Source organism: Sphingorhabdus buctiana, from assembly GCF_042680825.1.
Taxonomy (GTDB): Bacteria; Pseudomonadota; Alphaproteobacteria; order Sphingomonadales; family Sphingomonadaceae; genus Sphingorhabdus_B; species Sphingorhabdus_B buctiana.
Map to the genome: position 1 here is coordinate 1 of NZ_JBHUEL010000007.1, position 115,343 is coordinate 115,343.

Consider the following 115,343-nt stretch of genomic DNA (forward strand, 5'->3'; position numbering starts at 1 on the left):
CATCTCTTCGGTCTCCTATTGCGAGCTCTAAACGCTCAGGTGACCGGCGCAAAACCGTTACAAGTCCAGACCAAGCTGCCACATATCGCCGGGCTGAGTGACAACCTGCTCTGCAAGTTCGGGGATTTGATCCTCGGACTGCTCCTCCTCGAGCGACGAGGATGCAGCCCAATCATCCAGCACCTGATCTATCTCGACCGTTTCAAATCCCGTCAGTGAAAGATCGAAATCCAGGTCGATCAGCGATTGCATTTCGAGCGCCAGCACCTCGCTATCCCATCCTGCATTTTGCGCCAGCTTGTTATCTGCAAGGACGTAGGCTCGCCGTTCAGCAGCGTTCAGATGTGACAGTTTGATAGTTGGAACTTCAGCCATGCCCACGAGCTCGGCTGCAGCCACCCTGCCATGGCCAGCGATAATGGTATCGTCGTCTCCAACGAGCACCGGGTTGTTGAACCCGAACTGTTTTATACTCCGCGCGATCTGCTGGATCTGCTTCTTGGAATGGGTCCGCGCATTTCCGGGAAATGCCTTCAGCTCCGAAATCGGACGGTTGGCAATCTTGTGCGCATGATTGCGCATGACGTCTTCTCCTCGACAATTAAGCCCAAGCAACTGCTTTGAACATTAATAGAACAAAGAGATCGTGATTTCAATAATTATACATACAATTCAAATATTTGCTGTCAGCGAAATTTTCGAGGAACGGGAAGTCGAAAGTATTTTGCTACCAGCGAAAACCATTGAACTAATGACTTGAACTTAAACGCTTTCGAAGCATTGGTTATGGTCGTGAAGTTTATTCCCGGGCGGACGCCGTTATTAATTTAGTGCGGTTTACCGCCCGGTTCAAAATCCGCCACAGCTACCGAAGATGGCCGAATGTATTCCGACCGCTCTCGCACAGCAGTCGAATCAATCAATTCGGCAAATTCCCGTATTTTTTCGAAAATTCCCGCTATTTTTCCCGCTAACCGGGAATTTGAACGTGAGACCGGTTCGCTTCGGACTACGCCCCGCACCAGACAGTCCCTGACTGAACCCTCGAAAAGTGAAGCAGCAACTTTTCCAGCCGCTATTTGCCGGTGAAATTCGCCTGACGTTTTTCGAGGAAGCTTGCCATCCCCTCCCTGAAGTCCGCGCTTTGGAAAAGCGGGAGCAGTTGGAGGTAAACATGCTGCACATGGGTGTCGAACGTCTCGTCAAGCCCCATGCGCATCAACCGTTTGGCGCCTTGCACAGCCAAGGGCGCGTTGCTGGCAATCTCCAGCGCCAGTTCACGGGCGCGGGCGCCGACCTGGTCGGCAGGAACGACTTCGTTGACCAGTCTTTCCTTCAGGCAGTCGTCCGCCGATAGCGTGCGTCCGGTAAAGATGATCTCTGCGGCCTTGGCCCAGCCGATCATGCGCGGCAGGAACCATGTTCCCCCGGATTCAGGCAACACCCCGCGTTTCACAAATGCAGCAGCAAGCTTTGCATCGGCTGCCATAACGCGAATGTCGCAACCAAGGGCGAGATCCATCCCATAGCCGGCGGCAGAACCGTTGAGCGCAGCGATGACCGGCTTGTCCAATGCGTGCAGCACCGTTGGCGGTGTATTGCGCAGGTCGATCGTCGCACTGAACGAAGCGGAGGATGACCCGATGCCTTCCCCTTTCTGCGCCGAATTGAGATCAAGCCCTGCACAGAATGCACGCCCCGTACCGGTCAGGACGATAGCGCGGACCTCGCGATCCTCGCCGGCCTTGACCAGCAGGCTGGTCAATTCGTCGAGCATTGGACCTGAAATGGTGTTCATCCGCTCAGGGCGGTTCAAGGTCAGCGTCGCAACGCCTTCCGATACGTCATAGGTGACGTCCTGGCTCATTCATCCTCTCCCGTTTTGCGCAGCGTGGCGTTGGAACCGCGACGATGCAACAGCATTTGTTCGCGGGCCGTGCGAGCATGTCCAGCGGATTCTGACGATCAGGCCGCGATCGGCGTTGCAGCTTTGATCAGGCCAAGCAGTTCAGTTGTGTCCATCGGTTTGCGGATGAACAGCCAGCCGGGCTTGATATCTGAAGGATCGGGGACATATCCGCTCATCAATATCACCGACAGCTGCGGTTGCTGGGCACAGGCGAGACGTGCCAGTTCGGTGCCGCGCTGCCCGGGCATCACGATATCGGTAAGCAGCACGTCATAGCGTTCGCGTTCATTTGCCTGCAACGCGGCTTCACCGGTTTCGCAAGGCGTCACTTCATAGCCTTCCGCCTCGAGCATCTCCATCAATGCCTCAAGCGCATAGGGCTCATCCTCGACCAGCAGGATCCGGATCTTTTCATGGCCCATGCCGGTGTCGAAATTCGCTGCTGACATTTCGGCGCGGGAAACATTCTGCCCGACGGTCGGAAAATACATATAGACCCGCGCGCCCTTGCCGGGTGCGGATTCTAGGCTGGCGTCGCCGCCCATTTCGCGCGCGAATTCGAGCGCCGAGGCAAGCCCGAAACCAGTGCCGTTCGACTTTGTCGAGAACAGCGGTTCAAATGCCCGCGACAATACCGCCTCGGTCATCCCTTTTCCGGTATCGGCGACTTCGACCACCAGATACTCGCGCAAGGGCGTCGATGGATCATTCTTCCCGCCATCAAGGGCCGCTATCCGCCGTTCGGTTGTGATGGTGATTTCGCCGCCATTGGGCATCGCGTCGCGCGAGTTGATCAGCAGGTTGGTCAGGCAGTTCAGCAATCGCACATGGCTGATCACCGACTGGGCTTCGCCGCCGCCCAGATTGACCGTCAGGGTGACATTCGATCCGACAACGGTGCGCAGGAACGCAGTATTGTCTTCGATCAGCTTGTCGATCGCCATCGGCATCAGCGTATCGGTGCGTTGATGCGACAGCTTCATCAGTGAACTGGTAATGCTCGATCCGCGTGCGGCAGTTTCACGGATGATGGAAACAAGCCGCTCCATACGCTCATCATGCCCGATCTCACGCGACAGGCGGTCGCAATTCAGCTTTATGATCGAGAGGAAATTGTTGAAATCGTGCGCCATATAGCCCGCGATGCGGCTGATGCGATCGAGCAATTCGACACTGCGCTGGCGCTCGTAGGCGAGTTCGATCGCGGTATCCTGCGATTCCTCGATCAAGGCGCGCTGCAAGTTGATCAGCATCAGTCCCTGGACGCGCGGATCACCAGGTGGAAACTCGCTGATCTGGAAACGGTTTTCCTTGAATGCCTTTTCGGTCGGCACATGGTGCAACGCCAGGAAATAGCCGCCATCCTGCGGGACGATCGCCCCCGCCAATTTGTAGTTGGTGCATTTGGATGTCAGGTGGACGATCTTGAGCCTGTCGTCATGCGCGTGGAAATAGGCCCAGTCATTCCCTCCGGGCAGGTCGAAATGATGGAATAGTGGTGATCCGACTTCGATGTCTGGAAAATGTTTGCGCAGGGATGAGCTGATGGACGAGAATTTGAGATGCTCGTCCAGAAAAAGATTGGCCGGGAACAGGTGATCGAGCAGCTCTCTATCGATTGTGACGGCCACCGCTCAATCCTTATGGTCGTGCAGGATTTCGAACATCGTTGCCTGGTTCGTTACCCCGATAATGTTCACCGTTCCCTGCCGTTGGAAACGATCCAGCAACCCTTGGAACAGGCCGATTACGAATTTTTCGAGTCCGGCGCGATCCGAGCGATACTCGACTTCCATCCGCCCCGGACTGTTCTTGATCAGCGAGAAGGAAGGAACCTGTGCCTTGGGCATGGCTGTCGCCACGGCGAGGTGCATGCGGTCAAGATTGGCAATGAAGCTGGGAAAGTCCTGCCCGGTAAAGTCCATGAATGAACCAAAGGATCCACGCTCGGCGAATTTGATCCAGTAGCGCCCGAATTCGACGAGACAGTCTTCCATGTCGAGATTGAGACGCGCGGCAGCTTCCGCGATGATTTCGATGGTGAGCGAGTCTTCGTACACCATGCCAGTAACCAGTTCGGTTGGCCCGATACCCAGCTTTCGCTCAGTAGCTTGCCAAGCTTCGCCCCCCAGTTGGTCGATAACCATCTGGCGAACACCTTTATGAATCATGCCATACATGATTCCCTCCCCCCACACACTTTTTCATTTTTGACAGTTATTCGGTAAGTTCAGTTTTTTGGTCCTGCAACAGTTGATTGAGGCGCGTCACCTGCTCCTCGATTCGATCCAGTTTGGCGTTAAGATATTCGGCGTCACCCTCATCCAGTGCCTTGGCAATGCGAACACGTATATTGCCGCAGCTTAGTCTAATGATGTTAAGTGGTTGCATAAGCTGGTGCAGCTTGCTTCCGCCATTTTCCAAATTATCCATGGTTACCCGGTGTCAAAGTCATCCACCGCCATTTGACGGATTGATACAGAATAATATATGTAAACGAATGTAGCAAACGTTCAGACGAGTTACATTCACTATCGCTGCGATTGCCAGGGGGCACTCACAACAGGGGACTTATGCGGGGCAACGACTATACAAATGCCGTGTTGCTGGTGGAAGACGACCTTGCATGTCTCGACGAATGCGGCGAGACGCTGGCTAATCTTGGCTATGAAGTCAAAACGGCGTCCGATGCGCTTGGCGCACTGAAAATCATCGCGGAAGACCCCAGCATCGGCATTGTCCTGACCGATCTCAACATGCCGGGGATGGATGGCCTGACCTTCTTGGAAGAATTGTCACTGCGTTTCATGCCGCAGCGCCCGATTGTGGCGCTGGTGCTGACGGCCGTGCCGACGCTGGAGGCCGCAACGCTTGCGATGCGGTCGCACGCCGTTGACTTCCTGTCAAAGCCGGTTTCGGCTGAAACGCTGGCTGCCGCTTTGCGGCGCGCATCCGCCAATCTGGCGGCGTTGGCGACAAAGTTTCAGATTGTCGAACTGGCCAAGAATCCGGCGAATGATGAAGAAGCAGTCGATGAAGAGCAACCTGCGGTGCCATCATCATCCGAGCTGCAGGCCTTTGTCGGGCGGCTGTTGAAGCACCAGCAGAACCGCGCCAAATTTTTCGATCCGGATGTATTTTCCGGGCCTTCCTGGGATATTCTGCTCGACCTTGCCGAGGCCAATTTTCGCGGAACGCCGGTCGCTGCTTCGAGCGTCTGCGCTTCAACGCAAGTGCCCCTCAGCACTGCATTGCGCCATGTGAACAGCCTGGTTGAGGCGGGCCTTGTCAAGCGTTGGACCGACCCAAGCGACAAGCGGCGCAAGATGCTGGAGCTCGCTCCTGAAGCCAGCGAGCTGATGAAGAAGTATCTCGAAACCAGCTGGAAAATCCACGCCTGCTGATATTTCTGCCATTATTGCAGCCAAAACGAAAATATATGCCGCCGCATCGGTGGCGATAACTATGCCTTGGGCGGCGGTTACTCGCTAATTGGCCCCATCTCGGGGAAAAAATGACAGCACCTCGGGTCGCAACCAAACTTACCGGGTTTGGAAAATTGGAACCAAAAGTCCCGGTTGCTGCCGTCAGGCGGCGCCGGGCTTTTCGTGCCACTCGGGAGAAAAACTTTTGCCTGGAACGTACGATACACATTCAGGTGGAACCGCGCCCGCATCACCATGTTACCAGTATCGCTACGCCCCGTTGAAACTTCATGTAACGGGGTATCCTGCATTCACGGACCTAATCTCTGATTGCAAACAGTCGGTTGGTTCACGCAATCGATTTTCCATAAATTACTGTTGTATGGGGGATGTTACACCTGTAAACACACATATAACTGACGTTACGGCCATTTCTGCAGAGAGAGGGAAAGGGGCACGTTGTCATGGGGGCGAATATTCACGCGCGATTGAATGCGTGTCGTTATGGTCTTGGAACCTGACACGCACATGGACGGGACACTGATCGTGGTCCCTGAGGCAAGCGAACGCAGTTTTGACACCGCGTTGCGCGAGGAAATGGAATATTTGCTCGCAAGCGAGACATTCCGGAAATCGCCAAAGCTGTCCCAACTGCTCGCCTACCTGGTCGGTGCAACGTTGCGCGGCGAAGGCGAGGCGCTGAAAAGTTATACGGTTGCAGTTGAGGGGCTGGGGCGCGATCCTGACTTTGACGCGCAGGCCGATAGCTACCCCCGGGTACAGGTCATGCGCCTGCGAAACTTTCTTGGTTCATTCTATGCCCGCTACGAACCGCGCAATGAAATGTGCATCTACATCCTGCCCGGAAGCTATCGGGTAAGGCTGGCAAAATTTTCCATCGCTTATCCTGATATCGTGGTACGCGACGCGCGGCGCCGGCTGGCACCTTCGTTCCAGAATGCGGATGGCTCAGCCGCTGTCGCCCCGCGTTCAGTGTCACCGACCTATCCTGAGGACAATGTTATTCCTGTTGCGGGGGAGGCTTCAATCGCCGCACCATCAACGTCTGCGGAAACCAGCGGATCAGGGCGCGGCCTTTGGTTGTTGCTCCTTGCCGTCCTTGTGGGCATCGCCGCAACCGCGGTTTTGCTCTATGTAACGATGTGGAAACCGGAACTGGCCGGAAGAGCGCGTGACGAGGCGCCGACCTTGCTGGTTGCCGAGGTTGAAGCCCCCAGCGACTCCCAATCGATCGACCTCGCCATGGAAATCCGGCATGCGATGATCGATGGCTTTTCGAGGTCGTGGGCGTTCAACACGCTAGAAGTTCATGGCGATCACCATGAAGAAGCGGTCATGGGTAGTTATACCGTTTCTGCAGCGCTGAGCCAGAACCGGAATAACAGCCGCACGCTCCAGATTTTGGTCACCGATGAAGCCGAAGAGCTGACTATCTGGTCGCGCAATTTCCCGATCGACGAAACAAAGGACGTGCGCGATCAACTGGCCTTGGCACTTTCGAAAATGGCTGGGCCCTTGGGCGTCATTGGCCGGCGTGAATTTGAAAAGGCCGAAGGTCGCAAGCTCGATGATTATAGCTGCCTGTTAGGAGCCTTCCGCACGCTGTCTGGAAAAACCTTCCCCCAATCCGATGAAGTGCGGCAATGCATCAGCGAGCCGTTGAAGCAACGCCGGCTTGAAGCAGTACGCCTTTCCGTACAGGCCTTGGCGACTATAACCTCGAGCTCCCCGACCGAACGTGGGCAGGCATTGATCAAAGGGGAAAATCTTGCACAGCAGGCCATCGAGACCGATCCTTCGGAAGCAATGGGATATTATGCGATGGCGTTGCTCAAATATGTCCAGCAGCAATGCGAAGTGGGCAACTCTTATGCAGCCCGCACTCTCCAGTTAAATGGTTATGGCCAGGGAATTCTTATGGGTCTGGCCAGCTATATTGAGGACTGCGGCTATACCGATGCAGAGCGCTTTATAGAGAGAGCTTTTGCCACGATGGAGCCTGGCGATAGCACCTTGCGGCTTTCGGTGGTGATTCTTGCCCTACGCCATGATCGCAAGGACATTTTGGTTTCGATCGGCGCGGCGCCAAGCGGAGCGGCTGGAGAAACAGATCCGGCGGTACAGCTAAGTGAAGCGCTGATCGCAGCTTACTTCAACGACATACCTGCCAGTAAACGCCATTGGGCCGCTTATGTTGCGTTGCGCAAAATGCGTGGAGCGACCCCGGATGAGTTGCTGCAAGGCACAATTAATTCGATCAACACTCGGAAACTGGTGATAGAATTGCTGCAGGATCGCGGCGTTATCGCTTGAGCACCGTGAAATGGGCAATTTGCTCACGATACTTTGGTTAATTGCTGTTAACCAATTGCTGCTGATTCCACAAAATATGGGGCGGCATTCCTTAACGCCACAACATCTTGTGATGCGGACTGGTAAAACGGTGTAACACTCCTTTGGCTGGTGTTCATGGCCTAAAACCGACTTATCGAAGCGAGCCGCTTCAAATGGGTGCCGCAACTGGTCCTTGCGTCATGCCATGCGGATAACATCTCGTTTCCACACTCTGCGTCGGCGCGCATGTCTGCCCTGCAGCGCCGACGCAGAGCTTTAACCTTTCCGAATCCAGTTGCAGCCTTTTGGTCGGCGGATCCCATTTTAACTGCGTAACATCGCTTAACGGTATTAACCCGAATCCCTGTGCTCAGTAGCACATATGGGTAGTTGATTATCGGCAGCTACTATATCTAGCTGCAATCGATTGAATGCGGCATGAAACTGGTCGCTCGCTGGAATGTTGCCATTAGATGCTGGAGGAAATGCGATATCCAGTTACCCGACAGTACTGTTCCTGTTGGTTTATCTGCCCGGGGATTGCATTTCCAATCTGCACCAGTCGCCAGACTACTACCCCGGCGGCTGGTGCAGAGTTCGACAACCTTCTTCCGAATGTTTGTCGCAGCACCGGCCTGCAGCACCTTCTGGCAGCCTTGGAGAAAACCGAACAAGGTGCGCAGCGGCCCGCCGTCAAACGGAAGCGAGTGAATAGCCTAATCGCGGAACATGCACCTTGATGGTGCCCAGTGATGCATCTTCGCGTTCGATTGTAAGCGATGTGTGGGTAGAACCCGCCAATATCCCGATAATCGGATCGCGCCCATAATCGGCAGCGGCGACGGCAACTTTCTTGCCGCCCAAGGCGCTGTCCGAGGGCAGGATGCTGGTCGCCGCCGGGGTGCTCGCTTTGGCGACGGTCAGCGCATCGGCGGCGCTGGTTTCCGATCGCTTGCCATGGCCAATCGCCTTCACCCGATCATACCAGGCGTCAAGCTGGGGCAGGTCGTCGAACCGGTCGACCAACCCGGGGCTAAAAGTACGAATGAACCAGAAATTATAATAAGCGGCCGCATCGGCGAGGCCGGGCTTGTCGCCTTCGAGGAAGGGTTGCCCATTGGCGAGTTGCTCGGCCAGCAGAGCGGCCTGCGCCTTGATCTGCGTTATCGTGAAGGGGACGAGCGCTTTCATCGCCTGCACGTTGAACGGCTGTCCGCTCAAAGCCTCCCGGTCCTTGATGAATGCCGGATCGACATTCTCGCCCAGCGTTCCGAATATTGCCATTACCGCCGATTGGAACAGCGTCCGGTCCGCCCACAATTCGGTGACATTCGCCATGCCGCGATTGCCCGTGGGGAAAAGCGAAATTTCGGGGAAGCGACGATCAATCTCGCGAACGATCAACGCGCTGTCGCAGTAAATATCTGCCCCGATCTGCAGTACAGGGATTCGGCGATACCCCCCAGTCAGCGGCGTCAAATCCGGTTTGGGCATGATTACCGGCTGGTCGCAGGCCTGCCATTCCAATCCCTTGATGCCTAGGCACACACGCACCTTCTCCGAAAAGGGGGAGCTGTCATATTGGTGCAGGATGATGCCGGACATGGATGAGCCTATCGCTGTTGAGGACGTAGTTGAGAGGTGAAAGGCTTTGCCGGGTTAGTCAACGTCAGAGGAACATCAGCACAAAGAACAGGGCGCACAGGAAGCTGACGATCGTCGCGCTCAACACCGGCAAGGTTGCCCGCCACCCCATGTCGAGCAACAGGTCCATCCGGCTGCGCATCGCGGTGGCTGTCACCGCCAGCAGGAGCAGGCCCTTCGAGGCTGACAGTGCATAGTCGGCAACCAAGGGCGGCATTTGGACGAGCGAGTTCAAGGCAACGGTTGCAAGGAAGGCGGTGATGAACCAGGGTAGTGCCAGACGCCGCCATTTGGCTTGCCCGGGTTCGGCACCAGCAGAACCGATCGCGAGGGTCACCAGTGCGACAACGGGCGCCAGCAGCGCGACGCGGGCAAGCTTGACGATGGTCGCATAGCTTCCCGCCTCATCGGAATAGGCATAGCCGCCGCCAATCGCTTGCGCGACATCGTGGATCGATGCCCCGATTAGGAAGCCCGCTTGCTGGTCGCTCAATGCGAAATAGCCTGCAAGGATCGGATAAACCGACATGGCCAACGCACTGGCAATCGAAATGCCGACCAGCGTCAAGGCGAACTGCGCCTGCGACAGCCGGTCCTTGCCGATCACGCCATAGAGCGCGAGGGCCGCGCTGGCCCCGCAAATCGCTGTCGCCCCGCCCGCCAGCAGACCGGCATAGCTTGATTGCCCTGCCACTCGAGCCGCAGCGATTCCTGCGAACAGCGTCAGCCCCATGACAATTGCAAGCGCCAGAAAAGGCACAGCCCCCAAGGCCCCGATCTGCATGAAGGTCACTTGCAGGCCGAGGATGACGATGCCCCAGCGCAGGCAAGTGCGCGAAGCAAAGTCGAGGCCTTTGTGGGTGCGTGTGTCACGCGCGATAAAGCTCAGCGATAGGCCGACCAGCAGACCCAGCAGGATGATCGGGAAATGATAATGTTCCGACAGCCATGCCGCCGCTGCGGAGGCGACGCCGCAGATAGCGAGGCCGGGAAAAAGGCTGTCCTTTTCACGCTCTGCATTCGCCTGCGCGTGATGTTCGGCAAGGTGCATCTCGCCGAAAAGATCACCACCATAAGGTATGGCTTCCCAAGCGGGCCGCGCTTTGGGTGACGTATCAAGGTCGATCGAGGAAGGTTCGGTCATCGCGATCCGCAATCAGTGTCGTTTAATCTCGGGCAACAGCAAATGCAGCCAAGCGAGAGCGAGCGGGTAAGACATTGCAGCGAAAATGAACAGCGGCATGAAGCCCAGACCGGCTGTCAAAATGGCCCCTGTAACCGGCTGGATAAGCGCGCCGCCGATATTCCCCATGAAAGCACCAAAGGCGGTCACCCGCCCCACCTTGGTGCGCGGCACGACATCGGTGATCGTCGAGAAGATCGACAGGGAGAAACCTTGATGCCCAGCCATCACCACGCCCATCATGACTGCGACCGGCCAAAAGCTGTTGAGCTGCAATACGAAGGGCAGGGGCGTGACGATCAGTGCAGAGACCAGCATCACTGTTTTGCGCACACGGTTCACGCTCCAACCGCTTTCGAGCAGCCGGGTTGAAATCCAGCCGGCAAACAACGCACCCGCGCCCGAGCCGAGAAAGGCGATTGCCAATGGTACGGCAAGTTCTTGCGTGGAGAGGTTGAAGGTTTTGCGATAGAAATCGGCCAGCCAGAATCCCATCAGCCACCAGGTCGAGTCAGAGATGGCCTTGGCGATCACGATTGCCCAGGTGCGGCGTTCCTTCAGAATTGGTCCATAGGGCGCGCCATCGTCGGAAAAATCGCGCTGCCCGTCTTCTGCGCCATCATCAAAGCTGATGCCGCGGGCGAACCACAGCCACAGCGCGAGCGTCACAAAACCCGCCACCCCGCCAAAAACCAGCGCACCACGCCAGCCCATTTCGGCTGCAAGGATCGGAATGAAAAAGGGCATGCTGATCGTGCCCAGTCCGGCAATCGCCGTCCCCACCCCAAAGGCAAAACTGCGCTTATCAGGCGGGAAAAGCGTAGCGACTGTCTTGATTGTCAGCGGCGTCTGCACCGCTTCGGTCGCGCCGAGCCCGATACGTGCGCCAACCACCTGCCACGCAGCGACCGCCCAGCCATGTGCCATCGCCGCAAGGCTCCATGTCGATACACCCGCGATCATCGAGCGCCAGACCCCAAGCCTGTCGACCAGCCAACCCGTGAACAGGAAGGAGAATGCCGCAGCCATTTGGGTGACAAAGGCGAGGTTGCCGAAATCCTCATCGGTCCAGCCAAAATCGGCGGACATATCAGGTTTTAAAATCGCGATGACGGGCCGGTCCATCGCGTTGAAAATGCCGGCGACGCAAAGCAGTCCGAAAAGCGTCCAGCGCAATTGCGGTGTAATGACTTTCATGCCCACGCCTCCCCGAATGTGCCTGCCTGTTTACAGCTATTTTTCAGGCCTGAAAGCAATATGGGCCGGGAATTGCTGCCCGGCCCATTTGATTGGTTGCGACCCTATCGGCCTCAGTTCGCGCCGAAATTGATGCGCGCAGTTATGCCGAAGTAACGATCCGCTTCGCGCGGAATGATGTAACGGAACGAGCCGCCAGGGCCACCCGATACGATCGATGAGGCAAAGCTCGTGTCGAACAGGTTCTTGACCTGGAAAGCGACCCGCCAGCCATCGTTCGGATCCACCAGTGCGGCGGACAGGTCCACTATGGCATATCCGTCAACAGTCGAACCGCGGCGAACTGCTGCACTCGGCGACAATTCATAGATTTGGTCAGATTGCATCGACAGCTGTCCATTGACTTCGATATTGGCAAATCCGCCGGTTTCGATGTTCCAATCAAAGCCGGTAGCGAACTTCCATTCGGGCGCATTGGCCAGCGGAGTTCCCTTGGGGATCAGCTGCGATGCATCGGCACCCGGGGGCAGCTTGAATTCCTCAACCCGCGCCTTGTTATAAGCAAGACCGGCGTTGACAGAAAAATTGCTCGCAGGATTTGCAACCAGTTCGAGTTCAAAGCCCTGTGTCGAAACGGTTCCGGCGTTGATCAGTCGGGTGGTGCGAACGCCGTTGACGAAGTCCGGGCTGTTTGCCTGATAGTTCTTATACTTGGCGTAATAGGCAGCCAGATTGACGATTAAAGCGCCATCAAGGAAGCTATTCTTCAAGCCCGCTTCGAACGCATTGACGGTTTCAGGTTCGATGACGTTGGTGTGCACCGTCGCCATGTTGTAGAACACATTGTAGGCCGGGCCCTTATAGCCACGTGTGTAGCTCAAATAGGCCATATTGTTGTCTGACAGGTCAACCTGCACTGCGGCCTTGCCCGATACATTGTCGTTCTTGGTATTGGCCGTGAATGGAATCCCGTTTGGCGCGCCAGCCAGGAAACCTGTGCCCGGAGGCGGAACAAGGGCGCCGTTGTTGTAGACGCCTGAGTCAAAGCTGCCGCCAACGCCCGGGCCAGCAAGTGTGGTGCGGCGAATGTGGTAGATGTTGAGCTTGTCCTGCGTCCAGCGCAGTCCGCCGATGAAACGGATGTCGTCGGACAGATTCAATGTCGCTTGCCCGAAAACGGCGAAATTCTTGAACACCGATCCGAAGTCAGCGATGCCGTAAGGCGTTGTAATGGTCGAAACGCCGGGGGCAGTCGAACAAGGCGTCAGGCCCGGTGCTACTGCCGGAAGGGTCGATGCCGAGCAGGTGATTACCGAACGCGCAAAGGTACGATCCGAGTCAGCCTTGGAGTAATAGGCACCAAGCACATATTCGAGGAAATTGCCGGTTGGCGACGCGATGCGCAATTCCTGCGAGAAGGTGTTTGAGGTTTGCGGGCCATCGTCATGCAACTGGTTCAAGCCGACATAAGGCCTGTCGAGCCAGTCGCCATCGCGAATTTCCTGGTTGTCCCAGCCGCGATAGCTGGTGATCGAGGTAAGCACATGCTCCCCGAGCTCGATATCAGCTTGCAACGAGATGCCCCAGCTTTCCTCGTTCGTTGCCGTCACTAGATTCTGTGCGATACGGCGAGTGCGATCGCCGTCGATGCCGGTAGCGGCCAGAGCAGTAGCTGCGGCATTGGTCGGCGTCGTGCCGATGATTTCCGCGCAGCAATCATCCTTGGCCTTGCGCCAATCACCCCGCAACAGCAGCGTTACGGTGTCGCCGAGATCGGCCTCGATTGCGCCACGGAAGCCGTAGTGCTTGTAACCGTTCACCTTGCGATCCAGCGTAATATTCCGGATGTTACCATCATATTCGCTGTAATAACCAGTGAAGCGCGAACGGATGTTTTCGCCTAACGGCAGGTTGATCGTTGCCCGACCGCGATATTCTTCTTTGGTGAAGTATGAGGCTTCGACCGAGCCCTCAAGGGAGTCGGATGGCCGCTTGGTCACGATTGAAACAACGCCTGCCGAGGCGTTCTTGCCAAACAATGTACCCTGCGGACCACGCAGCACTTCAATACGCTCGACATCGGCAAGATCGGTGAAACCTTCGCCGGCGCGGCTCAGTACCACGCCATCGAGAACCGCGGCGACCGAAGGTTCGGCTGCGATCGAGAAGTTGATTGTGCCAACGCCGCGCAGGAAGAGCGCTTGGTTCAAAGTCGTTCCCGATTTGCGGAAGTTAAGACTGGGAACCAGATACTGGGCATTTTCGAGCGTTACTGCGCCGCTGTTCGCGATCGCTTCGCCGCCGATTACCGATACCGCAAGTGGCACATCCTGCAGATTTTCCTCGCGCTTCTGTGCGGTGACGATGATTTCGGCACCGACGCCGCCTTCATCTGCAGCGTCCTGTGCAAATGCAGGGGCTGATGTAGCGATCAGCGCGAGTGCACTTCCTGCCAGCAAATATTTCTTCATGACTAGTCCTCCTACTTCGCCCTGTCCCCGGGCGTTAAAATCCCAATTCACTCATCTCTACGACGCGCTTTTCGCGCGCACTGATTTCGGCGGCGGTCCCGATGGCAACAGCCATCAGTCCGTCCTGCGCTGACACTTCTACTGGGCCTTCGCCGCACACAGCAGCAAAGAATTTCTGGTGCTCATAATAGGTTGAGCCATGATGGCTCCCCGCCTTGAGCACGGTTTCGTCCACAGCGACATGGCTGCGCTCGACAGCCTTGGGCTGGCGGAAACCGACGCGCGGCGAATAGACAAGGCTGCCTTCAGGGATCAGGCAGTCGAGCCGGGCCTTGTCACCCACGGCCGTGATTTCTTCCTGGTTCTCGGCGCCATCAGCAAACATCGAAAGGTCAAGCATGGCGCGCACGCCATTGGCAAAATCGACCGTGGTGTAGCTGTTGTCGATGATATCCGGACGGCGGCCGTCATAGCTTTCATCAAGATGGTTCACATCCATGGCGCCTGAGCAATAGACGCGGACGGCTTCGGATTGGGTAATCAACCGCATCAGATCAAAGAAGTGGCAGCATTTCTCGACCATCGTACCGCCAGTGTTTTCCGAAAAGCGGTTCCAGTCGCCAACCTTGGGCAGGAAGGGGAAGCGATGCTCACGGATCGAAAGCATCTGCAGCTTGCCGGTGCGGCCGTCATGCACCTGGCGGATGAACTCGGCCGCGGGCGGCATGTAGCGATATTCCATCGCCGTCCAGAAAATGCCCGCTGATTGCGCTGCGCGCTCGACTATCCAGCGTGCGTCGTCGATTTTCGTCGCGAGGGGTTTCTCGCACAGGATATGGAGGCCTGCGTCGAAAAGCGGGACCAATACTTCGCGGTGGGTGTAGTTGGGGCTGGCGACGATCACGGCATCGCACAGACCGGATGCCGCTAGTTCTGCGGAGGTGGAAAAAGTCTGCACGCCATCTGCATCCGCCCCCAAGGCGTTTTTGGCCCAGCCAAGTGAGCTTTCGGTAGGATCGGCGAGCGCCGTCACCACCGCGCCGGGCGTGATTGCGAGATTATGGATATGCTCGACCCCCATCATGCCGGAACCGACAAGGCCGTAGCGAACCGTATTCGTCAAATGTCCTCTCCCGTCTGACAACGGTGTCTATGACAGCCTTGTCACAAAATATCTCCGGCTTGGCAAGAGGGCAGATTCGATGCTTGCAGATTTCGGCTCGACTGTTACCCAAATGCCATGCGCGTGACGATCAAAGACGTATCCCGTATCGCCGGGGTTTCGATCAAAACGGTGTCGCGCGTCCTCAACAAAGAGAAATATGTCAGCGACGAAACCCGCCGCAAGGTGGAGGAAGCGGTCGCTGCACTCAACTTCAGCCCCAGCCTCGCAGCGCGCACTTTGGCGGGTTCGCGCTCGTTCCAGATCGCGCTGATCTATGACAATCACAGCCCTTATTACATCCATGCGGTGCAGGAAGGCGTCTGGAATCGGTGCCGTGAAGAAGGTGTCCGGATGCTCGCACAACCAGTCGACGTCGAATCACCGACATTGGCGCAGGAAATCGGTGGCTTGATTGACGAGACCCATGTCGACGGGGTGATCCTGTCTTCGCCAGTTACCGACGCACCTGCTGCGCTCGAGGAACTGGAACGGCGCGGAATTCGCTTCGTCCGCATCTCGCCAGGGACCAATCACGCGCTGACAAGCTCGGTTTTCATGGATGATGTGCAGGCGGCCGACGATATGACGACCCACCTCATCAACCAGGGGCATAGGCGGATCGGCTTTGTTATCGGGCATCCCAACCATATGGCGAGCGACCAGCGCCATTTCGGATATCGCCGCGCGCTTGACCGCGCTGGAATAGCCTATGAACCTGGTTTGGTGCGCCCGGGCACCTTCGATTTCGAAAGCGGAATGGAAGCGGCTGAGGCCCTGTTGAAGCTTTCCGCAAAGCCCAGTGCCATCTTCGCCAGCAATGATGACATGGCGGCCGGCGTGCTGTCTTATGCCCACCGAATTGGCCTTGATGTTCCACACGACCTGTCGGTGGCAGGCTTTGACGATACCCCATTGGCGCAACTGGTGTGGCCGCCGTTGACCACGGTTCGGCAACCGGTGCGCGAGCTCGCTTATGCAGCCACCGACCAACTCTTCTGCCCCGACCCGGCGATCGTCCACCAACGCTTGCAACACGAATTGATGGTGCGCGGGTCGACGGCGCCCCTGCGCAAATCGTAATTTTACCGGCTTGACGATGGGGCGTTTCAAGGTCCAATAAGACACCGTTGTCATATCGGGGAGACAGAGCGTCCATGAGCGCGAATGAGACATTGCCGGTGCCTGCAGCCAAGCGGAAACTGGGCAACAGCGAGATTGAAGTCAGCACCATTGCCTGGGGCATGTGGCGTCTGGCGGAAAATGGCCGTACCGCAGCTGATGCCGCAAAGCTGGTTCACGCCGCGCTCGATGCAGGTATGAATTTCCTCGATACAGCAGATATTTACGGCTTTGACGGGGCTGGCGGCTTTGGTGATGCAGAGGCATTGCTGGGTGAGGTTCTGGCTGCCGAACCCGCCCTGCGGGCACGCATGGTGCTCGCCAGCAAAGGCGGAATCATGCCGCCGCTGCCTTATGACCAGAGCGCTGCCTATCTGGCTTCCGCAATCGATGCTTCGCTGAAGCGGCTGCGGACCGATACGATCGATCTTTACCAGATTCACCGCCCCGATATCCTTGCGCACCCGCAGGAAGTCGCACGCACTTTGGACGATGCGGTCAAGGCGGGAAAAGTTCGAACGCTTGGTGTGTCCAATTTCACCATTCACCAAGTCGCAGCGCTCAACCAGTTTCTGGACAACAAGCTGGTGTCGACGCAGCCCGAAATCAGCCCGCTTCGCATCACCTGTTTCGAAAATGGTGAACTCGACCAGGCAATGATGCTGGGCTTGACGCCGCTCGGCTGGTCACCGCTTGGGGGCGGTCGCCTCGCCAATCCGCAGAGCGAACGCGATAAGGCGGTTGCCGTTGAACTTGATCGGGTTGCAGGCGCGCAAGGCGTGTCGCGCACCGTCGCTGCCTATAGCTGGCTGATGGCGCATCCTGCTGGCATCATCCCGATTGTGGGGTCGCAACAGCCGGGGCGGATCGCCGAGGCTACCGAAGCTTATAAAGTCCGCTGGTCGAGGCAGGATTGGTATGCCGTGCTCGTTGCGGCACGGGGAGAAAGGCTGCCCTGAGGCGCCGGTCGACAAGGAGAGTGATTATGAGCGGCCAACAATGCGAGATCGCCTGGTTTTCGGCACTTTGCGACGATGATTATGAGTTTCTGGGGGTTCCCGATCCCTATCTGCAATCGAGCTGGGAGCATTGCCGCAACATCGTGCTCCGCGCTGAAGAAGGCGGATTTGACAATATTCTGCTACCCTCGGGATACCAGCTCGGCCTTGATACCACTGCCTTTGCAGCAGCGGTTGCCACGCAGGTAAAGCGGATGAAGCTGCTTTGGGCGACGCGCATGGGCGAAGACTGGCCGCCGCAGCTCGCACGCCGCATCGCCACGCTCGACCGCATCCTCGGCCCCAATGCCGAAGGCACGGGCGGACGGCTGAATGTCAACATCATCTCTTCTGACATGCCCGGCGAAAAGATCGAAAGCGGCCCCCGTTATCGCCGCGCGACGGAAATCATGAAGATCGTGCGCACGTTGCTGAACGGAGAGCATCTCGATTTTCAGGGAGAGTTCTACAATCTGCAACTCGATCCCGCGCGCATCACGACACTATCGGGCAAATGCCCCGCTTTCTATTTTGGCGGACTCAGCAATGAAGCACGCGAATGTGCAGCAGAAGGTTGCGATGTCTACCTTATGTGGCCCGATACTATGGACAAGGTGCGTGAAACCATCACCGACATGAAGCAGCGCGCCGCCGCCAAAGGTCGCAGCCTGAAGTTCGGCTATCGCGTCCATGTGATTGTGCGCGAAACCGAGGAAGAGGCGCGCGCCTATGCTGACCGGCTGCTTTCGAAGCTCGATGAAGATGCCGGCAAGGCGATCCGTGAGAAATCGCTCGATGCCAAGAATTACGGGGTGCAGCGCCAACAGGAATTGCGCAGTGCCGCTGGCGGTGACGGTTTTGTGGAAGACAATCTTTGGACAGGGATCGGTCGTGCACGGTCGGGTTGCGGCGCGGCCATTGTCGGCACGCCTGACCAAGTACTGGCGAAATTGCGCGCCTATCAGGCGGAAGGCATTGAGGCGTTCATTCTCTCAGGCTATCCGCACATGCAGGAAGCGGACATGTTCGCGCGTTATGTTTTACCGCATATCGAACATGGCCCGCTCGCGCTCTAGCCCGGGATAGATTGGGACAGCCAATGGAGATGTTTGATGTTGCGGTCATTGGCGGTGGGGTCAATGGTTGCGGCATCGCTCGTGACGCAGCAGGGCGCGGCGCACGCGTTCTCCTTCTCGAGGCCAAGGATCTTGCGAACGGAACGTCTTCGGCTTCGAGCAAGCTGATCCACGGTGGGCTGCGCTATCTGGAGCATTATGAATTTGCGTTGGTGCGCGAATCGCTGACCGAGCGCGAAGTGCTCTGGGCCATAGCCCCGCACATCATCTGGCCGATGCGTTTTGTCTTGCCGCACGTTAAGGGCCTGCGCCCGCGCTGGCTGTTGCGGCTGGGGCTGTTTCTTTACGACCATCTGGGTGCGCGCAAGCGTCTGCCCGCAACCGAAAGCGTCAAGCTTGCCCGGCATCCTGCGGGCGTGCCGCTCAAGCCTGAATTCGTCCATGCTTTCGTCTATTCGGACTGCTGGGTTGATGATGCGCGGCTGGTGGTTTTGAATGCCCGCGATGCAGCGCAAAATGGTGCAGAGGTGCTTACCCGCTGCCCGGTGACGCGTTTGATCCGCGAGGATGATCATTGGCTGATCGAAGCTGGCGGACGTTCATTCCAGTCAAAGGCGATCGTCAATGCGGCGGGGCCTGCGGTGCTGAACGTCATCAGCAAAAGCCCGGACAAGGCCGAATATGCCATGCGGCTGGTCCGCGGATCGCACATCGTGGTGCGAAAGATTTTCGACCATCCTTATCCCTATTTTTTCCAGTTGCCCGATGGCCGCATCTTTTTTGCCATTCCCTATGAGCATGATTTCACCCTGATCGGCACCACTGATGCTGATCATCATGCCGGGCTCGATCGGGTTGAAGCCAGTGCCGAGGAAATCGCCTATCTCTGCGAAGGGGCGAGCCATTTCTTCCGCACGCCGGTGCGGCCGGAAGATGTAGTCTGGGCTTTTGCCGGGGTGCGGCCGCTGGTCGATGACGGCTCTGGCAAGCCCGAAGCTGCCACCCGCGGCTATCGCCTCGACCTGAGCGAAGCTGGCGACGGCGCGCCGATCCTCAATATATTCGGGGGCAAGATCACCACTTACCGGCACCTCGCCGAAGAAGCGGTCGACCTGCTGGCGACGCGGTTGCCTTTTCCGAAGAACCAACGCTGGACGGCGACAAAGACACTACCGGGCGGAAATTTCAAAATCGATGCCATTGCTGCTGAGCAGGAACGGTTTCGTCAGGCCTATCCCTTCCTCGAATCTGACTGGGCAGACCGCCTGTTCAAAAGCTATGGTCTCGATTGTTATGCGATTTTCGGCGATGCCCAATCGCTCGCTGATTGCGGGCAGCATTTTGGCCATGGCCTTACCGAGCGCGAGGTCGATTATCTGGTCCACAACGAATGGGCCCGCACCGCCGAAGACGTTTTGTGGCGACGTGGCAAGCTGGGCCTGCGCATGAATCAACAAGAGCAATTGCAGCTCGAAAACCACTTACGAAAGGTCGTCGCCCCATGAGCCCCAAAATTGTCGCCATTGGCGGAACGATCAACCCCGGTAGTTCGACCGAGATGGCGCTGCGCACGGCGCTCGCTGTTGCCGAGGCAGAAGGTGCCGAGGTGAAGCTGTTCGGCGGCGAATATCTCGCCGCTCTCCCGCATTATCGCAGCTCCGCGCACCGGGCAGAGGATGGTGCCGAGATGGTCGAAGCCGTTCGCGAGGCTGATGGCATCATCATCGCTGCGCCGGGTTACCATGGCACCATATCCGGGCTGGTGAAGAATGCGCTCGATTATCTCGAAGACCTATCCAAGGACGACCGGCCCTATCTGGATGGCCGTGCCGTCGGCCTGATTGCCACCGCCTTTGGCGACCAGGCGAGCATGAGCACGATGCAGACGCTGCGCAGCATCGTTCATGCATTGCGCGGCTGGCCCACGCCGATGGGCGCCACGGTGCGGACCTATCCAGACCTGTTTTCGCCCGATGGTGAGTGCCTCGACGACCGGGTTTCGATGCAGCTTGATATTGTCGGCAAGCAGGTGGTCCAGGGTGCGCGCAGCTTTGCTTCGACTTTGGGAGGCAAGGCATGAGCAGCCTCCAGCCAGCTCTCGAAGCGCTGCGCAAAGGCGAAATCATCGTCATCACTGGCGACCGGTTGCGTCGCGGTGATATCGATTTCGCCATGGCAGCCAAGCATGTCACGCCCGAGGCGATCAATTTCATGGCACGCCACGGCCGCGGACTTATCTGCCTGACATTGACCCCCGCCCGTGCGGTGAAGCTCGGCATCAGCCTGATCAATCCCGGTAGCGAAAGGCAGTCGGGCCGACCCTTTGGCCGTTCGATCGAGGCGCGTGCTGATGTGACGACGGGGATTTCAGCTGCTGATCGCGCGAAGACGATCGAGGTCGCGGTTGCAGAAGGCGCCAATAGCGACGATCTGGTTTCGCCCGGCCATGTATTTCCGCTCATCGCGGTCGAAGGTGGCACGGCGGAACGGCAGGCGGCGACCGAGGCTTCGATCGACCTGTGCCGTCTGGCGGGGTGCGGCGATGCAGCCGTAATCTGTTCGATCATGCGCGACGATGGGGAGATGGCCCGGCTGAATGATATCCGCGAACTGGTCGAACGCTATGATCTCAAAATCGCAGATATCGACGACCTGCTCAAAGAACTGGGTGCAAATATCGAAATGTCCGCCCGCTGATATAGCAGCAGTCGTATTAGCGGTTTTCGCCAGCCCGATTGCTTTCCTTGGCAGCTTCCTTCGCCATTTCGTTGTCCAGCTGTTCGGCCTGCGCTTTCAGCTTTTGTTCGGTTTCGGCATATTGATCGTCGAAATCCCTCTGACATCCTGTCAAAGTGCTTAGCGCCGCCATGGCCAAGAATATGCGCATCAATAATCTTTCCTGTAGCGGACGCCGACATTGGATGTGCCGAATGAACTGATCTGGCTCAACAATGACAGGGCCGGAGTCAAACTGATCTCGATCTGGCTCGCGGTATAGCCGCGGGCGTCGGTGACGATTTCGATATACACCTCGTTGGTGATATACTGGCCAAGTGCAACGGATGCTCCGCGACCAGTGGTTTCATCTGCTTCCAGGATACGCAGCCGGTCAATACCCGCCGCCGATTGCAACACGCCCAGCGGGTTCAATCCACCGCCGCCACCGCGCAGATTATTGAGCGAAGCCGCCAGCTGCACGGCCTGCACTGCGGTCAGTTCGGTTGCAGAATTGCCAAACAATATGCGCGCCAATATCTCGTCTTGCGGCAAAGTCGGTGTAGAGGCGAAGCTGATCTGGGGATTGTTGCCGGTGCCCGAAATGTTCACCCGCACCCTCGTGCCATCGACGGTGCTGCCGGCTGAAACGCGCAGCGACGGATTGGTTGCCGCGCCATTGAAGGCCAGCCGCCCATCCTCGATCTCGAATGATCGTCCGGCAAAATCCAGCGTGCCGCGTACCAGGTTCATCTCTCCAGCTATTCGCGGTGCGTCTGTGGTGCCCGTGACGCGCAAATCGGCGCTCCATTTGGAATCGAGGCCCATGCCGGTGACGTGCAAATCATCATTGGCAATCAGACGGACATCGAGTTTCCAATTGCTTGGCAGCGACTTGATGGGATCGGCATCCCCCGAAACCCGCAGCCTTGATGGCGTCTTGCGGCGAATGCCGGTCAACGTCGTTATCTGGGCCGCGCCTTGTCGAACAATCTTGTACCGCGTTTCGGGCAGCCGCAATGTGCCGCTGATCAAGGCATCGCCATCGGGCGTATTGGTGACGCTGATAGTACCGGTGGCTGCGGCGGCGACGGTATCGCTTCGCGCGATGCGCGCCTGTTTCAAGTCGAGGTTAAGCTGGACTGGAAAGCCTTTTGCGGAGCTCAAATTGACAAAGCCCTGCCCGGTTATCGTGCCTTGCCCTGCGCGTGCGCTCAGTTCGGTAACGTTCAGTTGGTCGTTGGTGAACTGCCCGCGCACCCGCAACAGGGTAAGCCGCGTTCCGTAAATGTCATTTTCGTAAACAAGGTCATTGGCGCGCACCACGCCAGTGAGCTGCGGCTCTTGCGCGCGACCGGCAAAGTCGGCTGCGACGCCGATGTTTCCAGACAGGCTTTGGTCGGGCAGCGCCGCGAGCGAGAATAATGTGTCCGCAGGGCCATTGTACCGGATTCCGCCGCCCAGTGGTGCGGCGAGCAGGCGCGTGACCCAGTCCGCTTCGTCCGCAGGCAAGGGTTTGAGATCGATTTGCACCCGCCCCACGGCAGCGCCGCGGCGGCGGATGACCGCCCGGGCATCACCGCCTTCGGGCAGCAAGCGTGCCACAAGGCTGATCTCGACAGGCTGGGATGCCGCCCCAAGACTGGTCCGTGTGAAGCGTGTGATTTCCAATCGCGCATCGGCCTTTGGAAATGCTGCGAATGAGGGTTGATACCAATCGATGCTGCCGGTTACCCGGCCACCCAGCCCCAGTCCCGGCAGCATCGGATTGACGACCGCGAGGCTCACCTCCTGCAGCCGTGATTGCAGCTCAATACCGTCGCCATAACGCCCCGCCAAGCGCATGGTGCCATTGCCGATATTGATGGTCGCAGGCAGGATCTGGTAATCGCTTCGTCCCGGAATAATCTGCAGCGGCTGGGCAGTCTCAAAATCGATGCTGTTCGCGCGCCCTTTCGCTGCAAGGCGCCACAAGCGGGGTGACAGTTCGGCGTTGGCGGCGATCCGGAAAGGCACCTGACTGCGTCCTTCGGCGACCAATTGGGCAGTGCCGCTGCCCCCTCGATAATTGATCTTGGCGCGCGCCAATGCAAGGCTGGTGGAATCGATCACGGCATTCTCAACCTGCACATCGGCGATGATTTGTGGCTGGTCGTAGAGGGTGATGTCGGCGTCGATTATCCCGCGCCCTATCGCGAGCCTCTGCGTTCCCGACAATTCAGCATTTGCAGCAATTCCGCGTACCTGCGCGCGCTGATACTGCCCTTCGGCGAGCAGCGTGACGGTGCCATCGAATCCCGCGCCAAGACCGGCCAATGTCCCGGCAAAGGGGCCTGCGCGTGTCTGCTGCAACTGCCCTGTCAACGCCACACCGGCGAAATTTCCACGCATCACGTCGATGGTCAGCGGGCCGTTCCCCGAAAGGACATTGAGATCACCGCTGATCGGGCCGTAATCGGTGGTGCCCGTCAGGCTGATTGCATAGCCACGCCTGCTGCGCACGACCAGCGCGACGACATCCGAAAGGCCGACACCAAAACCGGGGCGCGATGCCGTCACCCTTGCAACAGGGCGATCGAATGTTCCGGTCAATGCAACAGCGACAGGCCCGTATCGTTCGGAAAAGCCGCTGCCGTTGAAGACCACACGCCCGCTATCACCGCTATAGGTTCCAGACCCATGGTTGAGTCGGAACTGCGGTGCGATGGCGGTGGCTCTGACGATGCGGAGCACGCCATCGGTGCCATATCGTATCCCGGCATTGACCAGCATCTGCCCGCCGAGGAAGTTTTCAACCCCGGGGCTGAACAACCGGGTCGATCGCGCGCGGATGGTGCCATCAAGGCTGTAACCCGATCCGCGACTTTCAAGATCGACATCGGCATCAATGTTGAACATGCCGACCGATTCAATGCGATAGCCGTTGACGTTGCCATTAATGCCACCGGTATAAATCCCGTTCGCCATGTCACCGACAAGGATTGCAGTGGCCTGTATCCGGTCCGACCGGATTCGAAGATTATCCGAAAGGATGCGCTGGTTGGCATAGGCCAGATCGCCATCCAAACGGACATTGGTCAGCAACCCGCCTGCCGCCGCACTCACCCCCGAAATGCGAAGCGCGCGTGCGCTGACGGGTATCCGCATCCTGTCTGCATCGCCGCGCGCCTCGCCGCTTGCGGTCAGCCCTTCAAGCGCGGTGTCGTCGAACGCCAGCCGCGCGGCTGCAATCTTGTAGGCAATGGTGGGGGTTGCGAAATTGCCGTTGAGCAAAGCCTCTGCGCGCACATCGTTGCCGCTGACATTGCGTGCTAGGGCCGCAGGGCGAAGCAGGCGGATATCGAGCGCGAGGTCGTGATACTCGGCCTCGCCCATATCGATTTCGCCTTCTGCGGTCAGCGTCAAAGCCGACGATGCCAGACTGCCTTTGATCTGAGCGGCGCGCTTCTCGAAAGTGGCAGCAAGATCGATAGCAGCACTTGGCGACAGTGCATTACCGAGCAATCCATCCCCGAGGATGAGCGCAGGTTGCGCATTGCCTTTGGCGGTGAACAGGCCCTCGCGCGCCGCCAGTTTGATATCCGCAAGGTTCTGGTCGCCAACCGTTCCGGTCAACGCGCCATCCCATTTTGTCCAGCTGCCTTTGCCGTTCAACGAAGCCCTTATCGGTGCTTCTAAGCCAGCTAGCCCGGCCACCAAGCCCCCCATAGGCGCATCGAGGTTGAGCGCCATGTCGAAACGATTGTCATCGGGAACGGCATCAAGTTTCAGTACCAGCCGGTCGCCCTTCAGCGACCCGCCGGTGGCGTCGATAACCGCGCGCCTGTCGGCAATGCGCGCCTTGCCCGAGAGACTCGCAACCTGCTCCGTGCCGGTAATCGATTTGGAGAAGACCAGCCGATCGATCGCCAGCCGGTCGATGCGTATATCCAGATCGGGGAGCAGGGGTTCACCCCTGTCCGGCACGTCGCGAAACGCCGGTAGCCGGGCGACGCGCATTTCGCGCGCGGTCAACTGCCTGATATCAACAATGCCCCCGAGATAAGCGAAAGGCCGCCAATCGAGACGCGCCTCGGGCACGGTCGCAAAGTCTCCTTTGGGGTCACGGACGCGGACGTCGCGCAATATGGCATCGCTGTACAACGACCCCTCGATCCGCCCGATGCGCACATTGAGGCCATTTTCAAACTCATAGGCGGCAACCTGCTTCGCGACAAATTTGTGACCCGATTGGGTATCGAGCCAGACATAAAGCCCCGCCAGCAATAACAGCAGCAGGGCAAGCAAGCTGCCAGCCCACAGGCCGATCCGCCGCGCGACCATCAAAACGCCTGCCCCAATGATACGTAAAAGGCGATACGGGATTCGCCCGGGCGCCGGTTGATCGGTGTCGCGACGTCGACCCGCATCGGCCCGAAATTGGTGTAGAACCGCCCGCCAATGCCTGCGCCAAATCGCCAGTCATCAAATTTGGGCAGGCTGCTTTCATAGACCTGCCCGGCATCGACGAAACCGACCACGCCGAAATTTCCGAAACGGTACCGCCCCTCGATCGCAAACTCGTTCAGGCTGCGACCGCCTATCGGATCATTGTTGGGGTCGCGCGGTCCCAGCTGCTGGTAACCAAAGCCGCGTACCGATCCACCGCCGCCGCCATAATAGCGGCGTGAGGGGGGGAGGGAATTGCGCGATGTGCCATTGATAGATCCAATGCGGGCGCGGGCGGCAAGGACAAAGCTTTCATTGAACGCCTTGTAATAGCTGCCGTCGAGTAACGTCCGCACGTAGACCCGCGATCCGTCGCCCAACGAAGTCTCAGGGGATATGCGCAGGTTCAGGCGAAAACCCTTTGTCGGGTTTAAAAGATCGTTAGACGTATCAAAACCGGCTTGCACGGGCAGCGCGCCGACATAGTAAAGCTGCCGATCGCGCAAATTGCGCCCGAAATTATATGATCTTTCGTAAGTTCCCAGCAGTTCAAACCCGAAGCTGTAGGTGAACTTCTTCTGCCAGATCGGGGTTGAGACATAGGACAATATGCCCGCCAGTCGACCTGTCAGCGCGTCGAAGGCATCATAGTCATTTCGCAAAGCCGACAATGTGATCTCGATATTGCGGTCGCGCTTGCCGGCATTCGAGCGCTGGAAGCTGACGCTCGCCGCCTGCTCCTGTGTGCCCAAAACCAGATTGGCTGCCAGCGCACCTTCGGGGGGGAAGAGGTTGCGGTGCGTCCAGCTCCCCTCGGCGCGAAGACCTTGTCCGGTGCTATAGCCGGCACTGGCGGCAATGGTGCGCGGCGGCCCCGCCTCTTGCCGGACAAGGAGGTTCGCATAAGGCGTGCCATCGGCTGCTGTTTCGTTGCTGGCTACCGGCTCGACCGAAACGGTCGACAAAAGGCCGGTTGCGACCAGCGCCGCCTGCAGATCGTCAACCTTGCGCGCGTCATACAGATCGCCGGTTTTAAACCTTCGCAGGACCTCGATATGATTGGCGCTAAAGGCTGTTTTGCCTTCTGTTATTATCGTTCCGAAATAGCTGCGCGGGCCGGTTTCGATCGGCAAGGTGTAATCACCCGTGCCCAATTCGCCGTCGAGCAGGATATCGCGCTGGCCGATCTTGGCAAAAGGATAGCCATTTTCGGGCAGCTTGATCGAAACATTCGCTTCCGCACCGACGATTTCATCGGCGATGATCGGGTCGCCGGTCTTGGGTGCAAAATTGCTTGCGATCAGGTCGACCGGCTCCACAGGAGCGGCCGCGAATGCGATGGTGCCCAGCCGGTATCGTTTGCCGGTGACGACGTTCAGTACAAGAGTGACAGGCTGGGCTTGCTCGCCGGAGCGATCGACAGAAAGGTCCACAGTTGCATCGAAAAAGCCTTCGCCGGAGAGGATATCGAGCAACAACTGGCGGTCTTGGCGTGCCCGCGCCTGAATGCCTGAACGGTTTTCCGCCCGGCCATCGCCATCGTCGAGCGCGGAAAGCTCTGCAAAGCGTTGCCGGATGCGACGGAACAGTTCGGCAAACTCACCATCTCCCGCCAAACCTTCGATACGATAGGCATAGCGCATCGATTGCTGCTCGGCATCGTTGCCTTGGGTAGGCGAGGGCGGTGGTTCGGCGTCGAAAGTTTCAATCGGTGGCATCGGCGCATCGAGCAAAGGATCGGTCGCGGACGGCTCGGCAAGCAGTTCATCGGCCTCAGCGCGGGGCGCCTCGGCCTGCTCCCTCGCATCCTGTGCCTTTTGCCACTCCTCGATGCTTTCCATCGGCGGTGCATCCAATTGGGGCAGCGCCTCTTCGAATGACTTGTCATCGATAATCGGCTGCGCAGCAAAGGCCGCAATGGGCAATTGGGCAATTCCGCACAGCAAGATTGCATTCAACTTGGAACAACGCGCGCCCATGATGGGCTCTATAGCTTGCTTAAAACAAATAGGTTCCCATTTTTTGGGGTGACAGTTTCCGACCAGACGAAAAAACAGTCGTTGGCGGAATGTAAGCGGCAATGTTGGCCCGATGTTGAAGATAAATGGTGCGCCTGGATCACTCGAACATGTGACCCCTTGAACGCGCAACAGCACTTGCGACGGCTTTCAGCATGGCGAGTCTGTAAGACACCAACAACATATTACTTGTCATATTAACGTCAAATAAGAGTAATATAAAAGACATGATAATGCACCATGGCTTTCACTTACGCATTTTTATAATGTAATCTCTGTATTTTAGAAAGAACCAGAAAATAATTTCTTCTCGATCCATTGGTGTAATGATAATGTAACAATCATCGATCTGGAGAGGAGAATCGTGATGAAACATCTCATTCTAAGCGCCGCACTGGTGGCCGCGATGGGTATGTCGTCGGCAACTTATGCGCAATCTCAGAATGCTGAGATTGGTTATGAGCGGGGCTCACTCGGATTTGAGGCGTTGATGGCGAATGACAACCATCGTGCACTCAATCAAATATTGACCGACAAATCCACCGCGCCCAACGATCCCGCGCGCCTGATCAACCTTGGCCGTGCCCATGCGCGCCTCGGAGACAAGGAAAAAGCGCGGCAGGCATTTCTTGCTGCTGCAAACTGCAAGGAGGAATTCGATCTGGTGCTTTCCAACGGCCAGATCATGAACTCGCGCAAGGTTGCAGCGCTTGCTCTGAAATCGCTCGGACAATAATTCATTTGGTGAAGTAAGGCAGTGTTGCGCGGGCCAATGATGGCCTTGTAACGAAACTGCAATAGATTGTTCATCGAACTGTCTTCAACTTCGAACAATAGAGTCACATCGATCATTTATGGGCCTTCACCGAAGACCGGTGGGGGCCCTTTTTGATTTGCGCCCGCATGTCTTAATGCCTGCCATAGGCAAAGTTTATTGCGGAGAATCAGGATGATAGACCCAAAGTTGCGTGGGATTGTTTATGTAACAGCAGCGGCCAGTATGCTGGCTGGTTGCGGCGCTGATGACATTGCTTCGCCGGGTACCGGCGGAAACATCACAATCAACAATCCGGCTCCGCCCCCGCCACCCCCGCCGCCCCCACCGCCGCCTGCCGCTGTGACTCCTGCTGGCGGTTGCCCAACAATCGCTGACCCGCAAGGTTTGACTGACTCGGGAACGATCACTGGCCCGACCGGCACGTATCGCGTTTGTACGCTGCCTGCGCGTATCAATGTCAGTTCGACCTTGCCCAAGGTTGCAGGTCTTCTCTATCGCCTCGGTGGCCGTGTAGACGTTGGTACTGACCAGGGTGCGGCTTCGACGAACAACGTCGTAACGCTTACCATCGAACCGGGCGTGATTGTATTCGGTGGCACCGGCGTTTCGTGGCTCCACGTCAATCGTGGCAACCGTATTAATGCTGTTGGCACGGCTGCGCTTCCGATCATCTTTACCAGCCGGGACAATGTCCTTGGCCTCAACACCGACAATTCAAGCGGTCAATGGGGCGGTGTTGTGCTGTCCGGTCGCGCACCGGTTACCGATTGCGCCGCACCTGCTGCAACGCCGGGCACGGCTGCGTGTGAACGCCAGGTCGAAGGCGCTGTTGATCCGGCTCTTTATGGTGGTGCCAACCCTGCCGACAACAGCGGCCGTATGAGCTTTGTCCAAATCCGCTACTCGGGCTTCGTGCTTTCGGGCAACAGCGAATTGCAAGCTCTCACCACCGGCGGCGTCGGATCGGGTACTACCCTCAACAACATCCAGGTGTTCAACAGCTCGGATGATGGCGCGGAATTCTTCGGCGGCAACGTCAACATGAAGTATTTCATCTCTGTCGGCGCCGAAGACGACAGCATCGACACCGACGTCGGCGTCAAAGCCAACTTCCAGTATGTCATCGCTGTCCAGCGATCGGCTGCCGGTGACTCGATCATTGAAGCAGACTCGGATAATGCCCTTGATGGCAATACGCCGCGTCAGAACACCCGCATCTCGAACTTCACTTTCTTCCAGCGTGCTACGCCGGGCAACCAGGCCTCGATCCTGCTGCGTGGCGGTACCGATTATGCACTGGTGAATGGTGTGGTCTCGGCACCGAACACAACTTGCCTTGCCATCAGCCGCCCGCAAACGGCCTCGCTGACTGCCGATGCGGCGATTGACGAAGTGGGTTCACCCATCTTCCGTTCGGTCGCAATGCAGTGTGGCGCGACCAAATATTCGGGTCGTAACGGCGTGACCGAAGCGCAGGTTCAGGCGATTTTCGGTTCGGGTTCGAACAACAACAATGATGCCTTCACCCCGTCGTTCAGCTCGCTGTTCATCAACGGCGCCGCTGAAACCGCGATTTCGGCCTTCAACCCGACGAGCCTGTCGTCCTTCTTCGACGCAGTGACTTATATCGGTGCCGTACGCGACGCCAATGATACTTGGTACCGCACCTGGACCTGCAACAGCGCCACTGCCGACTTTGGCACGGGCAACACGGGTCTTTGCACCTCGCTTCCGACGTTCTGAAGCAATCAAAGCTGAACGGGGTGAGGTGTGCCACAGGCTGCACCTCACCCCTTTTTCCAATCGGGGATAAGGGAATTGCAATGTTGAAGCCTTTAGGGCGCTTGAGCCTCCTGCTTGTGACATCCGCACTCGTCACACCGTCACTGGCGTTGGCGCAGGCCGTTGAAGAGCCAGCCGAAGCTGGTGTTGCCGAAGAGGGCGCGACGGAGCAACCGGTGGAAGCTGCCACCGATGGTTCGGCAGTCACCGAAGAAGCACCGGATGAAGGTATCGACGTTTCTATCCCCGGCGGGGAAATCGTCGTTCAGGGCCGCAGGTTGCAGAATGTCGAGAAAGCGGCGCCACAAGTTGTCTCGCTGCTTTCCTCTGCAGATATTGCGCGCACGGGCGAAGGCGATATTGCGGGTGCGCTTGGCCGCGTTACGGGTCTTAGCGTTGTCGGCAATGGCTATGTGTATGTTCGCGGCTTGGGCGATCGCTATTCACTCGCGCTGCTCAATGGTTCACCCCTACCCAGCCCCGAGCCGCTCCGCCGCGTTGTCCCGCTCGACCTGTTCCCGACAAGTTTGATCGCCTCGTCGCTGGTCCAAAAGTCTTATTCGGCCAACTTCCCTGGCGAATTTGGTGGCGGTGTGATCAACCTCACAACCAAGGCTATCCCCGAAGAATCGTTCTTCAGCGTTGGGGGCAGCATCAGCGGCAACAGCGAAACCACGAACCAGCTGGGCTATACCCATTATGGCAGTTCGCTTGATTGGACCGGTTTTACCAATGACAATCGCGCTGTTCCGCCAGCCTTGAGCGCCTATTTGAACAGCGGCCTTCGCATCAGTGAAGGTGGCGTCGATACACAGGCAATCGCGTCGGAATTGGTCAACGGTCGTAACGGCGTGATCCAACGTAACAAGCATTTGCCAGCAAACGGATCGTTGAGCCTGTCTGGCGGAACAAGCTTTGAAATTGGCGACGATGCCACGCTCGGCATTCTTGCCTCGGCAGGTTACAGCAACAAATGGCGCACCCGCGACACCATCCAGCAAACCGCCTCGTCGGTCGACCTGTCGCAAAAGGAACTCGATTTCCGCCGCGTTCTCACGGACAACCGCATAGTCGCCAATGCCATGGTCGGCTTTGGCATTGAAGCGGGTGACCAGAAACTGCGCTGGACCAATGTGTTCATACGCGACACCATCAAACAGACCCGCCTTGGTGTGGGCACCCGCCAGACGACATCGCCCATAGCGACCTTGCAGCAGCAGGATACGGGCTGGTTCGAACGCCAGTTGGTAACATCGCAATTCGTCGGAGAATTCCGTTTGGCGGATGAGGTCAAGCTCGACGTGCGCCTCGCATTTGCCAATTCGCAGCGGGAAGCGCCGGGTGAACTCAGCTTTGAATATTTTCGAAGCAATGTCGCGACCGACCCCTATGGCGAGTATTTCATCAATCGCCTCAACAACGGCCAGCAGGGCAGTGCTGAAATCAGCTATTCGGACCTGAACGAGAATCTCTGGTCCGGCGGCCTCGATCTTTCGTACAATGTGACTCCTGATGTTACCGCTACGGTCGGTTATTCCTATACGGATACTGCCCGACGTACGGAAAAGCGGGACTTCCTGTTTACCGCACCGACCACTTTCCCGACGGCCGTGGCCCTGTTCCGCCCGGATTACCTTCTCCAGCCCGATGTGATCAATTTCTACGACATCGGTCTTATCGATACCAATGAAGCCAATCCGATTTTCGATGCCAAGCTGGTGAACAATGCGGCTTACGGCCAAATTCGCGCCTACATTACGCCTGAAATCAATCTGAACATCGGCGTACGTTACGAGGCAGCGAAGCAATCGGTGGAAGCTGTGCCGGTGTTTACGACTCCGACGGCAGTCCTCGCATCGACTTCGTTGAACAACAAATATTGGTTGCCTGCCGCAACCCTGACCTGGGAGCTGGCTGACCAGATGCAATTGCGCATCAGCGGCTCAAAGACCATCGCCCGCCCTCAATTCCGCGAGCTCATTTACCAGACCTTCTTCGATCCGGACAGCAACCGGCAATATCGTGGCAACCCATTGCTGACAGATAGCCAGCTGTACAACGCCGAAGCCCGTTATGAATGGTATTTCGATCGCGACCAGCGGCTTTCGGTCGCAGGCTTTTTCAAGAAGATCGACAAGCCGATCGAAGCATATTCCAGCTTTAACGACAACAGCGTCGTCACCAGTTTCGCAAATGCGCCGCAGGCAAAACTTTATGGTGCCGAACTTGAGGTGCAGAAATATTTCGATCTGTCAGGTCTGTCCGAGTCAGGTTTCTTCTCGACTCGGCGACTTGTGGCTATTGCCAACTACACCTTCTCAAAATCGAAAATCAGCGTGAAGCCGGGTGATCCGGTCGCGGTTTTTGCTGCGTCATCCACCAATGCTTCCGACTTCTTCCGCGATGGTGCGCCGTTGACGGGGCAGTCGGACCATCTGGTCAATCTGCAAATCGGACTAGAAGATACCGACAGCCTTTCGGCACAGACACTGTTGCTGAACTATGCATCGGATCGCGTGACCAGTCGCGGTGCTGCCAACCAGCCCGATATTGTCGAGCGCCCCGGGTTCGAACTTGATTTCGTCGCTCGCCAGGGCATCAAGATCGGTGGCAAGGAATTCGAACTCAAATTCGAAGCGCGTAATTTGACGGGTACAAAATATCGCGAATTTCAGGAAAGCGGACAGAACCGGATTTTCTACAACCTGTACAAGCCTGGTCGTTCATTCAGCTTGGGGATTGACGTAGAGTTCTGATCCTTTTTTGGGATGCGAACGCTGATGTTTCCAAGCGTTCGCATCCAGTGTTCGACTGTCATCAAACTGAAACCTATATGTCATCGAACTGACTTTCGATAAGCGTAACGCCGACTCGAAACAGGGAAATGCGATGTACGGTGAAGTTGCAAAAAGGGTCGTATCGCCGTTTAGTAAAATGGTGCGAGGCGTTTCGTCTGGCGATGTCCTGATCGCTTTGGCCATGGTCTTCGTCGCCGTTCAAGCTGCGCGGCTGACTTGGACGATCCTTACCCCTGTAGCCCCTATAGGCGATTGGAAGCAAACTGCCGTAGACATCGTTCCCGCTTCCGAGCGTCCTGCACTTTTCAGCAGCTTCGATCCCTTTTTCAGATCGCAACAGGCTGCTTCCGGTTCCGAAGTCGTCACGTCGCTTCCGCTTACGCTATTTGGAATTCGCACCAATGAAGCCTCGGGTGGGGGATCGGCGATCATCGCCGGTGCGGATGGCGTCCAGAGCAGTTGGTCAGTCGGTGAAACCATCATGCCGGGAGCCGTTCTGCATTCGGTGGCGTTCGACCATGTCGTGATCAGCAACAATGGCGTGCTGGAAAAGCTGTTCATCGACCAGTCAGTTCCTGCCGAAAATGTAACACCGCAACCAATCGCGCCTGAACCTGCATCGAACGATTCCAGCGCACAGCTCAATGCTCAGACGCTGCAACAATCAGTAAATCTGGCCCCTCGCAATGAAGGCGGAAAAACCACGGGATTGGTGGTGTCTGCCAAGGATGACGGAACCATGATGCGGCTAGCGGGGCTGCAAAAAGGAGACATCATTGTCTCCGTAAATGGCCGTCCCGTCACCGCCGCCGCCGAACTTGCCGCCCAAATTCGCCCGGGCGCGCGCCTGTCACTCGAAATCGAACGCGGCGGACAAAAACTGCCTGTCGCCTTGGTTCTGGAACAATAATGAAAAAGAGCATCCTTACCCTTTCACTCGCTGCCATGCTGGTGGCCACTTCGCTCCAAGCGCAACATGTATTGAACGTGCGCGACGCAGATATCCGCGCATTTGTCCAAGATGCAGCGCGCGTGACCGGGCAGACCTTCATCGTCGACAGCCGTGTCCAGGGAAAAGTGTCTGTTGTCACCGATCGCTCCTTGAGCCGCTCTGAATATTTCGAAGTCTTTCTGTCGACACTGCGTGCCAATGGTTTGGTCGCCATCCCGCTTCGAGGCGGTGGCTATCGCATCCAGCAAGCCGAAGGAGCAGCAACCCAGCCGACACGCGTCGGTTCGAAGACAGCTCTGGGTAGCCAGTTTGTGACCGAAGTTTTCAGGCTAAAATCGATCGACGCTTCGTCAGCGGTCGAAACATTGAGACCGCTTGTAAGCCGCGAGGGCTCGCTCACTGCCAACCGCAATGCGAACAGTTTGGTGGTCGCTGATTATGCTGACAACATACGGCGCATACGTGATCTTGTCGTGCAAATTGACCGCGACAGTGCGGCAACCCAAATCGTCGCACTCGATAATGCTGGCGCGCGTGAAATCGCCAGCGCCTTACAAGGTTTGGCAGGCCAGGGGGTTGCAGGCGAAGGTGCGCGCCCACCGGTAACCGTCGTTCCAATCGATTCAAGCAACGCCATTGCCCTGCGCGGCGATCCGACATCGGTCTCGCGCTTTGCCGCAATGGCAAAAGAACTCGACAAACGCGCAGAATCGGGAGCTGAAATCCGGGTTTACCAGCTCGAATATGCCAATGCAGAAACCTTGCTTCCCACGATCCAGTCGCTGATTGGGGAAGGCACATCGTCGCCCGGGGCCAATCAAGCGGCATCAGCGGTAACACCTCCTGCATCAGCAGCAGCGGGCGCTTCGCCGGCGGCGACATCGGCCGCACCAGTTGCCGTCACCGGGTCTGCGATCGCATTGGGTGGTCGCGGCAAGGTGGTAGTCAGCCGTTATGAAGGCACGAACGCAATCATCATCGCTGCGAGCGCAGATATGCAAAAAATGCTCGGCGAACTTATTCGGCAACTCGACTCGCGTCCGCAGCAAGTTCTGGTTGAGGCTATCGTAGTCGAGATCGGCAATGATGCTGCCAAGCGCCTGGGCGTCCAATTCCTGCTGGGCGGTGAGAATATTCCATTTGCGGCAACCAATTATTCGAACGCGGTACCCAGCATTCTGACTATCGGAGGCGCTATCGCGGCGGAAGAACTCGCCCGAGAAACGACCACGGTAAATGGCAATACGACAACAACAACTCAAAGAAGTCCGCTGGGCGACAGCCTGCAGCAGGCTGCGGCCCAATCGATCCTGAACGCGACAGGCGGCTTTGGTGGCATCGCGCTCGACATAGGCAAGGACGCAATTTTCGGCGCGATTATCAATGCAGTTCAGAACGATACCGAATCCAACATCCTCGCAACGCCGCACATTGTGACGCTCAACAACCAAAAGGCGAAATTCCTCGTCGGACAGGATGTGCCCATCACCACGGGCGAAGCGTTGTCAGATAACTTCGACAATGCGTTCCGAACGGTGCAGCGTAAGGAAGTCGGTATCAAGCTCGAGGTAATGCCTCAGGTTAATCAGCAAGGAGAGGTGAAGCTTTTTGTCCGACAGGAAGTTTCGAGCGTTGCAGGCCCGGTTTCCAACCGTTCGTCGGATTTAATCTTCAACAAACGTGAATTCGAAACCACCCTGACGGTTGGCGACGGCCAGATCCTTGCAATTGGCGGCCTGCTGAATGACGACGAGCGGCGCACTATAGAGAAAATCCCACTGCTTTCCGATATCCCGCTCTTGGGAGAATTGTTTAAATCGAAAAGCCGCACACGTCGTAAGACCAATCTTACCGTGTTCATTCGCCCCACCGTGATCCGCAGCAGGGCAGATGGCGATATTCATACTGCACGCCGTTATGATTATGTGCGCGGCCTGCAGCTTGAACGAAACCCCGACCTTGAACCGTCGATCGACCAGTTGTTTCGTGATTACATGGGTGCGCCCATCCCGGTTGCGCCGACTTTGGCACCAGGTGATACCCTAGTCGGTGCTTCGACCGATCGCTCGCGCCCTGACGATGGCAACATAGAGGTGCTGCCTGAATCCGAGGTCAAGCCATGAGTGGTGAGCGTGCAGATGTCGCAATCGAACCGGCCGCTGATACCGGAAGAATACTTCTCGATTTGCCTTATGCCTTCGCCAAGAACCGGGGCATCGTTCTGCTCCAGCACGAAAGTGGTCGGCTTAAAATAGCGATGCGCAAGGGTGCCGATCCGGCAGATCTGCTCGAGGTTCGGCGCTATCTTGCTCTTCCGTTTGACGTTGAACTTGCAGAGCCCGCTGAATTCGACCGCTTTCTGTCGGACCATTACGCAATCGACGGTTCGGCTGCGACGGTTGCGGGTTCGCTTCAGGCCGGCAATGCTGACGATGACCTATTGGTATCGGGGCTCCCCAGCGCCGATGATTTGCTCGACAGCGCGGATGACGCGCCAGTCATACGGTTGATCAACGGCATTATCACCGAAGCGATCCGACAAGGAGCGTCCGACATTCACATTGAGCCTTATGAAACCGGGCTGGTAGTTCGCATGCGGCAAGATGGGGTGCTTCAGGAACGGCTGCGAATGCCACCCCATGTGGCGCCGGTCGTGGTCAGCCGTATCAAGGTTATGGCGCGCCTCGATATCGCAGAACGGCGCGTGCCGCAGGATGGTCGCATCAGCCTGACATTGGGCGGCAAGCAAGTGGATGTCCGGGTTTCCACGCTTCCAAGCCGTGCTGGCGAACGCGTGGTGCTGCGCATTCTCGACAAGGACAATGCATTCATTTCGCTCGACCTGCTCGGCATGTCGGACAATGCACGTTCAGTCATATCCAGTGCACTTGCAGAACCCAATGGCATCATCCTCGTCACCGGCCCCACGGGATCGGGCAAGACAACGACGCTCTATGCTTGTCTGAAGCAATTGAATGACGGCAAACGCAACATCCTGACGGTGGAAGACCCGGTCGAATATGCGTTTGAAGGCGTCGGCCAAACACAGGTCAATGCAAAGGTCGGGATGACATTCGCTGCCGGTTTGCGCGCGATCCTGCGCCAGGATCCGGATGTGGTGATGGTCGGCGAAATTCGCGACCGCGAAACAGCTGAAATTGCCGTTCAGGCCGCATTGACCGGACATCTCGTGCTGTCCACCGTGCATACCAATGACGCCATTGGCGCAATTACCCGCATGCGCGATTTTAAAATCGAACCTTTTCTGCTGGCATCGACCCTGCGCGCCGTGATCGCGCAGAGGCTTGTGCGCAGGCTATGCCCCGATTGCCGTGAGCCGGTGCAGGCAGAGGCCGGCGCGGCGGCGCTGCTGGGGCTGGATGCCGGAAGCGTGATCCACCGTCCTGTTGGATGCGATAAATGCGGGCACACCGGCTATCAGGGCCGCATAGGCGTTTTCGAAGCGATCAAGATCGACGACACAGTGCGTCGCTATATCGGCAATGGCGGCGATGAAGCGATCATCGCGCGCCATGTTTTTGCGAACAGCCCCAACCTTGCCGCAGCGGCACGGCGGCTTGTACGCGACGGGGAAACAACTGCCGAAGAGGCCGTTCGTATCATGCGTTCAGAGGCACCGACCGATGCCTGATTTTGCATGGCGCGCGATTGACGTTGAGGGCCGAGAAAAGCGCGGACGCATCTCTGCTGCCAACGACCAGATTGTGCATGAGCGTTTGGTTCGGCAGCGTTTGCACGTCGTTGCCATTGAGCCTGCGCCCCCCAAAGCAACGGCTACAGCCAGCCTACCAAAATTCCTCCAGCGCCCTAGCAAGCTTGGTCTGAAGCAATTGACTTTGTTTACCCGGCAGCTCTCATCGCTCGTACAGGTCTCCCCACTGGAAGAGGCATTGCGCACGGCAAGCCTGCAGACCGAATCTTCGGCCACCCGGGCAATCTTGGGCAATGTGCATTCAGGCATCGTAGAGGGACAGCGATTGTCGGAAGCAATGCGTCGCGAAGAGGCGAGCTTCCCGCCCATGTATCGCGCGATGGTATCGGCAGGGGAAAGCTCGGGTGCCTTGCCGGAAATATTGCAGCGGCTGGCAAACCTCCTTGAACGGCGCGCGGCGATCAACAGCAAGCTGCTTTCTGCGCTGGCTTACCCGATCATATTGACCTTGGTAGCGCTGCTCGTCGTGTCAGGGCTGATGATTTCGGTCGTCCCGCGGGTTGTTGAACAGTTTGATGATGTGAACCAGCAATTGCCAGCGATCACCCGCATTGTGATCGGGCTATCGTCCTTCCTTGCAAGCTATTGGTGGGCGATCCTGCTGGCTATTGTACTGGTCTTGGTTGCGGCGACTGCGGCCCTGCGCCGGGAACCGCTTCGCTTGCGTTTCGACACATTCCTGCTCCGCACTCCATTTCTCGGCCGCCTCATTCGCGACCTTAACGCGGCTCGTCTGGCGCGGACGCTGTCGACGATGGTGTCGAGCCGGTTGCCGCTGCTTGATGGTCTGCGATTGACGCGGGATACGGTGGGAAATCGGGCGCTTCGTTTGGCGAATGACCAGATGATCGACCAGGTGCGCAGCGGCGGTAGCCTCTCGGGAGCGATGCGCGCATCGGGCGTGTTTCCACCTTTACTGGTATATCTGACGGCGAGCGGTGAAAGCGCGGGCCAGCTCGAATTGATGCTCGAACGTGCAGCTGATTATCTGGAGCGCGAATTCGACAATTTCACCACAACGGCGCTGTCTCTGCTGGAACCACTGATCATTGTGGTGATGGGCGGCGTTGTCGCTGTCATCATACTTTCCATCCTCCTTCCCATCCTCCAACTGCAAAATCTTGCGGGGCTATGACCATGATTTCACGCAAACTCCTTTGGAACCTGTTCACCGACATGATGTTGCCCGACATGCGCTTTCGCAGTGTTCGTCGGTCAAAATCGCCGCAAAAAGCGAGGGCGAATGGTTTTACGCTGACGGAAATGTTGGTGACGCTATTCATTCTGGGCCTCGTCACCACAATTGTTGTGATCAACGTATTGCCAAATCAGGACAAGGCTATGGTGGCCAAGGCCAAGGCCGACATTGCAACATTGGCGCAAGCCATGGAAAGCTATCGGCTCGATAACATGACCTATCCGTCTGCAGGCGAAGGCTTGCAGGCTTTGGTAACACCACCAGCGGCGGCAGGCGCTTCCGCAAGGCCTGGCTATATCAAAAAGCTTCCAAACGATCCGTGGGGCCGACCCTATCAATTTGCAAATCCCGGTCGCAATGGCACCTTTGATATCTATTCGCTCGGTGCCGATGGCGCACCTGGCGGCGAAAATGAAAATGCCGACATCTATTCCGACTGAACGCGATCGCGCAGCCAACGGCTTTACGCTGGTTGAAATGCTTGTGGTCATCTTCTTGCTTGGGCTCGCATCGGCTGCCGTGGTGTTCATGCTGCCGGGCGGTGACAGTGGAGCGCGCAATGATGCCGAGCGTTTTGCCGCTCGCATTGCAGCTGCCCGCGACGAGGCAGTCATGCAGGCACGCCCGGTCGTCATTTGGACCCGTGCTTCAGGCTATGGCTTTGAACTGCGCCAAGAGGGTCAGTGGCGTGCGCATCCCGATGCCGCATTCAAGGCCCATATTTTCGACAACGGAACCCGGATTGCGGGTGCCGCTCAAAACCGCATCCTGTTCGATGCGACTGGTCTGCCATCTGCACCTGCCGAAATCGAATTGCAGAATGCGGAAGGCCGTAGCCGTGTTGTGGTTAGCGCATCAGGGGAGGTGGCCGTTGCGCGCTAGGCCTGTTCCGAATAATGGCTTCACCTTGATCGAAGTCGTTGTTGCGCTGGCTGTTTTCAGCCTCGCAGCGCTGGCATTGATCAAGCTTTCCGCCTTTTCGCTGCGGACCGGGGGCGATGTGATCGCGCATGAATTGGCGTGGCAGGTGGCACGCAATCGGGCGGTGGAAATATTGTCAGATCCGGCAATGCCCGCGCTTGGCGAAACCAGTGGCAGCGACGAAAACGGGGGACAGCAATTCACTTGGCGCCAAGCTGCCAAACAGACCGAGGATGAACGGTTTGTACGGATCGACATTATGGTCAATGGCCTGTCCGGTGGCAATGCGGCTTTGACGATAGCGAAGCAGCGACCCTGATGCTTATACGACGTCCAGAGTTCTCCCCCGGAAACGGCTTCACGCTTGTTGAGATGCTCGTTGCGCTGTTTGTTTTTGGGCTGATTTCGGCGGCGGGGGTCACCTTGCTGCGCAGCACTGCGGATAGCCAGATACTGTTGCGAACCAAGCTGGGAGAGCGCGCGACGCTCAGCCGGCTTTCAAATTTGATCGAAGCGGATCTCGCGCAGGCTGTCGGCCGGCCCGTCCGCAAAGAAGACGGCACCGTCCGCCCCGCTTTCGAAGCAGGCGATAACAGCCTCTTTGCATTCAGCCGTATCGGTTCGGCACCGGATAGCGGGTCCATCCAGCCCTCCCTCGCCCGCATCACCTATCGGTTGGATGGTGCGAAGCTTGTACGAAGCGCAAACAGCCATGCCGATGGTGCGCGTGAAGGGGCCGAAGCCGTTTTGATCGATGGCGTAAGCCAGGCCACCATCCGATTGCGCGAACCCGATGGCGGTTGGCGGGATGATTGGGCGGCTGTCGACGCCGAAAGGCTGCCCCGTGCAATGGAACTGTTGCTGACCACGCAGGACGGCCGGAATTATCGCATGCTCTATCTGGTCGGCGCCGGCCCACAACGTCCCGAAAAAGTTGAAGGCGAGGAGGATGGCGATGCGTAGGCGCTTTGCTCCTCCCAACGGTGAAAAGGGTGCTGCGTTGCTCACCGTCCTCCTTCTCGTCGCGGTGATGGCCGTGATTTCCGCGACCGCCCTCGATCGGTTGCGCCTGTCTACGCGGTTGGCGGTAAATGGAGCGGCGATGGCACAAGCGCGAGCCTATACGCTTGCCGCTGAAGGCCTCGCTGCCGCCCGCATTGAGGATCTTTTGCAGCGCGATGCAGCGCAACTGACCAATGATGGTAGTTGGATGGATCGGGAAATTCCTGTGCCGGTTGATCGCGGGCAGGCATTTGTGCGGTTGAGCGACGGGCAGAATTGCTTCAATCTCAATAGTCTCGTTTCAGGCGAAAGGGGCGCGTTCAACGCAAGCCCCACAGGCATGCGTCAGTTTACAAAATTGATGGAATTGCTGGGGATCAACAGCAACGATGCCATCATCATTACCGAATCCACCATCGATTGGCTTGATAGCGATGGCAATGCTTTGCCGTCAGGCGCCGAGGATAGCTTTTATGCCAGCCAGACCACCCCCTATCTGCCGGCGAACCGATTGTTCATTGACCGGGGTGAATTGAAAGCGGTGCGCGGGATGACGCCGACATATTATGCGCGCCTCCGTCCATGGATCTGTGCTCTGCCCGTCGCGGAGCCGGTGAGACTCAATGCAAATACCTTGGCTCCTGACAGAGCGATATTGCTTTCCGCTTTGCTCGACGGGAAAATTTCTCCTGCGCAAGCCAAGGCTGTGCTCGCTATCAGGCCATCCGAAGGCTATGGGAGCGCAGTAAAATTCTGGGCGATACCGCAACTGGCAGCAGCGGAGGTCCCTGCAGATGTCCAAGGTCAGATCGGTGTGACGAGTAACTGGTTCTTCCTCCAAAGCCGGGTTCGGGCTGAATCCATTGAACTGGAAAGCAATGCCCTGATCCGGGCGGATGGCACATCAGCGCAGATTTTATGGCGTGCTCTGGGAGAAGCTGCGTGAACCTTCTCGCCAAGATTGTTATGTTCCCCGATCGGCCCGACATCGCTATCCAATCATGGCTGCTCACCGATGAGGGCTTTGTAAGCGAAGGCAACGCGGAAGAAATGCTGGCGCTGCCGGTGATCGCTTTGGTGCCTCCTGAAAATGTCGTTGTTCGCTGGCACCATCACGAAGCGCTTGCGCCACGACAAGCGGAGGCAGCAGCGCGCATCGATGCCGGAACCGCGTCGATCAACGCTGCAGATTTGCACATTGTCGCACGTGAAGCCGATGGCATCACTATCTCTGCGAGCATCGATGGCGAATTATTCGAAAATGGACTTCGATACTTGAAAGCCGCCGGCTTCGATCCCGACCAAGTCTGGCCAATGGGTCTTGCCTTGCCGGCCAACGAGGGCAAAGCTGTCCGTGCCGAGCTAGGTGATCTCAAAGTTATCCGTGCAGGGAACAGACTGTTTCCCGATGAGCCCGGCCTTTCCGCGATCATTGCAGATGGCATGGAGATCGGAGATATCGCTGAATCCGATCTCGCGCGCTACCTTGGCGCTGCATTGCGTGAAGCGCCGCTCGATCTTCGTTCTGGCAATTTTGCCAAGAAGAGTGCTCGCGCGGTGTTGGATCGGAGCAAGCTTAAGCTCGCCGGCATTGTCTTTGCCCTGGGTTTGCTGTTCAGCCTTTTGCTGGCGCTCGCGACGTTTCTGAAAATTGATGCAGCGATTGCCCGGGAAGATGAGAGAACGCTCGCCGCTGCACGAAAACTTGCGCCAGAGATTGCCAGCGCGGCAGAGGCACCCATGCGGCTTGAACAGATATTGGTGGCGCGTGGTGGTGGGAATCGCAGTCTTACCATCGCCGCATCCGCAATCTGGCGTTCGATGCAGCAAGCCGATGGGGCAACTTTGCGCGATATGCGGTTCGGTAAGGACAAGGTTCTGAACATTACCGTGATTGCGGCTACGATCGATCCAGTGAACGAGCTGCTGATCGACCTTCAGCAAAAAGGTTATAAGGTAACAGCCACCGCCTCCCAAGAAGCGAACGGAATGAACGCTGTCGCCATCACTGTGAGGGTGCCATGAAGCAGCAAGTCATTCAGTGGTATACTGGGCTCTCATCGCGCGAGAAGGTGCTGGTCGGCATCGCGGCAGCGCTATTTGCGCTCGTTTTCACAATTTACGGCGTCTATTTCCCGCTGACTTCCGCGATAACAGAGAAGCGCCTTGCGTATCGCGAGGCATTGGAGCGACGCGTTTCCATCGAGGCGATGGCCGACAATGCGGCGCAAAATCAGCCAAAGGCTGCGGCTATCATATTCGACACTTCATTAGAAACATTGATCAATCAAAGCGCGGCAGAGGCAGGCTTTACGCTGGAAAAAGTGGATGCTTCGGGCAGCGATCGTGCCGTCATCACCATCACGCAGGCGCGTCCCCCAGCCCTGCTAAAATGGTTGGCAGAGCTTGAGCTACAGGGCGTGATAACCGAACAGATTGATGTCAAAGCCGGAAGCGCTGGAACGGTTGGCGTCAATGCGACCTTGGTGAAGGGTGGTCGATGAACTTTCCCCGACCAACCCGGCGTTTTTGGCTTGTAAGCGCTGCTATGTTCCTTCTGGCAGCGATCGCCTTCATGCCGCTGCGTTGGATGCTGGGGGTCGCCTTGCCAGAGAAAAGTGCGATTTCCGCATCGGGAGCGGATGGTACAATTTGGTCTGGCCGGGTCTTTGATGTGACGATAGGCAACGTCCAAGCGGGGACTTTCAGCGTCGGCCTCCAACCTTTCGGCCTGCTGATAGGTCGAATAGGTTTCTGGTTTGAACAGCCCTCAACTGCTGGGATTGCAGGATTTCGAGGTTCGGTTGCTCGTGGAATTTCTGGCACGAGTGTGCAAGCGCTCGAAGGCGAGCTGCCTGTCGCAAACCTGTTGCCCGGAATTCCATCGGGAAAGCTGAAACTCGAAAACGTATCTTTTGCCTGGTCAGCAAACAAATGCAGGGAGGCAAGCGGGAATGTCCGGTTGGAACCTGACGGAGCGTTGTTTAACTCCCTAGGACTTCGGCTGAAAATGATGGGCCGCATTCGATGTCAAAACGGAATGTTGCTGGTTCCGCTCGCCAGTGAGTCCGCGATGGAAAAATTGGATCTTCGCATTGCAGGCGATGGCCAGTACCGCGCGACTGCCTATCTGCAGCAACCCGCTGCGGAGTTGACACCATTACTCTCGCTTGCCGGCTTTACACCTGTTCCCGGGGGTTTTCGTAAAGTCGGGAAGGGCCAATTCTGGTGATATTGGCCGACATTGGCCAGTTGCCCCCCCAGCCTTGGCTGGCATTGTTGGCGGTATTTTTTGGCGCAATTGTAGGTAGCTATATCGGGGTTGTTGTCCTTCGCTGGCCTTTGGGTGAAAAAACTAGCCAAGGCCGATCGAAATGCGATCATTGCGGACGGCAAATTGCTTGGTTCGATCTCGTCCCGCTCTTTTCATTCCTGCTTCTCAAAGGCCGGTGCAGAAGTTGCAATGCGAAGATTGATTGGGTGCAGGCGGCGGCGGAGTGGTCATGTGCAGTTCTTTGCGGCCTTGCCTTCTTCTTGTTTCCATTTGCCGAGGCGGTTGCATTTAGCATCCTCTGTCTCTTGCTGATTCCCTTGGCATTACTTGATGCACGCCACTTTTGGCTTCCCGATCGGTTGACCATCGCCTTGGCAATTGGCGGCTTGTTGCTCGGCAGCTTCACTTCCGATGGCACCAGCCTTCTTTCCCGCATCCTTGCGGCTTTCATGGTGTTTGCAGGGCTTGAGCTTCTCCGGCGGCTGTTTCGCGCTTGGCGCGGCATTGAAGGGATGGGTGCCGGCGATCCCAAACTTTTTGCAGCTCTCGCTTTGTGGTTTGCACCGCTGGAACTGCCTTTTCTGCTGCTGGCGTCCTCGCTTTTGGGAATTGCGTTGGCACTAGTACTGGCATTTCAAAAGCGAGCGGTGAGACAAATCCCGTTTGGAACGCTGCTCGGTATTGCGGCGATAGTGCTGCCAATTGTAAAAGCGATTTAAAGGCTAACTCGTTTGCAGTTCAGCGCTTTGATCGATGGTTCCCTGCATCGCATCGAGCAACGCATTTACAAATTGGTCGCTGCACATTTCCCAGTCAAAGCTTGCTCCAAGTTCCGCCGCGGCAGAGCGCGAAGCGTTTTGTGCCCTTGTAATGGCCCGCGAAAGCGATTCGTCGAGCGCGCCAGCCTCTGCGCCAAGCTGATCATAAATTCCGCGCGCTGATTGGCCCAGAATGTCGATTGGCCCTTGCACAGGATAGGCGGCAACGGGAGTGCCACAGGCCAGGGCTTCGATCACCACCAGCCCGAAGGTATCGGTAAGACTTGGGAAAACGAAGACATCGGCGCTGCAATAGGCCCGTGCAAGGGCCTCGCCATGTAGGGGCCCCAAGAAGATCGCCTGCGGGTGCTTTTGCTGCAATTTTTCGCGCGCTGGCCCGTCGCCGACGATCACTTTCGTGCCGGCTGTTGCCGTTTCCAAGAAGGCAGGGAGGTTTTTTTCGACGGCCACGCGGCCAACATAAAGTAGTATTGGTTTCGGCAGCATGGCTAGCTCTGGCAAGGGATCATGATTGGGATGGAAAAGTTGCCGATCAATGCCCCTAGACCATAACTGCGTTCGCTCTATGCCGTGCTGTTTCAATTCGTCCATCAAACGGTACGTGGATACCAAGACCGACTGTGAGTGTTTGTGGAACCTGCGCATTATGGGCCAAAAACGATCCGGCGAAAGCCCGGTGCGAACCGCTGCATAATCCGGAAATCGAGTATGGAATGCCGAGCTGTATGGAATGGAGTGGCTCAAGCACCAAGAGCGGGCTGCCCAACCAATTGGCCCCTCGGTGGCGATATGCACGATATCTGGCCTGAATTTTCCAAGTGCCTTTCGCACGCCGAAGCGTGGCGCAACTGCGAGGCGAATTTCGCGATAACCGGGTGTCGGCACCGTTACAAACTCGTTCGGGGTAATGAGTTCGATTTCATAGCCCCGGCGCTGCAAGATAGTAATCGTCGTAGCCAGGCTGCGGACAACGCCGTTAGTTTGCGGAAACCAGGCATCAGTGGCAATCGCAATTCTCATGCGATACTGCTTTCAGACAAATTTGCTTTGTTGCCCGCGCGTTGCTCGGCCCAATCCAAGATCTGGATCGTGCCATCAAATGCCTCCGTCAAAGCCGTGCAACTTTCAACCCAGTCACCGTCATTATAGTAAGTGACGTCCCCAATCCGGCGGATTTCGGCGCAATGGATATGGCCGCAAACCACACCATCAACCCCGCGTTCGGCTGCTTCGCGCGCTACGGCATCCTCAAATGCACAAACATATTGAACTGCATTTTTTACGCGCCGTTTAAGGTAGGATGAGAGCGACCAGTAAGGCAGGTTTAGCCTCTTGCGAACGAAGTTAATCCAGACGTTCGCGCGAAGCAGTAAATTATAAGCTTGGTCACCCAAAAAGGCGAGCCAACGGGCGTAGAGCACGACACCGTCGAAAGCGTCTCCATGGGTTATCAGGAGTAATCGACCATCAGCAGTTTCATGAATTGCCTCGCGTGCCAGAGTTATTCCGCCAAAGCTGAAACCGGCATAGTCGCGAAGCATCTCGTCATGGTTGCCGACGACAAAAATCACGCGTGTACCTTTATGCGCTATCTTTAGTATTCGTCGCACGACTTCATTGTGGCTGTCTGGCCAATACCAGCCCTTCTTGAGCCGCCATCCGTCGATGATATCACCGACCAGATAAAGCGTTTCGCATTCAACCGAATGGAGAAAATCCAGAAGTAGATCGGCGTTGCAACCTTTAGTGCCCAAATGAATATCCGAAATCCAGATCGTCCGGAACTTTGCTTTGGGTCGGAAACTTTTTGGTTCGGGATGGAAAATCCATTCCGGAGGCGACATTTGCGGTGTGTCTATTGCGACCGGCTGATATCCGATGCTTTCGCGCATGTTCGGCGCCCTCCGTTTATCGGTAATGCGCCTCCATTATCTTCGTTGTTTTACATTACCGCATGAAACGCATTACCAGTTCGAGTCAGTAGCGTTGCAGTTTGATTGCAGCGAACAGGTCGATCAGGGGATCTCGAAAACATATCCAATCGGACGGACAGTGCGGATGACCTCGGGCGCTCCCACCTTTTTAAAGGCGCGGCGCAAGCGTCCAATCCATACATCGACTGTGCGGCTCTCGATATCATCTGCCGGCTTTCCCAGCGATTGTATTAGATCTTCGCGTGAGAAGACGCGGTCTGGGCTCTGCGCAAAGTGCAACAGCAGTTGGAATTCGTTAGGCGCGAGCTCCACGCGCTTGCCTTGGTACCTGACGCGGTGGGCTATCGGTTCGACTATAATATCACCGAGTTCGATCTTTTCCTTGGGAGTGAGGCTGGGCGGATTGAAATCCTGAATCCGCCGCAACACCTCTTCAGCAGAAAGTTGCCCGACGATATAGTCATCGGCGCCAGCATGAAGTGCGCGCAGAATCAACTCTTTGTCTGCACTGTCGAAGACAATCGTTATCCGCGATTTTTCGGTGGCCGGGTTGGTGCGCAACCGCCGACACATTTCCAACCCTGAAACTTCAGGCAGGAGGAAATCGACGAAACACCAGATTCTGCCATCTGCATTCAACGGGGGAATGGTTGAACCTATCGCCAACAGGGCAACGTCGGGACGTTGGCGCTGAAGTTCGACGAATAGGTTCGAATCTTGTGTAGTAAACAACACGGTTGAAGATCCGGTCATGTAATTCACCCCCCGTGGCATCTTTACCTTTGAGTGCAACCTTCAAATGACAGAATCGTGACTCACCGCATCCCCATGAATTTAATGAACAATCAAGGCGCGCTTATTGCAGCACGCTTATCGGCACTATTGAAATTGATGCCTAGTTCCTGGGCAAGCAACGGCGCAATCGAACGCATATCCATTTCGCCCATGTCATGGCCCTGCTTCACGCCCTTACCCATCATAAGGAATGCCGATCGCATCTGGCCTCCAGCCTGGAAATAGCCATGTGTTCCTTTGCTCGCCGACTTTGCCACCAAAGGTGCATCCTTGCCTTTGAAGCCGCCGCCATAAGCGCCGAACTCAAAATTCACATAGAAGCTCGCTTTGGGGTTGCCGCCCATTGCACCAATCGCTTTGCGATCTGCTATCGTTGCGATGCGGTTGGCCGGATCCGATTTAAGCTTATCGAGCAGTCCTGCGACGCGATCGACAAGCGCGGCGTCTTGCGGATCGGACAGCATGATCGCACTCGAACCACCAGAATTCCATGGGGCCGCCAGCCAGCTGGCAATCTTTCCATCGGGGCCGATGGTGATTAGACCCGCATCGATGAACGCGCGGTAAAGGTTGATCTCGGTCGTGGTGGCGGCAAACCCATGGTCCGACGCAATCGCAATCACCGAGTCCGGGTGCGCCTGCATCTGGGCCGCGACCAATCGCCCGACGATGACGTCGATGCGCTCCAAAATTTTGCGCGCATCGGGCGTGTCCGGGCCCTTCTCATGCTGTTCATGGTCAAGCGCGGTGAAATAGGCCGTCATGAAATCCGGTTTTTCCGCAAGAATCAGCGCTTCGGCAAAGCGTGCCCGGTTCTCGTCGCCAGCTATGCTCTCATCGATGCCCTGCGCATATGGTATGCCTATGGATCGCTCCAGCCGATCGATCAGGCCCGGCGTCGCCAGCGCCTTCATCAGCTTGATGTCGTCCTCATGTCCGGTGCGCCAGATTTGCGGTAGGTTATACTGGATTGAGTTCAGGCCGACCGTGACCGGCCAGTGTATATTTGCAGTCTTGAGGCCAGCTTTTGCGGCTGCATCCCAAAGTGTCGGAACTTTGTAGTCGCTGGCGTACCAATACCAGCCCGATTGGTTGATTTGCAGCGGATCGAAGCCGGTATTGCCAATGATGCCGTGCTCGGCGGGACTGGCGCCTGTCACCAAAGTGGCATGGCTGGGATAGGTGATAGAAGGCAATACTCCAACGACGCCGCTGGCGTAGCTGCCCTCTTTCACAAAACGTTTGAGATTGGGGATGTCGATGCCCCGCTTGTCGGCTTCGATCACATCGGCGGGCTGGAGCCCGTCTATAGAGATCAAAAGCACCGGTTCGGCTTGGCTAGCGGTTGGAACGAGCGCTGCCAGCGTGGCGATCAAGCGGGGCATCGCGCGCATCAGAAACCGACCTTTGCCGTTACGAAGAACTGCTGCGGAGCGCCTGCGAGCAGGGTCTGGTTATCGCCACTGTTACCAAAGCCGTTCGAGCCAATCGTAGAAACATAACGCTTGTCGAAAAGGTTGGTGGCATTGAGTTGGACCTCGACTGGCTTGCGCATGCCAAGATCAAAGCGATAGCCGAGCGTGGCATCGACAATCACCCGACTGCCCACCGATTGGTCGTTGGTGTAGGTGAAGTAACGCTTGCTCATATAATTTGCGCCGATACGGCCGAACAGGCTGTCGCTGTCATAAGCGATCTCACCTTTCAGCAGATGCTTCGGCGTGTCGACCACAGACTTGCCCTTGATCGGGATGGTCACAGGAACCACGCCCGGAACGATGACATCGTCACGATAGGTCGCATCGTTATAGCTGTACGATGCAAACAAGGTGAGCCCCCCGCCTAGGCGCACATCGCCCGCAGCTTCGAAACCAAGCGAGCGAACCGAGCCGACATTCTGAAGGATCGAAGGGTTGCCAACAATTCCCGGGCCTGTCGGAATGCCGAGGAGGCGATTGCGGAAGTTGACATAATATACACCCAGCACGCCATTGAAGGTGGAGTTATTGAAGCGCGCACCAAGCTCATAGGTATCAGATTCCTCCGGCTTCAGGCCGCGAGCCCGCAGCGCGTTGAATCCCGCCTGCGTAGTCGAAAACGGTCCGCTCGTGGCTGAAGAGACGAATGCACGGGTCGCCTGCGTAAAGCCGCCGAAAACCTCTGCATTGCCGCTCAGCTTGTAAGCGACACCGGCATGCGGCTGGAACCAGTCGCGCGATTTGATCTTACCGGCAGCGAGCGAACCTTGGACGCGCGGATCAGCCTCATTGTTAACCTGAAAGCCCTTCCAACCGAGGTTGATCGTCAGATCGCCCATGCTGATTTTGTCCTGCACATGATATTGCAGCGTGTCTGTGTTGAAATCGAACAGCCATTGGGTGAAAAACGGGTTGCGCATGAATTTCTGGTGATCGCGGCCCGGGTTGGTAAGGCTCTCATAAGCATAGAAGCGGCGGGCTTGGGTGAAGTCGTTATGTTCGTACCAGCCGCCAACACTGATCGTGTGATCGCCGACCTCGGCTTCCAGCGAGCCGAATACACCGCCGCGCTGGATGTCATATTCTGTTGTGCGCACCGACATGGGTACGCCGGTCGGACTTGCCACATAAGGTGTGCCCCACGTTCCCTGGCCAGTATTATCGTGGTAATAAGCCTTGATCTTGAAGGTCACGCCTTCGCCCAGCGGTGCGGTCAGGCCATAGGCCGCAAGCGTATCCTTTCGCAGACCCGATGCATCATAATAGCTATCGTCGAGATTGTTGATTGGGGCCACGAAAATGCCCTGTGCGGCGCGGATGGCGGTCGCATAATCGGGGGAGTAGTTATCGTGATCATAACCCAGGCGGCTGATCATCTCGAGCGAAAGATCCTGATAGTCCTGCTCGGCGCGATCCGAATAGCTGAAATAGGCATCGAATTCGGCCTCGCCCACCGGGATGATCGCCTTGGCATTGATCATCCAGTTGCGCTGGTCGCCGCCACCCTTCCACTTTTCTGCATTATGATAGGTGCCCGAAATGAAACCGCGAATGCCGTCGCTTTCGCCAAAATTCACCCGTGCAAATGCGCGAACGGTGTTCTCGGAACCATAGGTGAGATTAGCATCTGCGCCAAAGCCGTCTACGGGGTCGAGTGAGAAAAACTCCAGCGTGCCGCCCAGATTGTTGGTCGATTGGGTGCCAATCGAACCGGCGCCTTGTGACACGCGGGTAACGCCGATATTTTCGGGCGCAATCGCACGTCCGATATGCAGGCCATTATTGTTACCATATGTAGAGTCGCCGAGCGGTATGCCGTCCAGGGTGTAACCAAGCTGGTTCTGGTTGAATCCACGGATTGTGACGCGGCTGGACCATTCATAAGTGCCAAACGGATCTGCCGACTGGAAATTGACGCTGGGCAGCTTTTCGATTGCTTTCAAAGGGCTGGTTCCAGGCGCGAGGATGGTGACATCCTCGGTCTTCAGTTCCTGAACTTGGCGGGTCTGGCCTTGGCCAAAGACGACAATCTCGTTTTCCGCAGTCGATTCGTCTGCAGTCGGAATCGCATCCTGGGCAAAGGCGGGCGCTGAAAACAGCGCAGAAGTGGTCAGTAGGAAGAGAGTGGCGGTACGCATGGTTTTCCCTCGCAGTTATTGTTGCGAGGGGGGCACTAGGCGCGTGCTGTTTCGAATTTGCGAGGGAACCGTGACAGTTCAGCTATGGGTTCAAGAAAGAAAAATGACAGTGGGCCACCCTGGACTATTTCCTTGAGGCCAGCTTGGCCTCGATCCCCCGCCACAACGACGCAAATGCAACAGAAGCGGGGCAGTTGGAACGAAACGCACCAAGGGGTGCGCGGCGGACGGCCACCTGCTCCACCAAGCTCGACATAGGGATCACGGGCCAGTCAGGTTGTGCATCGCACGCTTCGCGGTGCAAGCTTCGCCGCCGGTCGATCATTGAAAAAACCGGTAGGATCGCCGCGTCGGACTTGACCATTTTCGATAGCTCGAATCGCACAAGATCAAGCGATCGACGAGCCAAGGGCGAGGGCGACAAGGGTACGATTATAAGGTCGGCTGCCCGCATGATCTGGCGCGCGACCTCGTTCATGACCGGTGGGCAATCGAGAATGATTATGGGATATGCAGCCTTCAACTCTTGCGCAATTTTTGCCAGTCGCCGTTTCTTTCCCAATTGCCGCAAATAGGAATCGAGTTCGACCATGCTGCCGTCGGATGGCAGCAAGTCCAAACCTTCTATTTCGGTGGCAGTGATCAGGGATTTTGCCGGCCGGTCTTTTGAGAAGATCGAAAGTGCCGGTTTCCAATGCTCTTCGTCCTCGCCCAGCAGGTAGGATGCGCCGCGTTGCGGATCGAGTTCCCATAGCAATGTCGGCTTTCGCGAGATCTGCGCCGAACACCAGCCTAGATTGGTCGCGATGGTCGATTTGCCGACGCCGCCTTTGGGGCTGAAAATGGCGATTACTGCCATTTCGGATCACCGCTTCTGGCTACCTGTTGCATGTCATCAAAGCGCCACAAAATCGCAATCTTTCTGCAATCGCTGAGTCCTCAACCCTTCACGCACCTACTCTAACGGCTCCTAGGATTTTCAATCTTCTAGGGGCAAAAACATGAACACCAAAGCGGTTTCCTTTTCGTTACGATGCGCACTTTTCTGCAGCACCGCGTTGATCGCAAACTCCGCGTTTGCTCAGGTCGAAACAGCCCCCGGCACAGAAGATGCTGGCGACACAATCGTGGTCACAGCCAGTCGTCCCATCGCCGAGTCCGAAGCTGCGGCGTTAGCGGTTCAGAAAAATTCCGACTCGCTGGTAACAGTGGCTGCATCCGATGCGGTCGGACGTCTTCCTGACCAGAATATTGCGCAAGCTGCTGGGCGACTCCCCGGCCTTGCCGTCGAACGCGATCAGGGGCAGGCGCGCTATTTGTCGCTTCGCGGTGCGCCCAACTATTGGACGACGCTTTCATTCGACGGCATCAATGTCGTCAGCCCGGAAGGCCGCGATGCCCGTTTTGATAGCATCCCTTCTGCCTTAGCTTCGCAAATTGTGGTGTCCAAGGCAGTGACGCCCGACATGCCCGGCGAAACCATCTCGGGCAATGTAAACATCATCACCCGCTCGCCGCTCGACTATGATGGCTTCCGCATCTCCGGCAAGTTGGGTGGCGGCAAGGTCGAACTGGGCAGCCGCGAAGAATATGAAGGTTCATTGACGCTATCCAACGTATTCGACACTAATATTGGTGAGATCGGCGTACTGCTCTCGGGCAGCTATTATGAGCGCAACATGATCACCGACAATTTCGAGATCGATTGGGAACAGGTCTCGCAGGATCGCCGCCCTGGCTATGAAAGCCGTTTCTGGGCGCGCGAGACGGAAAACAAGCTCTATCGTCTTACGCGCAAGAACTGGTCGGTTTCGGGCCGCTTCGATTTCCGACCCGATGCTGACAACACCATTTCGCTGCGCTCGCTCTACACCATCTTCACCGACGACGAAGCGCGCGACAATTACATCTTTGACATGGATGATCGCCAGAGCGACCTTGTCGCGAACACGGCGGCTTGCTCGTCACCCGTCACGACAACCCCGACCAACACAGCCTATGCAGATGCGTGCAACAACAATCCGTTCCTAGGAACAGTCTATGGCGTAGACATCAACCAGCGTTCGACGCTGCGCGCATTCCGCCAGTCGGTGTTCACCAACACCATCGAAGGCAAGCATCGTTTCGGTGACGATTGGAGCTTCAAATGGCTCGCCAACTATACGCTATCGAAGGATGACCGTTCGGTCGTCGGCGAAGCCCGTTGGGATAGCCCGTCGACACGTACGCTTCGCCCGACTGTGGCTTATGATTTCACCAATGCGAATCTGGCCCGTGTGCAACTGTTCACCACCACCCAGCTTTCCAGCCCGACGCGTTACACCGCCGGAACCCCGGTGACGGCAATCGACAGCTTCACCAAGCCGCTGTCATCGCTGCGCCGGTTGATCGCGGTCGATCCGACCAAAGCTTATACTTACAAGGGTGAACTTTCGCGCGACCTGAATCTGTTTGGCGGCGAAGGCAAGGTTCGCATCGGTCTGCAATATGACCAGCGCACCAAGATCAACAATGAGAGCGAAATCCTGCTGAACACCGCAGCACAATTTGCGGCAGTTGGTATCAGCACGACCTATCCCGCCTTCTCGCTTGATCGTCCTTTCCGTGGGGAAATCCCGATGGGTTATACCTTCCGTTATTTCAGCCAGGATGCGATGCGCACCGCGACTGACAAGGCAACGGAGCTTTTCGCTGCAACCCCGGTAACCGGCAACCATTACAATGTCCGTGAGGAAATCCTTGCAGGCTATGTGATGGCGAATAGCAAGTTCGACTGGGGCAGCTTTGTCGGTGGTGTCCGTGTTGAGAAAGTTACCAACAAAGGCCGCTCGCTTGCCAGCATTCCGGGGGTGACTGGCCAGGTGGAGACTGAAAGCAGCAGCACTTTGGCCTTCCCCAGCCTGCATGTGAATTTCGACGTGACCGACGAACAGAAACTGCGCGTCGGTTTCACGAGCGGGGCAGCACGGGCCGATTATGACCAGATGCGCCCCAATGTCGTCGTCGATGATGCGAACCAGCGTATTTCGGGCGGCAACCCTGCCGTAAAGCCCGAGCGCGCTTATGGCATCGACGCCTATTATGAATATTACGCGCAGCCGCAGGGCTATTTCATGCTGGGCGCATTCTATAAGCGGGTCGAAGATGTGCTTTACACCTCGCGTCGTACCTTCGGCTCGGACACACTGAACTTCGGCGGCGTTGATCGCTCTGGCTATGCGTTCAGCGGCATCACCAATGGCGGTAAAGGCCGCATCTTTGGTGTCGAAGCAGCCGTGCAGGCACAACTCGAACCTTATACCGAACAACTCGGCCTACCTGATTGGATGGGCGGTTTTGGTATCACCGCCAATGCCACCTGGAACGACAGCAAAGTCACCAAGCCGGCGATACTCGACAATGCTGGTCTGACTTTGGTTCCGTCACGCCGTGTGCCGCTTCCGGGCACTTCAGAGGTCGTCTTCAATGTCGGAGGCTATTATGAAAAATATGGCTTATCGTTGCGCCTGCAATATCAGAAGCGCACAACTTGGGCCGATGGCTTTGCCGATAACCTTGCTGATGCGGGTGATACCTATTGGGTGGGCGATGACGAACTCGATTTTTCCGCTCGCTATGAAGTTTTCAAGGGCTTCGAAGTCTATTTCGATGCATCGAACCTGCTCGACAATCCGGGCCGTCGCTACTCTGATCCGTCCAATCTGTTGAATGCGCTAGGCGTCCCTGCCGATCGTAATGGAAACTATACGATCGAGTGGGAGCGTTTTGGCCGCCGCTTCACCGGCGGTATCCGGTTCAATTTCTGAACATGTGTAAGTTGCCCATCCTGATCGTCCTAGTCGCATCCGCCATGGCAGCGGCGCAGGACGGTCCGGAAATCCCCGTCGAGCAATTGATGGCCAAAGCTTTGCCCGCCAAATCGGTGCAGGCAAATGCTGAAACAACGCCAGTTGGAACCGTGGATGACGCCGCAGATGATCCGGCGATCTGGCGGCATCCCACCGATCCGTCGAAGAGCCTCGTGGTCGGCACCGATAAGCGGGCGGGCATCCATGTGTATAACATGCGCGGCAAGGCAATAAGCTTCACACCCTCACCTCGCCTCAATAATGTCGATCTGCGCAGCAATGTGACGGTGGGCGGCAAGCCGTCGGTGCTTGTAGTGGCGAGCGACCGGCAGGATGAGGCCAATGCCGCAGCTGCGCTTTTCGTGCTCGATACCGATGCAGGCAAGCTGTTGCCGCTGGCGACCGTTCCCGTCGGTCAAGGCGAAGCCTATGGCATGTGCCTGTGGCAGCGCAAAAGTGACGGACAGATCTACGCTTTTTTGGTGCTCAAGGATGGCCGCATCGATCAGGTCGAGATCAACCTTACCGGTGAAATTCCTAGCGGCAAGGTGGTGCGTAGCATGAAATTGGGTACTCAGTCGGAAGGCTGTGTGGTCGATGACCGAACCGGCCTGCTCTATGTCGCCGAAGAGGATGTTGGGCTTTGGCGCTTCGACGCTCGGCCAGACGCATCCACCAAGCCAAAGGCATTGGGGAAGGCAGACGGAAGGCGCCTCGTGGCGGATGCCGAGGGTTTGGCTATTGCTCCCTCCGGAAGGAACGGCGGATACCTGATCGCCTCAAGCCAAGGCGACTATGCCTATACGCTATACCGATTAAGGGACGGGCGTTATCTCGGTCGTTTCCGCATCACTGATGGTGTCGTCGATGGCGTGCAGGAAACGGATGGGCTTGAGCTCGCTTTGGGTAATTTCGGCCCTGATTTTCCAGGCGGGCTGCTTGTCGTGCAGGATGGCGACAACAATCCCGAAACCCAGAATTTCAAATATGTTGCCTGGGCCGATGTGCTGAAGGCTTTATTCTGATCTGGATGTCGGTGCCGAAAAAGCCTCGTTGAGATGCTTTAGGCGCCTTCGCACGGTCGTTGAATCAAGGTGCCGCAGCTCTGGCGTGTACTCCAACGAGATACCATTTGCCGATTTATGAAGGGTGACGCCTTCAAGCCCGATACCTGTGCCCCCATCAAGGCGTTGCGCCAAGCGGACAGCGAGGCCCCATAGCGTCGCTCTATCCAGTTGTTCGTTAGGCGCGAGCAGCGACAAGAGCGGCGGTCTTGCCTTCTTGCCACCATATGCGGCGTACAAAGCTGAGGCCATGATCGCGCGATCTGCTGCCGTCACGCCTGGCCAATTTCCCTCCAGCGCCAATTCGGCCGCATGTTCGGCACGATATTCGGGATGGCTATTCCAGACGCTGTCGGCGAGCAGGCATACAGTATCGCGCAGCCGTTGTAGGGGAGCCGGATCATCTTCAAAAATCGGTGCAATCCAGTTTGCAATACCATCACCATGATAGGCAAAACGTGACAGGCGGGCACCTTCGTGCCGGGCAGCAGCAAGCAATGGATCCTCCAAACGCGCGTCACCGGATAGCCGGTCGAACAGCAACCCTTCGCGAAGCCCGTAAACGCTGACAATCACTTCCGACGGACGGAAAAGACGGATCAGCGCTTCCATAGTCGCAAATGCTGCAGGCATGAACGGCACTCTTGCTCCGGAAACCACACCTGATTGTTCCATGGCAGACCGGTCGCTCACAATCGCAGACAATCCCGCGGCCGCATCGGGCGGCATCGTGTAGTTGGACAGGATAGTAAGTGGATAATCGGTCACATGCATGTGCAGCTGGGCCAATGTGCGCCAAGCGCCGCCCACAAGGTGCAGCGGCAAACCCCTTTCGATCCGGAAATCAGCACTATCCTCCAGCTGTTCTTCGATATCACGCGCCAGCGATTTGGCGTTGCAGTCGCCGTCATTGGTTAGCGGTATCGTCCCGTAGGGCATTGAGACCATCTGACGTGGCTCGCCGGCTTCAATCTTGGCAAGCTCAAGGCTGCCACCGCCCTGATCCGCGACATAACCAGTTGCCCAAGGCATATCGCATACCACGCCAAGCGCGGAAGCACGCGCCTCCTCTTCGCCGCTGATAAGGTCGATCGGCACACCGGCTTTTGCAGCGCGCAACAGGAACTCGCCTCCATTTCTCGCGCGCCGCGTCGCTTCAGTAGCGACAACGCGAAGTTCACCGACCTTCATTGCCTCCGTCAGGGTCTTGAATCGCACCAGCGCAGCCAATGCCTGCTCCAGAATCTCTGCACTGATTCCGCCGGTTTTCGAAACGCTGTCGCCAAGCGAGATTCGCGCCTTTTCATTGTAGATCGGCATCGGCGCACGCGGCGGGCCTCCATAGACGACCAGCCGGATCGCATTTGATCCGATGTCGATGACAGCGCGGGGGGATTGGATCATTTAACGCGAATAGGCTTACTGTCGGACGAGGTCCAGCTTTGGCACGTCGTTCCGTTCAGCCAGCATGCCGCCGCGTCCGGAAAGCGAGGGGTTGGTCATGAAATATTGATGCAGATTGAAGCGCCTGCCTTTTGGTTTGATGCGTTCATACTCTCCAGTCGGCAAAAGCTTCCAGCTTTGCTCATTGTCGATAAGATTCGCGACCATCACCTGGTCCAGCACCTGATCGTGCACCGTCGGATTTTCGATAGGCAGCATATATTCCACCCGCCGATCGAAGTTGCGGCTCATCCAGTCGCCCGACGATATGAACACGCGCGCGCCGGGATGCGGCATTTCCTGGCCGTTGCCAAATGCCCAAATGCGGCTGTGCTCAAGAAAACGCCCAACGATCGATTTTACCCGAATTCGGGATGACATCCCTTGTACCCCCGGGCGTAGACAGCAAATTCCCCGAACGACCAAATCGATTTCGACGCCTTGCTCGCTTGCTTCATAGAGCTTGTCGATGATTTGCTGATCTACGAGCGAATTCAGTTTTGCCCACAGCGATGCGGGCTTTCCCTCTTTTGCCAATCCGATTTCGGCCTCGATCAGTTCGATGATTTTCTCGCGCATGCCGAGCGGACTCATCGATAACATTTCGAGGTTGTGCGGCTCGACATAGCCGGTGACGAAGTTGAATATCTGACCCGCATCACGCCCAAGTCGCGGATCGGCCGTGAAGAAGCTTAAGTCAGTATAGATGCGAGCCGTGATGGGATGGTAATTGCCAGTGCCGAAGTGGCAGTATGTCTTGATGCCGCCATTTTCCCTGCGAACGACCATCGAAATCTTTGCATGGGTTTTCATGTCGACAAAGCCGTAGATCACCTGAACTCCGGAGTTTTCGAGTTGTGAAGCCCACATCAAATTCTGCTCTTCATCAAACCGGGCCTTCAACTCGACCACAGCCGTAACGGACTTTCCGGCCTCCGCGGCATCGCAAAGCGCCCTGATCACCGCTGACTGCTTGCCCGCACGGTAAAGGGTTTGCTTGATGGCGATGACGTCCGGGTCGGCCGCCGCCTGCTGAAGGAAAGCGAGGACAACGTCGAAACTCTCATAGGGATGGTGGACGACGATGTCCTTTTGCCGGATGGCGGCAAAACAATCGCCATCTTGCTCGAGGATACGCTCCGGAAAGCGGGGGGAATATGGTTTGAACTTGAGTGCCTTCCGGTCCTCTTCAACCAATTGTGCCAGATCCCCGATACCCAGAAAGCCGATCGTCTCAGTCACGATTGACTCTTCGCCGCCCAACGCGCGGCGGATAAGCTTTTGAATCCGCGAAGGGAGACCGCGCTGCATTTTCAAGCGGATAACGCGGCCACGCCGCCGCCGCTTGATCGCGCTGCGGAAATAGCGAACCAGATCCTCCGCCTCCTCTTCGACCTCGATATCGCTGTCGCGAATGATCCGGAATGCCCCTGCCGCCAACAGCTTGTGTTCGGGAAACAGCAAACCGACATAGGATTTGATCAGTTCTTCGATCGGCACAAACCGGCGTCGCGCCCCCGGCACACGGATGAAACGCGGCAGTGCGGAAGGAATCATGATTAGTTGGCGAACCAATTCCTTGTCATGCAGCCGCCGCATTTCAAAGATCAGGCTCAAGCCCTGGTTTGGTATAAATGGGAATGGATGTGCAGGGTCGAGCGCTTGCGGCGTCAGCACCGGCAGGATTTGCTCTCGGAAATGCAATTCGACCGCGGCTTCGGCCTTGCGGCCAATCTCGCCTGGATCGATGACCGAGATACCTTCCTTGGCAAGTTGCTTGCGCAGCTGCTGCCAGAGTTTCTGCTGGTCGGCCATTAGCGAGTCAGCTTCCACGGCAATCGCTGTCAATTGTTCGCCAGGTGTCATTCCGTCGAGCGAAAGCTCTTCGATTCCTCTGATTTGCTGGCCACGCAGGCCGGCTACACGGACCATGAAGAATTCGTCGAGATTGCTTCCCGAAATAGAGAGGAACCGGAGGCGCTCAAGCAATGGATGGCTTCGGTTAGCCGCTTCCTCGAGCACGCGGCGGTTGAATTTCAACCAGCTGATCTCGCGGTTGAAATATCTAAAGTCCGTAAAACCGGGCTCGTTCGTCCTCCCGTGAATAACCTTCAAAGCACCCTCCTGTTTGCAGGATACCAATGCTTCCATAATGTTACGAGAAAGCGACAAGCGGGTCGCGTATTTCTAATAGCTGCACTCCGGGACGTGCTAAATTATCCCGTGCTTGCCTGAATGAGAATGCGCAAGTTCTCGGAGGGAGAAATCGCAAACAAGTTATCGAAAAATATGGTGCCGCTTACGTGACTCGAACACGTGACCCCATCATTACGAATAATGCACAAACCAAGCAAAACTGTGCTTTTATCACATAGTTGTATAGTTTGTTGTATAGTATAAATTAGAAAAATACCATATTTTCAATATGTTGGTCGTGTTTACCCGATCATATTTTATGTGAAATTACAGGCAGATAAGTCGCAGCGTCACTTTAGCTAATGCTGTAAATCTGCGAAATATTCACGTTGTCGGGCAACACGACCCACACATCACTTTTGCACTTTCCTGATCGGACGAGTTAACCCCATTTCAGAAAGAAGCACATCCAACTCACCAGCGTTGATAGCAGACTTGCCGATTGTCGGTATGAGATGGTCGGGTTTCCCGACAATGATTGCTCCCACTTGCGGAGCTTCATTATTTCATCATATGTTTTGAACATGGACATTCCCAACAACACACTAGAATCGGCTCATCGCCATTCCAGCAAACATCGAGCAGAAATCGAACAAAGTGAGATTTGCGCCTGCTTCTCTTGCTGCAAATCGTTTTCAGCAAGCGACATAGATGAATGGCTCGATGATGGAGACGGGACTGCACTCTGTCCAAAGTGTGGAATTGATGCAGTGATAGGCTCTGCCTCTGGCTTTCCTGTAGTAAACGCAGAATTTATCCATGCGATGCACGAGTACTGGTTCAACTAAGCGCCCCCTTCGCAAAACGATCTGACAAGTCGCTCACCGCTCAATTTGTTCACTCTGCCTCAGACGGCAGTTGCGATCAAAAAATCGGATGGGGCTCCCTGTCACAGCCCCTTCATTCCCGCGCTAAGTGATAAATACACTCACAACGGAGTGTAAAATATGGGCGCCAAAACTGACGAAATTGACGAGATTCATTTACTACGAGATGCTGTGATTGCGGTCATAGATATGGCTGATGATGCTAGTAACGATAATGTGAAGCTGGCGATGGATATATTGCTGGCTGGCACTTCACAGCTTGGCACTATTTTCCAACGAAGATGCGTCCAGCTAGCGAACCAGAAACAACCCCGCGCTGCGAAACCACCTAAGCCAGCGCCACAGAAGAGTCCTCAGTCGCCAAAGCCGAAAACGAGCAACGTAGATACCCAAAATGGTAGCAACGGCTCAGAGGACCGTTCTAAGGCTGTTTCTTCAATTCAGCAGGGAATTCGCCAAGCTGAGCCAACGCTTGCAGATCAGCAAAAAGCGTTACGCGGATATGTCTACGGAGCGCAGAATGATGAGGTTGCGTTTCGCAAAGCTGCACAGGCAATCGCCAGATGAACAGCAAGCTCATCCAAAGCCAGAAGCGGCTGCACGACAGTCTGTTTGAACTTTACATGCACGGTGGGTTGGAACTGTTTCAGGCTGGAACTCGTGGGCTGAAGCGTGAACTCATCATAAGGCTTGAGACAAGCGCACTCACGCCAGAGAAGGGTGAGATAATTCACTACTATGCAGTCAATCGTTGGGATGAGGATGATGTGTTTGAGGAGTGGGCGAAGCCGCTGGTTGCGTTGTCACCAGAGGCAGAGCGTATCTTGGGGGTGACTAATTCGCAACTTGCACACTGTCGCTCAACTGATATTGTGCTTAATGAATTTTGGAATTTTGTGAATTAATAACGCTTAAAAATGAGTGCATTGAAACGTAGATTTGTAGCTCGGCGTTGTTAGGTGAAGGAAAGTTTGGCGATGCAACGTTACACTCGCACGGACGCATGGTCGATTGAGAGTAACGGCGTCAAGTATTCGATCCAGCCATGGGAATTCGAAACTATATCGGTCGACGTGCTAGACCTATACATATCCGCATCAAATCTCATTGACGCAGAAGATGATTCCTTTTTCAATAATACATGTGCAATTTCAATTCGTGGAAAAGCGGAATTTCCTAGTCTCGGCTTTGTGGGCAAGGACGAAAGTGTAAGCCCTCCACTCGAAATCGGTGAGTTTACGATTTTTCCTATTGACCCAGATGCGATGGAAAATGAATTTTATATGGGCGCGGGTCATTTGAGGGCGACATTAGGGGAATACAATTCCGAATTCGATAGCTGTGATGCGAACTCAATGATTGGAGATCCAAACGTCTTTGGAGTATGTCGTCTGCGAAACGATTTTTTACGCATCTATACAAACCGAGAAGTGTTTAAAGAACTGGCTTTGGGGTTAAAGCGTGGGTCAATTTCGAGGCTAACAATTAAAGTAAAGCTGTATAACTTATATACTGATGGCAGTTATCTGTACAGAAATGGAAAATTTTCTGATGACTGGGGTTCGCCGAAGAAAAAACTTTTTGCGTTTCAAGAGAACCCAAAAGGTGCCTCAGATTATGTATCTTACGGTATCGTAGAGTCTCTATACAAGGAATACAGAATTTACGAAATGGAGACGCACAGATCGAAAATAAATGAAAAAAATAGAAACATAATATTTCAAAATCAAATATCAGAAAAATTTAATGAATTTGATTTCAAATTAAAAAATATTAAAAACTTCAACATTTATATATTATTTTTGATATTTTTTGTTTTTTGTATGCAATTTTTTATTTAAAAATAAAACTTATTTTTAGAATCGTGCGGTAATTATTTTGCAAGCGCAAATTTTTATTCGGAATATATTAATTACGCCTTCCGCGAGATAACGACTGATAGTTTATAATCGAACAGCACTCTACATCAAAGATCATTGGCGAGGAAACTTGTCACTGACCTTATCATGCTGTGTGAATGGCTTGTTTGCCGCACTGGTCGCTGCGGTGCTTACCACATATGCTGCTGATGAAATTTTCCAAAGTAACCTTTCGGAGAAAGCATGGTTAGCTGCCACGCTAGCAGCATTTGGTTTGCCGATAGCGGTTTCCGTTTGGGCTATCATCGGTATCTGGCGATCAGCAGTAAGGCATCAGGCAACCGCGGGCACGATTAAATCGGCGCTCATAGCAAAACTGTTCGCATCAATGGGCGCATTGGGCTTGGTGGCACATTTAAGCCAAACACCGCCTCCGATTATAGAAAATGCATTAGTAGTAGGCGGCATTTACCCTTTCGGTTTGCCTGCTGAACTATCGGTAGACGGTCGTACATTACATATTGATGGGTCCATCACCGTTGAGGTCGTAGAGCAATTCAAAGAATTAATCGGCAAGCACCCCGAAGTTAATCAAGTATCACTAACATCTCCAGGTGGCAGCATAGATGCTGCAGTTGAAATCTCGTCAATCATTAAAGAGCGTAATCTATCAACGGTGGCAGATGGAGAGTGTTCGTCGGCGTGTACGATGATATTCTTATCAAGCAAGGTTCGGGCTTTTGACGTTGATGCGTCATTAGGTTTCCATAGTCCGAGTGGTGGAGGTTATGGTGATGATGTAGTCGTCAATGGCACTTCACTCGAAATAAGGCTGGCATATGCGGATGCTGGATTATCAGAACCTTTTGCCGATAAGGTATTTGGCACTCCCTCAAATTCGATGTGGCATCCAATCGACTATGTTCTCATTAGGGAAGGTGCCGTAAACTTGTTTACAAAGGCTAGGATTATTCAAGATCACGAGGAATCGATAAAATCCTTTAATGAAACCAAGCCTCTTAAGATTGATGAATTTATGTCAGTCGTCAGCGCAAAAAGAGATAATACCAATCTAACATATACGCACATGTTCTCATTGCGAGAGGATGAGATTGACTGGGCAGCTATGTCGGAAGAGATTGCCGATAATGCCGATGAGTTAATTTGCGGCGACGCTATTAGTAATCTTATGGTGAAGTCAGGTGCTATCTACACCTATTTGTATGTAGACAAAATTGGAAAAAAGGTCGGCATGGTGAAAATTGAGAAGTGCCCGATACGTCCAAACAGTTAGCAGCCAAGACTTTCCGAAAAACTGGTCGTCTTGATTGATCGATGCACGGATAGCTTTGAGGCGCAGCATGTAAGCCTGATTGCATTGGACCTTGGTAATCGCTTGATATGAAGCTGCATCATTGGCAAGACTCGGTCTGAAGCGAAAAGGGGGCGGACGCTAATGTTCAGCATGACAGATATCAAGGCGCACACAGTCTATAAGATAGTGATGTTTCTGCCCAATCTCATACTCCTTGCGTTAGCGATCTTCGCTTACCCATTCGTATCGTACATGGTGGGTTTCAGTTTCGCAGACAGCTTAGTGATGCAGATTGTGTTGTCCATCGTTGCGTATTTCATCATAGGAATTGTTTGGTTCTTTATTGTCCAAGCTATCGAATTTGTTCTCAAAGAAATTTTCTACCTTCTGATTGATGTATCACCTTCAAAAGGTCTCAATGCTGAAGAGAGCAAGGCTGTTCTGTTTGCAGGGCAAGCGATTTTAGATTATTTGGAGTTCGAAAGAAACGTCCGAAACGTCAGCTACGAAGTCGTGGATCGTATATCACGACAAGGTCTATTTGGTTTCATTTTCAAAGATGCTGTTTCAAAAAGGCTTTGGGCAATTGTTGATTATTACCAGAAAAATCCAAATGACGCAGTGAACCAATACCAAGTGAAGAAAATACTGAAAAATAATGGCATCGCACAGCCATGGTATGAAATGATTTTGAATAACGCATACGTCCGTTACATGGTTTTGCCGCCTATGTTTTTCATTTATCTGCTCATTGAGCAGCCAAGCATTTGATATAAGGGTTTTGGGAGATGGCGTTGGATTATGACGTAGACCTCAAAGTATCTCTCGAAACAGATACTAAGCACCAAAGTCTATATAAGTGGTGCCTCAAAGAAACGAACGAAAATGGCGATCAAGTTGGTGTGGACTTGATTCCATTTTTTTGGAGCTCATATTTCCATTCAACTCATTTGGAAATTCACAGCTTTGTCAGTTCTAAGGCTAATTTTAGCTTTGACGGTAGTAAACTTAATGAGATTGAGGCGCATAATTTTACTAAGAAGGACCTAATTTTTGCTAGGTTGGCTTCAGGAAACTATAGAGATGATGATTGGCGTGCACCCCCTTCAATCTCAATGATTGGGTCGACACGGAAGGTTGAAAATATATCGCTCAGGATCAATCGCACACCAGACGGTGCGCAAGAATCTTGCACCGTTTGGGGGAGTCTTGCCTACGACAGCGAAGTAGATTTTCGCAACGAAAAGACTGAAGATACAATCGAGATTAGCCTCTATCTTGAGAACGACAACTTCGATAGCTTGTTTGATCTGATAAGAAGTAGTCAGATTGATCGTCTCTCATTGAGTCTTAGTCAAGTACAAGGGTTCTACTCAGAATGGAGCCCTTCAATTTCCACGAGACGTATTAAAGTTTTGGCAAATCTGAGTGATCATGGGATTGAAGTTGACGACGAGTGGAAGGAACGCATTCCTTCACTTGGAAGGGTTGGGGAAGTGTCGATTGCTGTTGAGCGCACTTACTCAGCCAAGCTATCGCCTGCTCTTGTTGATGGGGATGAAGACGATTGGTTAAGCGAAAGCGACGATAGCGATTTAGAATCGGCTATTAAGAAACAAAGTCGTTCAGACGGAGAGCTGCGTGACAAGTTTTTGGAACGCTCCTTGTCACGAATTTCAAAGCTGCTTGGTATCTTGATCGTGATCGAAGTTGTGAGAGCCTTCTTTTAACTTATGAAAATTGTTTGGATCGGATTTGCTGTGTCAGATAGGTGACAGAGCGAGAAGTAATCAACATAGGTTGGCACCTTCGGAAATCAGTAGCTTGCCATACAAAGCCTTAGCCATCTGAATTGCTTCGTAAGCGTTAGTAGCTGTGACATACTGCTTTCCAAAGCCAGCTCCTGGCTCATCCTTGTAACGCACTAGCACCCACCACTGCCTTGCTTGTGACATTGTTATCTCCTCAGATCACATTAACTGCGTTTGCCAATTGCTCGTCACTGACCCAGCAATATCCAGCAGTAGTAGCGATGTTAGCGTGACCCATAGCTTGCTGAATTGTAGCCATCCCAATGCCAGCTGCGTTCAATCTGGTAGCAAATGTCCTTCTTCCAGAATGACTGCTCGTCCTGATACCAGCTTGTGCGTAGATCGCTTTGAAGCGAAAACTGAGACTGATGTTACTAAAATGGTTGCAAGTCCGCGATGAGCGAATGAACGCTTTGCTATCATCAAGCTGGCTAATCTGAGCGAGATATTGATTTAGGATTTTGCGAAGCTCATCTGAGATAAATACACGCCGTGAGCGATTGCCCTTCGTTTGATGCTTGCTCAGATTGATGACTTCTACTGCTCGTCCATCAATCCCACGCACATCTGAAATCTTCAAAGCTGCAATTTCTCCGATACGTGCGCCCGCAAAAATGCTGAGTGCCATAGCAGCCTTATCTCTGAGACCATTTTTCCCTGTGTCAGCGATACGCATCACTCGTTTGATTTCGTCTTTAGTAAGAACCTTTGCTTTTCCCATTTTGCCTATCTCTCATTAACTTTTGATATGAGAGAAATATAAATTAATCAGTAGCTTGGTCCTACCGATTTCCTCCTTGTGAGAATCCGTTGGTTTCCAATAGCTTCAGCGTTTTTCATTAACTTTGAGCTATTTGTTAATGTCTGTTACGAAGCTAAATTCGTTTTAAATGAGGTAATTGAAGTGAGCGCCTGGATAACCTTGGATTGTATACTAGGTTCATTCTCTAGTTTTCTCGAGAAATGGCAGACGCTGGCTGCTGCAATGATCGCTCTATGTGCCGCATATAAAGCTAATAAGCTGATTGCAGCGCAAATGGCTCAGACGAAGGGTCTCGAAGACAAAAAAATTGAGGGTCAGCATACGGCTTATAGAGCTAGCTTGGTCCTCACTCTCACAAAAATTGTTCGTTACTGCCAAGTAAACTCAATTACTCTAAAAACCGTCCATCAGAATATTTCTTACGCCCCTGATATAAACATACCAATTTTGCCTGAAGCATTTGAGGTTGCGATTGAGAAAGTTATTTCCACCTCCCCCAGCAAAAATTTAACGGAGCTTTTAATATCTCTTATTCGTAATCTGCAGATTTTTGACTCGAGAATTCATTCGCTGAAAAATCATAAATCTAATGGCGAGATTATAACACAAAGAAATATAGAGACACTTATCAGACAATGTGTCCATATACATTCAATATGCGGTCCGCTTATGGAGTATGCTAGATTCAGAGATGAGAATGTTCCAGATCATATAGACTGGAGCGCATATGAAAATTCAATTAGTAATCTAGATTATCATAGAGACGAATTTGAGGATCTATTCTCAGAAATGGATAGGCTAAAATCACAGGGCAAAATGCCAGATATTTATTAAGTGATTAGCATTCGCTAATGCACTTCGATTTCGTTTGATGCTTCGCTTCAGCTTCGCCTTCGCTTGATCAACCTTCAATCGACCTTTCTCAAAATTTTAGAAGTAGACAGTGCTTCTCTAGAAAAAGGTAATACTGAGCTAAAGACGCTGGAATCACGTTCAGCATCTTTGCTCAGCATTTCAATGTGAGGTAATTAAACGAGCGAGACGCTCTGACCTCGTGTCAGAAAAGTCGTCCCAATGTGTTCCTGTTCTTAGTGACCCGCTCTATGTCAGTTTGATCGACTAAGCGATCATGATGCGATCAATCCCTCGCTTGGCACTATAGAAAGTTGCGTTTATCTGATCTTTGGCAGTTCTAATGCGTTGAATGTTCACACCAAACTCCCCTCCCATCAGCCAACTTCCGCATTCTGCCAACATGCAGATCGTCCCTCGAAAGTAGATTTCGTTTAGATTTGCAGGCTTTGTCAAAACAAGATGCATGTGATTTCGCATTCGTCCAAATCCTCCCTCGAGTATTCCAGCGTTGCCAATCGTGAGCTTTTGACTTTGCCACAACGACTTTGGCTGCGTTCGTTTTGACAAAGCCTGCACGAAACTTTGATACGCCTGATAATAAACTGCATCGTCTCCACGAACCCAAACTGACCACCCATTGTTCGCTTTGATCTGTCGCTGCTGCTTGAGTTGTAGCGTGACGAAGTGCGTGGGGTTCAGTTGATTGACGAGTTCGAACGCTGCATTCTCTGCGTTGCTGTACTCGTGACCCTCTATCTTATTGATGATTTCGCCACGCAGTCTCATTCTGCGCCTATATTCCTTCACATGCTGAGAGTAATATTCCTTCATTAAAATCGTCCTTCGCTGAGCGAAGCAATAAATAGTCTCGTGATGAAAAAGACCTCCACGTCTATTTTCGAATTATTGCCTGCACAGTTATTTATTAGCGAAGGACGAAAACGTGAAAAAAGTTATACTAGACGAGATTTTTGAAACATTGAGTGGAGTGGGTGTTGTCTCTACTGAAGGTGAGTTCAGCCAAGATTGGCTTGGGCATTGCGAGAGCTATCTCAGAACACTGCGCTTCAAAAACGCAGAACCAAGTCTGGGCACAATCGCAATATGTGCGAGTAGATTACAGAATGCCGCTGACCAATTAGGAGCGTTGCCGCGCTATCAGCCATTGGCGCAGCAGCTTGCTTCAATGAGCATAAAATGCCGTTCATTGGTTGATGCTGATAGCGTGGAGTTTGATCTGGGTTAATCTTGTCGTGTAACCCGACCTAGATCAGCGTCGGCTCTTCGAAGTCCTCTGTCTCAAAGACTGGCTTCATCGGTTTAGTGACTTTGTCCCGCAAAGCACGGGGAAGCTCCACCAGCTTGCCAGGCTTTTCATAGTCGGTGAAATCAGGAAACCTACCGCGCTCAACATTGCGGATTAGCAGCTTGGCTTTATCGAGCCGTCTCTTAAGTTCAGTTGATACGGCGATTTTGTGGTTCACATCGCCTTCATCGCCAGAGAATGCTGCAGTGATCCCCAGCTTCTTCGCCAATTCGTATTGCTTGAGGTTGGGGAAATTTTGCTTAGCTTCCCAAGCTGTCAGGCTTTTGTAGAGTGACTTTAGCGAGGGATTTTTGCTGGTTACCTCAAACAGAGCTTCGCCTTTCTTTTCGCCAAATGCCCTAATGCGATCTTCTACAATCGGACGCATTAGTTGCTGAAACTCCGCAGTCATTCGCTTGAGGTCTGTTCCAATAGGAATACTCAGAACAATGCGATCCGCCCCGAGCTCCTTGTCGAGCATAGGATCATTGATTTCTCTAATCGGATAGCGAACCCCTTGTGAAAAAAGACGGCGTCCTGTGTGCATCCGTAGCTTGCTCTCACGAGTATGACCGCCTTTTGTCCACCAGCGCATAAAGTCATCGCTGCGCACATCGCCGAAGTAAGTGTAGAGGTCTGCAAGCTCTCCTTCTCCAGCGTTGTCACAGCATTGCTTGTATCGTTCGCTCAGGCGCAAAAATGCCCACCAGTAATAATAGACGCTCCACATATATCCTGGCGCATTTGGATAGGGCGGCTGGGTGTCGCGGGCGCTCGTATCATCAAGGTTGGTTACAGGCGGGGCATAGCGAAAATACAGGACCCTGCGCCCGTAGAGCATCTTCTCGTACATCACTCACTCCCCAATAAGCACTTCTGGAACAGAACTAATTCCAGAGTGGCATTTTTACGGTTGTCAATCTCAAGCCTATTTGCGGGTCATCGGCAAGCATGGTGCTAGCCGAAAATATGAAAGACCTTAATCATGACTACTACACTTGAAACTAACGTAAACTTCAACATCGCTGACATCGCTGCACTGCCCAGCATCACCGTTCCAGCTAACGCAACTATCTCGGTTGACACTGGCGAATCTGAATGGGTCGCTCCTGTCATTAACAATGCATACAACACCATCGTCAGTCTTGTTGCAGATCAAGAAATCTGGCTCAATGGCGTACATCGCACTGCAAACGAGCAGCTTTATGTGATTTTGCAGCGTTGCTATCATCTCTACTCGTTGATGGCTTCCGACAAGGCTCAGAACGAAAATCTTAAAGCTGCGATTGAGCGTCACAACAATGAGCGCAATCTTGGCATCGACACAAAATCGCACACGATGACAAATATCATCAAAGTTGTGTTCGGTGCAGATCGTCGTCGTGCAAGCTCATACAGTTCGGCGCTGCGTGTTGCTCTTGCTGAAAAGGTCGAGGTGCAGGATCTTCCGAAATTCCTGCGTGACGCTGGCGGCGTAGAGGAAGTTCGTCGTCAGCAGACGAACGGTGGCGCTCCGAAAGTAGACAAGGTTGAAGCTGCTGTAAGGCAGATTGCAAATGTGAACCTTGCTGTGATTGACGCAGACGCAGTTTCCTCAAAGCTCGACTGTGGCGCTATCGGTAAGCAAGTCGTTCTGGTGGCAACGCAGGATGTCAACGGCACTCTTAACATCAATGCAGTTGTACAAACTGAAGGTGTCACAAAGGCAGTACTCACTGCAATCTACAATGCCGAACATAAAGAATGGGCAAATCTGGGACAGGAAGATCAGCCAGCATCGGAAGCTGACGAACTTGATGCTCTCATCAATGCTGCGGTGAACGACACTGATTTTGCTGCTGCAGCGTAAGTTATGAAGCGCAAACGGGGAGGCATTTTGCCTCCCCTTTTTTATCTAAAGGAAACGGAAATGTCTCATAGTAACAACGCATATTCACCCAAGAGCATCAATGACATTGTTTACGGCAGTGACACAGCAAAAGAACTCGTATCGCAGCTTGTAACGGGTTTGATGCCCTTCCCATTTTCTGGTGTGAACGGTATCATTCTTTACGGACCAAATGGGACAGGAAAATCGGCACTTGCTCGTATTTTGCCTGCTGCGATTGATAGCTTTGGGTCACCCAATGCTGATCAGGTTGACTACAACTTTTACAAGATTACCGCCGCGACCGATGCAAAAGAGCTAGTCGAGAAAGTTGCATACCAAACGCAGCTTATACCCCATACCCGTTTTCGGTATTTCATTTTCGATGAATTTGATCTCCTCAACCCACGCTATTTGCCGTCCATCAAGTCAGTCATGAACTGCGAGACAGCAGTGTTTATCATGACCACTAATAATATCAGCAAGATCGAGAACAGCATCAAGAGCCGTTCGCATTTGATTCCCATGCCATTTGCAGATGCCCATCATTGGGTTCCTGTGATGCAATCAGTCCTTCTTGATCAGAAGGTACTTGCTCCAAGCGAACAGTATCTTTGTAATATCGTTACTAGTTGCAAATATGATGCACGGAAGATCATGGGAGCGACACTGCGGTTGGCAAACGATCTTCGCAGCGCGGGTAAGATAATTCTGCCAACCATCCAGACCGATGATGCCCTTATGATCGCTGCATGATCATCACTGTCGGGTTACCCGACAACAGAGCCTACAAGAGTTCAAGCCCCGCCATTTGTGCGGGGCTTTTTGTATACTCTCATTACAAATTACCTCAAAAACTATACAACATAGCGAACGATATTTTCCGCTCACCGCGCCCAAAATGTATTGATTTGTATGAGAAAAATGGTGCCGCCTATAGGATTCGAACCTACGACCCCCGCATTACGAATGCGATGCTCTACCAACTGAGCTAAGGCGGCAATGGCGTGTCCATTAGCGGGAATAAGCTCAATTTCCCAGCCTTTTTTTATCGGTTTTCACCGTCAGTCTATAGCGCCACTCTGCAACTGAGCGATGTTCATCTCGGCAGTGAGATGCTTGGCATAGAACCTATCAATCATCTCGACAGAGGTTCTTGCGCTACGAGCAATAGTAAGCAGATCAATGCCTTCTCCATGTATCATGCGGAACATGATACATGTGTGCCTCAAGCTGTAGAGCGTCCTTGCATCGCCATTTGAGCCCGTTTTCAACCCAGCAACCTTCAGCACTTGATCAAATTGCCGTGTGATATCCCGCAATGCATAATCACGGTTCAACTGCTGTGGACAAAACAGATAGTCATCTGGCTTCCCAAAGCCTTCTGCCTTTTGACGCTCCAGCAATCCGTCATAAACCTCGACAGCCTTTTTGAGCGTCACGACTGGGCTTCCATGACCCTTTGTCGGTGGATGCGTCAGTCGCAGATAAGTGTCTTTGCCGCGAATAATCGCCACATGCTTATGCTGAAGCACTTTGATATCAGTGGGACGAATGAACGAGTTCGTCATGAAGATGATGAGATCATACACATCTTGTGTAATCTCGACATTGCGCAGGAACTTTCCAGCCTTTGTATCTACCCGTATTTTCGTGCCAATGCGTGACCTACAGACGGAATGAAGCGTACTATACTCTTTGCTGTTGAACCAAGGACGAGCTGTATCTGTTGTCTTCAAACGCGGAAACGCTGGAAGCCCAGTTATCACTCCAACTCGCTGAGCGTACTTTAATATCGTCTTTATGTGGGAGAGATGAATCTTCAGCGTGTTGATCGTGAGCGGACGATCTGGCGTACTCAGCTTGTTGATGTAATCGCTGATGACACTGTAATCTATGTCCGCAATCTCATACTTTCCGAAGTGCGGTAGCAAGTCAGCTTCCAGACGCCCTGCGTCATAACTAATTTTCTGCTTTGATAATTCACCACGCTTGAACCGTGCATCATTCTCTTTGGCAAGACCGCGAGCGCAAACTTCAAAGCCACTTGTTTTCGTAAACGGCAGATTGTTCATCTTGCGATGCTTGAGGTCCACAAAGACCTTCTTTGCAGCTTTGATCGCTTCCTTTTTGTCAGCAACCTTCAAACTACGACGAACGATTTTTCCGTCTTCGTAGTACCGCGCATACCAGAAAGGAGACGCCGCCATTTTGTAAATCGTGAGCGTCCCAAAACCCGTCACCTTCTGTAGCGAACTTGGAATGGGCTGCGTGCGGTCACGCACTGTCGGGTCAACACGACTTTGACTAGCGTTTACAATGCCTTTGCTCATGAAATTGTTGTATAGTGAAAACTATACAACAGCAAGCGTGTCTAAATCACTGTAAGTACTGCATTTCTGGGAAAAATGGGGTGTTCGCCAACACATTACGAATGATGTGCTCTACCGACTGAGCTAAAGCGGCGACGGGCGGGCGATTACCAGCGTGTGGGTCGTAAGACAAGCCCTGCGCTTACCAATCGATTTTTCCGCTCTTATTTGCCTGTCCAGTTCCCCGGGCGCTTTTCGATGAAGGCCGCCATGCCTTCCTTCTGGTCCTCGCTGCCGAACAGGCCGTGGAACAGGCGGCGTTCGAAGACGACGCCTTGCTGCAGTGTGGTTTCAAATGCGGCGTTGACCATTTCCTTGGCGGCGATGGCAGCCAGCGGCGCCATTCCGGCGATGGTCTCAGCGGTTTTCAAGGCTTCGGTAACAAGGTCTGCAGCTGGCACCACACGGGCGACGAGGCCCGATGCTTCGGCTTCGGCGGCATCCATGTTACGCCCCGTCAGGCACATTTCCATCGCCTTGGCCTTGCCCACCGCGCGGGTAAGGCGCTGCGATCCACCCATGCCGGGGGTGACCGCAAGCTTGATTTCGGGCTGGCCGAATTTTGCGCTGTCAGCGGCAATGATGAAGTCCGCCATCATCGCGAGTTCGCATCCGCCGCCGAGCGCCCATCCGGCAACTGCGGCGATCCAGGGCTTGCGCGTTGCTGTCACGCGATCATAGCCTGCGAAGAAATTGGAGCCATACATGTCGGCGAAGCTCTGGCTCGACATCTCCTTGATATCGGCGCCAGCAGCAAAGGCCTTTTCGCTGCCGGTCAGGACGGCGCAACGCTGGCTTTCGTCGGCGTCGAATTTGGCAAAGGCGTCGGTCAGGTCGGCGAGCACCTGGCTGTTAAGCGCGTTCAGTGCCTGCGGCCGATTGAGCGTGATCAGTGTGACCGCGCCCTTTTGTTCGACGAGGATGGTTTCGTAACTCATAGCGGTTTCCATTCTTCCTGTGGCGGCAAAGGTGCGAAGATCGCGTCGAGCAGTTCTTCGCTAACACCCTCGGCATTTGCCGGATTCCATTTGGGATCATTGTCCTTGTCGACGATCACCGCGCGCACGCCTTCGGCAAAATCGGGGCGGGTGAGGACGCGGCTGCCGATGCGATATTCCATCGCCATATTGTCAGCGAAATCGTCAAGGCCGGCGCTCGTTGCCAATTGCCGTAGCGCAACCTTGCAGGTCTGCGGGCTTTTGGTGCGCAGCGTTGCCAGCTCCTTCATCGCCCAGTCGCTGTCATCGCCCTCAAGGCTCGCCAGAATATCTTCATAGCGATCAGAGGCGAAATGCCGGTTGATGGCGAGGATGTTGCTGACAATGCGCGCTTCGGGAGGTGAAGCGGAAAGGGTGCCCAAAATGCCGTCAATACGCTCAGGATCCTCAACCGCGATCCGCGCCTTCGCCTCGGCCAGCGCTTCGGAAGGCAGATAGTGCGTGGCAAGGCCGAGCGCGAGGCATTCGGCGCCATCGAGCCGTGCGCCGGTCAGCGCAAGGAAATGGCCGACGCGCCCTTCAAGCCGCGAAAGATACCAGCCGCCGCCGACATCAGGAAACAGACCGATGCCGGTTTCAGGCATTGCAAAACGCGTATTTTCCGTGGCGACCCGGAACCGGGCGGGTTGGCTGATGCCCACGCCGCCACCCATGGTGATCCCGTCCATGAATGCCACCACAGGCTTGGGGTAGGTGAACAGCAGGTGGTTCAGCTGATATTCGTCGTGAAAGAATTTGCGGCCCGATGCGCCTCCGTCGTTAAGCGCCGAATTGCGCAGGAAGGCGATGTCGCCGCCAGCGCAAAAGCCGCGACCCTCGGCATGGTCGATGATGATGCATTTGACCGCATCGTCATCCTTCCATTTGAGCAACGCCTCGGTCATCGCGTGAACCATGGGCAAGGTCAGCGCGTGGATCGCACCCGGGCGATTGAGGCTGATAAACCCCGCATGGCCCTCGATTCGAGTCAGGATATCGTCTGTCATCGCGGCCCCTATGCCGATGCTGATCGCTTAAGTCGATAGGCTGAAATCAGGGATTGGCTATGGCCTGCAGGGTCAGCGACTGGATTTGCGGGCTCTGCGTGGGGGCGAGCAGGATTGTCCCTTCCAGCTTCCCCTTGGCGCAGGCCCAGCTGAAGCGGCCCGAAAGATTCCCGGTTGCGCTGATCGCCGGGCTGTCATCGCACGCACCCAGTTGGCCCGAGAGGCCGGCTAGATATTTGCGCCAATTGGCGTCGCTGCGGTCCATGGTGAAATTCATTGCCAGATAGGGCTTTTCGCCTTCCGGTCCACCGCTTTTCCAGATCCGCCTTGCCGCCGCATAAGCGGTATCCAATGCTGGCGAGATCGTGGTCGGCCTCGGCGTGAAATAGCCCGATCGGGAAAGCGCGGTAGCAGCATCCCAGACGGGTGCGGTCGGCCCGGCATAGGTGCGGTTGGTGAGCGCAAACAAACCGACGCCCGCGTCAGGTATCAACAGCATATGGCTTCCATATCCGGGAAAGCCGCCGCCGTGGAAAAGCACATTGCCGAGGACGCAGTCGTTAGCCGCCACCAATCCTGCGCCATAAATGGCCGAGAGGCGGCAATTGTCCCCCTCCTTGCCGGGGCGCCTGCGGGCATGCAGCATGCCGCCGCCATATTGCATCGCGCGAACCGTCTTGCGGCTCATAACTTCGAGCTCGCGTGCTGGCCATGCCGCCAGCAGGTAGCTGATCCATTTGGCATAGTCATTCCCGGTCGTGACGAGCCCACCCATCGCGCCAAATGCACCGTGCGGCATGACCGGCTCGGGCGACCAGGCATCATTTTCCCATCGATAGCCCATGGCGAGCTTTCCGGCAGGCACATCGCGCACCTCATAACGGCTCGACTTCATGCCGAGCGGTTTCAGCAAGGTCTCTTCCACCCTTGCGGCATAATCCTGTTTCGATACGTTGCTGACGATGCGGCCGAGCAGCGCATATCCGAAATTGGAATATTCATAGCGCGTCCCGGGAGCGGTGGAAAATGGGACACCCGTTTCCAGCATCTTGGTGAACTCGGCTTCGGGCAGCGGCTGTTGCCGGTCGCCCCATGGATCATCGGTCACGAAGCCGGCCGTGTGATGCAGCAAATCGCCTATGGTGATGCCGCCAGCCCAAGCAGCCGTCTCGGGCACATATTTGCTCACCGGATCGTCGAGGCGCAGTTTTCCCTCGTCGCGCAATTTGAGGATCGAGAAGCCGGTAAACGCTTTGGTCATGCTGGCGATGCGGAATGCGGTATCGGCTGTTACCGGGCTGCGCGTTCGCAGTTCCTGCACACCCATCGCCTTCAAATGGACCAACCTTCCATCCTTGACGACGCCCCAGACAAGGCCCGGAACATGCGCTTCTTCCATCCATTTGGCAAAGTCGGCGTCGAGGGCGGAAAAGTCGGCTGCCTGCTCTGTTGCCGAGGTAGCGGCATACAGGGTGGTCGGACAGGCTACGGCGGAAAGCGCCAGCAAGACGGCGCACAAGGCTTTTGTGGTCATGGCTGCAGGCTAGCGTTCCTTTGCTGCGGGTCAAGCGCGCTGCATTCATCATTGCCTGCCCGCTGTGCGATGCATAGTCTGACCGAGAAGGAGATACCCCATGTCGATTACCTTGGCGCGCCGCGCAACCATTCGCAGCTTTGGCGGTCCTGAAGCCATCGAGATTGACGAGGTCGAACTCGCGCCGCCCGGGCCGGGTGAGGTGCGGATGCGCAACAGCGCGATTGGCCTCAACTTTATCGATACCTATCATCGCAGTGGCCTCTATCCAATCGAGCTGCCGAGCGGACTTGGCGTCGAGGCCGCCGGGGTAGTCGAAGCAGTGGGTGAGGGAGTCGACGGCTTCGGAGTGGGAGATCGGGTGTGCACTTTCGGCCCGGAGCGCGGCGCCTATGCCACCGCACGCAACATCGCGGCTTCTTCGCTGCTCAAAACCCCGGATGATGTTTCGGATGAGCTCGCCGCGGCGGCCTTGCTGAAAGGCTGCACGGTCGAATTTCTCGTCGAACGGTGCGCACGCATCGAGGCGGGCGAACATGTACTGGTGCATGCTGCCGCAGGCGGGGTTGGGTTGATATTGATTCAATGGCTGAAAGCGCTTGGCGCGCATGTTATCGGAACGGTCAGCACCGAAGCCAAGGCAGATCTTGCTCGCGCAGCGGGCGCCGACCATGTGATCCTCTATGGGGATGGCAATGATGATGTCGCGCGGCAGGTGCGCGAATGGACTGGCGGCAAGGGCGTACGCGTCTCGTTCGACGGTGTCGGCAAGGATAGTTGGATGGCCTCGCTTGACTCGGTGGCGCGCCGCGGTCTGATCGTCAGCTATGGCAATGCCAGCGGCCCGGTTACCGGCGTTGCCCTCGGCCAGCTCGCGGCAAAAGGCTCGCTTTTCGTGACCCGGCCCGGGCTATATGATTATTATCGCACGCCAGTGGAGCGTGCGGCTGGCTGCGCGCGGATGTTCGAGATGCTGGCAAGCGGGGCAATAAATGTCACCATTGGCCAGCGTTATCGCCTTGATGATATTGTCATCGCGCACCGCGATTTGGAGGCGCGGAAAACATCGGGTGCAACCCTGATAGTTCCGTGATGGCTGCTATTTACGGGGCCGGGGCCGATTATGGGACTGATCAGAGCACGAAGCCCCCAAAAACTGCTGTTTCTAAGCTTTGACGCACCAATCGGCTTGCGTTATGCCAAGTCAGAATCCAGTGGGCTTTGAACGTGACTATTCGATTGGTGAATTTCCTGGTCGGGCTTCGACGCCTGCCCCCGCTGTCAGAGCTGACTGGGGATGAAGAACGCATGTTGTTCGAACTGCGGCTGCTGTGGTCGACCCAAGGCAGCCTGTCGGTTGCGGATGTCTATGATCTTGTCACATCACAATCGGCCAGCACATCCTATCGCCAGTTGATGGCGCTCAAGAAAAAAGGTCTGGTCAACATTGAGGTGTCAGGCGAGGACCGCCGGAAGCGCAAGATCTCCTTCACCAAATTGGCGGAAAATCTGTTCGCGGCTCTGTCGTGATCGCAAATCCGATCCAGCGCTCGACTCTGGCGGCGCTGCTCTTTTCGCTACTATATATATTGCTGTTTTACGCCTCGGCTGCGTTGGTTGGTAACCAGCGCATAGGAGGGATAGCCAGCCTCGTCTTCCTGCCAGCGTTCATCCGGCTGCTCGGCTTTCTGGTCATCGGCTATTGGATCGTCCCCTCGCTTTTTCTGGCTGGCGCCTATTTAAGCGTGACCGGAGCCTATGACATAGCGCCCGGGATCGATGCCGAATTGATGATTACAGCGACAACGGCCTTGGGCGGGCCGCTGGGCGTCGCCATAGTCAGTCGATTGACCAGATTGGAACCCAGCCTTTCCAATTTGACGCCGCTGCGTTTGCTCGCTCTTTCATTTGGTTGCTCGCTCGGTAATGCGCTTTTTCACCACGCCGCGATGATTTGGCTCGGCCTCTCGAGCGGTGTCACGGCAGGCACGATCAGCATTTTCATCGGCGACATGATCGGCAGTTGGGTGATTATTTACGGAGTGAAGGCCGGGATGGATTTTTACATCCGGTCGCTGCGGTCTTAACCGCGAACTCGCAGACAAGTAATGTCGGCTAACGCCAACATTGGTGCTGACATTTACATGCGCGCAAGATTGATTTTTAAATCCCCCTTCGAACGAACAACTTCTTTGATCATCTCGATAGGCATTTTTGTGAAATATATCTTACAATAATACTATATATTTACTGAAGTAATATTGATTAAAAGCAAATAGTAATTAAATAGAGATTAGATAGTTTATTTTACAATAACTATATTCAAAATCAGTTCGTCGTAATTTTGGGGCAAAAGAGCGGACATTTTTAGGTATGCATTGGCGCCTACAATATTGCCGCGTTAATAAATCCCAGCCTTAGCGACTCGCATCCGATTTGCGTGAGAGTTGCTGGGCGGGGCGAAACGGCCCTATCAAAAATCTGGTCGAACCAACCGCGTTAAGCGGGTCGTTGCGGTGGCTATTTCTGGGATTGCGTACAAACGGGTGCGCTTTCGGTGGGAGGTAAGCTGTGTTTGCAGCTGGCGACGCGCGCGATGGTCTGTTCGGGACGAGTCCTGCGATTGCAGAGCTGCGTTCCTACCTCGCAAAGGTTGCGATGAGCGATGCGACGGTCCTCGTTACCGGCGAAACCGGTACAGGCAAGGAGCGCGTTGCCCATGCGGTGCATAACATGGGTCCGCGGGCAAAGGGGCCATTCGTTTCCGTTAATTGCGCAGCAATTCCAGAAGCGTTGTTGGAAAGCGAGCTGTTCGGTCACCGCCGCGGTGCCTTCACAGGCGCAACCAGCGATTTTGCGGGCCGCTTCGCAGAAGCACACGGCGGCACCTTGTTCCTCGACGAAATCGGAGAAATGTCGGCACCGGGACAGGCCAAGCTGCTGCGCGTACTCGAAGATCGCGAGATTGCCCCGGTCGGTTCCAGCAGCAGGCGTAAGGTTGATATCCGCCTCGTCGCTGCGACCAACTCGGAATTGGAGGATATGGTCAATTGCCGCTCATTCCGGGCGGACCTATACTACCGGCTCAATGTGGTGCGGATCGAACTGCCACCGCTGCGCGACCGGCCGGAGGATATTCTACCGATTCTGGATCATTTCATCGGCCTCCAAAACCGACGTCGTGAGCTCAATGTCGGGCGCCCCAATCCGCAACTTCTTGCACGGATGTGCCGTTATGATTGGCCCGGTAATGTGCGCGAGCTGCGCAATCTGGTGGAAGCGATGTTTGTCGATCCGCCAAGCGGCCGGTCGGTCGGGCTCTCGGATCTCCCCCCTGCATTTCGCCGTTTGTTCACCGAACATCCCCGCGCAGGGAAGGGAGAAAGGGAGCGGCTCGCCGAGGTGCTCCGCGAAACCAACTGGAACAAGATGGCAGCGGCGCGCGAGATGAATTGGTCGCGGATGACCTTGTACCGGAAGCTCGCCAAATATGATCTCGGCCAGGGAGAGCCGGACTAACTGTAACCAGTGTAACGTATAAAGTGTCTCATGTGACACTGTGCATATCGCACCACGCTCGCTGCATTTTTCCAAAATACAAATATATATCAGTTAGATAATCCACATCTGCAGATCTGGCACAGCAGTTGCTCTGTGTTGGGCAATCGCCCGAGCCAGTGGAGCCAGTGTGGACAAGTCAGATCAAGATAGCTTTGCCAGCCCCAAGGAGCCACGGCGTCCGCCGCTCGCCGGCTATGCCAACTATTTCGAGGTCGGTCATAACGCTTTCGAATTCCTGCTCGATGCCGGACAGATCGAACCGCAATCCGGTACCATCCGCTTCACCGACCGCATTGCGATCACCCCCGTCAATGCAAAGCTACTCAGCGAATTGCTGGCGCGCTCGATCACGCAGTTTGAATCCGCGCATGGGCCGATCCCCGATCTAGCCGAATTGCAAGACGATGCCGTGACGTTGACCTGCCCTTCCGAGTTCGAAGCGCGCGCACTCGCTGCGCGGCGCCGTAATGCAAGTTCATTTGCCGCTGGTTCCAGCGACGCTCCGGTTTCTCACGAAAGGTAGATTCAATGCCTGTACAAATCCGCCCAACCCGCCTCGAAGTAACCGATCGTTTTCCCATGCTCGGGTTCAGTCTGCGCAGTTCTGAAGGATCACGGATCGTCGAGATTGTGCTCGCCAGTGACCTTGCCCACTTCGTCAATCGCGAGGGACGTAATTCAGGGACTTTCTATTCCAGCCGCGAGCATGGAACTTTGACGGTACCCGCTGGCGGATCCGTCTTTAATGTCCCGCCTGAGGTGATTGCACGCTTCATCGCCGCCGACCGGTTATATGTCGGTCTTGCGAGCGCATCGGCGCCCGGCGGGCAAGATTGGGTGGTCGATGTCATGCCGGGACCGCAAAGCCCTTATGTTTCGCTGCGTGGGCTGTCGGATCGCGCGCTGCGTCGTGTCCGCGTATTTCCTGCCGCACCGCGATCGCGCGTTGCCGCGCCAGGTTCGCTCACCGAATGGGCAGGCGATCGCGTGGCAGCGCCGCCCGCACCGGCTGCGGCACCAACTCCTGTCCAGTCCGATAATGCGAGCAATGGCACCACGCCGACCCCTGTCCCCTATGACGACGGCTTTGGTCCTCTCCCACCGCTGGAAACCGCGCCTCCGGTGCCCGCAACTGCGCCACCTGCCTTAGAAACGGCCGCAGCCCAACCTGTCTCACAGGGGCTGAGCGCATTTTCTAACCGCAGCCCGAATGGCGCCTGGAGCTTTGCGGATGAGGGGGAGGAATATCAATCGTCCGAGGCCTATGGCATCGACGGCCCGACGCATGTCGATGAAGTGCCTGCAGCAGCGCAAGCAATGTCTACCCGTCGCCCGTCACCGCTCACCGCCGCAGAATATCCAGGCGTCACCCGTATAATGGCGTCGCCTCATTTCCGTCGCCGCGATGCCGGGGCGCGAAGGATCGAGCGGATCGTTATCCACATTACCAGTACGCCGCAGCGGCCATCGCTCGGATCGGGTTTCATGGGTGATCGCGTGGCGAGCGCGCATTATCTGGTCGATCAGTTGGGCGGCATCATCCAATTCGTTCGTGAACAGGACGAAGCCTTCCACGCCCGAAGCGCCAACCCCAATTCGATCGGGATCGAGCATGTCGCCGTCCAGCGCGGCGGCGCTCGGTACGGCAGTACCGTATTTCCTTATGACCCGCCAACCCAGATCGAGCTGGAAACATCGGCTGCTTTGGTCGCGCATCTGTGCCGCAAATATAACATCGAGCCCAATCGCACGAATATTGTCGGTCATGCGGAAGCCGATCCGAGGACGACGCATACAGATTGCCCGACCGGGGCGTGGGACTGGGATCCCTATATGGCCCTTGTCGCCGATTGTTATGCACGTACCCCGGTTGGGGGTGTAACCTCCGCTGTTGCACCGCCGACCGGCACGGGTGCGGTCGCGCAGGCGCAGAGCAATGCCGAAATTGATCCCGAAAGCCGGGGCATCGATAGCCCGCCCTATGTCGACGACGCGGTCCCGGTTGTCGCCGCAGCGCTTGCGCTTGGCGATAAGGAATATGATGGTGTCAGCCGCACGGTTGCTTCGCCCGCCTTTACAGCGGGCCGCGCAGGAACAAAGATCGACCGGATTGTTATCCACATCACCGACGCGCCGACAACGTCATCGACGGTCAACCATTTCTCCGCCGCTGGGGCGCAAGCCAGCGCCCATTATCTGGTCGGCCAGGACGGGGAGATAGTCCAGTTCGTTTCGGAAGCCGATACCGCATGGCATGCGCGCGGCGCCAACCGCCGGTCGATCGGCATCGAGCATGTCGCCATCAAATCTGGCGGTGTGGATTATCCCCGCCGTGACGGGACAATGCAGCATTATGATGCGCTGCCGCCTACCCAACTGCAATATGAGCAATCAGCGCTGCTGGTTTCGCATCTGTGCGACAAATACGGCATCCCGAAGACCCGTGCAAACATCATCGGGCACAATGAAGCGGACACCAATACCACCCACACCTCCTGCCCTGTCGGTAATTGGAACTGGGATTATTTCATGCGGATTGTCGAAACCGGCCAGTGCCCAGCCGATCCACCGCAGGCGCAGGGGCTCGGTCGCTATCAGGCGCAGGCGATGATTATCGACCGCGAAGATACCGACAAGATCAACCGGCTGCGCGCTGGCGACTATCGCGACCTGTTCCAGTGGCGTGTCCCCTCGGCGATACGCCAACAGGTTGAGGCACGCGGCTTCCGTATCCAGAATATTGAGGATGCGGTGGGCGATCTGAACCTAGATTTTTACAAGGTGCGGATCGATCGCTTCCCGCCGGGACTGGACGGTCCAACGCTGCTCGCCCGCTTCATTCAGGATACCAACAGCTTCCTTGATCGCGGGATCTGCAGTTTTGACCCCTATAGCGCAGCCGACGCGGTCACGCGTAACGGTGCCAATCCGGTCGGCACCTGCCTCAACCTCGACATCAACAGCAACGCGTCATTCTACGACCCGAGGGGGTGGGACGATGCCGCGATCGTCATCAGCGACAAATTCACCAATGGCACGCGCGACGGCTTCTACGCGGTTACCACTATTTCGACGCCCGATACAGGCGATCACCCCGTCAGCGGCCATCGCCAGTTCGGGTTCATGACCGACCATGGCTCGGTCTATTTCTATACACGCGGCGCCGATCGTGCGACCCTGGCGTTTCCTGGCACCGAAAATTCGATCTATGCCGGCGGCGACAGCCTGTGGCGCAGTTTCCAGCGAACGCTGGCCGCTTACATCAACAACGCCGGAGGACAGGCCACCATCATGCCGCCGTTCAGCGAACGGTTCAATCCCGGCGCAATCCGGGCGATGTTCGGCTGGGGTGAAAGCCAGGCGCAGGCCCAGGCACTCAGCGACGGCGGCGACACCGTTGAAATCAAATATCGCGCCTTCATTCCAGCACCTGCAATCAGTGGCCCGTTCTTCGACAATTATCATGGTGACGGTCGCGGGTTCAGCTATGCAAGCGGGACCAGTCGCGGCGAAATTACCTTCACCGTTGATGTCAGCCCCGGTGGTGGTATTTCGAACCTGCGCGTCATCGACCGCCACTGGTCGCCCAGCCATTCCTATGCTGCGTCCGATACATCGCCTGTCGCCGGAAAGCCCGACTGGTGGCTCGATCTTGCCGCCGGAGCGGTACCGACCGCTACCGCCAGCTGCCCCACCAACGACGATACGCTACGCGCCTATATTGGCGCACCGGGGACCACGCGCAATGTGATGGCGATGGCCGAATCGGCTTCGATTTGCAGCATTTACATGAGCGGCAACAACCCGATCCTGCCCGGCTCGCCGGCGATCGACGCCGATGTGTCGGTGCTGTTGCGTCGCCGGTCGGATGGCGGGATCGAAGCCAAGGCCTATGGCAGCCATGACGGTTTTCCGTCGCACGAGCTTTATGTCAACCAGACCGCCCTGTTCACCTACGATCCGGTTGCCGCAGGAAAGGGGCCGACTGCGCTCGCCCCTCCAGAGGACATTGATGAAGACTCGCGCTGGGTGCCGGTCACCGGCCCCAGTGCAACGGCACAAAGCCTTGCCCGTGCCCTTGGCGACGATGACTGGTCGATCAACTGGGACGATGTGGAATGCATCCCGCAACCGACTAGCAAGGGCTGCTGGGCTACGGCTGCAGCGATGGTGCTTGGCTGGAGGGATCGTCAGTCGGTATCGCCCGAATTGCTGGCCAGCTGCAACAATATGGACAGTTCGCTCAGGGGTGGACTTGCGCCTTCGGACAAGCGAGCCTTCATCGATGCGATCGGACTGACGGTTCATCCCAACGCCTGTTACACCCCCGACGGCTTCCGCGAAATTCTGGAGGCCAACGGGCCTGTCTGGGTTACCGCCGACGTTCCGGGAATTCACGCTATCGTTGTGACCGGAATGTACAAAAAGGACGGACAATATTTCGTCCGGATCACCGATCCATGGGACCGTGTGGTTGGTTCGCCGGGCGCGCCTGGCAATTACGCCACAACACACACCACCGGCAGCCAGTATATCATGACTTATGATGCCTTTACCGCCGAATTTGAGGCGGCAGGCGACATTGACCGCATCCAGCTGGCGCATAGCGGCGGCACGCATGGCCATATAGCCAACCGTGGCAGCGCCACGGGTGCGGGCTATGCACAATCCCTGACCGACGTCGGGGACGAGGCCGGGACCGGATCCAAGCCCATAACAGCTTCGGTTGATCTGTCCGACGTCTCCTATGACCTGATCAGCCGCGAAGGCCGCATCTACGATCTCGCCAGCTTTGTCGGAATGATCCGTCCGGCAGGTGCACCGGCGGCTTCGTCGCAGCCCCTCAGTCATCAAGTCCAGCTCGACGAATGGCCCTATATGGATACCGCTGGCGGTCGCACACAGGCCGGTGTCGTCATAGGGTGGAAATCCGATGGCGCGGCAGTGGGCGACATTGTCATCGGACCGGCTCTTAGCGGATCGGTGGCCGACGGATGGCGCGCGGGCGTGCGGACGGACATTCTCCCGGGTCCGAGCACCGATACGATGACCGCGCTTATCGTCCGGGTCACAACCATATTCTCGAAGGAGAATGAGACATCGCAGATTGGCGTGGCCGAAGTAACCCTGTCGGGCAATGGGCAGGCGATCACGCGCTATCTCGAACAGCCGATGTCGCCACCGGCAGCGACGCCCTCCGCACCCGCAACTACGCCGCAGCCGACCGAACCCGCGCCGCTGGTCTCGGCTTGAGCGGCGTTGCGGAGCTGAACGATGGCCGGACGCATCCCGCCCCCACCTCGATCTAATGCGATGGCTGCCGCGTTGGCCCGCGACGCTTTCGGACGGACCATCGCGGCGCCGACCGATACTGCAGGATCGGAGCCGCCACCTCCGTCGCCCTTTGACCAGCAGGCCAGCACCGCGCCGAAAGAAAAGGCGACCGACGCGCTGGGTCGCCGCGCTGGCGCTTTGATGGACGAGATTGCGTTTCCAACCTTTGTCGCCAGCCTCCTGCATGGAACCTATGACGCAATCGTCGACAGCAGCATTAAACAAGTAGAGGGTTTTGCCGAGCTGGTTTCGGCTGTCGCCAAGCCACTCGATCAGTTCGCTGCTGAAAATGTGACTGCCGGGCAGGTTCGTGCCTGGCTGGTCGAACAATATCCGCAGGATGTCACTTTGGTGGAAGATCGCGGGAGCTATACGCTCGCTGCGCTGCGTTCACCCGACGATGAGGACGCATTGTCGCCGCCTTGGCTGGCCGATTTCGGTGCAGAGGGCGAGGAGCTGACGGCGGAGTTGCTCGAGGAGCGCGTGCTTCCCGCCGCGCGCAACCGCGTTGCGCAAAACCGCCTGTCCACACTTTCAACGATGGTTTTGCTCGGAATGCAAAGGGTGGTCGTGAAAGACGGGACGGTATCAGCTGCCCTCAAGTTCAGGGCGGCGGCCGCTGATCGCGCTGCAGTTCAATATGCCACGTCGAACGATCCGCAATCGGGTGGCACCCAATGGGGTGCGCGTGGAAGCGAGGGTGCGATCACCACCGTCTCAACCGTTGCGGTCAATGCACAATCGGACAGCGAATTGCGCGCCGACGTAACAGGAAATGTCCGTATCAACTTCGCCTCTGAAACACTGCCGCTCGACCGTTTCGTTGGCGAGGCACAGCGCGCCCTGCTCGAACGTCACAGTCGCCGTTCCGGTCCAGCGCCGCAGACAGCCAGCGCGCCGCCGCCGGTTGCTCCGCCCACACCGGCGGCATTGCCCGCAACGCCGCCACAGGCTGCTCCCGTCGCCGGGGTAGCTGCTCCTGCTCCTGCCGTTCCGCCCGCACCCGGAGGCACGACATGAACGGCCGACGCCTCCTTGGTCAGACGCTTGGCGAAATTGCCAGCGGCGCCCTCGACGCCAGCCGCGAAGCCGGTCGCCTGGTCCAGGTGACCACGCTCGAACTCGAACTACCGCTCGACATCCGCGTCGCTATCGATCCGGAAGGACCGGTGCTAATCGGGGATGTTCCGCTTTTCCGGTTCCGCACCGCCTTCGATCCGCCGCCGGCCCAGCTTCGGGTGTGCTGGGCGGCCGAGCCAAAGGAGGCGGCAGCATGAATGGCGCCGTCACCCTGAGGCTGGAGGATTTCATCCAGGCGGTGCAGAGCCAGCTCGACAATGCCCAGGCGGCCATGGCGCTCAAGGCGCGCAACGCCAATCTTCCGCTCACCTTTGCGATCAAGGACATCAACCTCGACCTGCGCGCCCATGTTGAATTTTACGACAGCGAAATCCGCATTCGCCCGGCGGCGGCTGGCGAGGGCGAAGCCAGCGTATTCCACCTTGTATTCACCACGATAACGCGGCCGGCAATCGAGGAGAATGCGCGGGCTTTCGCCGACGAACCGGATGACCAGTCGCTCGACGACATAGAGGAACTCACCCACGAGGATCGCAAGCGGCTGGAATGGGCCGGCGTGCGGACCGTACGGCAATTGCAGGAGGTTGAAGACAGCAATCGGGTCAGTGCCATCGGCCGCATCACCAATTTGCCGGTCGACCGGCTGCGCAAGGCACTCTCGCGGGTTAGTGCGCCGCTGGTCCAACGGGTCGAGCCGATAGCCAGCGATAGCGCCGAAAATCCGCACCTTGTTCGCGTCACGGGACGCAACCTGGTGCGCCCGGGACTTTTCCCGCAAGTGCGGATCGGCAACCGACCGGTTTCGATCCTGAGCTCGAACGCGGGTGAACTGGTAATCGCGCCCGGCGAAGACCAGTGGGTCGGCGAACTGACGGTCGAAAATTCGCCACAGCGCGCGACCGCGATGAGTTTCGATCTTTCGGCATTTGCCCCAGCCCAGCATAATCTCTCCGGCCGGATCGAGGCGCCGCCTGTTCCATTGGCGGCGGTGCCATGATGACTACGCCTGCCCTCCGTCAACAGGCGTCGCCAACCAGCCTGCTGCTGAAGCTGGCTCTTGGCGAAACGCCTGACGACATGCCCACGGTGCGCGACGTGACACGGCGCACCCAGGTCGCGGCGCAATCGATCGACGGCGATGGCCCGATCGATCGGATCACCCGCAAACTGGCAAGCCAGTTCAAGGCGGCTCGACTTTTCCCGGCTGCAGCCCATCCGCCATCGCCCGGTGCAACCCATCTTGGCTATGACGCGATCGAGCATTCTACTGGGATAGCGCGCACACTGATGCTGCGCGTGCCGCAGGGCACGCCGACCGATGCGCTGTGCGACGCGCTTGCCCAGGTTACCAATGTGGAAGGCGTCAGCCTGAACTATACCACTCAAACGCCGTTTGATGTCGGCGGCGCATTTCCCATGCCCGACGACGAAGATGGTGGTTGGGCAAGCCGCGATCTGGTGCGGATGCGCGAGGCGCTGGCGCATGAACCGGGCGATGATGGTGTGCTGGTCGGGCTGATAGACAGTGGCATCAACGACCGGCACCCCGAATTCGCCCGCAGCTTCCGGGCAGGCTTCGATACTGTCCGCATCGAACCCGGCGACGTCGCTGCGGATATCGAACTGCTTGGCGACCATAGCGACCCCGACATGCGTCCGTCGGACCTGTTCGTCGGTCATGGCATGGGCTGCGCCGGGATAATTGCGGCGAGCGGACGCGGGATGCCGCGCGGCATCGGCGGTGCTTGCCGGATACTGCCATTGCGCGCTCTCGCCGCTGCCCGGCTGCCGAATAGCAAGGTGGTCGGAGTTGGCGCGATCAGCGACCTCGATCTGGCGCTCAAGCTCGCGGTCGATCTCGGGGCGAAAGTGATCAATCTGAGCTTTGGCACAGACGATGCTGCACTTGCCCCGCACAGTCCCAAACCCCATGCCGAAACCGTCGCCTATGCGATCGCCCGTGGTTGCATCCTGATCGCGGCGAGCGGCAATAACGGCCGCGAGACCCGATATTGGCCTGCGGCCTTTCCCGAAGTAATTGCAGTCGGCGCAGTCCAGGACAACCGGGTTCCAGCGCCTTTTTCGACCAGGGGAGACCATGTCGCCCTTTGCGCCCCTGGCGAGCGAGTGCTGACAAGCGCGCTCAATGGCTATCAGCTTGCGTCTGGCACCAGCTTTGCTGCGCCGTTTGTCACAGGCGTGGCCGCATTGCTGGTGGCGCGCAGCCATCGCCGCGCTTTCCCCATCGATGCACATTTGGTCCGCCAACTGCTGGTTTCCACCGCCCAACCCTTTGCCGCAGTCGATGGCTCAGGTTGCGGCGCCGGTATCCTCGACGGCGCGGCTGCCCTGGCGGCACTCGATCGCGTGATCGATGCAACGCCGGGCTACGGCACCGTCCCCGAATCCGATGGAGGTGCCGATGACGGCTGAACCCTGAATTCACCCCTGATCACCATCAGGATCATCTGAGACGAATTTTAAGGAGTAACGACAATGGCAATCATCAATATTTTCACGCGGTTTGGCGACATTGCCCGGCGCGAAGTTCGCGAGCTCGACAGGCTCAACTACCAAAAACGCAAATTCGAAAAGATGGAAGAAGACAAGCGGATATTCAGCGAGTCCGATGCCAAGGAAAAGAAGCGGGTCGAAGATATATTAAGCGAGATCCAGGCCTCCATCAAAAGCAAGAACAAACCGGTTGAAGTTTGCGATCCGCTTTTCGTGGCCACACGCACGCTGTTGAATGAACAGGGTGGGCTTTCAATTCGTCTGGCCAGCCATGACGAGGGGGTATTGCTGCCCGCTGGCTTGAATTCGATGGAAGCCATGCGCAAAGCTTTTGAGGCAAATAGTCTGATAGGTCTGCTGTCTGCCGATATCGCCTTCATTTCTCTCACCACAGGCCTGCTTCTGGCCGACGGCGTAACCGCACCGGCAATTGCCGTGGTCGACCAGGAGGGAAGCGAAATCGGGGTCAAGGCAAAGGGTAACCCGAACGGCAAAACCCTGTATCCGGACGAAAACGATCCACAGTATCGCGAATTCACCCGCAGCTTTTTTGCGGCTCTGGGCGAGGCACGCAGCTATGGCGATCTGGCGGAGCGCGTTCTGGCCATTCTTGCCGGAGAAGGCGATCCCGACGGTTTTGGTGGGGTCCGTCCGAACGTCAAGGCCGAAGAGTTTGCCAAGGTGATGCGCGGTCTCAAGAACAGCAAGATCCCGCAAGATGAACCGCAGCTTCGTCGGCGCGTCAATGAACAGCTGAACAAGATCCAGAATGTGGGATCGGAAGATTCGATCGCCGACCTGGCCATCGACTTGCCCGACCTCGACACGCTGTTCGATCATACCATCGTTGCAGAAAATGTCCGTGTCATGGGTCCGATGATCTGCGCCGCGATGTTCGAGGAACTGAAGGTCTTCCAAGTTGTGGACCGGATTGTTGAACAGTTCCAGCACGGCATGCTGCCGATCGGCCCGGGAGAGGCGGGCAAGCGTCTTTACAATTACTGGCGCGAGGCACCCAACCGGATGAGCGAGCAGGAACGGCGCAATTTTGCGGCGATCACGCTCGGCGTTCCGGGCGGCGAGCCAGGGGCGTTGGTCAATCGCGAGTTCAATGACCTGTGGTTGCGGTTCGTCTCGTCGGTTTCTTCCTTCGTTCGACAGAATGAAGTCGACCAGCTGCTGCGCGCCCGTACGCCGAGCGCCATCAGCCAGCAGCAGGTGCGCAAGGCGGCCCGCGATCTTGCCGGCAACCTCTCGCTTCATGGCTATGGCATGGCGCATTATGCCGGGCGCGAGTTGCAGGCGCAGATCGTCGGGATCATCAGCTTGCTCGGCGACCGCGAAATCCTGGGTGCCTATGGTGCGCGGGATATGTGGCAGGTTGTCGATCAGGTTGCGACCTACGAGCTTGGCGGAGCGCGGACGAGCAGTCGTTACCGTACGCTGGCGACATGCGGCACGATCATCACCGCTTGGCTTGCCAACAATATCGCACGGATCAACAATCCGACTGGGGCAATTATCGACATGGCGTCGGTCCGCTTCCCCGACAATGCGCCCGACCATCGCGCTACGGTCAATCCAAACGACTACGATCTCGTCAACGCCTGCGAGCTTTGGCTAGCCGACACCGCGACCAGCGACAGCCAGGTCGAGGAAATGGCGCAGCCGCGTGAGGCACCGCAGATGACGTCCAAGCCTATCCCTATTCCAGCGATGGCGCGGCAGATGCTCGACGATATTGGCGACATCGGTCTCGGGCTTGGAGTCGGGCGGCCGGCGTGGCCGAACGGCAGCGCGGTGCGGCATTAAGCCGTCCCGTCCCGTTCCGTCACTTGAGGAGTTACGACCATGACCTTCCGATCATCGCACCGCCCACTGGCGTTGACGCTGCAGGACAAGTTGGCGCGCGCATCGAGCGCGCTTGGCTCGGCCGATGCGTTCACGCCTTTGCGCGACCTGTTCATGCGGACCTTCCCCTATCCCGAGGATGATCCGCGCTATCGCCACAACGCCCTGATGCCCATGGCCCCGCCGTTTGAGCCGAGCTTTTCGGAAAGCCAGCCCAATACCGTGCGCTACACTATCGAGCCGCTCCCGCCCGAAGCGTCGGCCGTCGACCGGCGTAACGAAGCGACCCGCGAGATGCGACGCCTGCTCGACCAATATATGGGGCGAGATGCATTGCACTGGTTCGACCGGGCGAGCGAGCCCTATCGTGGTTTCGGGTCGAGCAACGGCCAGCTCGGGTTCGGTGCATTTATCGGTTCAGCCTATGACCGTGGCGGCCTTTACGCATCTAAGGTGTATTACGAAACACCAGGCGGACGCGTTAGCATCGACAATCTGCCGATGTCGCTCGCGCGGGTAGTACAAACTGCGCTGCAGCTTGTGCCGGGGCTATACCCGCTGTTCACCACCGTTGCCGCGCAACGTGACGCCGGTGGCCAGCGACTGACCTTTGCGGTAACCCAGCCGCTCCGTCTCGCCGATCTTCAGCCCGCGCTCGATGCGCTCGGGCTTGGGCACCGGCTGCCGGGGATAATGCAGATGATCGGCCTTATCTTAGGCGGACGTTTCGATCTTCCGGCAAATTCAGCGTTGCTTGCCTTTGGCGACGGACCGAACGGACCCGATTTCGAGATTTACGTCCTGCTCAACGCCATCCCCGATGTGCCACCAAGCTTCCTGAGTTTGCTGACCATGGGGCTGTCCGAGCGCCCGCGTGGGCTTGCAGCCCTTGAGCGGTGGATGAACGCATTCACACCAGAGGATGAGCATTGGCCGGGAAGGTTCTCGATCGTCAGCCTGCGCACAGACGGTGCAACCGCGCCAAGAGTTAGCCTCTATCTGCGCCCGGTGGAGTTCGAATTTCCCGCCGAAGCCTTGCAGCGCGCGGCCTGATCCTTTTTTGGAGTGAGTCCGATGACGACGTCCTATATTGCCCCCCCGCCAGCCATGCCTGTTCCGCACGGTGCCGTTCGTCACTCGGTGGCGCAAATGCTGACCCAGTCGCCGGCGTTCAAGGCCATGTCACTTGCCGACCAGCAAGACATCGCCAGGAACACTGCCTTGGTGGCCGATTATATCGCACGGCCCGAAGGCATAGAGGGCCAGCGCCTCGAACCAGGTGCCCCTGCGCAGGCCCTGTTCGATCTTGGCGGAGGGACCGACCATAGCGCCAGCGAAGCGACCTGGGACCAGAAACAGGCGGCGGTCGATGCGATCGGACAGGATAATTTCACTGCCGATGCTGCACGCGAAGGTGCCAAGGTCGCTGGCGAATTGCTACGCGAAGTGAAATTCCCGACCTTTGTTTCTGGGCTGATAAACGGAGTTTTCCAATCTATTACAGATAGTTCCATACGCCAAATGGAGGCCTATCAGAAGATGATTGCTTCGGTAGCCACCAGTTTGAAGCAGTTTATGGACGATAATGTCGACGCCAATCAGGGTCGCGACCATATGGTGGATCAGTTTCCCGACCTTTTCGACATCGGGATGAGCGAGGATGAGGATAATCCCGGTCCACGACTGCGACTGCGCGAAGGCGTCGACGAGGGCGAGGCGCTGAAGGCGGTCAACAACAAGCTCGAATTCGAGAACGGAGCGCTGAAGAGCCTCGACCTTTCCGACGAGAATGTCGAAAAAGCGCTCGTCGAGAATAGCCGCATGCAACTCGCGCGCCAGCGCCAGCAGTTGATGGCGTCGATAGTTCTTATGGGAATCAATAGGATAGTTGTCACGGATGGCAAGATTTCGGCCAAGATAATGTATGACGTCAAGGCGCAGGACAGTCTGAAAAAGCGCCGCTCTGCGACCGCGATGGACGTTGCTCGCAACAAGGATGGATCGGTGCAGACCACCCATTCAGGTTCGGGCGAATATGACTCGGGCGGAAATGTCTCAAGCAGCTACACGCGCGGCGAAGGCGGCGGCAATGACTATGACGCCGACTATTATTCGAAAGGCAAATACCAGTACGAGAATAAACCGATCATCACCGCCTCAACCTCGGCATCGGAATCGAGCGAAGCAGCGATCCAGACCAAGATCCAGCTTTCCGGTGTGGTCGATGTCAACTTCAAGAGTGACTATCTGCCGCTCGACAAGATGGCGACGCCGGGCATGATCGCGGCCATTCAGGGCAATTCGACGCCGGTCGATCCGAATGTCGTGCCCAGCCCGCGCGCGGCACCCCCGGCAGCGGCTTCTGCACCTGCACCGGTCGCTGCGGCGCCCGTTGCCGCAGCGCCGGTAGCTTGAGGAATCGACACGATGTCCGTCAATATTGCCCCACCGCCTCAGAATCGCTCAACCGGCCTAAACGCCGGCGGCACCGCGCCGGGCCAAACGAGGGATGCCCTGGAAGCGGCGCGCGGCGCGGTACAGCGCTTGCTTACAGCCATCCCGACCTTTCCTGATCTGTCCGATGAAGAGCGTTCCAGAATGGCCAAAGCAACCGTTCAGGTGCTGTCATTCATGGCAGACCCGAACGGGGTTTATTCCGAAGTTGCCGACCGTGAGGCGCGCGGCGAACTGCCGAAAGGGACGCTGCCCGCGGAGATGGCGACCCCTCGTTCTGCCCCTGCACGCGCGCTGGAAGATGCTGTAGAGCAAACAAAACAGGCATTGGCGTCAAGTCCTGGCTTCGCAGGCAAGGATTTTGAGGCGGGAGCTGTTAAGCAAGGGGTACAGCAATTTGGGGAGATGGTACAAAAAGTCGATTTTCCCAAATTTGTTGGAGGTCTTATAAAAAATGTCTTTCAAGCTATAGTTGAGAGCTCAATAGATCAGATGCGGGCATATGGAGAATTGATCGCCAATGTCGCAAAAACGACAGATCAATTCATGCGAGACAATATTGGGGAAGCCGCAGGACGCGATTTTCTTGTCGATAGCTATCCAGATGTTTTCCAGATCGACACCGGATCTACCAGCGACAGTTTTGAAGGTACTGAGACGGCAGAAACCGCCCCGCCACCACGGCTCGCGACTGTGAGTGACGACGCTGCCGTAAGAATAGCGGAAATCAGCCGTAATCTGAACCTCAACCCGCCAGTGACCGATATTAGCGACGCAAATGCCGAGCTTCGGCTAGTCACCGCCGCGCGATTACAAATGGCAAAATCGCGCCAGCAACTGCTTTCGTCAATGGTAATGTTAGGTATAAATAGAATAGTCGTGACCGATGGTTCAATAAATGCAAAAGTAATTTTTGACATGCGGTCGAGTGATAAAGCAAAGCGCCAATATACAGCTTCGATGAATGACCGTTCGGCAACGGCGCTCAAGAATACAGCAAAAATGGAATATGGTTCGTGGTTTTCGCCTGTTTCGGCTGAAATGACCAATGAATTTTCAACCGAACATGTTGCGACTGTCGCCTCCGCAGTCGACGAAACCAGTGAATCCAAGGCTGAGGCAAAGGCCAAATTGTCAGGTGAGGTGCGGGTCAATTTCAAGAGCGACTATCTGCCACTGGATAAGATGGCGACCCCGGGGATGATGTCGGTAATCCAGGGCAATTCGACCCCCTTTAATCCCAACCAGCCCGAGGGCGGTGCGGCCGGAACTCGCGCGGGGTAGCGGGATGGCACTGCGGCTCATCCCCCCGCCACCCGCCCCTGCGGCGCAGATCGCACCTTGCGCCGATGCTGCGCTTGCGGCGGCGCTGGCGCAGTGCCAACGGCTTGTCGACCGGGCAACCGCACCGGGTCTGGCCTTTGCGCTCGACGACCTTAGCGGCATCGAATTGCCCGAACCGGCGGCGGCACGCATCGATCGTGCTCAATTGCGCGCGCTGGCCTCGCTTTATCTGGCGGCGGATTTGGAAGCTCCGGGTATTATCGCTGCGGTGGAAAGCCTAGCCGGGTTGTCGGCGAGCGGAGCGATCCAGGTTGATCTCGGCGGGGCAGGGCCGCTGGTCGCAGCTTGGTGGAGAGCCCGTCACGAGCAGATGACCGCGGAAGAGCGCAACGCCTTTTTTGCTCGGCTCTTCGGGACATCATCCGGGCCCGTCTCAGCCGAAACGGGCCGCAATACACGCTTCGAGGACCGCATGTTCGAGCTGGCAGAGGCATTGGTAAAGCTGGAGGAGGAGGGCGGTATGAATCCGTCGGGCGGGATACGCGCACAATCCCGGGTGCGTAGTGCCGCGCGCAACCTGTCGCACAATCTGAGCGACCACAGCGGTGGTGCCACCGCCTTCATTGCCAGCGAGGTGATGAAGACGCTTAAGGACGCATTTGCGGTACTGAGCCATCCGGCGATGCGGTCGGCCTTTCACGCCCGCGATCTGTGGGGCGTGGTCCGGGGCATCGCTCGCGCGGGCGGCCAGTTGCAATTGCCAGATGCACAACCTTATGTCCGCCGCGGCAAGGCCGGGATGATCCTGATCTCCTGGTTGGCCGACCGGCTGGAAGCCATAAGCGGCAATGCACCGCTCGTCGAGCTTGCCGATCCGGTGATTGCAGCAGCAGTCGATTGGCTGGAGGCGACGCTGGCGCTGGCCGACGGAGCCACCCCAGCGCCTTCGCCTGCAACCCAGAACGGGCAGCCCGCTTCGGTCTGGTCCGCGCTGGCGGACTGATATGGCCTTACCGCCCGCGCCCTTATCCGCGCCCACGATCGCTCCGCGCGATGACGCACGTCGTGCCTTGCATGCCCTTCTTGCCAACGATCCGGCCTATAGCGCGCTTGCCCCGGAAACGCGCCAGGCCATCGCCGGTTCACTTGCCAAGATCGGTTCGGCTGCCCTCGATATTGAGGAGGCCGCGGCGCCGCCACGCGCCCCGCTGGCCCGTGCGCATAATGCTGGAAGTGAATTTTCAGGCGTCGCGGTCGACCGTGTGGCTGGAACCGTCCAGAATACATTGAACGCAGTATCATTTCCCCGCTTTGTCAACGAGCTGATTACAGGCGTCTTCAAGGCCATGAATGACAGCCAGCAACAACAGCTTACGTCTTTTGTCGAGCTCATCCGGAACGTCGCCCAGACAACAGAAGGATTTGCCGATTCAAATGTCGGCGTGTCGGGTGCGCGCGCTTGGCTCGCCGAGCGCTTTCCCACCCACTACCAGATCGACGGTGGTGAGGAAATCGACATGGCGAGCGAATTGGAGGGACTCGATCCCGCCGAAGCCCGTGAACGGCGTGCCGAGATCCAGGCCGAGCAAGATGCCGCCACGCGCTTAATCCTGCGGCCCGGCGCGCAGCCACCTAGCGAAGCAGCATTGCGGTCCGCGCTTGGTGCAGAGGAGGGTGTGTCGCTGCCAGGGTCGGATCCGGAAGCATTGGTTCCACTCGCGCGCCAGATCCTCGCGCGCAATCGCCAACAAATGCTCGCAACCATGGTGCAAATGGGGCTTCAGCGCATAGTGATTGAATCGGGACTCATCCGGGCGTCGATGCGCCTGCACGTCGACGCCAGCAGTGTGGCCGAAAATGATCGCGGTTCGCAGTTCGATACACGCACCAATATGGATGTTGGTGGTGGTGCACGGTTCGGGCCGTGGGGCATGGAGGCAAAGGTGCAATCGACGATCGGTTATGTTTCGACCGAACGCAACCAATCGACTGAGGCAATCAACAGTTCGGTCGATCTCGACAGCGGCGTAGAGCTTCACTTCCGCACGGACTATGTCCCATTGAACCGCCTCGCTGGTAGTTCCGATGCCGAACGTATCCGCGGAAATACCCTGAATCCTGCAGCCGAGACCGAGCGCCTCGCGGCGGCGGACGCCGAGCGTGCAAGCGCCGCCCGGGCTCGCTTGGCCGAACGTCGCACCAGCCTTGACGGAGCAATTCGTGCGCCGCCCGATGCGCCCACAGGGTCGATCGAAACTGCGCGCTTTGTTCCACCTGCACGTGAAGAGAGTGGCGCGTCAGGTGGTGAGGGTCGAACCGGCTCAACAGCCGGGGCTGAAGCTACACGAGAAACGGCGAGTGCGGCGCATTAAGCAACGGTTCGAACGGCTTGCAGGCTATCTTCCTCTACCTTCCTGCCCGCGTTCGATCGGTTGCTTGCTCGGTAATGTGCTTCTTCACCATGGCGCGATGATTTGCCACGGCCTCTTGAGCAGTGTCACGGCAGGCACGATCAGCATTTTCATCGGCGACATGATCGGCAGTTGGGTGATTATTTACGGAGTGAAGGCCGGGATGGATTTTTACAGCCGGTCGCTGCGGTCTTAGCGCCAACTTCCAAGATTAGTGATAGCGGCTATTTTCCGCACAGGTGATTAATATTTACATGTTTGCAATAACAATTTCAAAGAAGCGGCAACTTTCCAAAACCAAAACGCGAATTTAAACATATACTTTACAATACATTATGGGAAAGTTCTGCAGCAAATATCACCTAGAACTGGCAGTACTTCTGTAGATAACTTTTCACATACGAAAAAAATCTGGACAATCTGTTTGCTGATGTTGCAAAGTGTAGCAGCGGAGGCATTTGTTTGTTGGTCCAAGTCCGATAAATGCTTAGAAAGTTGAAGCCTACATTACAGGCAGCCATTTTATTGGCACTTTCCTACATTGCCCTCTTTTATCTGTCGGTGGTCATATTTGGCGATGATTATGAGTTGGGTTTCGCGAGCCTGATATTTTTTCCAGCGTTCATCCGCCTGCTTGGTTATTTGATGATCGGCTTTTGGATCATCCCGACGCTGTTCTTCTCAGACCTGTTCATGGCATTTACCGGAAAACTCAATTTTTCTCCAGACTTGCAGGGCGATCTCGTGATTGTAGCAATGATCTCGGTGGGCGGGCCATTGGGCGTTGCCATTGCCGCTTACCTGACCAAATTGAAGCCCAGTCTTTCAAATCTCACGCCCCTACGCCTGCTTGCCCTGTCTTTCGGCTGTTCTCTCGGGAATGCTTTATTCCACCATATTGGAATGCGCCTGATAGGACAGGCCCAGACCGTCACTTCTGGAACAATCGGCATATTTATCGGCGACATGATTGGCAGTTGGACGATGATCTATTTGTTGAAAGGGCTACTGACTTTCTTCGGCCGCCGGCCGATGTGAGTATATATTGGGACGTGGGCAGTATTTTACATTTATATATGAAATGAATTGACCGCATTGGGCAATGCTTATACCGCCGTAGGGCATTCCAATTGGAATGGCACAACTGACCCATACTAATACCCAGCATCTTCGGATGCTGGGTTTTTTCATAGCATAGATTGCGGTAGCGGTTCGGCGGCAACTGAACAGCTCACAGTTGCTTGAAGTCAATTAAATTCCTGATATTATTCTGGATTTCCAATCAACCAGCGGTTTTGGCGAAGATCCTTGTGCATCTCGATCCTGCAATATTTGCACTCTGAAACCAAATGATTATCGATATATTTCGCGCGCTGTTGTGAGCGGATATGATAGCCGAAAGTGCAAAAGAACAATCTGCGAAGCAACGACATGACGCCCCCTTTGAAAGGCAATCATATTCAATTATGAAATCATATTTATCACTATTGATGCCGTTTTGGCAGTAATCATCCCCAAATGTGTTACAAATGCGCGAAACTGGAGAGTGATCTGCCGAATAGTTCGTGCGTCGTTACAATAGAAAGTCTGGAAGCAGGGTTTTTCTAAACCCTTGGAAAACTGGAGCGGGCGAAGGGATTCGAACCCTCGACCCCAACCTTGGCAAGGTTGTGCTCTACCCCTGAGCTACGCCCGCTCTGGCGGCTGGAATCAGGTGATGTCCAGCGGGTGAGGCGCGCCATTAGCAGGCGATTTCAGGGGCCGCAAGCCCTTTATCACGGCAAAATTGCTTTGCATTTTGTGGCGATAGCAACGCAATCACTTGGCATATGGTGGCCGCACCCCACATAGGGCGTGCAGATGATTCGAATTCCGGGAGCATGAACTTTGGCAAGCATGGGTTTGACCACCGAAGAGCAGAAAGCGGTGCAGGCGTTTCGCAACGATGTTGTCGAACCGTCGATGACCAAGCTCGTCATTCTCGATTTCTGGGCTGAATGGTGCGGCCCGTGCAAACAATTGACGCCGGTGCTCGAAAAGGTGGCAACGGATTATGCCGACAAGGGCGTCGTGCTCGCCAAGATCAATGTCGACGAGAACAAGTTCATCGCGGCGCAATTCCAGATCCGGTCTATCCCGACTGTCTATGCGATGTTTCAGGGGCAACCCGTTGCAGACCTGACCAATGCCCGTACCGAACCTCAGCTTTCTGCGATGCTCGACCAGCTATTGGCGAAACTGCCAGTGCAGGCAGGCGGAGCCGGCGATGCTGGCCCCAGCCTTGATGAAGTCGCGGCTGCCGGGGCGGACGCCTTGGCTGAGGGTGCGAACGAAGAAGCCTATGCGATCTTCACCGAGATACTTGGCGTCGATCCTGAACATAAAGCGGCGCTTGCCGGGATGCTTGAAGCGCTGATCGCGCTTGATCGTGCCGCCGAAGCGCAGGCGATCTTTACCAGCCTGTCGGACGAGCAGCGTGCCGACTCTGCGCTGGAACGAGTGGGTACAAAGCTCTCGATCGTGGCTGAAGCGCGCGATCCCGAAGAGCTGCGTGCGTTGCGCGCTGCGGCTGAGGCGGACCCCGCCGATCACCAGGCCCGCTATGACCTTGCCAACGCATTGATGGCAGCCAATGACCGTGACGGCGCTGCAGAGGCGCTGTTGGCCATCATTGCAACCGATCGCGAATGGAATGACGGTGCGGCGCGCAGCCGCTTGCTCGAGATTTTCAGCATGATTGGCCTCGAAGATCCCTGGGTCGCGGCGACCCGACGGAAACTTTCCGCGATATTGTTCGGCTGATGGGCACCAAGCGGATCTCGATCTTTCCTTTGGGCGGCGCGATCCTGCTGCCCGATATGCAGTTGCCGCTGCATATTTTCGAGCCGCGCTATCGGGCGTTGGTGGGCGACGCGCTTGCGCGAGACCGGATGATCGGGATGATCCAGCCAATGGGTGGCGGTGATAATCCTTCGCTTTTCGCGGTGGGTTGTCTTGGTCGCATCGGCGATGTCGAGGCACTCGCCGATGGCCGCTACAATATTGTTCTGGAGGGGTTGCAGCGCTTCACCATGGTACGTGAACTCGAAGTGACCACACCGTTCCGCCAGATTGAGGCGACCTTGTGGGACGAGGATGACACCAGCGATACCTTGTCGCTTGGCGAACGCGCCGCGCTCGAAGCAGAGGCGCGCCGCTTTGCCGATGCACAGGGCTATGCGGTTGATTGGAATGCGGTCAGCCAGCTCGATGATTTTTCGCTGGTGAATGTGATTGCCCAGATCGCCCCGTTCGATGTCGCTGCAAAGCAGGCCTTGCTTGAGTCAAAAGGTCTCGCCGCCCGCAACGAACTGGTTATCCAGCTGATGCAGTTTTTCGGACGTCAGGATGGTTTTGACGACCGCATGACGCTGCAATAGGCCTAGCCGCCGAAGCTGGCCCGTAAACCGTCAATCACAAACTGCGCAGCTAGCGCGCCGAGCAATACGCCGAGCAGACGGGTGATGACCGCCTCGGCTTTGGCACCCAGCACGCGCATGATCGGCCCTGCTGCGATCAAGGCGATGAGCGTGAGCAACAAAACGGAAGCGAGCGCGCCGAGGACGACCAGCGATCGGTCCATGCCTTCATTCTGGCTCATCAACAGCATCACCGATGCGATCGAGCCCGGCCCCGCAATCATCGGCATCGCCATTGGGAAGACCGAGACATCCTCAATCTCTGGCGTTTCAATGATCTTCTGCGCTCGCTCTTCACGCCGCTCGGTGCGCTTTTCGAATACCATGTCGATCGCAATGAGGAACAGCATGATGCCCCCCGCAATACGGAAACTGTTCAGTTCGATATGCAGGGCACCGAGAAGGTCTTCGCCGAACAACGCGAAGACGAAGAGGATCGCAGCGGCGATGATCGAGGCACGGATCGCCATGCCGCGGCGCTGCTGCGCGCTGGCACCCTTGGTTAGGCTGGCATAGATCGGCGCGCAGCCTGGTGGATCGATCACTACGAAAAAGGTGATGAATGCGGAAATGAACAGCTCAACCATTGGGTGCCGCCGCAACCTTGTTGGCAATCACCGTGTCAAAATCGCTGCCATTCCAGAGGCGCACGATCAGCGTTCGCTGCCCATCGGGCATTACGATCCATGTGTAATTGAGGCTCTGGTCAATCGACAGTCCCATTTTCATTTTCGCCCCTTCGGGCGGCGCTGAAATGGGGGCGTTGGGTTGGCCCTTGCAACTGGCGATCCGCGTTTCGATCATTTCCGGTGCGGTCAAAGGCGCAGGCAATGCGTCGCCATGGTCGAGCACCCATTTCCATTCGCCCTTGCCCAGGAAGGAGGGCGGGGCATATTTGGGCAGCTTGCCCTTTGCCTGCCATTGCCAGACAGTGGTGAAATAGCCGGTTTTTCCATCAGGAAGCTGCCACGCCCCGGTCGTGACGCCGGTTCTTCCGTCACACGACATATAGGCCTTGTGCGGCTGCCATTTGGGCGTCGCCTCAGGCTCTTCATTCAACTTCAGCGCATCGGCAAGCAGCGTTGGTTGCGGCAGGAAAACCACCGCATCCTTGGTGCCGGTTTCTTGCTGTGCGGCGCGAAACCCTTTTTCCTGCGCGAGCCGGTTGAATGCGATCTCCGCGGCAATGATCGCGCTGGGATTGGCGCTGGGCGATGTACCGCCGCGCATCATGGGTTGTGCGGCACAACCACTTGCCAGAATTGCGATTGCGGCGGTGGTAGAAAGCAGTCGGTAACCGGTCATCACCGGCTTATAGCCCTTCAGGGTCCGCCAAACCAGCCCGGCGATGCGCAGCAACCAATGTGTTGCGCAACAGGCAGGCGATGGTCATCGGCCCGACACCACCTGGAACCGGTGTGATGGCAGATGCAAGCTCGAGCGCGCTTGCATAATCGACGTCGCCCACAAGTCGGCCTTTGGTTTCGCCCTCTGCAGGATCAAGGCGGTTGATGCCGACATCGATGACGACCGCACCCGGCTTCAACCAGTCACCTTTCACCATTTCGGCGCGACCAACGGCGGCAACGACGATGTCGGCCTGCTGGACGCGGGCTTTCAGGTCGCGGGTGCGGCTGTGCGCGATGGTGACAGTGCAGTTTTCAGCGAGCAGCAACTGCGCCATCGGCTTACCCACAAGGATCGATCGCCCGATCACAATCGCATCCTTGCCCGACAGATCGCCGATATGATCCTTCAGCAGCATCAGCGAGCCGAGCGGTGTGCAAGGGACAAGTCCGGGCAGACCCAGAGCGAGGCGGCCAGTGCTGATCGGAGTCAGCCCGTCGACATCCTTTTCCGGGCTGATCGCATCGACCACGGCCTGTTCGTCGAGATGTTTGGGCAGGGGCAGCTGGACGAGGATGCCATCGACACTCTCGTCAGCGTTCAACTGGCGTACAAGTGCGATCAGCTCTTCTTGTTTGGTGTCGGCAGGCAGGCGATGTTCGAAACTTGCCATGCCGGCAGCAACCGTGGCCTTGCCTTTGGAGGCGACATAGACTGCGCTCGCCGCATCATCACCCACCAGCACAACCGCCAGGCCGGGCACGCGACCGGTGGCGCTCGAAAAAGCGGGAACCGCCTCAGCTATGCGCGCGCGCAATCCGGCCGCAAACGCCTTGCCATCAATGATCGTCGCACCGCTCAAAGCGCACCGCTCATATACAGGTCGCTATAAAGGCCGCCCAAAAGCATCTGGATGATACGCAATCCGATAATCAGCACGATCGGCGAAAAATCGATCATCCCGGTATCGGGCATGATCTTGCGAATGGGCTTCAGCATCGGATCGAGGATGAGGTTCAGCGATTGCCAGATGGAGGCGACGAAATTGTTCGACAGGCTGACGACATTGAACGCGATCAGCAGGCTGAGCACGAATTGCACGATCACTACGGTCGATACGATGGTGACAAGGTAACCGATGATCTGGATAAGCGCGAGGAGCATCTTGGACTTTCCAAAAGCGAATGATGCGCCCGATTAGCCGAGGCAGCGCGCTGTATCAACTGGGCATTACACCTTATTCCCCTCTCCCGTTTGGAAAGGGGCCGGCCTTACTTATGCACCAGCGTTCCTGCACCGCGTGCGGTGAAGATTTCGAGCAGGCTGACATGCGGTACCCGGCCATCAAGGATAACCGCGGCTTCGGTTCCGCCTTCGACCGCTGCGATGCAGGTTTCCAGCTTCGGTATCATGCCGCCCGTGACGGTGCCGTCGGCGCGCAGGGCCGCAATCTGCTTGGGATCAAGGTCTGTCAGCAGCTTGCCCGACTTGTCGAGAACGCCGGCCACATCGGTCAGCAGGAAAAGGCGCGCTGCACCCAGCGCCGCGGCAATCGCGCCAGCCATGGTGTCGGCATTTATGTTGTAGGTTTGCCCGGTCGTATCGACGCCGATCGGGGCAACAACCGGAATCATTCCGCTCTCGGAAATCGTGTCGAGCAGGCTGCGGTCGATATGCTTGGGTGTTCCGACAAAACCAAGGTCGACCGCGCGTTCGATATTGCTATCAGGATCACGGGTGGTGCCCTCGACTTTTTCGGCGATCACGAAACCGCCATCCTTGCCCGAAATGCCGACAGCGCGACCACCGGCCTGGGCGATCCAGCTGACCAGTTCTTTATTGATGGCGCCCGAAAGAACCATTTCCGCCACACGTGCGGTTTCGGCATCGGTGACGCGCAGGCCATCGACAAAGCTCGATTCAACGCCAAGCTTTTTGAGCATCGCACCAATTTGCGGCCCGCCGCCATGAACGACGACCGGATTGATTCCGACAGCTTTCAGCAGCACGACATCCTCGGCAAAATTACGCGCTGCTTCGGGATCACCCATGGCGTGGCCGCCATATTTGATCACAAAGGTCTTGCCGGCATAGCGCTGCATATAAGGCAGCGCCTCGGTCAGCGTTTCGGCCTTGGCCAACAGCCCCTGCATCTGGGCGTCATCGGGTGCGTGCGTCGTCATGCGGCGCGGGTTAGCGCCCGATCGCAATACGCGCAACTATATTGCAGGTTCAGGCCGGCTTGGCATCCAATCGTTGCCCAAGCTTGACGCAGGCAGTGATCAGTATTGGCACGAAAACCACAACCAATGTCAGCTTGGCGATGATCTGGCCGGTCATGATGTTGACGATCGGCATTTCCTGCCCTGATCCTGGATCGACCACGCCATAAAAAGCGATGGTGATGAATAGCACCGTATCTAGCGCTTGCGAGAGCAGGCCCGCAATCAACCCGCGCAGCCAGGCTGCACGCCCAGTGCCTTCGCCTTTCAGCTTTGTGAAGACATAGACGTTGAGCGTTTGCGAGATTCCATAGGAAATCAGACCTGCCAGTTGCAGTCGCGCGCCTTGGCCCAATATGCCGGCGAATTGGTCCTGCAAGGTCCAGAAAGGGGCGGGGGGCATGCGGATAACAATGAAAATCAGCGCCATCGACAGGATCAGCGGAATGAAACCATATCGGACAAGCTTGTCGGCTATATCCTTGCCATGCAGTTCGGCAACCGCGCTCGACAGCACCACCAGCATCAGGAAAGCGAAAATCCCTGATTCCACATGAAGCGGGCCGATTTCGGAAATCTTGGTGCCAAGCACACCTGCGAGAACGACGAGCCCGCCATAAAGCAGCGCATAGACGAACAAGGATCGCGGGATCATCGTTCCACTATTCTGGTTGTCGGTCATCGCGGCGCTCCCCTTTTTGTCAGATTGCTAATGGTTAGCGGCTATTTTCGAGCGTGCAAGCGTGCGAACCGGCTATTCACAGCTTATCGTCACGCCGAACTTGTTTCGAGGTTGATTTCTCCGCATAAACCGCTGGCCTCGGTCGTTATGTGTGCGGAAAAGTGCGCAGCACGACGACGTTCGAGAGGTTTGGGGAGACCAAGTAATGCAAATCCTGTTGAGCCTTGCCGGAATGGTGCTGATCCTTTTGATCGCCCTCCTGCTTTCCTCCAACCGCAAGGCGATCCGCCCACGCGTGGTGTTGTCGGCTTTCGCATTGCAGGCGGGGTTGGCCGCGCTGGTGCTCTATGTTCCTTGGGGCAACCGGGTTTTGCAAGGCGCGGCAACGGGCGTTTCGAACCTGCTCGGCTATGCCAATGAAGGCACCAAATTCCTCTTTGGCGGTCTTGCCACCGATCCCCTGGGCCAGAATTTTGCCATTCAGGCGCTGCCCGTTATCATCTTCTTCGCTGCCTTCATTTCGATCCTCTATTATCTCGGTATCATGCAATATGTGATCCGCTGGATCGGCGGCGGATTGCAGAAGGTCACGGGGATTTCAAAGGTCGAGAGCCTGTGCGCAGCCTCGAACATCTTTGTCGGTCAGTCGGAATCTCCGCTGGTGATCCGCCCCTATCTGGCAACGCTCAACCCGGCGCAGCTATTTTGCGTGATGACGGTCGGCATGGCCGGGGTCGCGGGGACGATCCTCGCCGCCTATGCCTCAATGGGCATCCGCATCGACTATCTGATCGCAGCCGCCTTCATGTCGGCCCCCGGCGGTATCTTGATGGCAAAGCTCATCATGCCCGACGATCCGAACGAACCCGCGGTGGACGATCCCAATATCGCGCTCGACATGCACGATGATGAAAAGCCTGCAAACCTGATCATGGCCGCTTCGCAAGGCGCGCAGACCGGTGTGAAACTGGCCGTGGCCGTCGGCGCGATGGTGCTGGCCTTTGTTGCGCTCGTTGCATTGGCCAATGGCGTTTTGGGCGGGATCGGCAATCTGGTCGGGCTCAAAGGACTGAGCTTCCAGGGCATATTGGGCCAGGTCTTCGCGCCGGTCATGTACCTGCTCGGCGTTCCCTGGAGCGAGGCAGTTACAGCAGGCGGGCTGTTCGGCACCAAGATTGTCCTCAACGAATTTGTAGCCTTCATTGATTTGGGCGCAATGAAGACCCTGTCGGCACCGACGGTCGCCATCGTCACCTTTGCTTTGTGCGGTTTCGCCAATTTCAGTTCGATCGCGATCCAGATGGCGGTCACCGGCGGCCTTGCGCCCAACCAGCGGCCAATGATTGCGAAACTGGGCTTGAAGGCGCTGGCAGCAGGCTCGCTGTCGAACCTGATGAGCGCGGCATTGGCAGGGCTGTTCCTGTCGCTCGGGTGAGGATCACTCCTCGCCCGCAAGCCCTTTCAGTTCATAAAGCAGATCGAGAGCCTGCCTTGGGGTGAGCGCGTCGATGTCTAAGCCGGAAAGCTTGTCACGCACGGCATCGACCTTGGCCTCTGCGGCATCGAGTGCAGCGCCGAACAAGGGCATGTCGCCCAAACCTGCGGCGAGCCCGCCGGTTTCGGCGCGACCCTTTTCGAGTTTTTCCAGTACCTGCGCCGCGCGCGCCAATACCGCCGGTGGCAGGCCTGCGAGCTTGGCGACGGCGATACCGTAACTCCGATCTGCGGGGCCGTCCGACACTTCGTGGAGCAGCACGAGGTCGCCATTATACTCCTTGGCGCGGACGTGATGCAGCGAGAGCGCATCGAGCGTATCCGCCAGCCGCGTCAATTCATGATAATGGGTGGCGAACAGGCAGCGGCAGCGGTTGCTTTCATGGATGCCTTCGACCACCGCCCATGCGATTGCGAGGCCGTCATAGGTTGAAGTGCCGCGGCCAACCTCGTCGAGGATCACGAAGCTGCGTTCGGTCGCCTGTGCAAGGATGGCTGCGGTCTCGACCATTTCGACCATGAAGGTCGAACGCCCGCGCGCTAAGTTATCCGAAGCGCCAACACGGCTGAACAGCCTGTCGACCAGCCCAAGCCGCGCTGAACTCGCCGGAACATAGCTTCCGGCCTGGGCCAGAATGACGATGAGCGCATTCTGCCGCAGAAAGGTGGATTTACCGCCCATATTGGGGCCGCTCACCAGCCAGAGTCGTTTCTCGGGTGCCAGATCGCAGTCGTTGGCGATGAAGCGCTCACCCAGCCGCGCCAGCGCGCTTTCGACAACGGGATGGCGCCCGCCTTCGATGTGCAGCTCGTTTCCGGAAACAAATTCGGGTAGGCACCATCGCCCCTCTGCCGCGCGTTCGGCCAGTGCCGCCGCGACGTCTATCCGCGCAAGCGCATCGGCGCTCGCGGCAATCGCGTCGCGCCGCGTCAGGACATGCCCGATCAATTCTTCGAGATGCGCAGCCTCAGCTGCCAATGCATGGCCAGACGCCTGCGTTATCCGCAGCGCCTCTTCGTGCAGTTCGGGCGAATTGAAACGCACCGCACCTGCCATTGTCTGGCGATGGGTGAAGCCGCTTCCCGCTGCCATCAACGGGTCGGCATTTTTGGCGGGCACTTCGACGAAATAGCCAAGCACGCCATTGTGCCGGATCTTGAGAGCCGCAATTCCTGTCGAGGCGCGGTAACGCGCTTCCATTGCGGCGACTGCCGCCCGCCCGTCGCGCCCGGCCATGCGCAATGCATCGAGCGCGGCGTCATAGCCCTCGGCGATATAGCCGCCCTGGCTTGCTTCGGTGGGCGGCGTTGCAATCAATGCGCGTGTAAACAGGTCGACCATCGCGCCATGCCCGTCGAGTGCGGGGAGCAAGCTTTCGAGCAATGCAGGTCGCTCGGCCATCGCGCCCAGCCGCTCGCGCAGGATGCGTGCGCCATCGAGACCATCGCGTATTTGCCCCAAATCGCGGGGACTTCCGCGCCCTGCGACCACACGACCCAAAGCACGGGCAATATCGGGCAATTGGCGCAACGCCGCGCGCGTGCTGTCGCGCAGCAGCGGTGCGTCGTGGAACCATTGCACCAGCGCCAACCGTGCTTCGATAGCGCCCTTGTCCATCAACGGGGCCGAAAGGTCCGCCGCCAATTGCCGCGCGCCTGCGCCGGTAATCGTCCGGTCTACTTCGGCGAGCAACGAGCCCGTCCGCCCGCCACCATTGGCGGAGCGGGTGATCTCCAGGCTGTCTCTCGTCGCTTGGTCGATCAGCAAAAATTGCTGCACCTCGCGGCGAACCGGCACTTTGAGGAAGGGCATCTTGCCCTGCCCGACATGCTCCAGATAGGCGAGCAATCCGCCTGCCGCGGCGAGTTCGGCGCGGCTCAACACATCGAAATCGGTGCCGCCGAAATGCAGGGCGAGTGCGGTCTTGCCTGCCATGCTGTCGAAATCATCGCGCGGCCGGTCAATCGCACCATAGGGTGCCGCCGCAAATCCGCCGGGCGCCACCACTTCGCTTGGCCCCAAGCGGGCCAATTCTGCTTCGAGCGCGGACGCGGAAACACAGCTGACTTCAAAATAGCCGGTCGAGATGTCTGCGGCTGCGAGGCCAATTTCTCCGCCAGCCTCTGCAAGCGCCACAAGGATGTTTGACGACCAGCTTTCGAGTAGGCTGTCTTCGGTAAGCGTGCCTGCTGTCACAAAACGGATGATGTCGCGTGCGACCAGAGCCTTGGAGCCGCCCCGCGCCTTCGCTTCTTCCGGGGTTTCGGTCTGTTCGGCAATGGCAACGCGATGCCCTGCCTTTATCAGCCGCGCCAGATAGCCTTCGGCTGCATGCACCGGCACGCCGCACATGGGGATGGGTTGGCCGCCATGTTCACCCCGCGAGGTCAACGCAATGTCGAGCGTTTGCGACGCAGCCTTGGCGTCATCGAAGAAGAGCTCGAAAAAATCGCCCATCCGGTAAAAGAGCAGGCAATCCCCGGCCTTCGCCTTCAGCTTCAGATATTGCGCCATCATCGGCGTCGGCGTTTCAAGGCCGGGCAGCGCAACATTCTTGGCGGGGCGTGAGTCCATTGCAGCCTGATAACCGCTTGCCAAGGCAAGGCAACAGCGGGGCAGCGATGTTTTGTGGAATACCCATACGCGGGGTTTCGAGCATGCGGACTTGCGCGCGTGCCATGCTTGCCGCTAGGGCAAGCCTGAGTACGTAAAACAAGGCAAATCAGACTATGAGCGACAGCGACGTCCCTTTTACCGCCCGTGAGGCATTGCAATTCCATGCACAGGGACGTCCCGGCAAGATAGAGATCATTGCCTCGAAGCCGATGGCGACGCAGCGTGACCTGAGCCTCGCTTATTCGCCGGGCGTTGCCGTTCCGGTTCAGGCGATCGCTGACGATCCGGCAACCGCTTATGATTATACTGCAAAAGGCAATCTGGTCGCGGTGATTTCCAACGGCACAGCCATCCTGGGAATGGGCAATCTGGGCGCACTGGCATCGAAACCGGTTATGGAGGGCAAGGCCGTGCTCTTCAAACGCTTCGCCGACGTCGACTCGATCGATATCGAAGTGAAGACCGAGGATGTCGATCGCTTCATCGATTGCGTCGAACTGCTCGAGCCTAGCTTTGGCGGTATCAACCTTGAAGACATCAAGGCGCCCGAATGCTTCATCATCGAGCAAACGCTGCGCGAGCGGATGAACATTCCGGTCTTTCATGATGACCAGCATGGCACGGCGATCATTTCCGCCGCCGGACTGATCAACGCGTGCCTGCTGACAGGCCGCAAGATTCAGGATGTGAAAGTCGTCTGCAACGGCGCTGGTGCGGCGGCGATCGCCTGCACCGAACTGATCAAGGCCATGGGCGTTCGCCACGACAATGTGATCATGTGCGATTCCAAGGGCGTGATCTACCAAGGTCGCACCGAAGGCATGGATCAGTGGAAATCGGCGCATGCCGTGCCCACCCAGTGCCGCACGCTTGCCGAAGCCATGAAAGGTGCCGACGTGTTCCTTGGTCTTTCGGTCGCAGGGGCAGTATCGAAGGACATGGTGAAATCGATGGCGGATCAGCCGATCATCTTTGCCATGGCTAACCCCGATCCCGAAATCATCCCGCCCGATGCGTTGGAGGCACGGCCCGACGCAATTGTTGCAACCGGACGGTCGGATTATCCCAACCAGGTCAACAACGTCCTCGGCTTTCCCTTCATCTTCCGCGGTGCGCTCGATGTGCGTGCGACCACGATCAACGAAGAGATGAAGATTGCTGCCGCCAATGCGATTGCCGAATTGGCGCGTGAGACGGTGCATGAGGATGTTGCTGCGGCCTATGGCGGCGCCACGCAAAGCTTTGGCCGCGACTATATCATTCCCGCACCGTTCGATCCGCGCCTGATCGAGGTAGTTTCTTCGGCAGTGGCCAAGGCGGCGATGGACAGCGGCGTCGCGCAAAAACCGATTGCCGACATGGATGCCTATCGGGCTTCGCTGCGCGCGCGCCAGAACCCGACCACCTCGGTCATGGCGCAGGTTTATACCGCCGCACGCAATGCGCCCAAACGCGTGATTTTTGCCGAGGCCGAGGAAGATGTCGTGCTGCGTGCGGCCGTCCAGTTCCGTCAGGATGGCTATGGCACCCCCGTGCTCGTTGGCCGCGACGCGACCGTGCTGGAGAAATTGCAGGCCATGGGTGTCGCCGACCCCGAGAGCTATGAGATTCACAACAGCGTATCGAGCCCGCTGGTCCCCGCGATGGTTGACCGTCTCTATGCGCGCTTGCAGCGCCGTGGCTATCTGCGCCGTGATATCCAGCGCATGGTGAACCGCGATCGCAACATCTTCGGCGCGCTGATGCTCGCCTTGGATCAGGGGGATGCGATGATCACCGGTATCACCCGCACCTTTGCGCAAACGATGCGCGAACTGCGCCGCGTGCTCGATTCGAAAAAGGGCGAGATTCCCTTTGGTATCCACGTTCTTGTGGGCAAGACGCACACCGTTTTCATGGCGGACACAACGGTGAACGAACGGCCAAGTGCTGAAGAACTTGCCTATATCGCCGAACAGACCGCACAGGTTGCACGCCGCATGGGTCATGTGCCGCGCGTTGCCTTCCTGTCCTACTCCACATTCGGCAATCCGGCGGGTAACTGGCTGGGCAATATCCGTGAGGCGGTTTCGATCCTCGATCAGCGCAAGGTTGCGTTCGAATATGAAGGCGAAATGGCACCCGACGTCGCGCTCAATCCCGCGCTGATGAAAAACTATCCCTTCTGCCGCCTCTCAGGCCCCGCTAACGTTCTGGTGATGCCGGGATTACAGTCGGCCAACCTTTCGGCCAAGCTGCTCCGCGAACTGGGCGGCGATCAGGTGATCGGGCCGATGCTGGTGGGCATGGAGAAGCCGGTGCAGATTGCAACCATGTCGTCAAACGCGTCGGAAATCGTTGCGCTCGCGGTGCTGGCCTCGGCCGGCGTCGCGCAGTAAATCGTCTTAGGGGCGGCCGCCAGAGCTGCCCTGACCAGCGCCAGCGCCCGGTGCACCCACGGCACCGATATTGCCGAACAGCTCTTCGAAGAAGCTGGTTTCGCGGCCAAGCGTCGGCGTCTTGTCGCCTTCGGGGCTCAGCTGCACAACATTTTCGAGACCACGCTGGTTGACCGCAACGACGTTACCCGCATTGTCGAACTGGATGTGCAGGATGGTTTGCGCGGTCGGGCGCGGATTGCGGAATGCCAACTGCTTTGTATCGCGGGCGAAATAATACCAGTCATTGGGGCTGAACTGGCCGACAAAGGTCGGGCGGCCGAGTGTGCCCTGCACCGAATCCTTGTTGTCGACGCCGGCCTGGACCGATGAGATCAGCACGCTGTCACCGATATAGCCCTGATGCGCGCGAAACTGGGTGCATCCCTGCGCCAGCATGGCGGTACCAACCAGTGCGGTAATTTTCAGTGCGGTCGCAATTCGGGTCTTCGGCATGTTTTGGCCTTTTAAGTCTTTAAGCGGCATTGCCATTGCATCCTTGGGCAGCAATGGCAATATCCATCACGAAATGAACAGCGGATGAGCGTTTGATCGCCGCCGCCAAAATCGGAGCATATTGATCGTCGTGTCGTTGTTACGTCGCCTGTTTGGAACGCCCCAGCCTGACCCGCGTGAGGCATTGCGCCCGCTCTACGAACAGGTTGTCGCCCACGCCCGCCAACCGCATTGGTATCTGGAAGGCGGCGTTCCCGATAGCGTCAATGGCCGGTTCGAAATGGTTTCGGCAGCGCTGTCGCTGGTGCTGATCCGGTTGGAGAAGGAACCAGAACACGCCCAAGCCATGGCTTTCCTGACCGAGATTTTCGTTGACGATATGGACGCGCAGCTGCGCGAAATCGGCGTTGGCGACATGATTGTCGGCAAACGTATTGGCAAGCTGTTGGGGGCCTTTGGCGGCCGGCTTGGAGCGTTTCGGGAGGCACTGGCCGACGGCGCAGCGCCAAATCTCTTGCGCGACGCACTCACCCGAAATCTATACGGTGATGTTGTGCCGACCGAAGCCCAACTCGCCCATGTCGCGGAAGGATTGCGCAAGGCGTCAGCGGCGCTCGCCGGGTGTGATGCCGCGGAAATCGTTGCAGGACACACCAGATGGTAAGCCCGCCTGCAACCCCCGAGTTCAGCCGCGCCATCCCGTTGTCGGAAATTGGAGCAGCAACCAAGCCCCGCCATATCGCTGCCGATGAAAAGGAACGCGCGGCGCTCGCAAGGCGCTTTGGTTTGATTTCGCTCGATCTGCTTGAGGCAGATGTCTCGCTTCAACCGGATGGCGCAGGCTATCTTGCAGAAGGAACATTGCGCGGCACGGCGCAGCTGGCTTGCGTCGCGAGCGGGGAGCCTGTGCCCGCCTCAATCGAAGATAGCTTTCGAATCCGCTTCGTTGCCGAGACCGGATATGACGCCGAAGCCGAAGTCGAAGTCGAACTCGATGCCGATGATTGCGACACATTGTTCCATGATGGCCGTGCCATCGACCTCGGCGAAGCCGTCGCGGAAAGTTTCGCGCTTGCGCTCGATCCATTCCCGCGCAGCCCCAATGCCGATGCCGCGCTCAAAGCGGCTGGTGTGAAAGACGAGAGCGAGGCAGGGCCCTTTGGGGCACTGGCCGCGCTCAAGGAAAAGCTTGAAAAGAAATAGGGACCGCATTGTTCGACGCCCGCCTGCGTAAGCTGATCGATCTACCGTTGAACCGGATCGCTTCACTGGTGGTGCGCAGCGGGGTTGGGGCGAATGCAATAACGCTTGCCGGGGCGGCGTTGGTGATCCCGCTCTTTTATGCATTGCTCGCGCAGAACTGGCTGCTGGCCTTGGCGCTGCTGCTCGCCAATCGGGTGCTCGATGGACTCGATGGCGCAGTCGCAAGGCTTCGCGGGCCGACTGCCTGGGGCGGCTATCTCGACAGCCTGTGCGATTATCTCTTCTACATCGCCGTGCCCTTGGGCTTTGCTTTTGCCGCACCCGCCAATGAGCTTTCGGCGCTGATCCTCACTGCCAGCTTCATCCTCACCGCCGTCAGCTTCCTGGCACTTGCGGCGATCATGGCCGGGCGCGATCTCGGCCATGGGGTCAAGGCCTTCACTTATTCTTCCGGGCTGATGGAGGGTGGTGAAACAATCGCCTTTTTCGTGGCGATGTGCCTGTTTCCCGCACTGTTTCCGCAATTGGCGCTGTTGTTCGCGGCGTTATGCGGTGTGACGGTGCTGCAAAGGCTTTGGCAGGCGCGGCGGCTGTTAGGCTAAGCCAAGGAAGGGTGCGGCGACCTCCATCGGCACCCGCATCAGCCGCCCAGTTGCACGATCGAGCATGGCCCATGTCGTATTTGCGCTGACAATCACCTTGCCCGAGTCGTTCACAAACTCGACCCGCCGATCAAAGGTCGCGCCGCGTGGTGGCTTTTCGATCCATGTACGCCCCGTCACGGTCTCACCCAGCGCCACATTGCCGCGATAATCGATTTCGTGCCGGGTCACGACCCAGATAAAGGCATCGACATGTTCGCGCGCGGCGGTGGCCGACCAATGCGCGGTCGCCATATCCTGAATCCAGCGCACCCAGACGGCATTGTTCACATGGCCCAGTTCGTCAATGTCTTCGGGACTGGCCGTGAAATCGCGGGTAAAGGGCTGGCTCACTTTGCGTCAGCCAACCCCAATTGCCACACCAGGAACGCCGCTTCCTCGGCATTTTCGCGCAGCCGGTCAAACCGGCCCGATTTGCCACCATGTCCTGCGCCCATATTGGTCTTGAGCAGCAACACATTGTCGTCGGTCTTCATCGCACGCAGCTTGGCGACCATCTTGGCGGGTTCCCAATAGGTCACGCGAGGGTCGTTGAGGCCGGCGGTCCACAGCATCGGCGGATAGGCCTTTGCCTCGACATTATCGTAGGGCGAATAGCTGCGGATATAGTCGAACGCCGCCTTGTCGGTGATCGGATTGCCCCATTCGGGCCATTCGCCGGGGGTCAGTGGCAAAGTCTCGTCGAGCATGGTGTTGAGCACATCGACAAAGGCGACATGGCTGACGACCGCACCGAAAATTTCGGGAGCCTGGTTGAGCACTGCGCCCATCAACTCGCCACCCGCTGAGCCGCCGCTCGCGGTCAGCTTGCCTTTCGAGGTGTAACCCATCTCGATCAGCGCCTTTCCGGCATCGACAAAGTCGTTGAAGGTGTTGGTGCGCTTGGTCAGCTTGCCATCGAGATACCATTGGTATCCGAGATCATCCCCGCCGCGGATATGTGCGATTGCATAGGCAAAGCCGCGGTCGACATAGCTCAGCCGGTTGGCCGAGAAGCCCGGCGGCATCGCATAGCCATAGGCACCGTAGGCATAGAGATGCAGCGGCTGGCTGCCATCTTTCTTGAAGCCTTTCTTGTAAAGGATCGACACCGGAACCTTGGTGCCGTCGCGTGCGGTGATCATCACCCGCTCGGTCTGGTACTGGCTGGCATCATAGCCTGACGGGATTTCCTGCACCTTCAGCGTCTCGAATGCGCCGGTGGCAACAGTATAGTCGAACACCGTGTCGGGCGTGACCATCGATTCATAATCGAGGCGCAATTTGCTCACGTCATATTCGGGGTTGTCGCCCAGCCCGGCGGTGTAGCTTGCCTCGGCAAATTTGATCGGCTCGGCCTTAGTCGGGCTGTTGTAGCGACGCACTTCAACCTGGTCGAGCCCGTCGATCCGGCCTTCGGTGACGAAGAAATCCTTGAACAGCGAAACCCCGGTCAAATAATGCCGGTCCGATCCCGCTATTAGCGTGGTCCATTCACCCGGAGCCTTAAGGCTCGCGGTGGCGACGCGGAAATTCACATGGTCGTCATTGGTCAGGATGTAGAGCGTGCCGTCGCGGACATCGACGCTATATTCGCGGCCAACCTTGCGTGGCGCGACAAGGATCGGCTCGGCAGCAGGATTGTCTGCAGGCACCAGCCGCACTTCGCTGGTCACATTGTCGCCGGTGGCGATGATGATCCAGTCTTCCTGCGCAGTCAGCCCGACGCCCACGCCAAAGCCGATATCATCCTCCTTGTAGAGCAGCTTAGCCTTTTTCGGATCATCGCCAAGGCGGTGATAATAAGCGTTGTCGGTGCGCCAATTTTCGTTGGCGAGGCCATAGACAAGGCCCTTGCTGTCCTTGGTCCAGACTATGCTCGAAAGCGTGCCGGGGATGATGTCCTTCAACTCCTCGCCGGTTTCGAGGTTGCGGATATGGAGGTCAAATCGTTCCGAACCATTATCGTCATAGGCATAAGCGAGCAGCTTGCCATCGGGGCTGATCT

Annotated in this window: 100 protein-coding genes and 2 tRNA genes (1 of these 102 running past the window's edge); 62 read left to right on the forward strand and 40 right to left on the reverse strand. The window is 56.5% G+C overall.

Annotated features, from left to right (window positions below; all coding sequences use genetic code 11):
• Positions 1-57 precede the first annotated feature (57 nt).
• The 5 genes from ACFSAG_RS07170 to ACFSAG_RS07190 all read right to left on the reverse strand — a co-directional run bounded on the left by ACFSAG_RS07170 (position 58) and on the right by ACFSAG_RS07190 (position 4,342).
• Positions 58-582, reverse strand: a complete 525-nt coding sequence (locus ACFSAG_RS07170) for a ParB/Srx family N-terminal domain-containing protein (protein WP_381512906.1) — start codon at positions 580-582, stop codon at positions 58-60.
• A 493-nt stretch (positions 583-1,075) separates the two neighbouring features.
• Positions 1,076-1,867, reverse strand: a complete 792-nt coding sequence (locus ACFSAG_RS07175; RefSeq protein WP_381512909.1) for an enoyl-CoA hydratase/isomerase family protein — start codon at positions 1,865-1,867, stop codon at positions 1,076-1,078.
• Between the two features lie 98 nt (positions 1,868-1,965).
• Positions 1,966-3,540 carry an ATP-binding protein gene (locus ACFSAG_RS07180; RefSeq protein WP_374612020.1) on the reverse strand — a complete coding sequence of 525 codons (1,575 nt, stop codon included), beginning with the start codon at positions 3,538-3,540 and terminating at the stop codon, positions 1,966-1,968.
• Positions 3,541-3,543: 3 nt separating this feature from the next.
• Complete coding sequence (locus tag ACFSAG_RS07185; RefSeq protein WP_381512913.1) at positions 3,544-4,089, reverse strand: heme NO-binding domain-containing protein; 546 nt, start codon at positions 4,087-4,089, stop codon at positions 3,544-3,546.
• A 37-nt stretch (positions 4,090-4,126) separates the two neighbouring features.
• On the reverse strand, positions 4,127-4,342 hold the full coding sequence (locus tag ACFSAG_RS07190; RefSeq protein WP_374612023.1) for a hypothetical protein: 216 nt from the start codon (positions 4,340-4,342) through the stop codon (positions 4,127-4,129).
• A gap of 140 nt (positions 4,343-4,482) precedes the next feature.
• Between ACFSAG_RS07190 and ACFSAG_RS07195 the strand changes: the two genes are divergently transcribed.
• Both ACFSAG_RS07195 and ACFSAG_RS07200 read left to right on the forward strand, forming a co-directional pair.
• Complete coding sequence (locus tag ACFSAG_RS07195) at positions 4,483-5,313, forward strand: response regulator (RefSeq protein WP_381512916.1); 831 nt, start codon at positions 4,483-4,485, stop codon at positions 5,311-5,313.
• 549 nt (positions 5,314-5,862) lie between these two features.
• Positions 5,863-7,668 (forward strand): hypothetical protein, encoded by a 1,806-nt coding sequence (locus ACFSAG_RS07200; protein ID WP_381512919.1) that lies wholly within the window; start codon positions 5,863-5,865, stop codon positions 7,666-7,668.
• A gap of 714 nt (positions 7,669-8,382) precedes the next feature.
• Here ACFSAG_RS07200 and ACFSAG_RS07205 read toward each other — a convergent pair.
• The 5 genes from ACFSAG_RS07205 to ACFSAG_RS07225 all read right to left on the reverse strand — a co-directional run bounded on the left by ACFSAG_RS07205 (position 8,383) and on the right by ACFSAG_RS07225 (position 15,307).
• Complete coding sequence (locus tag ACFSAG_RS07205; protein ID WP_381512920.1) at positions 8,383-9,294, reverse strand: glutathione S-transferase family protein; 912 nt, start codon at positions 9,292-9,294, stop codon at positions 8,383-8,385.
• Between the two features lie 64 nt (positions 9,295-9,358).
• Positions 9,359-10,477: a YeiH family protein gene (locus ACFSAG_RS07210; protein ID WP_381512923.1), complete on the reverse strand. Its 1,119-nt coding sequence runs from the start codon at positions 10,475-10,477 to the stop codon at positions 9,359-9,361.
• Between the two features lie 12 nt (positions 10,478-10,489).
• Positions 10,490-11,713 (reverse strand): MFS transporter, encoded by a 1,224-nt coding sequence (locus ACFSAG_RS07215; RefSeq protein WP_381512926.1) that lies wholly within the window; start codon positions 11,711-11,713, stop codon positions 10,490-10,492.
• 113 nt (positions 11,714-11,826) lie between these two features.
• Complete coding sequence (locus tag ACFSAG_RS07220) at positions 11,827-14,184, reverse strand: TonB-dependent receptor (protein ID WP_381512929.1); 2,358 nt, start codon at positions 14,182-14,184, stop codon at positions 11,827-11,829.
• 34 nt (positions 14,185-14,218) lie between these two features.
• Positions 14,219-15,307, reverse strand: a complete 1,089-nt coding sequence (locus ACFSAG_RS07225; protein WP_381512932.1) for a Gfo/Idh/MocA family protein — start codon at positions 15,305-15,307, stop codon at positions 14,219-14,221.
• 117 nt (positions 15,308-15,424) lie between these two features.
• On the opposite strand from ACFSAG_RS07225, the gene ACFSAG_RS07230 reads away from it, so the two are divergent.
• From ACFSAG_RS07230 to ribB, 6 genes are all read left to right on the forward strand, one after another.
• Entirely contained in the window at positions 15,425-16,429 is a 1,005-nt protein-coding gene (locus ACFSAG_RS07230) for a LacI family DNA-binding transcriptional regulator (RefSeq protein ID WP_374612039.1), read from the forward strand.
• Between the two features lie 74 nt (positions 16,430-16,503).
• On the forward strand, positions 16,504-17,427 hold the full coding sequence (locus ACFSAG_RS07235; protein WP_381512935.1) for an aldo/keto reductase: 924 nt from the start codon (positions 16,504-16,506) through the stop codon (positions 17,425-17,427).
• A gap of 26 nt (positions 17,428-17,453) precedes the next feature.
• The gene (locus tag ACFSAG_RS07240) at positions 17,454-18,542 is read left to right on the forward strand and encodes an LLM class flavin-dependent oxidoreductase (RefSeq protein ID WP_381512937.1); all 1,089 of its coding nucleotides are present in this window, start codon (positions 17,454-17,456) and stop codon (positions 18,540-18,542) included.
• Between the two features lie 23 nt (positions 18,543-18,565).
• The gene (gene glpD, locus ACFSAG_RS07245) at positions 18,566-20,047 is read left to right on the forward strand and encodes a glycerol-3-phosphate dehydrogenase (RefSeq protein ID WP_381512939.1); all 1,482 of its coding nucleotides are present in this window, start codon (positions 18,566-18,568) and stop codon (positions 20,045-20,047) included.
• Complete coding sequence (locus ACFSAG_RS07250; protein WP_374612047.1) at positions 20,044-20,622, forward strand: NADPH-dependent FMN reductase; 579 nt, start codon at positions 20,044-20,046, stop codon at positions 20,620-20,622. The genes glpD and ACFSAG_RS07250 overlap by 4 nt, the downstream gene beginning before the upstream one ends.
• Positions 20,619-21,239 (forward strand): 3,4-dihydroxy-2-butanone-4-phosphate synthase, encoded by a 621-nt coding sequence (ribB, locus tag ACFSAG_RS07255; protein ID WP_374612049.1) that lies wholly within the window; start codon positions 20,619-20,621, stop codon positions 21,237-21,239. Before ACFSAG_RS07250 ends, ribB begins: the two co-directional genes overlap by 4 nt.
• A 16-nt stretch (positions 21,240-21,255) precedes the next feature.
• Here ribB and ACFSAG_RS07260 read toward each other — a convergent pair whose 3' ends face one another.
• The 3 genes from ACFSAG_RS07260 to ACFSAG_RS07270 are packed head-to-tail and all read right to left on the reverse strand — an operon-like array spanning position 21,256 to position 27,664.
• On the reverse strand, positions 21,256-21,429 hold the full coding sequence (locus tag ACFSAG_RS07260) for a hypothetical protein (protein ID WP_374612051.1): 174 nt from the start codon (positions 21,427-21,429) through the stop codon (positions 21,256-21,258).
• Positions 21,429-25,580, reverse strand: coding sequence for a translocation/assembly module TamB domain-containing protein (locus ACFSAG_RS07265; RefSeq protein WP_381512944.1), 4,152 nt, complete (start codon positions 25,578-25,580; stop codon positions 21,429-21,431). Before ACFSAG_RS07265 ends, ACFSAG_RS07260 begins: the two co-directional genes overlap by 1 nt.
• Positions 25,580-27,664, reverse strand: a complete 2,085-nt coding sequence (locus ACFSAG_RS07270; RefSeq protein ID WP_381512947.1) for an autotransporter assembly complex protein TamA — start codon at positions 27,662-27,664, stop codon at positions 25,580-25,582. Before ACFSAG_RS07270 ends, ACFSAG_RS07265 begins: the two co-directional genes overlap by 1 nt.
• Before the next feature lie 406 nt (positions 27,665-28,070).
• On the opposite strand from ACFSAG_RS07270, the gene ACFSAG_RS07275 reads away from it, so the two are divergent.
• The 16 genes from ACFSAG_RS07275 (at position 28,071) to ACFSAG_RS07350 (ending at position 44,860) form a co-directional block, all read left to right on the forward strand.
• The gene (locus tag ACFSAG_RS07275; protein ID WP_381512950.1) at positions 28,071-28,439 is read left to right on the forward strand and encodes a hypothetical protein; all 369 of its coding nucleotides are present in this window, start codon (positions 28,071-28,073) and stop codon (positions 28,437-28,439) included.
• 213 nt (positions 28,440-28,652) lie between these two features.
• A complete protein-coding gene (locus ACFSAG_RS07280; RefSeq protein ID WP_374612058.1) occupies positions 28,653-30,224 on the forward strand; it encodes a hypothetical protein in 1,572 nt (523 codons plus the stop codon).
• An 80-nt stretch (positions 30,225-30,304) separates the two neighbouring features.
• The gene (locus ACFSAG_RS07285; RefSeq protein WP_381512953.1) at positions 30,305-33,019 is read left to right on the forward strand and encodes a TonB-dependent receptor domain-containing protein; all 2,715 of its coding nucleotides are present in this window, start codon (positions 30,305-30,307) and stop codon (positions 33,017-33,019) included.
• A 178-nt stretch (positions 33,020-33,197) separates the two neighbouring features.
• A complete protein-coding gene (locus tag ACFSAG_RS07290; protein WP_381512956.1) occupies positions 33,198-33,971 on the forward strand; it encodes a type II secretion system protein N in 774 nt (257 codons plus the stop codon).
• The gene (gene gspD, locus ACFSAG_RS07295; protein ID WP_381512959.1) at positions 33,971-36,136 is read left to right on the forward strand and encodes a type II secretion system secretin GspD; all 2,166 of its coding nucleotides are present in this window, start codon (positions 33,971-33,973) and stop codon (positions 36,134-36,136) included. Before ACFSAG_RS07290 ends, gspD begins: the two co-directional genes overlap by 1 nt.
• A complete protein-coding gene (gspE, locus tag ACFSAG_RS07300; RefSeq protein ID WP_381512962.1) occupies positions 36,133-37,665 on the forward strand; it encodes a type II secretion system ATPase GspE in 1,533 nt (510 codons plus the stop codon). Before gspD ends, gspE begins: the two co-directional genes overlap by 4 nt.
• Positions 37,658-38,881 (forward strand): type II secretion system inner membrane protein GspF, encoded by a 1,224-nt coding sequence (gene gspF / locus ACFSAG_RS07305; RefSeq protein ID WP_381512964.1) that lies wholly within the window; start codon positions 37,658-37,660, stop codon positions 38,879-38,881. The genes gspE and gspF overlap by 8 nt, the downstream gene beginning before the upstream one ends.
• A 56-nt stretch (positions 38,882-38,937) precedes the next feature.
• Entirely contained in the window at positions 38,938-39,384 is a 447-nt protein-coding gene (gene gspG, locus ACFSAG_RS07310) for a type II secretion system major pseudopilin GspG (RefSeq protein WP_465270196.1), read from the forward strand.
• Complete coding sequence (locus ACFSAG_RS07315) at positions 39,356-39,826, forward strand: GspH/FimT family pseudopilin (RefSeq protein WP_381512967.1); 471 nt, start codon at positions 39,356-39,358, stop codon at positions 39,824-39,826. Before gspG ends, ACFSAG_RS07315 begins: the two co-directional genes overlap by 29 nt.
• Positions 39,816-40,184, forward strand: coding sequence for a type II secretion system minor pseudopilin GspI (gene gspI / locus ACFSAG_RS07320; protein WP_381512970.1), 369 nt, complete (start codon positions 39,816-39,818; stop codon positions 40,182-40,184). The genes ACFSAG_RS07315 and gspI overlap by 11 nt, the downstream gene beginning before the upstream one ends.
• The gene (gspJ, locus tag ACFSAG_RS07325; protein WP_381512973.1) at positions 40,184-40,828 is read left to right on the forward strand and encodes a type II secretion system minor pseudopilin GspJ; all 645 of its coding nucleotides are present in this window, start codon (positions 40,184-40,186) and stop codon (positions 40,826-40,828) included. Before gspI ends, gspJ begins: the two co-directional genes overlap by 1 nt.
• Complete coding sequence (gspK, locus tag ACFSAG_RS07330) at positions 40,821-41,813, forward strand: type II secretion system minor pseudopilin GspK (RefSeq protein ID WP_381512976.1); 993 nt, start codon at positions 40,821-40,823, stop codon at positions 41,811-41,813. Before gspJ ends, gspK begins: the two co-directional genes overlap by 8 nt.
• Entirely contained in the window at positions 41,810-42,892 is a 1,083-nt protein-coding gene (locus tag ACFSAG_RS07335) for a hypothetical protein (RefSeq protein ID WP_381512979.1), read from the forward strand. The genes gspK and ACFSAG_RS07335 overlap by 4 nt, the downstream gene beginning before the upstream one ends.
• Complete coding sequence (gene gspM / locus ACFSAG_RS07340) at positions 42,889-43,371, forward strand: type II secretion system protein GspM (RefSeq protein ID WP_381512982.1); 483 nt, start codon at positions 42,889-42,891, stop codon at positions 43,369-43,371. The genes ACFSAG_RS07335 and gspM overlap by 4 nt, the downstream gene beginning before the upstream one ends.
• Before the next feature lie 44 nt (positions 43,372-43,415).
• Positions 43,416-44,099, forward strand: coding sequence for a type II secretion system protein N (gene gspN / locus ACFSAG_RS07345; protein ID WP_381512985.1), 684 nt, complete (start codon positions 43,416-43,418; stop codon positions 44,097-44,099).
• Complete coding sequence (locus ACFSAG_RS07350; protein ID WP_381512988.1) at positions 44,096-44,860, forward strand: prepilin peptidase; 765 nt, start codon at positions 44,096-44,098, stop codon at positions 44,858-44,860. Before gspN ends, ACFSAG_RS07350 begins: the two co-directional genes overlap by 4 nt.
• 3 nt (positions 44,861-44,863) lie before the next feature.
• Here ACFSAG_RS07350 and ACFSAG_RS07355 read toward each other — a convergent pair whose 3' ends face one another.
• The 6 genes from ACFSAG_RS07355 to ACFSAG_RS07380 all read right to left on the reverse strand — a co-directional run bounded on the left by ACFSAG_RS07355 (position 44,864) and on the right by ACFSAG_RS07380 (position 52,124).
• Positions 44,864-45,940: a glycosyltransferase family 4 protein gene (locus ACFSAG_RS07355; RefSeq protein WP_381512991.1), complete on the reverse strand. Its 1,077-nt coding sequence runs from the start codon at positions 45,938-45,940 to the stop codon at positions 44,864-44,866.
• A complete protein-coding gene (locus ACFSAG_RS07360; protein ID WP_381513323.1) occupies positions 45,937-46,764 on the reverse strand; it encodes a UDP-2,3-diacylglucosamine diphosphatase in 828 nt (275 codons plus the stop codon). The genes ACFSAG_RS07355 and ACFSAG_RS07360 overlap by 4 nt, the downstream gene beginning before the upstream one ends.
• A gap of 171 nt (positions 46,765-46,935) precedes the next feature.
• Complete coding sequence (locus ACFSAG_RS07365) at positions 46,936-47,607, reverse strand: response regulator transcription factor (RefSeq protein WP_381512993.1); 672 nt, start codon at positions 47,605-47,607, stop codon at positions 46,936-46,938.
• Between the two features lie 92 nt (positions 47,608-47,699).
• Positions 47,700-49,043, reverse strand: a complete 1,344-nt coding sequence (locus tag ACFSAG_RS07370) for an alkaline phosphatase family protein (RefSeq protein WP_381512996.1) — start codon at positions 49,041-49,043, stop codon at positions 47,700-47,702.
• A complete protein-coding gene (locus ACFSAG_RS07375) occupies positions 49,043-51,265 on the reverse strand; it encodes a TonB-dependent receptor (protein WP_381512998.1) in 2,223 nt (740 codons plus the stop codon). The genes ACFSAG_RS07370 and ACFSAG_RS07375 overlap by 1 nt, the downstream gene beginning before the upstream one ends.
• Positions 51,266-51,389: 124 nt before the next feature.
• On the reverse strand, positions 51,390-52,124 hold the full coding sequence (locus ACFSAG_RS07380; RefSeq protein ID WP_381513001.1) for a ParA family protein: 735 nt from the start codon (positions 52,122-52,124) through the stop codon (positions 51,390-51,392).
• A 142-nt stretch (positions 52,125-52,266) separates the two neighbouring features.
• Here ACFSAG_RS07380 and ACFSAG_RS07385 point away from each other — a divergent pair, with 142 nt between their 5' ends.
• Together ACFSAG_RS07385 and ACFSAG_RS07390 are read left to right on the forward strand one after the other, a co-directional pair.
• A complete protein-coding gene (locus ACFSAG_RS07385; protein ID WP_381513004.1) occupies positions 52,267-55,071 on the forward strand; it encodes a TonB-dependent receptor in 2,805 nt (934 codons plus the stop codon).
• A gap of 2 nt (positions 55,072-55,073) precedes the next feature.
• Positions 55,074-56,138: a phytase gene (locus ACFSAG_RS07390; protein ID WP_381513006.1), complete on the forward strand. Its 1,065-nt coding sequence runs from the start codon at positions 55,074-55,076 to the stop codon at positions 56,136-56,138.
• Here ACFSAG_RS07390 and ACFSAG_RS07395 read toward each other — a convergent pair.
• Both ACFSAG_RS07395 and ACFSAG_RS07400 read right to left on the reverse strand, forming a co-directional pair.
• Complete coding sequence (locus tag ACFSAG_RS07395; protein ID WP_381513009.1) at positions 56,130-57,581, reverse strand: Ppx/GppA phosphatase family protein; 1,452 nt, start codon at positions 57,579-57,581, stop codon at positions 56,130-56,132. The two genes, ACFSAG_RS07390 and ACFSAG_RS07395, sit on opposite strands and share 9 nt — an antisense overlap.
• A gap of 15 nt (positions 57,582-57,596) precedes the next feature.
• Entirely contained in the window at positions 57,597-59,726 is a 2,130-nt protein-coding gene (locus ACFSAG_RS07400) for an RNA degradosome polyphosphate kinase (RefSeq protein ID WP_381513326.1), read from the reverse strand.
• 614 nt (positions 59,727-60,340) lie between these two features.
• Here ACFSAG_RS07400 and ACFSAG_RS07405 point away from each other — a divergent pair.
• From ACFSAG_RS07405 to ACFSAG_RS07435, 7 genes are all read left to right on the forward strand, one after another.
• Positions 60,341-60,604: a cytoplasmic protein gene (locus ACFSAG_RS07405; RefSeq protein WP_381513012.1), complete on the forward strand. Its 264-nt coding sequence runs from the start codon at positions 60,341-60,343 to the stop codon at positions 60,602-60,604.
• A gap of 159 nt (positions 60,605-60,763) precedes the next feature.
• Positions 60,764-61,210: a hypothetical protein gene (locus ACFSAG_RS07410; RefSeq protein ID WP_381513015.1), complete on the forward strand. Its 447-nt coding sequence runs from the start codon at positions 60,764-60,766 to the stop codon at positions 61,208-61,210.
• Positions 61,207-61,548: a 3'-5' exonuclease family protein gene (locus ACFSAG_RS07415; RefSeq protein WP_381513017.1), complete on the forward strand. Its 342-nt coding sequence runs from the start codon at positions 61,207-61,209 to the stop codon at positions 61,546-61,548. The genes ACFSAG_RS07410 and ACFSAG_RS07415 overlap by 4 nt, the downstream gene beginning before the upstream one ends.
• A 72-nt stretch (positions 61,549-61,620) precedes the next feature.
• Positions 61,621-62,484 (forward strand): hypothetical protein, encoded by an 864-nt coding sequence (locus tag ACFSAG_RS07420; protein WP_381513020.1) that lies wholly within the window; start codon positions 61,621-61,623, stop codon positions 62,482-62,484.
• A gap of 172 nt (positions 62,485-62,656) precedes the next feature.
• Positions 62,657-63,796 (forward strand): hypothetical protein, encoded by a 1,140-nt coding sequence (locus tag ACFSAG_RS07425; RefSeq protein ID WP_381513022.1) that lies wholly within the window; start codon positions 62,657-62,659, stop codon positions 63,794-63,796.
• A 171-nt stretch (positions 63,797-63,967) separates the two neighbouring features.
• On the forward strand, positions 63,968-64,588 hold the full coding sequence (locus tag ACFSAG_RS07430) for a hypothetical protein (RefSeq protein WP_381513025.1): 621 nt from the start codon (positions 63,968-63,970) through the stop codon (positions 64,586-64,588).
• 17 nt (positions 64,589-64,605) lie between these two features.
• The gene (locus ACFSAG_RS07435) at positions 64,606-65,547 is read left to right on the forward strand and encodes a hypothetical protein (protein WP_381513027.1); all 942 of its coding nucleotides are present in this window, start codon (positions 64,606-64,608) and stop codon (positions 65,545-65,547) included.
• Between the two features lie 235 nt (positions 65,548-65,782).
• Here ACFSAG_RS07435 and ACFSAG_RS07440 read toward each other — a convergent pair whose 3' ends face one another.
• Positions 65,783-66,349 (reverse strand): tyrosine-type recombinase/integrase, encoded by a 567-nt coding sequence (locus ACFSAG_RS07440; protein ID WP_381513029.1) that lies wholly within the window; start codon positions 66,347-66,349, stop codon positions 65,783-65,785.
• A 78-nt stretch (positions 66,350-66,427) separates the two neighbouring features.
• Between ACFSAG_RS07440 and ACFSAG_RS07445 the strand changes: the two genes are divergently transcribed.
• Positions 66,428-67,225, forward strand: a complete 798-nt coding sequence (locus ACFSAG_RS07445) for a hypothetical protein (protein ID WP_381513032.1) — start codon at positions 66,428-66,430, stop codon at positions 67,223-67,225.
• A 285-nt stretch (positions 67,226-67,510) separates the two neighbouring features.
• Here the strand turns inward: ACFSAG_RS07445 and ACFSAG_RS07450 are convergent, their stop codons facing one another.
• The gene (locus tag ACFSAG_RS07450) at positions 67,511-68,077 is read right to left on the reverse strand and encodes a hypothetical protein (RefSeq protein ID WP_381513035.1); all 567 of its coding nucleotides are present in this window, start codon (positions 68,075-68,077) and stop codon (positions 67,511-67,513) included.
• A 112-nt stretch (positions 68,078-68,189) separates the two neighbouring features.
• On the opposite strand from ACFSAG_RS07450, the gene ACFSAG_RS07455 reads away from it, so the two are divergent.
• Positions 68,190-68,492, forward strand: coding sequence for a DUF6626 family protein (locus tag ACFSAG_RS07455; protein WP_381513038.1), 303 nt, complete (start codon positions 68,190-68,192; stop codon positions 68,490-68,492).
• A 19-nt stretch (positions 68,493-68,511) separates the two neighbouring features.
• On the opposite strand, the gene ACFSAG_RS07460 is transcribed toward ACFSAG_RS07455, so the two are convergent.
• Entirely contained in the window at positions 68,512-69,405 is an 894-nt protein-coding gene (locus ACFSAG_RS07460) for a hypothetical protein (protein WP_381513041.1), read from the reverse strand.
• A 132-nt stretch (positions 69,406-69,537) separates the two neighbouring features.
• On the opposite strand from ACFSAG_RS07460, the gene ACFSAG_RS07465 reads away from it, so the two are divergent.
• On the forward strand, positions 69,538-70,401 hold the full coding sequence (locus tag ACFSAG_RS07465) for a hypothetical protein (RefSeq protein WP_381513044.1): 864 nt from the start codon (positions 69,538-69,540) through the stop codon (positions 70,399-70,401).
• A 60-nt stretch (positions 70,402-70,461) separates the two neighbouring features.
• Positions 70,462-71,175: an AAA family ATPase gene (locus ACFSAG_RS07470; protein WP_381513046.1), complete on the forward strand. Its 714-nt coding sequence runs from the start codon at positions 70,462-70,464 to the stop codon at positions 71,173-71,175.
• 169 nt (positions 71,176-71,344) lie between these two features.
• Here ACFSAG_RS07470 and ACFSAG_RS07475 read toward each other — a convergent pair.
• The 5 genes from ACFSAG_RS07475 to ACFSAG_RS07495 form a co-directional block, all read right to left on the reverse strand.
• Positions 71,345-71,420: transfer RNA gene (locus tag ACFSAG_RS07475), tRNA-Thr, on the reverse strand.
• A 63-nt stretch (positions 71,421-71,483) separates the two neighbouring features.
• On the reverse strand, positions 71,484-72,752 hold the full coding sequence (locus tag ACFSAG_RS07480; protein ID WP_381513048.1) for a tyrosine-type recombinase/integrase: 1,269 nt from the start codon (positions 72,750-72,752) through the stop codon (positions 71,484-71,486).
• Between the two features lie 203 nt (positions 72,753-72,955).
• Positions 72,956-73,729: an enoyl-CoA hydratase gene (locus tag ACFSAG_RS07485; protein ID WP_381513051.1), complete on the reverse strand. Its 774-nt coding sequence runs from the start codon at positions 73,727-73,729 to the stop codon at positions 72,956-72,958.
• Complete coding sequence (locus ACFSAG_RS07490) at positions 73,726-74,775, reverse strand: enoyl-CoA hydratase/isomerase family protein (RefSeq protein ID WP_381513054.1); 1,050 nt, start codon at positions 74,773-74,775, stop codon at positions 73,726-73,728. The genes ACFSAG_RS07485 and ACFSAG_RS07490 overlap by 4 nt, the downstream gene beginning before the upstream one ends.
• A 46-nt stretch (positions 74,776-74,821) precedes the next feature.
• Entirely contained in the window at positions 74,822-76,309 is a 1,488-nt protein-coding gene (locus ACFSAG_RS07495) for a serine hydrolase domain-containing protein (protein WP_381513056.1), read from the reverse strand.
• A 100-nt stretch (positions 76,310-76,409) separates the two neighbouring features.
• Here ACFSAG_RS07495 and ACFSAG_RS07500 point away from each other — a divergent pair, with 100 nt between their 5' ends.
• The 18 genes from ACFSAG_RS07500 to ACFSAG_RS07585 all read left to right on the forward strand — a co-directional run bounded on the left by ACFSAG_RS07500 (position 76,410) and on the right by ACFSAG_RS07585 (position 97,836).
• Positions 76,410-77,402, forward strand: coding sequence for a quinone oxidoreductase family protein (locus ACFSAG_RS07500; protein WP_374612088.1), 993 nt, complete (start codon positions 76,410-76,412; stop codon positions 77,400-77,402).
• Between the two features lie 134 nt (positions 77,403-77,536).
• Complete coding sequence (locus tag ACFSAG_RS07505) at positions 77,537-77,839, forward strand: hypothetical protein (RefSeq protein ID WP_374612089.1); 303 nt, start codon at positions 77,537-77,539, stop codon at positions 77,837-77,839.
• Positions 77,836-78,396, forward strand: a complete 561-nt coding sequence (locus tag ACFSAG_RS07510; protein WP_381513061.1) for a hypothetical protein — start codon at positions 77,836-77,838, stop codon at positions 78,394-78,396. Before ACFSAG_RS07505 ends, ACFSAG_RS07510 begins: the two co-directional genes overlap by 4 nt.
• A 484-nt stretch (positions 78,397-78,880) precedes the next feature.
• Entirely contained in the window at positions 78,881-79,828 is a 948-nt protein-coding gene (locus ACFSAG_RS07515) for a sigma-54 interaction domain-containing protein (RefSeq protein ID WP_381513063.1), read from the forward strand.
• A 169-nt stretch (positions 79,829-79,997) separates the two neighbouring features.
• Positions 79,998-80,393, forward strand: a complete 396-nt coding sequence (locus ACFSAG_RS07520; RefSeq protein WP_381513066.1) for a DUF3467 domain-containing protein — start codon at positions 79,998-80,000, stop codon at positions 80,391-80,393.
• A 5-nt stretch (positions 80,394-80,398) separates the two neighbouring features.
• Positions 80,399-85,123, forward strand: coding sequence for an N-acetylmuramoyl-L-alanine amidase (locus ACFSAG_RS07525; protein ID WP_381513069.1), 4,725 nt, complete (start codon positions 80,399-80,401; stop codon positions 85,121-85,123).
• A 60-nt stretch (positions 85,124-85,183) separates the two neighbouring features.
• Entirely contained in the window at positions 85,184-86,224 is a 1,041-nt protein-coding gene (locus ACFSAG_RS07530) for a hypothetical protein (RefSeq protein ID WP_381513073.1), read from the forward strand.
• Complete coding sequence (locus ACFSAG_RS07535; RefSeq protein ID WP_381513076.1) at positions 86,221-86,481, forward strand: hypothetical protein; 261 nt, start codon at positions 86,221-86,223, stop codon at positions 86,479-86,481. The genes ACFSAG_RS07530 and ACFSAG_RS07535 overlap by 4 nt, the downstream gene beginning before the upstream one ends.
• Positions 86,478-87,281, forward strand: a complete 804-nt coding sequence (locus ACFSAG_RS07540; RefSeq protein ID WP_381513079.1) for a hypothetical protein — start codon at positions 86,478-86,480, stop codon at positions 87,279-87,281. The genes ACFSAG_RS07535 and ACFSAG_RS07540 overlap by 4 nt, the downstream gene beginning before the upstream one ends.
• A complete protein-coding gene (locus ACFSAG_RS07545; RefSeq protein ID WP_381513082.1) occupies positions 87,281-88,717 on the forward strand; it encodes a S8 family peptidase in 1,437 nt (478 codons plus the stop codon). The genes ACFSAG_RS07540 and ACFSAG_RS07545 overlap by 1 nt, the downstream gene beginning before the upstream one ends.
• 63 nt (positions 88,718-88,780) lie before the next feature.
• Positions 88,781-90,610, forward strand: a complete 1,830-nt coding sequence (locus ACFSAG_RS07550) for a hypothetical protein (protein WP_381513085.1) — start codon at positions 88,781-88,783, stop codon at positions 90,608-90,610.
• 39 nt (positions 90,611-90,649) lie between these two features.
• Complete coding sequence (locus ACFSAG_RS07555) at positions 90,650-91,702, forward strand: hypothetical protein (RefSeq protein ID WP_381513088.1); 1,053 nt, start codon at positions 90,650-90,652, stop codon at positions 91,700-91,702.
• A 21-nt stretch (positions 91,703-91,723) separates the two neighbouring features.
• Positions 91,724-93,064 (forward strand): hypothetical protein, encoded by a 1,341-nt coding sequence (locus ACFSAG_RS07560; RefSeq protein WP_381513091.1) that lies wholly within the window; start codon positions 91,724-91,726, stop codon positions 93,062-93,064.
• A 12-nt stretch (positions 93,065-93,076) separates the two neighbouring features.
• Entirely contained in the window at positions 93,077-94,387 is a 1,311-nt protein-coding gene (locus ACFSAG_RS07565) for a hypothetical protein (protein WP_381513093.1), read from the forward strand.
• Between the two features lie 4 nt (positions 94,388-94,391).
• Complete coding sequence (locus ACFSAG_RS07570) at positions 94,392-95,390, forward strand: hypothetical protein (protein WP_381513095.1); 999 nt, start codon at positions 94,392-94,394, stop codon at positions 95,388-95,390.
• A gap of 1 nt (position 95,391) precedes the next feature.
• Positions 95,392-96,759 (forward strand): hypothetical protein, encoded by a 1,368-nt coding sequence (locus ACFSAG_RS07575; RefSeq protein WP_381513097.1) that lies wholly within the window; start codon positions 95,392-95,394, stop codon positions 96,757-96,759.
• A complete protein-coding gene (locus tag ACFSAG_RS07580) occupies positions 96,746-96,994 on the forward strand; it encodes a hypothetical protein (protein ID WP_381513100.1) in 249 nt (82 codons plus the stop codon). The genes ACFSAG_RS07575 and ACFSAG_RS07580 overlap by 14 nt, the downstream gene beginning before the upstream one ends.
• 329 nt (positions 96,995-97,323) lie before the next feature.
• A complete protein-coding gene (locus tag ACFSAG_RS07585; RefSeq protein WP_374612090.1) occupies positions 97,324-97,836 on the forward strand; it encodes a hypothetical protein in 513 nt (170 codons plus the stop codon).
• 583 nt (positions 97,837-98,419) lie between these two features.
• Here ACFSAG_RS07585 and ACFSAG_RS07590 read toward each other — a convergent pair.
• Positions 98,420-98,494, reverse strand: a tRNA-Gly gene (locus ACFSAG_RS07590).
• 200 nt (positions 98,495-98,694) lie between these two features.
• On the opposite strand from ACFSAG_RS07590, the gene ACFSAG_RS07595 reads away from it, so the two are divergent.
• Positions 98,695-99,600 carry a tetratricopeptide repeat protein gene (locus tag ACFSAG_RS07595; protein ID WP_381513102.1) on the forward strand — a complete coding sequence of 302 codons (906 nt, stop codon included), beginning with the start codon at positions 98,695-98,697 and terminating at the stop codon, positions 99,598-99,600.
• Complete coding sequence (locus tag ACFSAG_RS07600; protein ID WP_381513105.1) at positions 99,600-100,217, forward strand: LON peptidase substrate-binding domain-containing protein; 618 nt, start codon at positions 99,600-99,602, stop codon at positions 100,215-100,217. Before ACFSAG_RS07595 ends, ACFSAG_RS07600 begins: the two co-directional genes overlap by 1 nt.
• A gap of 2 nt (positions 100,218-100,219) precedes the next feature.
• Here the strand turns inward: ACFSAG_RS07600 and ACFSAG_RS07605 are convergent, their stop codons facing one another.
• The 6 genes from ACFSAG_RS07605 to ACFSAG_RS07630 form a co-directional block, all read right to left on the reverse strand.
• Complete coding sequence (locus ACFSAG_RS07605; RefSeq protein ID WP_381513107.1) at positions 100,220-100,843, reverse strand: MarC family protein; 624 nt, start codon at positions 100,841-100,843, stop codon at positions 100,220-100,222.
• Positions 100,836-101,561 carry a hypothetical protein gene (locus ACFSAG_RS07610; RefSeq protein ID WP_381513110.1) on the reverse strand — a complete coding sequence of 242 codons (726 nt, stop codon included), beginning with the start codon at positions 101,559-101,561 and terminating at the stop codon, positions 100,836-100,838. Before ACFSAG_RS07610 ends, ACFSAG_RS07605 begins: the two co-directional genes overlap by 8 nt.
• A 7-nt stretch (positions 101,562-101,568) precedes the next feature.
• Positions 101,569-102,465 carry a bifunctional methylenetetrahydrofolate dehydrogenase/methenyltetrahydrofolate cyclohydrolase FolD gene (folD, locus tag ACFSAG_RS07615; protein ID WP_381513111.1) on the reverse strand — a complete coding sequence of 299 codons (897 nt, stop codon included), beginning with the start codon at positions 102,463-102,465 and terminating at the stop codon, positions 101,569-101,571.
• Positions 102,462-102,767: a YggT family protein gene (locus ACFSAG_RS07620; protein WP_381513114.1), complete on the reverse strand. Its 306-nt coding sequence runs from the start codon at positions 102,765-102,767 to the stop codon at positions 102,462-102,464. The genes folD and ACFSAG_RS07620 overlap by 4 nt, the downstream gene beginning before the upstream one ends.
• A gap of 107 nt (positions 102,768-102,874) precedes the next feature.
• Positions 102,875-103,786, reverse strand: a complete 912-nt coding sequence (gene argB, locus ACFSAG_RS07625; protein ID WP_381513117.1) for an acetylglutamate kinase — start codon at positions 103,784-103,786, stop codon at positions 102,875-102,877.
• A gap of 49 nt (positions 103,787-103,835) precedes the next feature.
• Positions 103,836-104,507 (reverse strand): queuosine precursor transporter, encoded by a 672-nt coding sequence (locus ACFSAG_RS07630; RefSeq protein ID WP_381513120.1) that lies wholly within the window; start codon positions 104,505-104,507, stop codon positions 103,836-103,838.
• 205 nt (positions 104,508-104,712) lie between these two features.
• On the opposite strand from ACFSAG_RS07630, the gene ACFSAG_RS07635 reads away from it, so the two are divergent.
• On the forward strand, positions 104,713-105,942 hold the full coding sequence (locus ACFSAG_RS07635) for a NupC/NupG family nucleoside CNT transporter (RefSeq protein WP_374612099.1): 1,230 nt from the start codon (positions 104,713-104,715) through the stop codon (positions 105,940-105,942).
• A gap of 3 nt (positions 105,943-105,945) precedes the next feature.
• On the opposite strand, the gene mutS is transcribed toward ACFSAG_RS07635, so the two are convergent.
• Positions 105,946-108,576, reverse strand: a complete 2,631-nt coding sequence (mutS, locus tag ACFSAG_RS07640; RefSeq protein WP_381513124.1) for a DNA mismatch repair protein MutS — start codon at positions 108,574-108,576, stop codon at positions 105,946-105,948.
• A 155-nt stretch (positions 108,577-108,731) separates the two neighbouring features.
• Here mutS and ACFSAG_RS07645 point away from each other — a divergent pair, with 155 nt between their 5' ends.
• A complete protein-coding gene (locus ACFSAG_RS07645) occupies positions 108,732-110,996 on the forward strand; it encodes an NADP-dependent malic enzyme (RefSeq protein WP_374612100.1) in 2,265 nt (754 codons plus the stop codon).
• 6 nt (positions 110,997-111,002) lie between these two features.
• Here the strand turns inward: ACFSAG_RS07645 and ACFSAG_RS07650 are convergent, their stop codons facing one another.
• Positions 111,003-111,491, reverse strand: a complete 489-nt coding sequence (locus ACFSAG_RS07650) for an outer membrane protein assembly factor BamE (RefSeq protein ID WP_381513128.1) — start codon at positions 111,489-111,491, stop codon at positions 111,003-111,005.
• Positions 111,492-111,621: 130 nt separating this feature from the next.
• On the opposite strand from ACFSAG_RS07650, the gene ACFSAG_RS07655 reads away from it, so the two are divergent.
• From ACFSAG_RS07655 to ACFSAG_RS07665, 3 genes are read left to right on the forward strand one after another with little or no spacing between them, the layout of a single operon-like run.
• Entirely contained in the window at positions 111,622-112,155 is a 534-nt protein-coding gene (locus ACFSAG_RS07655) for a ubiquinol-cytochrome C chaperone family protein (protein WP_381513130.1), read from the forward strand.
• Positions 112,149-112,694, forward strand: a complete 546-nt coding sequence (locus ACFSAG_RS07660) for a YceD family protein (RefSeq protein ID WP_381513133.1) — start codon at positions 112,149-112,151, stop codon at positions 112,692-112,694. Before ACFSAG_RS07655 ends, ACFSAG_RS07660 begins: the two co-directional genes overlap by 7 nt.
• Positions 112,695-112,702: 8 nt before the next feature.
• On the forward strand, positions 112,703-113,296 hold the full coding sequence (locus tag ACFSAG_RS07665) for a CDP-alcohol phosphatidyltransferase family protein (RefSeq protein WP_381513136.1): 594 nt from the start codon (positions 112,703-112,705) through the stop codon (positions 113,294-113,296).
• On the opposite strand, the gene ACFSAG_RS07670 is transcribed toward ACFSAG_RS07665, so the two are convergent.
• Together ACFSAG_RS07670 and ACFSAG_RS07675 are read right to left on the reverse strand one after the other, a co-directional pair.
• Positions 113,288-113,689: an acyl-CoA thioesterase gene (locus ACFSAG_RS07670; protein ID WP_374612105.1), complete on the reverse strand. Its 402-nt coding sequence runs from the start codon at positions 113,687-113,689 to the stop codon at positions 113,288-113,290. The genes ACFSAG_RS07665 and ACFSAG_RS07670 overlap by 9 nt on opposite strands.
• Positions 113,686-115,343, reverse strand: partial view of a S9 family peptidase gene (locus ACFSAG_RS07675; protein WP_381513329.1) — the 3' portion only. It continues 424 nt past the right edge of the window; 1,658 of the gene's 2,082 nt are visible here — the last part of the coding sequence; its start codon lies beyond the right edge, outside the window — the gene reads right to left on this strand; the stop codon is at positions 113,686-113,688. Before ACFSAG_RS07675 ends, ACFSAG_RS07670 begins: the two co-directional genes overlap by 4 nt.

Bases quoted from the DNA above. Each gene is read 5' to 3' on its own strand.
- ACFSAG_RS07660 (WP_381513133.1), top strand. From the start codon at position 112,149: ATGGTAAGCCCGCCTGCAACCCCCGAGTTCAGCCGCGCCATCCCGTTG.
- ACFSAG_RS07460 (WP_381513041.1), bottom strand. From the start codon at position 69,405: ATGTACGAGAAGATGCTCTACGGGCGCAGGGTCCTGTATTTTCGCTAT.
- gspE (WP_381512962.1), top strand. From the start codon at position 36,133: ATGAGTGGTGAGCGTGCAGATGTCGCAATCGAACCGGCCGCTGATACC.
- ACFSAG_RS07600 (WP_381513105.1), top strand. From the start codon at position 99,600: ATGGGCACCAAGCGGATCTCGATCTTTCCTTTGGGCGGCGCGATCCTG.
- ACFSAG_RS07385 (WP_381513004.1), top strand. From the start codon at position 52,267: ATGAACACCAAAGCGGTTTCCTTTTCGTTACGATGCGCACTTTTCTGC.
- ACFSAG_RS07250 (WP_374612047.1), top strand. From the start codon at position 20,044: ATGAGCCCCAAAATTGTCGCCATTGGCGGAACGATCAACCCCGGTAGT.
- ACFSAG_RS07355 (WP_381512991.1), bottom strand. From the start codon at position 45,940: ATGAGAATTGCGATTGCCACTGATGCCTGGTTTCCGCAAACTAACGGC.
- ACFSAG_RS07550 (WP_381513085.1), top strand. From the start codon at position 88,781: ATGGCAATCATCAATATTTTCACGCGGTTTGGCGACATTGCCCGGCGC.
- ACFSAG_RS07645 (WP_374612100.1), top strand. From the start codon at position 108,732: ATGAGCGACAGCGACGTCCCTTTTACCGCCCGTGAGGCATTGCAATTC.
- ACFSAG_RS07415 (WP_381513017.1), top strand. From the start codon at position 61,207: ATGAACAGCAAGCTCATCCAAAGCCAGAAGCGGCTGCACGACAGTCTG.
- gspF (WP_381512964.1), top strand. From the start codon at position 37,658: ATGCCTGATTTTGCATGGCGCGCGATTGACGTTGAGGGCCGAGAAAAG.
- ACFSAG_RS07200 (WP_381512919.1), top strand. From the start codon at position 5,863: ATGGACGGGACACTGATCGTGGTCCCTGAGGCAAGCGAACGCAGTTTT.
- ACFSAG_RS07235 (WP_381512935.1), top strand. From the start codon at position 16,504: ATGAGCGCGAATGAGACATTGCCGGTGCCTGCAGCCAAGCGGAAACTG.
- ACFSAG_RS07650 (WP_381513128.1), bottom strand. From the start codon at position 111,491: ATGCCGAAGACCCGAATTGCGACCGCACTGAAAATTACCGCACTGGTT.
- ACFSAG_RS07565 (WP_381513093.1), top strand. From the start codon at position 93,077: ATGTCCGTCAATATTGCCCCACCGCCTCAGAATCGCTCAACCGGCCTA.
- ACFSAG_RS07230 (WP_374612039.1), top strand. From the start codon at position 15,425: ATGCGCGTGACGATCAAAGACGTATCCCGTATCGCCGGGGTTTCGATC.
- gspD (WP_381512959.1), top strand. From the start codon at position 33,971: ATGAAAAAGAGCATCCTTACCCTTTCACTCGCTGCCATGCTGGTGGCC.
- ACFSAG_RS07280 (WP_374612058.1), top strand. From the start codon at position 28,653: ATGATAGACCCAAAGTTGCGTGGGATTGTTTATGTAACAGCAGCGGCC.
- ACFSAG_RS07490 (WP_381513054.1), bottom strand. From the start codon at position 74,775: ATGACAGACGATATCCTGACTCGAATCGAGGGCCATGCGGGGTTTATC.
- ACFSAG_RS07395 (WP_381513009.1), bottom strand. From the start codon at position 57,581: ATGATCCAATCCCCCCGCGCTGTCATCGACATCGGATCAAATGCGATC.
- ACFSAG_RS07205 (WP_381512920.1), bottom strand. From the start codon at position 9,294: ATGTCCGGCATCATCCTGCACCAATATGACAGCTCCCCCTTTTCGGAG.
- ACFSAG_RS07380 (WP_381513001.1), bottom strand. From the start codon at position 52,124: ATGGCAGTAATCGCCATTTTCAGCCCCAAAGGCGGCGTCGGCAAATCG.
- ACFSAG_RS07440 (WP_381513029.1), bottom strand. From the start codon at position 66,349: ATGGGAAAAGCAAAGGTTCTTACTAAAGACGAAATCAAACGAGTGATG.
- ACFSAG_RS07540 (WP_381513079.1), top strand. From the start codon at position 86,478: ATGAATGGCGCCGTCACCCTGAGGCTGGAGGATTTCATCCAGGCGGTG.
- ACFSAG_RS07370 (WP_381512996.1), bottom strand. From the start codon at position 49,043: ATGCGCGCGATGCCCCGCTTGATCGCCACGCTGGCAGCGCTCGTTCCA.
- ACFSAG_RS07535 (WP_381513076.1), top strand. From the start codon at position 86,221: ATGAACGGCCGACGCCTCCTTGGTCAGACGCTTGGCGAAATTGCCAGC.
- ACFSAG_RS07605 (WP_381513107.1), bottom strand. From the start codon at position 100,843: ATGGTTGAGCTGTTCATTTCCGCATTCATCACCTTTTTCGTAGTGATC.
- gspG (WP_465270196.1), top strand. From the start codon at position 38,938: ATGCGCTTTCGCAGTGTTCGTCGGTCAAAATCGCCGCAAAAAGCGAGG.
- ACFSAG_RS07560 (WP_381513091.1), top strand. From the start codon at position 91,724: ATGACGACGTCCTATATTGCCCCCCCGCCAGCCATGCCTGTTCCGCAC.
- ACFSAG_RS07285 (WP_381512953.1), top strand. From the start codon at position 30,305: ATGTTGAAGCCTTTAGGGCGCTTGAGCCTCCTGCTTGTGACATCCGCA.
- ACFSAG_RS07265 (WP_381512944.1), bottom strand. From the start codon at position 25,580: ATGGTCGCGCGGCGGATCGGCCTGTGGGCTGGCAGCTTGCTTGCCCTG.
- ACFSAG_RS07635 (WP_374612099.1), top strand. From the start codon at position 104,713: ATGCAAATCCTGTTGAGCCTTGCCGGAATGGTGCTGATCCTTTTGATC.
- ACFSAG_RS07465 (WP_381513044.1), top strand. From the start codon at position 69,538: ATGACTACTACACTTGAAACTAACGTAAACTTCAACATCGCTGACATC.
- mutS (WP_381513124.1), bottom strand. From the start codon at position 108,576: ATGGACTCACGCCCCGCCAAGAATGTTGCGCTGCCCGGCCTTGAAACG.
- ACFSAG_RS07480 (WP_381513048.1), bottom strand. From the start codon at position 72,752: ATGAGCAAAGGCATTGTAAACGCTAGTCAAAGTCGTGTTGACCCGACA.
- ACFSAG_RS07555 (WP_381513088.1), top strand. From the start codon at position 90,650: ATGACCTTCCGATCATCGCACCGCCCACTGGCGTTGACGCTGCAGGAC.
- ACFSAG_RS07405 (WP_381513012.1), top strand. From the start codon at position 60,341: ATGGACATTCCCAACAACACACTAGAATCGGCTCATCGCCATTCCAGC.
- ACFSAG_RS07430 (WP_381513025.1), top strand. From the start codon at position 63,968: ATGACAGATATCAAGGCGCACACAGTCTATAAGATAGTGATGTTTCTG.
- gspM (WP_381512982.1), top strand. From the start codon at position 42,889: ATGAAGCAGCAAGTCATTCAGTGGTATACTGGGCTCTCATCGCGCGAG.
- ACFSAG_RS07260 (WP_374612051.1), bottom strand. From the start codon at position 21,429: ATGCGCATATTCTTGGCCATGGCGGCGCTAAGCACTTTGACAGGATGT.
- ACFSAG_RS07270 (WP_381512947.1), bottom strand. From the start codon at position 27,664: ATGGGCGCGCGTTGTTCCAAGTTGAATGCAATCTTGCTGTGCGGAATT.
- ACFSAG_RS07545 (WP_381513082.1), top strand. From the start codon at position 87,281: ATGACTACGCCTGCCCTCCGTCAACAGGCGTCGCCAACCAGCCTGCTG.
- ACFSAG_RS07390 (WP_381513006.1), top strand. From the start codon at position 55,074: ATGTGTAAGTTGCCCATCCTGATCGTCCTAGTCGCATCCGCCATGGCA.
- gspK (WP_381512976.1), top strand. From the start codon at position 40,821: ATGCGTAGGCGCTTTGCTCCTCCCAACGGTGAAAAGGGTGCTGCGTTG.
- ACFSAG_RS07470 (WP_381513046.1), top strand. From the start codon at position 70,462: ATGTCTCATAGTAACAACGCATATTCACCCAAGAGCATCAATGACATT.
- ACFSAG_RS07290 (WP_381512956.1), top strand. From the start codon at position 33,198: ATGGTGCGAGGCGTTTCGTCTGGCGATGTCCTGATCGCTTTGGCCATG.
- ACFSAG_RS07525 (WP_381513069.1), top strand. From the start codon at position 80,399: ATGCCTGTACAAATCCGCCCAACCCGCCTCGAAGTAACCGATCGTTTT.
- ribB (WP_374612049.1), top strand. From the start codon at position 20,619: ATGAGCAGCCTCCAGCCAGCTCTCGAAGCGCTGCGCAAAGGCGAAATC.
- glpD (WP_381512939.1), top strand. From the start codon at position 18,566: ATGGAGATGTTTGATGTTGCGGTCATTGGCGGTGGGGTCAATGGTTGC.
- ACFSAG_RS07240 (WP_381512937.1), top strand. From the start codon at position 17,454: ATGAGCGGCCAACAATGCGAGATCGCCTGGTTTTCGGCACTTTGCGAC.
- ACFSAG_RS07190 (WP_374612023.1), bottom strand. From the start codon at position 4,342: ATGGATAATTTGGAAAATGGCGGAAGCAAGCTGCACCAGCTTATGCAA.
- ACFSAG_RS07500 (WP_374612088.1), top strand. From the start codon at position 76,410: ATGTCGATTACCTTGGCGCGCCGCGCAACCATTCGCAGCTTTGGCGGT.
- ACFSAG_RS07575 (WP_381513097.1), top strand. From the start codon at position 95,392: ATGGCCTTACCGCCCGCGCCCTTATCCGCGCCCACGATCGCTCCGCGC.
- ACFSAG_RS07185 (WP_381512913.1), bottom strand. From the start codon at position 4,089: ATGTATGGCATGATTCATAAAGGTGTTCGCCAGATGGTTATCGACCAA.
- argB (WP_381513117.1), bottom strand. From the start codon at position 103,786: ATGACGACGCACGCACCCGATGACGCCCAGATGCAGGGGCTGTTGGCC.
- ACFSAG_RS07620 (WP_381513114.1), bottom strand. From the start codon at position 102,767: ATGCTCCTCGCGCTTATCCAGATCATCGGTTACCTTGTCACCATCGTA.
- ACFSAG_RS07315 (WP_381512967.1), top strand. From the start codon at position 39,356: ATGAAAATGCCGACATCTATTCCGACTGAACGCGATCGCGCAGCCAAC.
- ACFSAG_RS07215 (WP_381512926.1), bottom strand. From the start codon at position 11,713: ATGAAAGTCATTACACCGCAATTGCGCTGGACGCTTTTCGGACTGCTT.
- ACFSAG_RS07495 (WP_381513056.1), bottom strand. From the start codon at position 76,309: ATGACCACAAAAGCCTTGTGCGCCGTCTTGCTGGCGCTTTCCGCCGTA.
- ACFSAG_RS07410 (WP_381513015.1), top strand. From the start codon at position 60,764: ATGGGCGCCAAAACTGACGAAATTGACGAGATTCATTTACTACGAGAT.
- ACFSAG_RS07450 (WP_381513035.1), bottom strand. From the start codon at position 68,077: ATGAAGGAATATTACTCTCAGCATGTGAAGGAATATAGGCGCAGAATG.
- ACFSAG_RS07170 (WP_381512906.1), bottom strand. From the start codon at position 582: ATGCGCAATCATGCGCACAAGATTGCCAACCGTCCGATTTCGGAGCTG.
- ACFSAG_RS07595 (WP_381513102.1), top strand. From the start codon at position 98,695: ATGGGTTTGACCACCGAAGAGCAGAAAGCGGTGCAGGCGTTTCGCAAC.
- ACFSAG_RS07175 (WP_381512909.1), bottom strand. From the start codon at position 1,867: ATGAGCCAGGACGTCACCTATGACGTATCGGAAGGCGTTGCGACGCTG.
- ACFSAG_RS07375 (WP_381512998.1), bottom strand. From the start codon at position 51,265: ATGCGTACCGCCACTCTCTTCCTACTGACCACTTCTGCGCTGTTTTCA.
- gspJ (WP_381512973.1), top strand. From the start codon at position 40,184: ATGCTTATACGACGTCCAGAGTTCTCCCCCGGAAACGGCTTCACGCTT.
- ACFSAG_RS07420 (WP_381513020.1), top strand. From the start codon at position 61,621: ATGCAACGTTACACTCGCACGGACGCATGGTCGATTGAGAGTAACGGC.
- ACFSAG_RS07210 (WP_381512923.1), bottom strand. From the start codon at position 10,477: ATGACCGAACCTTCCTCGATCGACCTTGATACGTCACCCAAAGCGCGG.
- ACFSAG_RS07530 (WP_381513073.1), top strand. From the start codon at position 85,184: ATGGCTGCCGCGTTGGCCCGCGACGCTTTCGGACGGACCATCGCGGCG.
- ACFSAG_RS07435 (WP_381513027.1), top strand. From the start codon at position 64,606: ATGGCGTTGGATTATGACGTAGACCTCAAAGTATCTCTCGAAACAGAT.
- ACFSAG_RS07360 (WP_381513323.1), bottom strand. From the start codon at position 46,764: ATGTCGCCTCCGGAATGGATTTTCCATCCCGAACCAAAAAGTTTCCGA.
- ACFSAG_RS07570 (WP_381513095.1), top strand. From the start codon at position 94,392: ATGGCACTGCGGCTCATCCCCCCGCCACCCGCCCCTGCGGCGCAGATC.
- ACFSAG_RS07220 (WP_381512929.1), bottom strand. From the start codon at position 14,184: ATGAAGAAATATTTGCTGGCAGGAAGTGCACTCGCGCTGATCGCTACA.
- gspN (WP_381512985.1), top strand. From the start codon at position 43,416: ATGTTCCTTCTGGCAGCGATCGCCTTCATGCCGCTGCGTTGGATGCTG.
- ACFSAG_RS07630 (WP_381513120.1), bottom strand. From the start codon at position 104,507: ATGACCGACAACCAGAATAGTGGAACGATGATCCCGCGATCCTTGTTC.
- ACFSAG_RS07485 (WP_381513051.1), bottom strand. From the start codon at position 73,729: ATGAGTTACGAAACCATCCTCGTCGAACAAAAGGGCGCGGTCACACTG.
- ACFSAG_RS07275 (WP_381512950.1), top strand. From the start codon at position 28,071: ATGAAACATCTCATTCTAAGCGCCGCACTGGTGGCCGCGATGGGTATG.
- ACFSAG_RS07610 (WP_381513110.1), bottom strand. From the start codon at position 101,561: ATGACCGGTTACCGACTGCTTTCTACCACCGCCGCAATCGCAATTCTG.
- ACFSAG_RS07365 (WP_381512993.1), bottom strand. From the start codon at position 47,607: ATGACCGGATCTTCAACCGTGTTGTTTACTACACAAGATTCGAACCTA.
- ACFSAG_RS07195 (WP_381512916.1), top strand. From the start codon at position 4,483: ATGCGGGGCAACGACTATACAAATGCCGTGTTGCTGGTGGAAGACGAC.